This is a genomic window from Acinetobacter sp. YH12129 (assembly GCF_013418685.1).
GTDB lineage: Bacteria > Pseudomonadota > Gammaproteobacteria > Pseudomonadales > Moraxellaceae > Acinetobacter > Acinetobacter amyesii.
This window is the reverse complement of sequence record NZ_VPBP01000002.1, coordinates 57,672-173,014: the sequence shown is the minus strand read 5'-3', so window position 1 is coordinate 173,014 and position 115,343 is coordinate 57,672. Positions and strand designations below refer to the sequence as shown.

Here is a 115,343-nt window from a genome sequence, read left to right as displayed (position 1 = left end):
CTGGATGCCCGACAGCAATCAAAAAATTCGTACCGATTTGTCCTGCACGATTTTTCTAAGTGAACCCGAAGAATATGAAGGCGGTGAACTTGTGGTAGAAGACACCTATGGCTACCACGAAGTGAAATTGCCTGCCGGAGATTTGATTTTGTATCCATCTACCAGTGTGCATGAAGTTACTCCTGTGACTGCAGGCTGTCGTATTGCATCATTTTTTTGGTTGCAAAGTATGATCCGTGAAGATGCTGAGCGTCACATGTTATTTAATCTCGATCAAAGCATTCAAAATTTGCGTATGCAATTGGGTGATGCACATAGTGAAGTCGTCAAGTTGACTAGTCTGTATCACAACCTTATCCGCAAATGGGCCGAAATTTAAAGCTCAAGGTCAATAGACATGGACAAACTGACAATGACTGATCACAACATTTTAGCGCCACTCACTCAGATTCCAGCTCATTTGCAAACCATTGCAGATTATGAAGTCGAGGCTGAAAAACACCTTTCCAACATGGTGTGGCAGTACTTGCAAGGCGGCTCGATGGATGAACACAGTGTCCGTGGCAATTTGTCTCAGTTTGAACAGATACAACTGCTACCACGTATGCTGAAAGATCTAACCCAAGGTCATACCCAAATCGAAATCTTAGGGCAACGTTTCCCGCATCCTATTTTTGTAGCACCCATTGGTCACCAACAACAATTTCATCCTGATGCTGAAGCTGCAACAGCCCTCGCTGCCGAAGTCCTTGGCAGCAATATGATCCTCAGTACGTTTACCAATACAGATATGCGTGAGTTAAAGCAGGACAATCCTTACAAATGGTTCCAATTGTATTGGCAAGGTGAGCGCGAAAAGTCATTATCGCTGGTCAAGATGGCAGAAGAACATGCCTATACAGCAATTGTAATAACCATTGATTCCCCGCATACAGGGATTCGTGACCGTGAACGTCGAGTGTTTTTCCATTTGCCTGAAGGCATGCAACATCCGCATACCCCTGCACATATCCCATTGCCTGAGCTCAATGATGGCGACCATCCCGTATTTAACGGTCTGATGAAAATCGCACCAACATGGGCGGATATCCTTTGGCTCAGTCAAAACACCTCATTACCGATTATTTTAAAGGGCATTGTCAGTCCACATGATGCTGAACTTGCCCTGCAACACGGTGTACAAGGCATTATTGTGTCGAATCATGGTGGGCGCGTACTGGACGGTTGCATTTCCCCTCTCACCGCCTTAGAACTGATTAAAAAAGTTGTGCCTACGGATTTTCCAGTTTTATATGATGGTGGTATTCGTCGTGGTTCAGATGTGTTTAAAGCGATAGCCTTGGGTGCATCTGCCGTATTAGTTGGACGTCCTTGCATTTATGGTTTAGCTACAGCGGGCGCTTTAGGTGTTGCCCATGTACTCAAAATACTGAAAGAAGAATTTGAGATTACGATGGCATTGATGGGAACAGCCACCGTCGATGAGATCAATAAAGATTATATTTTTCAAAAAAGCTAATTTTATAGAAAAATATTTTCCAGTAATGGCATCTTGACGCAAAAATAGGAAATTATTTCCGGAATATATGGACTAATATTTAGTTATACATTTACGAGCTTACGGTAAAGCTAAGTCATGTGAATCTTTACAGATTTATTTCGACTTTCGACTAAAGACTCCGAAATTAAACTTGTAAATTGTTAGAATAGACACAATCTATATAAGTAGTACCTTGCCGTTTATCCACGACATTTATCCACGGTGCTATAAGGAGTTTTCACATGATGTTGGCAGATCCAAGCAAAAAATACCGTCGCATGTACCAACGTGTAGACTTACCAGACCGTCAATGGCCAAATAACGAAATCAATAAAGCGCCGATCTGGATGAGTACCGACCTTCGTGACGGTAACCAAGCGATCTTCGAGCCAATGAACATTGAACAAAAGTTCAAAATGTTCCAAATGCTTGTGAAAATTGGTTTCAAACACATTGAAATCGGCTTCCCTTCTGCATCACAAATCGACTTTGATTTCACGCGTTTGTTGATCGAAGGCGGTCATATTCCTGATGATGTGTACATCGAAGTTTTGGTTCAAGCACGTGATCATTTGATTCAACGTACATTTGAATCATTACAAGGTGCAAAACGTGCCATCGTGCATATCTACAACTCAAACTCGCCAACATTCCGCAATAAAGTGTTGAATGTTGACGTTGCTGGTGCAAAACAATTAGCGATTAATGCCGCAACGAAAGTCAAAGAATACGCTGCAAAACAGCCTGAAACTGAATTTGTATTCCAATACAGTCCAGAGTGTTTTACTGCAACAGAATTAGAAGTTGCTAAAGATGTCTGTGATGCGGTCACTGAAATTTGGGAAGCATCTCCAGAGAACAAAGTGATTTTAAACTTGCCTGCAACGGTTGAAGTTTCAGGTCCGAACGTCTATGCAGACCAAGTGGAATGGATGCACCGTAACATTCAACGCCGTGACGGTGTGATTATTTCTGTGCACTGTCATAACGACCGTGGCTGTGGTATTGCCGCTTCTGAGTTGGCCATTATGGCTGGTGCTGACCGCGTCGAAGGTTGTGTGTTTGGTAACGGTGAACGTACAGGTAACGTGGACGTTGCAGCGATTGCATTGAACATGTATACCCAAGGTGTTGCGCCAAACTTAGATTTCTCAAACATTAACGAAATCATTTCAATCATTGAAGAATGCACAGGCTTGCCGGTACACCCTCGTCATCCGTATGCTGGTGATTTGGTCTTCACCGCGTTCTCTGGCTCACACCAAGATGCCATTAAAAAAGGTTTCGAGTTCCAAAAGAACGAAGAAATGTGGGATATGCCTTATTTGCCAATCGACCCGAAAGACTTGGGCCGCGACTATGATGCCGTGATTCGTGTCAACTCACAGTCTGGTAAAGGCGGTATTGCGTACTTGTTAGAATCAAATTACAACGTGGTGTTGCCTCGTCGTATTCAAATTGAGTTCTCGCAAATCGTACAGCAAAAAACAGATGAAGACGGTACCGAGATTTCTGCGCAAGCAATCTGGTCTTTATTTAAAGACACGTATGTGGCTGCCAAAGACACGCATTATGCGGCGAAAAACTACCGCTTACATGATGAAAATGGCAAACAAGTCATTGAGCTTGATGTCGAAGTGAACGGTGAGATCCAGCAATTACGCGGTGAAGGCAACGGCCCAATCTCTGCTATCTTAAATGCCTTGCAGTTACCGATTGATGTCTTGAACTATGAAGAACGTAGCATCAGTTCAGGCGCACATGCTAAAGCCTTGGCTTTAATTGAGCTTCAAGTGAAAGGTACAGGTAAGTCTGCATTCGGCGCAGGTGTGCATGACAACATCGTGACTGCATCTATCGAGGCGATTATTGCCAGCACTAACCGTTTAATTGAACAAGGTGTTTTAAGTACTGAACAAGTGATTGCTGCTGCAGTCTAATTCAATGCTATAAATATCAAATAGCAATAAAATGACTTTAGAAGGATACCCTCAAGTGGTATCCTTTTATTATTCATACTAAAGATTTAAGGCGAATTATTCCTGTGTCTTTTCCAGCTGACTCAGTGGGCTTAGTTACCCCACAAAAGTTTATTTTTGAAGAGCCGTTAGAGCTCGAATGCGATCGCATACTCCCACGTTTTGAGCTCATGGTTGAAACTTATGGCGAACTGAATGCAGACAAATCCAATGCAATTTTGATTTGTCATGCACTGTCAGGCCATCACCATGCTGCAGGTTATCATCATGAAGATGACCGTAAGCCGGGTTGGTGGGATGCATGTATTGGACCAGGCAAAGCTATTGATACGTCAAAATTCTTTGTCGTAGCACTAAATAATATTGGCGGCTGTAGCGGTTCTACTGGACCGACCTCTCCAAATCCTGAAAATGACAATCGCCCTTATGGTCCTGATTTCCCATTAGTGACTGTCCGTGACTGGGTCAAAACCCAAGCCATGTTGTCTGATCGTTTAGAGATTCAGCAGTGGTATGCGGTGATTGGCGGCTCTTTAGGCGGTATGCAAGCTCTACAATGGTCTGTGGACTATCCAGATCGTTTACAAAAGTGCGTGATTATTGCCAGTACACCAAAACTGTCTGCGCAAAACATTGCCTTTAACGAAGTGGCGCGTCAGTCGATTTTGTCTGACCCTGATTTCCATGATGGTCGCTATTTAGAAAATGACAGTTATCCTAAGCGTGGTTTGATCTTGGCCCGTATGGTGGGTCATATCACTTACCTCTCTGAAGAAGCCATGAAACAAAAATTTGGCCGTGACTTAAAGTCAGGTAAATTTATGTATGGCTTTGACGTCGAATTCCAAGTCGAAAGTTATTTGCGTTATCAAGGTGAGCAATTTAGCCGTAACTTTGATGCCAATACCTATTTGATCATGACCAAGGCTTTAGATTATTTCGATCCATCACGTGAATATGAGCAATCATTAAAAACCGCGATGTCTAAAACCAAGTGTCAATTTTTAGTTGTTTCATTTACAACGGACTGGCGTTTTACCCCTGCTCGTTCGCAAGAAATTGTAGATGCATTAATTAGTAATCATAAGCCTGTGAGCTATGTGGATATTGATGCTGAACAAGGTCATGACTCTTTCTTGTTCCCGATTCCGTTATATGTGAAAAGCTTACGTGCATTCCTAGGCGGTGTAAAACACCTGCAAGAAACACCGAAGGAGACCAACTAATGCGTATTGATCATCAACTGGCTGAACGTTGGATTAAACCAGATTCAAGCGTACTCGATTTAGGGTGTGGTGACGGTGAACTGCTTGCACATATGAGCAAAAAGCACAATATTCGTGCATATGGCTTAGAAATTGATCAAGAAAAGATTGCAATTGCGGTCAGTCGCGGGTTAAATATCATCCAACAGGACTTGAACTTAGGTTTAAGTCGCTTTGCCGACCAGTCTTTTGACTATGTGGTTATGGCACAAGCCTTGCAAGCTGTAGATGCACCAGACGTTCTTTTAAGAGACATGGTGCGTGTGGGGAAACAGGCCATTATCACCTTTCCAAACTTTGCACATTGGAAGACTCGTTCTTTCCTTGCATTAAAAGGAATGATGCCTGTTTCAGACGCGTTACCCTATATGTGGTATAACACGCCCAATATTCATTTATGTACTTTCCGTGATTTTGAAGCGCTGTGTGCTGAAAATAACATCCGGATTATTAACCGACTTGCCGTGAATGGGGATCAACAAGATAGTTTACTGAGTAAACGTCTCCCAAATCTATTTGGTGAAGTCGCAATTTATCGAGTGAGCGCTCTATGAAAAAATTATTATTAAGCACGACGCTACTGATTGGACTTTTTAGCATACAAGCCCATGCGGATTATGTTGCTCCATCATCTTCAGTTTCTAGCCAAGCTGCACAATATTCAATTATGGATATTCACAGCTTAAGTAAAGCTGCTAAAGCAGGTCAGCCTGGTGCTCAGTTTTACTTAGGCACTAAATATCAACAAGGTAAAGACGTTGCAAAAGATGAACGTCAAGCTTTTGCATGGTACAAAGCTGCTGCCGATCAAGGTTTATCTGCAGCTCAGCTCAATGTGGGTCGTATGCTCGCTGATGGCATTGGGACTAAAAAAGATGAAGCGCTTGCTCGTCAATATTTCGAAAAAGCAGCCAGCCGTGGTGATAACCGCGCAAGCTTTAACTTAGCCATGATGGAAGAGCAAAAGAAAAACTACATGGGTGCATACCAATGGTATGAGCTTTCTACCCGTGATGGCATGCTCGACAACAAAGTGATTAGCTTGTCTGAAGGCAAAAAAACCGCTTTAGCAGCGAACTTAAGCCAAGACCAAATCCGTCAAGCACGTGACCGTGCGGACAAATGGATTCAAGCACAATAAGTTTTTGAATCTTAAAAAGCACCTTCGGGTGCTTTTTTATTAAATATATACTTCTAAAACAACCCATATTTTTAAAATTATAAGGGCAATACATGAAAATAAATTTTGAAGTCATTCAATATTCAAGTGGATATTATTCTGGATTAAACATACAGATTATTCCTTTTAACCTTGATCAAAATCCAAACTTGCAAAACTCTATCGTTATTGATGAACTCGCTTTTTCACTTATCGAAAAATTCTTCTTTGAACATGAAAGCCCTTGGTCACACTGGGGACCAACTTATGTTTATCCTGAAAAAATCACTACAATTATTGAAAGGCTGAATCATTATAAAAACTATCTAAATGAAAAAAAAATTTTAACTTATAAAGATAATGTTCAGCTTCTCTTTAAAAAAGGAACAAAAAATTTTAGGAAGAAATTCCCTAAATATAAAACTAAAGTAATCACTATGATTAACCAAGTCATTGGATTTTTAAAAAACATTCAAATCAACAAAATTGATGGTATTACAGTAATAGGAGTCTAAAGCACATTTAACTTCAACCAGATACGTTAAATCCGTTAAAATACTTTTCAATATTCAACATAAAGAGCGATTCTGCATGGCTTCATCTAATTGGTTATCTCAAGGCACTTTGGTTCTGGCGAGCAACAACAAAGGTAAAATTGCAGAATTTGAAAAAATGTTTGCCGAGCTTAATCTTCCTGTTGAAGTGATTCCTCAAGGTCAATTGAACATAGAAGATGCCATCGAAGACGGCCTAAGCTTTGTTGAAAATGCCATTATCAAAGCGCGTCACGCATCGAAAATTTCAGGCAAGCCAGCCATTGCAGATGATTCTGGCATTTGCGTACCTGTGCTTGGTGGCGCACCGGGGATTTACTCTGCGCGCTATGCAGGTGAACATGGCAATGATGCCGCTAACAATGCCAAGTTGCTTGCTGACCTCAAATCGCTCCGTAAAGAGGGTGAAGCCATCGAAGGGATGTTTGTATGTGTCTTGGCTTTGGTCCAACATGCAGAAGACCCACTCCCACAAATTTTCCAAGGGATTTGGCGCGGTGAAGTGATGGAAGCAGCACGTGGTGAAAATGGCTTTGGCTATGACCCACTGTTTTGGCTGCCAAAACTGAATGTTTCTAGTGCTGAATTATCAAAAGAAGAAAAAAATAAAATTAGCCATCGTGGTCAAGCGATGAAATTATTTAAAGCAAGTTTGAAATAATTTAAATTGGAGTTAATCTTAATGCCAAAGATTAACTCCAATCCCTGAATAAAAATAGAATAATTATGGCACTTCAACCGATACAGATTATATGCAACGCATGTCATCACACCTCAACTGAAATCCCAACACGCTCTTTTCTTGGTTTTCAAAAAATAAGCTGCCCTCATTGCCATGTGCAACTAACCTACCCGCTCACCTCAGGCTTTCGTGCCACCTACGCTATTTTTGCAGTGTTGATCGTACTGTCGATCATGCTTAATCTGTCGCAAGGTCAGGTTGGATTTCCAGGCCTGATAGGTATCGCAATGATATACGCCCTCGTGCGTGATTGGCAGATTCGAAAACAGCTCAAGTAGTCGCCCTTTGCGGGCATCTATAATTCACTTTTCATTTTAAAGCGAAAAAAGATGCAAAATTAACCCATAAAAACTGACGACGATACAGCTCATAATCGTGCCTGAAGCAATATAACGTGCCGAAGTGCCTGTTCCTTGATAATGCGTTTCTAAAGCCACAATATTCGCTGCAGGGGGTAAGCAGAACAGCATAAACATCACCCCAATATATTTCTCGATCTGGGGAATCGGAAGAAAGGCATAACTCAAACTACAGATCACCGCGCCAACGGTGAGTTTCATCGCATAAATACGACTACTGTTAATCAGATCACGCCATTGTACCTTGGTTTGACGCAGCCACATGCCTAAGACACACATCCCCGTGAAACTCATTCCAATTTTTGCAGCTTGATAGAGCCAATCTAAGATCTGATGTTCTTCTAAATGCTGCAGTCCAACTATTCGACAGACGCCTGCAATCATCAAGGCAAATACAGGCGGTGACATCGCCACTTTTTGCATCACGCTCGACCATGGGAGTTGGGCTGAACTGACGGCTGTCACGGCCCACATATTGCCAAAGATAGAGCCACCGACATACAGAGCCACCATCGCTGCACTAATTTCAGGGCCAAACAGTGCTAATGCAAAAGGAAAACCCAGCCAAGCCAAGTTCAAATAACTGACACACAAGGCACGTAAACTATCTTTTAACAGCCAGCGAAATAAATAAAACATCAGCACGGCAACACTAAAGCTAAAGAGCATGAGTGCTAAACTGCCTGCTTGATAGAACACCATGTTGTAGATGATCACGGCTGGAATAAAACAGCGTGCAAGTAAGCTAGAGAAAATCGATTTGAGCGATGATGTTCCTGATAATGATGCCAATCCGAGGCCACTTAAAAAACCCAATATCGGAAGAAGAAACGCCACTACACCACCCTCACTGCTCAATCTATGCATAGTAACACTGAACATAAGCTTCGCGGCTGTCTTTAAACTGCAACATCTTGGTCACTTCACTGTCATCTACAACTGCTGAAATGTTGTGCAGACCAACAAGAGGATAACAAGATGGCTGGACTATCGATTTGGCATGTACTGATTTTTGCAATTGTGGTGATTTTACTCTTTGGTACATCAAAACTAAAAAACTTGGGCAAAGATGTCGGCGGCGCGGTCAAAGATTTCAAAAAGTCGATGCGTGATGAAGACACAGCAAACACACAGCTTAATGAGCCTCGCACGCTAGAGCATGAAGCTCAAAATAAAACCAATTCCTCAGTTCAAAGCTAAGGAGTTGTCATAATGCTTAATATTGGTATTAGCGAATTACTGGTGTTCAGCATTATTGCGCTGATCGTACTCGGCCCGGAAAAACTGCCTGAAGGTATCCGCTTTGCAGGCAAATGGTACGGGAAAGTTAAACGACTGATCAGTAACGTGCAAACAGATATTGACCGTGAACTTCGCATGTCCGAACTTCGTGAAGAAATGCAAAAAGAAATGCAACGTATTCAACACCTCGAAGCGCGTATGCAGGCGCAGATGAATGAATTGCAACAAACGCAACATCCCATAGAACAGACTGCGCAAAAACAACAAGAAGCAGTCCTACCTGACAATAAAAATTTATCCCCACGTTATCAGTACATCGAACGTGGTCAGAGCACGATATTTGCCGTGGTTACACCCCAAATGAAAATAAAGCACGAAATTAAAACAGATCAAGCTCCTATATTAAGTTCGACCGATGTATTAGCAGAATATCAGGTGGCCGTATGACAGATCTTTCACTAAATAATTCACAGAACACTGTGCCTGATTTGGAAGAAATGCCGATCACCAAACATTTGGTGATTTTGCGTCGGCATTTGATCAAAATTACAGGACTTATTTTGATTCTGTTCTTTTGTTTACTACCCTTTGCCAATCAAAGCTATCAATTGATGTCAGAGCCACTGCGTGCGCAGTTGCCGATGACCTCATCCATGATCGCAACGGATGTGACCGCCACGTTTATGGCGCCGTTCAAGTTGAATTTCTTTGTCGCGCTTATGCTCGCGATGCCCTTCGTGATTTATCAACTTTGGGCCTTCATCAAACCTGCACTGTATGAAAAAGAGCGGCATTTGGCGATGCCCTTATTATTCGGCAGTATCGTCCTCTTCTATGCCGGTATTGCCTTTGCCTATTGGGTTGCCCTGCCATCCATCCTGCATTTTTTTATGAGTGTTTCCCCTGAAACGGTCGCCCCAATGACGGACATCAATAGTTATTTAAGTTTCTGCTTAAAGCTATTTTTGGTGTTTGGACTGACCTTTGAAATTCCTATCATCACGTTAATTTTGATTTTGATCGGGGTGGTGTCTACTCAAACCTTGGTGGAGAAGCGTCGTTTTATTATCGTCGGCTGTTTTTTTGTCGCCATGTTTGCCACGCCACCCGATGCGCTTTCGATGATCATGCTGGCCATTCCCATGTGGATGCTCTTTGAGCTGGGTTTATTCTTTGGCAAGCTGATTGAAAAACGACGTGCATCTACAACTTTAGTAGACTAATGTTTCGACAATTTTGGTGAGTTTTACACCTAAGAGGCTGAGATAGCCTCTTTTTTTATGCGCCCATTTAATGTTTTGCAATTTTCATGCAGCGAAATCTAAACGCCTATTTCATCAGTTTGCAACATTAGCTTCAAAGCATTGTCATATTTTATCGATAGTTTTATGTGATCAACTTTTACCCAGCACACCTTTGCCAGGATTTAAATTCATGACAAACATGCCATATAACGAAGATCAAGAACTTGATAACAACACTTCGGATAACCTTCATTTTCGTGACATTTTAGAACAGCGCATCAGCCGTCGTAGCTTGATTACCAAGACTGCGAGTGGTGCAGTCGCACTTGCATTGGCATCTTCATTAACGGGGTGTAATGATGACAATGACTCAGATTCAAATAGCAATACCAAACCACCTGTCACTGATCCAAATCAAAAACCGACCAAGTTCAATTTCACACCAGTGAAAAAGAATTTAGACGATATTGTGACTGTTCCTGAAGGCTATCAAGCGCATGTGCTATATGCGATGGGTGACTCGATTAACCCTGCATACCCAGCATGGGATGATAACAATGTTCCTTCTGGCCCGAGCTTCCAATTCCGCTCTGGTGACTGCCATGACGGTATGAGCTTCTTTGGTTTAAATACCACCTCTGGACGCTATGATGCCAAGCAGTCAGACCAAGGTTTGTTGGTGATGAACCATGAATACATCAATCCAACCTTCTTACACCCACAAGGCCCAACCAAAGTGGAAGGCCGTCGCCCTGAAGATGAAGTCATTCGTGAAGTCAATGCACACGGTGTTTCTGTTATTCAAATTGAAAAAGACAGCAAGACTCAAGCCGTCAAACTAGTACAAAACTCTCCATTTAACCGTCGTATTACCGCATCGACCGTAATGGACTTTAAAGGTCCTGTTGCAGGCTCAAGCTTAGTCAGCACGAAGTTTTCAGCCAATAGTCAACAAACCCGTGGTACACACAACAACTGTGGTAATGGTTATACCCCTTGGGGCACTTACCTGACGACAGAAGAAAACTTCATTGGTTACTTCGCTCGTGCGAAAGAAGATGATGCCAAACGTAGTCCTGCTGAAATTGTGGCACTCAACCGTTATGGCCTAAAAGCGGGTGCAAACTCACGCTATGGTTGGGAAACGGCGATTGGAAGTAATGAGTCACAAGATTTATATGACCGTTGGTCAGCGAATGTTACCGGTACTCAGGCAGCAGAAGATTATCGTAATGGTCCAAACACCTTTGGTTGGATTGTCGAAATCGACCCATTTGACCGTCGTGAAAACCCCGTAAAACGTACAGCACTGGGTCGCTTTGCACATGAAGACTGCCGTGCAAGTCGCTTACGTGAAGATGACAATCTTGCATTTTACATGGGTGATGACTCACGCGGTGAATACATCTATAAATTTGTATCCGACCAAAAATGGAATAAAAAAGATGTCAACGGTGGCTATGCTGCAGGTGACAAATACATGAACAACGGTAAGTTATACGTTGCCAAATTTAACAATGACGGCAAAGGTCAATGGATTGAATTGAGCTATAACGTCAATGGTTTAAACCAAAGTAACAGCGTTTATCCGTTTAGCTCACAAGCAGATGTGCTAACCTTCGCACGTCTTGCCGCAGATGCTGTCGGTGCTACCAAAATGGACCGTCCTGAATGGGTCGCTGTGCATCCAGACAATGGTGAAGTCTATGTGACCCTCACCAATAACTCGAACCGTGGTACGACGCATGCACTAGATGCTGCCAACCCACGTAACTACACCGACCCTGAAGGTGGTAAAGGCAACGTCAACGGTCATATTATCCGTTTCCGTGAAGATGGTGATACAACCACAGCACTCAGCTTTACTTGGGATATCTACCTGTTTGGTGCTGAAGCAAAAATGGCGAGCAACATTAATTTATCTGGTTTAAATGACAACAATGACTTGTCATCACCCGATGGGATGTGGTTCGACCCACGTGGTGTGTTATGGATTCAAACCGATGACGGTGCTTATACCGATACCACCAACTGTATGATGCTTGCTGCGCTTCCGGGTCAAGTCGGTGACGGTACGAAAGCCACGACCTCATCGGGTCAAGAAACCATTGTGGGGGCAAAACTGAATGACGAAAACTTACGTCGCTTCCTGACTGGACCAAAAGAGTGTGAAATCACAGGTGTGACCATGACACCTGACTACAAAGCGATTTTTATCAATGTGCAACATCCCGGTGAAGATTCAGCATCCTATGCTGAACCGACCAGCCACTGGCCTGCATCACAAACCAATGCAGCAGCCACCTCACGTCCACGTTCTGCAACCGTTGTCATCACCCGTAAAGATGGTGGTGTGATTGCTGGCGAAGCGGTAGAACAAGCTCAGCCAACACAAAAAACCGCATAAAACACCTTTAAAAAATAAGCCGACGAATCGTCGGCTTTTTTTATACCTTTAAATGCACTTGTATCTGGGTGATCTGTCCTTGTTGCTCACCCTGCTGCTGTTTTTCCTGCCAATGCCACTGTGAATCCCGCATACACAATAAATTTGAACAGCGGGTGCCATACACCGGACTTTGAATAAAGGTTGAAGACAGCAAATGTTCCATTTCCGCCTGAATCCCAGTATTGGGTAACAATGATGGAATGATTTTACGTTCATCTTCCAAAATATCCCACGCAGCAGCGTCTATATCCGCCTGTGGTTGCTGGCTTTGTAGCATCGGCAAAAATTCTTGAGTGAAACGTTTGCGTAAATGTCGGGTCTTTTCCCAATGTTCAGTCATTAAACCATTGGATGTGACATACACCCCTTTGGCTAAGACTTGTGGTGCTTCACCGCGATTACTCATATAAACGGCTTGAGTGGCATCGCCAACGAATAAATTAAAGCCAGCATAATTACATTGGATTTGTTCCAGTGCTTGCGCAAACCGAATGGGCGTTTGCTCAGATTCTAAAAATTGCTGAATCAAAGCGCCACGTGAAGTGGGATATGTGGTCTGATCACGACCATCACGAAAATTGGTCACAATCGCCCAACGCCCTTGAGCGGTTATCCCCATCCATGTTCCACCAGACTGTAAGTCCTGCCCTGCAATAATCGGACTATCTACCCATTGCTTTAGGCCTGCCGTCGGTCGATGATAAAACTCATCACGATTCGAAATCAGGCAGAGTGGCATGTCATCCAAGACCTGCCAAGCAAAAGCCACAATGCACATATTCAACTCTCAATATCTTTACACATTGAATGTACAACATTTTTCAGCGCATTCAGCTAAAATCTGTGCAAAACATAATGACAAGGAACAGCAATGCTGACATATCCAAATATCGACCCTGTGGCGATATCACTGGGGCCACTACAAGTTCACTGGTATGGTCTGATGTATTTATTGGCCTTTTTATTTGCATGGGGCTTGGCAACCTACCGTGCAAAACAACGTGACGGCTGGAACGCAGAAATGGTCTCTGACCTGATTTTCTACGGTGCATTGGGTGTCGTGATTGGTGGACGCTTTGGCTATGTCTTCTTTTATGGTTTCGATCAATTCCTTGCCAACCCACTGTGGCTGTTCCAAGTTTGGACCGGCGGCATGAGCTTCCATGGCGGTTTCCTTGGGGTCATGATTGCCATGTTAGTGTGGTGCAAGAAATATAAAATGACTTGGTTCCAGACCCTCGACTTTATCGCACCCTGCGTTCCAACAGGCTTAATGTTTGGTCGTATTGGGAACTTTATTGGTGGCGAGCTATATGGTCGTGCAGTGACTGACCCTAATTTTGCTTTCGGTATGATCTTCCCGACCGATCCACTTCAGTTGGTGCGCCATCCGTCGCAACTCTATCAAGCACTCTGTGAAGGTTTAATTCTGTTTATCGTGCTGTGGTGGTTTAGTTCAAAACCTCGTCCACGTTATGCCGTTTCAGCTTTGTTCCTCATCGGATATGGTATCGCACGCTTCACCGTTGAATTCTTCCGTGAGCCGGACAATGGTCAACTGTTCATTGGATGGATGAGTAAAGGTCAGTTCCTGACGGTTCCGATGATTCTGATTGGACTATGGATGATGTGGTATGCCTACCAGAAAAAAATCTATGACTGGGGTCCACAAAAAAATCATTAATATTTTATAATTGTCTTTAAGCAAGCGAGGTCTAAGCCTCGCTTTTTTATGCGCTGAAATTTATCCCTTCATACGCATTTACTGCACATGAAGTGACTGAATTAGACAACTGATCTGTGCTAAAGTTTATTCAGCTTATTTTTAAACTATCGATCCATGCTTGAATTTTGGTTTAACCCCAGCGTTTCTGTACTTAAAAAAATCCTGTTTTTTATTGCGATGGCCATACTGACAGGTGCTCTGTATTGGATGGAACCCTTAACACTTCAAGCCATTCTCATGTTCATGGGTACAGGTGTCATTTTCCTGATTTGTCGTTATTGCAAGATTCATTTTGCAGCAAAAAATCCAACAGGTTTGCTCTATCGTTTATTGACGTGGATTCCGATTGCACTGCTGTTGGCATTGGTTTTTATCAACATGAATAAGGGTGAAATTTTGATTCCGGGTGCTCAAGGCATTGGCTTTATGGCTTTGGCGATCTGCCTGCTCTCCCCGATTTCACTGCTGAATAAAAACGAGAAAACTTCATCCGAAGGTAAAGTTTAAATGCTGACGTTTTGGTACTCTGAGCGCTGTAACCGACAAATCAAGCTCATCATTTGTATCAGTACCTGCGTGCTAATTTTTCTATGTGCAGAACAAAAACAACTTGATCCCCGCTTTGCGGGCATAAGTTTAGCCATTGGTTTGATGATTGATCTGCTTTATAAGCTCAGACAAGACAAACTGAGAACACTGTCTCAGTCATTAAAATGCGCTTTGGCTACTTTGCCAATTTTATGTTTAGTGTGCTTAATTTATTTTCTACCCAATGAGCAACGCTGGATTTTAGCGCTGCAATGTGTGGGCTTTGCTGCAATTGGATTATTTATCGTCTCGATCTACAGTCAGCGTGCAAAAAGGTTTGAAGACTAACCTTTTTTGCAGCCATGGGCTTTAATCTGCTAAGCGGTAATAGCTGTATTTCACATTTGGAGTTCGATAGACCGCATAACCCGCTTGACGATAATCAGATACCCAGTCCTTACCTGAATATGCTGCGATATGACCATAACGGCTACTTTGATTGCGGTCGATAATATAAATATCGCCTTTCTTTGGTCGATCAAACGCTAAATTAATTTTTTGATAACCAATTTTTTGTAATGTGCTGCCCCAATCTGCTGCGGCAACGGGGTGACCGTTAAAACGTGCCCCTGCGGACTCAAGTGCTAAACGAACACTGCGGGCACATTTCTGAGTACTGCTTTGACGGGTAATGCCTTGTAAAAATCCAGTCAAACGATCGATATCAATACGCTGACCATTGCGGGATACCACATTTTTAGTCGCTGCTTTTTGAGTGGTATTGGACTTGCCCGTATTTTTACTCGCCTGAGAACGAATTATGATATTTGCCTGAACTGGAGCATGCACTTCACTCAAGTTTACATTGTGATCATAAGCCATTCTTTAACCCACACTCCCGCCTGTATTTAGGCATTCAAAAATTTTAACGAGGGTGATAGTACCGCGTAAATTATGTTTTTTCATGTAAAAAATGTAAGATTTCTTAAACAAATCTTCACATTTAAATACGATCGTCTATTTTTAATTCAATTGGATTTATTTTTGATATCAAACTCTTAATCAAAAATAGCAGCCCAAAACCACCTCTTTAAAATGAGAAAAATCACGTGTATTTTTTTAATCAAACTTATCTGTATTTTTTTCAACGCTGCGAATGTAACATCGCTCAATATATAAACAATAGAGCTTAAGTTTTCTAATTTCATTCTTGATTTAACAGACATATTGTCTCGTTAACACTTGATGTAATTGTTATAAATAGGCGTCTTCAGCCCAGACAACTCAGCGCTTGTTGCCTGCAAAATTTGGTCATCACCCAATAAACACCGTATGTTTTGGATTTTTTAAACCTGACTATATTCAAGCGCCCATCACAGTTCCTTCCACACGCAAAACAAGCTAATATGTGCCACAAGAAATTTAGCAAATTATGAGAGAGACATGCGCCAGTATTTAGACCTTTTACAACACATTCTCGACAACGGCGGTGACAAGGGCGACCGTACGGGTACGGGAACACGTTCTGTATTTGGTCATCAAATGCGCTTCGATCTTTCTCAAGGTTTCCCTTTACTCACCACCAAGAAAGTTCATTTCCGCTCTATCGTGATTGAACTGTTGTGGTTCCTTAAAGGCGATACCAATGTTCAATATTTGCAAGACAACAAAGTCTCGATTTGGGATGAATGGTCTACAGCAGAACAAACTGCGCGTTTTGGTCGTCCTGCTGGCGAATTAGGTCCTGTTTACGGTCATCAATGGCGTAATTTCGGTGCAACCAAAAAAGCCGATGGCCTATATGAACAAGATGGTTTTGACCAAATTAAATGGTTGGTCAATGAAATCAAAACCAATCCTAACTCTCGTCGTCTAATCGTGTCGGGTTGGAACCCAAATGAGGCAGGTAATGTTGCATTGCCACCATGCCATACCTTGTTCCAATTTTTTGTCCAAAACGGAAAATTATCCTGCCAATTATATCAACGCAGTGCTGACGTTTTTTTGGGTGTGCCGTTTAACATTGCCAGCTATGCCCTGTTAACACACATGATTGCGCAAGTTTGTGGTCTAGGTGTAGGCGACTTCGTTTGGACCGGTGGGGATACACATTTATATGCCAACCATTTCGAACAAGCGCAGTTGCAATTGACACGTGAACCAATGGGTCTGTGCCAATTAAAACTCAATCCTGAAATTACCGATCTTTTCGATTTTAAATTTGAAGATATTGAAATCGTAGGTTATGAATCACATCCTGCGATTAAAGCCCCTGTTGCGGTTTAATTTCAGAAATCCCAAGTGAAAAGCAAAATCCCGCTTTACCTCAAGCGGGATTTTGCATTCTAATAGACGACAAATAATTCGGCTATTTGAGTTCAAACTATGGCATTTCAAAATTTAGAAATCGTGCACGTTGTCGCTATGGATCAGCAGCGCTGCATTGGTAAAGGTAATGATTTGCCGTGGCATATTTCTGCCGATTTACAGCACTTTAAAGCCATCACCCAAGGCGGTGTGGTGGTCATGGGACGCAAAACCTTAGAGTCTATGGGACGTACCCTACCGAAGCGTGTCAATTGGGTCATTACACGAGATAACACTTGGTCATTTGAAGGTACTAAAGTCGCATATAGTATCGATGAGGCGTTAACGCAAGCAGTTGCTGATGTCGCAAGTTCCGAAAAACCAACGAGTTTGTTTATTATTGGTGGTGGTGAAATTTTTAAGCAAACCATCGGCATCGCAGACCGTTTAGAACTCACGCATGTTGAACTGGATGTTCAAGGTGATGCGCATTATCCTGAAATTCCTGCGGACTTTCAAAAAGTGGCGTCAGAACAACATATCGACGACAAAACTGGGATTGCTTTTGAGTTCGCAACTTACCGAAAATAAAGAAAAATCTTAAGCTAAAAGAAAAATATGCAACAGAGTGACCAACAAGCAATGTTCAAAAAAATAGGGCGAAGTATTCTTCATGCTCTATTTAGTGTGTTTGTCCTCTGTTCTTCGATTTGGCTCTGTGCCGCCTTGTGGATACAGCAACCGGCAGGCTGGTTAGGCAGCCGCATTATCATTGGAATCTGGATTGCTTTTGCCCTGAGCATTTTAGGCATCTATATTACCCAACACTTTTTTAGCCGTCGTAAAGATGTCTTGATTTATATTGTGGGCTTTATCTGTGGTCTATTTTGGTATTTTGGCATGGAAGCGCATCAAGATCGTGAATGGAATCCTGAAGTAGCTGAAATTCTACATTATGAAAAGCAAGGTAATCTCGTCACCTTACACAATGTGCGTAATTTCGACTGGCATACCGATGGTAGCTTTACCCCGCGTTGGGAAACTCGCCAATATGACCTGAGTCAAATCAATGGCGTCAACATCATTACCTCGTATTGGATGGGGCCGCAAATTGCCCATACACTGGTCACTTTTGATTTTGCTGACCGACCACCGCTGACGTTTTCGATTGAAATTCGCAAAGAGAAAAACGAAGAATTCTCTGCGATTGGTGGTTTTTTCCGTAAATATGAACTGAGCCTCATTGCATCAGATGAAAAAGATATTATCTATACCCGCAGCAATACACGCGGAGAACAGGTCTATTTCTTCCCCGTAAACATGCCAAAATCTGAAATGCAGGCGCTGTTTATTGAATATCTACATAAAGCCGATGAACTGCAGACTCAACCCAAATGGTACAACACACTCACTAGTAATTGTACAACACTGGTGTTTGACATGATTCAAGCGGTTTCCAAACATCAACTTCCAACCGATTACCGCTTATTTGCATCCGGTTATTTGCCGAATTATTTGCACGACCTCCATGCCATAGACCAAAATTGGGATATGAAAACATGGTATCAAAAAGCCCATGTTAACCCCCGCGTCTCTCAAATTAAGCAACTGAGCAGTGAACAATATTCGAAGTTAATCCGACAAGGTTTGCCGCATTCACAGTCTAATCCAAGCGCCAATCAATTGTAATTCTTAAATATTGATACAAATATGGCTAGCTTATCTGTGCGATATTTGCTTAGATAATTGAAATGCTTCCACGGGGAAATTCCGATGCTAAAACAAATATTTGTTGCTGCAACTTTGGTTTCAACTTTAGTGGTGACAGGCTGTGAAAGCATGCCTGCACAAGACAACACCATAACTGAAAATTTAAACCTATTACAAAATCGTACTTGGATTGCCACTCAGATTGGCAATACCCCAATTAAAACAGCACCCAATGCGCATAATATTCCAAGCATTCAATTCGATGCGGCTTCAAAACGTGTCTCAGGTGCAGACGGCTGTAATCGTATAATGGGCGGCTATAACGCCGGCAAAGACACTATAACGTTTGGCCCGATTGCAGCGACACAAATGGCTTGTCTCAATAACAATGGGCTAGACCGACAGTACCATGCAGCACTCGAAAAGGTAACGCATTATCAAGTTTTTGGAAAAACCTTGAAATTGCTAGACCGTCATGGCAATTTATTAATTCAATATGAAAGCGCCGTTCAACCGCGTTAAATCATTTTAAAAGTCTGCTTCGGCAGACTTTTTTATTCACTGTTCAGTCATGCCAGAGACATTTAATGCACATAAACTTGTGATTAGTATACAGACGTACATTGCAGTTTTTAGCTATAACCCCATATTAAACATCAGGGAACAAGATAGGATTTCACTATGCAACAAGCGGTATTTGGTGGTGGATGCTTTTGGTGTGTAGAAGCAGTTTTTCTACAACTTCAGGGCGTGCAAACAGTTGTCAGTGGTTATGCAGGGGGAATTACTCAGCATCCGAGCTATGAGCAAATTTGTGAGGGAAATACCCAACATGCAGAAGTCATTCAGATCAATTTTGATGACAGCCAAATCAGTTTTAGCCAATTGCTGGATGTATTTTTCGCAACCCACGATCCCACTACGCTGAACCGTCAAGGCAATGATGTCGGTACACAGTATCGCTCAGTGATTTTCTATCAAGACGAATCACAAAAGCAAATCGCTGAACAACGTATTGAAGAATTAAAAGCTGAAGGCATCAATATCGTGACTGAACTCAGTCCAATGCCGACCTTCTACCCTGCCGAAGAATATCATCAGAACTTCTTTGCGCGTAACCCAAACCAAGGTTATTGTAATTTTTCAATACCACCTAAACTCATGAAATTACGTAGCAAATTTCAAGACCTACTCAAATCTGAGTGATCTAATTAAACGGCATCTATTTTCAAAATAGAGACATAAAAAAAGCGACATTTCAGTCGCTTTTTTTTAGCTATCTTTGCTCAGTGCTTAGTTATCACTGGCAAAGGCGATATCGCTGAGTCCGGCTCCACTCGCACGCGACATCACTTGCGCAACTGTGTCATAACGTGATTCTTTATCGGCTTTTAAGACCAATGCAGGTTTACGCTCTTGCTGACCAGCTGTATTTAGACGACTTTCTAAATCTTCGAGCGTCACAATATCACCATTCCAAGCGATATCACCCGCTGAGTTAATACTGATGGTTACGCTTTCAGGCGGCAGATCAATCACTTCTGCAGTCGTTTGTGGCAAGGTTAATGGAATTGATGGGTTGGCAACAGTCGCAGTCACCAAGAAGATGATCATCAATACCAACATAATATCGATGAGCGGAATGAGGTTCATCTCATTCATGCCAGCATCGTTGTCTTCACCCAATTGAAAAGCCATTAAGCTTGACCTCCAGCTAAACTTTGCTGTGCAGTTTTCACGTCTTCTTTCTTCGCTGCAGATTCTTGTTGCAACATAGTATCAATCAATAAACCATGCGCTTGATCTTGCAATTCATTCGACAGTGTACGGTTAAAACGAACACAGATGTTATAAGCCAATACCGCAGGAATCGCCACAGCCAAACCAAGACCGGTCATGATCAAAGCTTCACCGACTGGAGTTGCCACTTGCGCTAAACCCGCTTGACCGCTTTTACCCACTGCTACAAGGGCATGGAAAATACCCCACACTGTACCGAACAAACCTACGAACGGTGCAATTGAAGCAATCGTACCCAATACAGATACGCCTTTTTCAGCATTAGCTTTTTCTACCGAAATTTGACGTAGTAATGCTTGTTCAGCCACAGCCTTACGTTGTTCAAAAGCCAAAGGAGCAAATTTCGCTTTCAGTTTGCTTAGTGCATCTGCAAGGTGGTTATACGCCACTTGTTTGAGCTGACGTGTGCCCATAATACGAAGAACGAAGATCGTCCAAGTCGCAATCGACATTGCAAGTAACACGAAATACAGTGTTTTGCTGACTGCATCTGCATGTTGCCAATAAACTGAAAAGTTCATATTCGAACTCCTAATGGGTTAGCCGGAATCTTAATTAAGTTTAAAGTTAAATGGTTGATCAACTCGCGTCGGAGTTGCCACACCATTATCAATATATTTGGATAAACGCGCACGCTTCACTGCTGCAGTCACTTTACGGTTCACAGCAGCGCCACAAGTCGAGTTTTTAATCGTTGCTGATTCGACTTTACCTTCAGCACTTGCTGCAATCGCAACTTCAACTGTACACGACGCTTTTAATTCACCATCTTCAAATTGAACATTAGGTTTCTTAATCCAACTGACACCATTACCGATGCTGACTATTTTAGGTGTCGGTGGCGCAGGTGGTGCTGGAGGCGCAGGTGGTGGTGCAACAGGTGCCGGAGGTGTTGGTTCAACACGAACGACTTTCGTTTCAGAAACCACAGTTGAAACAACAGGTGTTGGTGGTACGTTTTTGACCGCTTCAACAGTTGGTTTCGGCGCATCTTTCTTTTTCACCTGTTCCACTTTTTCCACTTTCTTCGGTGGAGGTGGTAACGGCTTATCTACAATTTTAACTTCTTTTGGCTTTGGTGGCTCTTTCTTCGGTTCTGGTTTTGGCTTCGGAGGTTCAGGTTTTTTCTCTTCAACAATCTTCACAAAACGAACTTTAATCGGATCTTTTTCAATCGGTTTAAGTTCTGGTGCTTTCATATTGCTGACCGCCCACAATACTCCCATATGCCCTACCACAACAGCGAGAAGCGCAGTAATGATTTTCTTTTTCATCGGGTTAGGTGATTGCATCATTGGAGCGGGAGATTGACTCATTAAACTCAGTTACCTTGAAGAAGCGATTGCATTTATTTTGTCAAAAATACAATCATGCTCATCGGTTAGCACAATTAAAGTACGGCAATAATAAATGAGAAGTGTTTTCATTTGCAACTATTAATTCGTCAGATTTAATGACTTTTTTTAATCATAATATAAAAAAGGCATACCTAAAGTATGCCCTTTTATTCAAAAATTCATCTCGTTTTATTGAAATACAACAGTTTTATTACCATCGACAATAATACGATCTTCAAGATGCCATTTGACTGCACGTGCGAGTACATTACGCTCTACGTCCTGACCTAACTCGCGCAATTGTTCAACGGTAAAGTCGTGACTTACACGCTCTACGTCTTGCTCAATAATCGGACCTTGGTCAAGATCAGCAGTCACATAGTGCGCTGTCGCACCAATCAACTTCACACCTTTTTCATGCGCTTGTTTATATGGGTTCGCACCAACAAAGGCTGGGAGGAATGAATGGTGAATGTTGATCACTTTCATTTCCCATTTTTGAACAAATTCTTCGTCTAAAATTTGCATATAACGAGCAAGAACGAGTAAATCATTGTCTTGCATCAACTGATCAATTTGCTCATAAGCTTCACGTTTGTTTTCTTTATTCACAGGAACAACTTCAAACGGAATACCGAAATTTTCTACAGATTCACGTAAAGCATCGTGGTTAGACACGACTTTGGTGATTTCACATGGCAAACCACCACGTGCATGACGCCACAACAGCTCAAGCAATGCATGGTCAACTTTAGACACCAAGATACCGACTTTCTTCACATCACTGACTAAAGCTAAACGCCAGTGCATGTTGTAACGCTCAGCAACATTGCTCGCAAATGTTTGAGTTAGACTTTCTTTACGGCTTTGTAAATTGTCCAATTCAAACTCAACACGCATGAAGTATCGCCCCCCTTGAGCTTCAGTCGCGTATTGATCAAGTGCGGTAATATTTGCTCCCTGATGATACAAAAAGCTCGATACAGCTTGCACAATCCCTGGTTTATCTTCACAGGTAATGAGTAAGCGTGCTGTGTTAGCGGTCGACATATTCATGTTGGTTTATATCACTAATCAGTTAAATTGAAAAAAGAGCCGAGTATTCTAACGCTTTTTAAAGCCAGACTAAATAGTCTTATTCAGTAACCTGATGCTTTACGTTTGAAAGACTTGCAAATAAGTCCGACGGCCCTAAAGTTTCGAGCAATCGCTCATAGGTTTCACGGCTTTCACCACGTAGATATGCACCTTCTAAGAACACCATTTGTCGTAGTGCTTGCCACACCCACTTTTCTTCCAAAGTGTTTGAGTCAGTAATATGGCCAGACATATAAAGGAAGTTGGTCCAGTTGGTCAGCACGATCCACAAGTTAATGGTTAAGGCCTCAATTTCAGAATCGGTCATCTGCATTAAGCCTGCGTCAACAAAGGCACGATAAATTTTCTGCCCTTGTTGCATGACTTGACCGGCAAAACGTGGATACATTTTGCGGAAATCTTCATTATTTTCGACCAAGTGATAAACATCACGATGTAAAAAGCGATAAGCCCATAATTGGCTACTTAACACTTGGAAATAGCGAATTTTATCATTGGCATCAAGCTGACGATCATCAGGAAGCGCTAACATTTCTAGCGTTTCATGCTGATATTGCTCCATTAATTCCTTAATAATTTCACTTTTATTTCGGAAATGGTAATACAAGTTACCTGGGCTCATTCCCAGTTCAGCAGCAATATGATTGGTTGTCACTGAACGCTCGCTACGCTCATTAAACAACTGCAAACTCAGCTGCAAAATACGTTCTTTCGTTTTTAAGGTTTTGGTGTGAGACATCCTAAAACAACCATTTATTTCAAAGCATTAGAACACTAACACATAAAGTAACTTGACTATTTAGAGTATTTACTCTAAAAATTAATTAATCGCTAATTTGGATATGGTCGTGCGACATGAATAGTCAGACAAAAACAACTTCAATGACACCACATTCTTTTGATCACCAGCATCTCAACAATATGTTGGAACAGCAGAAACAAGCGTATTTACGTTACCCATTGCCTACAGCGAAGGAACGTATTGATCGTTTGGCTCGGCTTAAGCGTATCTTAGTTAAGTATCAAGATCAATTTGCTGATGCAATTAATCAAGACTATGGTAACCGTTCTATTGGTGAAACCAAGATTGGTGAGTTACTTACATGTCTTGAACACATTAAATATTATAGCAAGCATTTGACAGACTGGATGAAACCATCCAAACGCCATGTCGGAATTATTCACCAACCTGCAAAAGCATGGGTGCAATATCAACCACTTGGTGTCGTCGGCATTATTACGCCATGGAACTACCCACTGCTTCTTTCTATAGGCCCACTGATTTGTGCTTTGGCTGCGGGCAACCATGCCATGATCAAAATTTCGAGTGCCTCTGCGGCATTCGGTGATGTGCTAGAAAAAGCTCTCGCAGAAGCATTTCCTCAAGAATTGGTCGCAGTCGTCAACGGTGGTGGCCCAATTTCAGATGCGTTTAGTCACCTTGCCTTCGACAAAATGATTTTTACTGGCTCGACCAATGTCGGTAAAACCGTCATGGCGGCAGCGTCTGAAAACTTAGTTCCGGTGATTTTAGAATTAGGCGGAAAGTCACCTGTATTGGTTCATCCGTCTATTGACCTTGCAGATGTCGCACAGCGTCTTGCTGTTGGTAAACTTTGGAATGCAGGTCAAACTTGTGTTGCACCTGACTATGTGTTCTTACCTCGTGGTAAAACAGCTGAATTTTTAGATCACTATAAAGTGTGCGTTGAAGCCATGTACCCAAGTATTGCCCAAAATCAGGACTACACCTCGATTATTAATGACAAGCAGTACAACCGCCTACAAGGTTATTTAGAAGATGCGCGTGATCAAGGCGCACAAATCATCAGTTTTAACCCACAAAATGAAGATGTGGACGCTGTACGTAAAATTGCACCGACTGTTTTAACGGGTGTCACTCCAGACATGCAAATTATGCAGCATGAAATCTTCGGTCCGATCCTTCCGATCATGGAATATGATCAAATTGACGAGGTTATTGCTTTTATTAATAGCCGTCCTCGTCCACTTGCTTTATACTATTTCGACTTTGATCAGGCACGTGCCGACTATGTCGCAACACGTACCCATTCAGGACATTTCGGACAAAACACGGTATTAACCCATGTTGCTCAAGATGACCTGCCGTTTGGCGGTGTGGGGGCTTCGGGTATGGGGAAATATCATGGTCCAGAAGGTTTCTTCAGTTTGTCGCATGAACGCTCGGTGATGTCGAATCCAAAACTCTATAGTTTGAAATTCATTCTTCCACCGTTCAATAAGCCGATCCACAAACTGATTTCGAAGACACTTCTTCGATAAACGATCAAGGCATGAACGATCACACTAGGTGATCGTTCGTTTTATGCAAAATCGCTTGTCTTTTAAGCGCATTTTTGATATAAAACGCCCCTTGAATGAATTCAATGTTTTTTTTGACTGGCCATACAGATTTGCTGTTGGCTAAATCAATGGAGTTACACCATGTCTAAGGTTTGCCAAGTTACCGGCAAGCGTCCAGTCGTTGGTAACAACGTCTCACACGCCAACAACAAAACTAAACGCCGGTTCGAGCCGAACCTGCATCACCACCGTTTTTGGTTAGAAAGCGAAAAACGTTTCGTACGTCTTCGTCTAACTACTAAAGGTATGCGTATTATCGACAAATTGGGCATCGAAAAGGTTGTTGCTGACCTACGTGCTCAAGGTCAAAAGATCTAAGGAGCTACGAACATGCGTGATAAAATTCGCCTAGTTTCTTCTGCTGGTACAGGTTATTTCTACACTACCACTAAGAACAAACGTACTATGCCGGAAAAAATGGAAATCAAAAAATTTGATCCAAAAATCCGTCAACACGTAATCTTCAAAGAAGCTAAAATCAAATAATTTTAGTTTTTTGAAAAAAACGACCTACTTAGGTCGTTTTTTTTTGCATTTTTTTTATTCGAATTGCTAAACTTTCAAAATGCTTTTGGCACTTTTTGTGCTTGTCTTTTTTACCCTTAACTTAGGCTTAAGGAGTTTTTAGTGCCTCATGATGTAGAACTCATAATATTACTTGCTGTTGGCTTTGGTTTTGCCTTAATTTTTGGCTATATTGCTGCACGCCTGCGACTTCCTCCCCTTATCGGCTATCTGATTGCCGGTATTATTATTAGCCCAAACACACCTGGGGTAGTTGGCGATATCCATCTCGCTAACCAATTGGCCGAACTCGGTGTGATGTTTCTGATGTTTGGCGTGGGTATGCACTTTTCACTCAATGATTTGATGCAAGTCCGTCGTATTGCCCTCCCCGGTGCCATTTTACAAATTGCAGTGGCGACCTTACTCGGTATGGGAATTTCCATGCTTTGGGGCTGGAGCATGGGTTCAGCTTTAGTGTTTGGCTTAAGTTTGTCGTGTGCAAGTACTGTCGTTCTACTCAAAGCCTTAGGTGATCGAGGCTTGCTCAACTCCGTCAATGGTAAAATTGCTGTGGGTTGGCTCTTGGTTGAAGACTTGGTGATGGTTCTGGTCCTGGTCCTTCTGCCTGCGACTGCCGTACTGCTTGGCGGTCAACCGCTCACATCAGGCAGTGCCGATGAAAATATTTGGCTGACCTTAGGTCTAACTTTACTCAAAGTTGCTGGCTTTATTGCCTTCATGCTGATCATTGGTAAACGCTTAGTGCCAATGATTATGCAAGTGGTTGCACGCTTAGGCTCACGTGAATTATTCACGCTCACCGTGGTTGCAGCAGCCGTATCTATTGCCTTTGGTGCCTACAAGGTATTTGGTGTATCCATGGCACTGGGCGCATTTTTTGCCGGTATGGTGGTCAAAGAGTCTGACTTTAGTCACCGTGCAGAAGAAGAAACTCTTCCGCTTCGTGAAATTTTTTCGATTCTGTTTTTCGTCTCCGTCGGCATGCTGTTTGATCCACGGATCTTGATTGAACAACCACTTCATGTCTTAGCAGTAGTCGGCATTATCATGATTGGTAAGACCATCGCTGCAATGGCGTTGGTGTTGTTCTTCCGCTACCCCATCAATACCGCATTAACCGTTGGGGCAAGCTTGGCGCAAATTGGTGAGTTCTCATTTATTTTGGCGACCTTGGGTGTATCTCTAAACCTCCTTTCTATGGAAGGACAAAATCTGATACTGGCAGGTGCTTTAATCTCGATTACGCTGAATTCATTTGTATTTTCTGCCATCGAGCCTATGCAGCGACTCATCCGTGAGCGCTCGAATTTGGCTCGTTTACTGGAACGTAGTAGTGACCCATTGGCCATGTTGCCGGATGAGGTCTCACAGGATTATCTACGTGATCAGGTGGTGCTGATTGGTCATGGTGAAGTCGGTCGTCGTATTACCCGCGAATTAATGAATGAAAACATTAAAGTGGTTATTGCTGAAGAAAACCGTGAAATCGTGGAAAACTTACGGGAAAAAGGCATCGCTGCGGTATCTGGTGTGGCAACAGAACCCGGCGTTTTAATTCAAGCCCATATTCAACACGCACGCCTTTTGGTCATTTCACCTATGGATATTTTAGATATTCATAAAATTGTCGACATTGCAAAAATGCTGAATCCATCCATCCAAGTATTGGTGTGTGCGGAAAGCAAAGAAGAAGCTGAAGTCATTCGTCGCGACAATGTCGGTGAGGTTTATTATGCCAAAGAGGAAATGGCGAAAAATATGAGCAATCATATTTTAAATCAAATCCAAATTGCCCATCACCAAACACCGACACACTAAGATGTCAAATTAAGTGCTTAAAGGTGATACCAAAAAGGCGATGCATTTAAGCATCGCCTTTTTTTAATGGATATAATTCATTAATTTTAAAATTACAAATAATTGAATTTAAAAAACATATTGATAAAATAAGCATCAAACGAAGCATCATTTTTAAAAACTTCAAACAAGAAACGAGAAAAACATGTACATCCTCTATTTAGGCCTTGCCATTATTTTGATTGGCGGTCTGGGCTTTCTCATCGCTGCATTTAAAACCAGTATTTTATGGGGACTGGGCTGTCTATTGTTTTATCCCATTTCCATCGTCTTTCTGATTCTGTATTGGCAAGATGCCAAAAATCCTTTTTTTTTACAGCTCATCGGGGTCTTTATTGTATTTTTAGGTTCGATACTGATCTCACCTGCTGAACTGAGCAAAGTCTAAGTGCCATTTTGAGTATAAAAAAACGCACCAAAAGGTGCGTTTTCATCAACATGATCCACAAAATCAGCAGCTATATGATTAGCTCATATATTTTGGCTTTTCATCGACCACTTCGGCATGCCATTCATCCACTTGTTTTTCTAACAAACCAAACAATGCAGCCTGAATCATTTGCTGAGCGATCACACTCATTTGATCGCCCAAAATATTGCGTAATTCTTCATTGAATTGGATAGTCACCAAAGGCTCTTTTTCTGAGCCTGCATTACGCAATGCCAACTCACCACCTTCCAATTGAACCAGCTCTAAAATTGCTTCCTGGTTCCCAAAGAGTTCTTTCAACTGTTCTATAGACATATATCCCTCCATGCGCAACATGGTGATAAAGGCATCTGCACTTTGTATTACTTAGATAATCTTATATCGGGTTAAATAAATTTATTTCAAGTAGCAATAGTCCGATTAGAATTCCACCATCTCGTTACGAAATCCATCAATCAATTGGGTTAGATCACGATGCCATTCACGCAAAATAGCGGTATCTGGCAACCATGCTTGCGGTGTTTGAGTGACTTTAATAATTAAATTTGAAGACGTTTCATCTTCTGGCTCTGGTGCAGACGGTTCAGGTGCATACTGACACATACGATGTGCGCGTTTCAGCTCTGCAATAAAACCCTGCTTTGCCAATTGCTGCATAACAGTCACTTCAGGTGATACCTGACCTTTTTCAGCCATCAGCGTTTCAATCGACTTTAACGTGGGCGCAGGATCATTTAAACGATAGTAACGCACCAACTCTTGTAAAAACGCAAGTACTGCACCATGCAAATGAAAAACTGCTGCTTCGCGATAAGCCTGAGCTTGTTGAACATGATCAGTCTGCTCGGCTTGCTGACATGCAAGACGGCTAAAATATAACTTTTGATTGGTACGATCAGCATGAAAGCGAGCAACACGAGACATGAACAATTCCCTAAATTTTGGCATTTTTCTACATGAATAAGCTTAAACGGATTTTTAGGAAATTCACAATAAATATTATGGATGATCGATTTCAATTAAATAAATGTCACGCTTGGCAGGAACAGGCATATCCCAATGGATCATCCTGATATTTTCTAGACGCCAAGCCCAATATCCTGCTGCCCAATATGTCGCCTGCGCTTGCTCTATCTCATTTTCAGTCCATGCATGAACGTCATACACATCGACCATCGCCACCGCACGTCCAAAATCTTCTTCTCCGCTTTCATGTAAGTAGCGTTGATTTTCCACGATCACTAAATCTTTTAAAGGCAAATGTTCGGGCTGCCATGAGCGGACTTCAAGCGTTTTAAGCCCACACGCAATGTTCGAACCAGATGGCGCAACAATAGACAAAGCCGAGTAGCGTTTTTTCATAGATCACCGATAAAAAAAGGAGCGTTACGCTCCTTTTTAAATTTATGCTTTAGGCTTATCTTCAGCCGCTTTTACGCGAATACCCGCACCTTTGACTTTCAAAGTATTCAGGCCTTTAATCGCTTTTACAGCTTCACGACCATTTGGCATTTCGACAAAACCAAACCCTTTCGATTTACCTGTGCTTGCATCCATAACAACAACAGCAGACTCTACTGCGCCAAATGGTTTAAACAGCTCAACCAATTCAGCTTCAGTAACTGAACGCTCTAAGTTACGTACTAAAATTTTCATTCAATCTTCCAAATAGACAGCATCATCAAAAAGCATTTGTCTATTTTGCTTTTTAACTTGCGTGTAAATCACGTCAAAAATCTATTTTAATCGAGATCGATACCAAAATCTAAATTAATCGATTTTCTTTCGATTAAGGCACTTTTTACAGTCTGTTGACGGGTTTTATAGTGTGTTTCCAAACTACATAAATTGCGAGTTAAATCATTCATAAAGTAACTTTCTACTTTACGCCCTTGCTCATCCACAGTTTCACGTGCCCAGTGGTTCAAGTTTTGCTTAGTCAAAATCAGTTCATTTTGCGCACGTGTCAGCGCCACATATAACACACGACGCTCTTCTTCCACTTCATCGAAATTACCTTGAGCACGTGCATGTGGATATTGCCCTGGCGTGACATTCGCCACATAACAGACTTTTTGCTCCGTTCCTTTTGCCGAATGAATGGTAATTAGCGTCACGACATCACTGTCAGATTGGCGTTCAATTTCAGAAATGGAAACTGGGTCAAGCACGTATTCTTCTAAGAATTCACTCAACTGGGTATGTTTTGATGCCAGTTGTTTCACCAGATCAAAATCACCGATACGGCGGTTCCAATCTTTTTTATAGTTTTCTTCCAGCTGCTCAGAAATCGCTTGAACAGCCAAGCTTACGCATTCTTTGACCTGATCTTTCAACACCGACATTTGCTTCATCATCAGAATCGCTTGGTCAGGCACTTTGCCAAATTTTTCCAACTTGGTTGCAATGGCTTGCATTTCTGGCTCAAGTAAAATCTGCTGCGATAACTTACTCGCACCGACATCACCCACACCATTCCACAAGGTTAAAAAGCGCATCCACGCGATATCATCTAAAGGATTGGCCACTACACGCAGTACACTGAGCAAATCTTTGACATGGGCTGTTTCAAGTAATTTCATGCCGCCGATAAAGCGATATGGCACGTTTGCGGCAATACAGGCTGCTTCAATATGACGAGCAGCAAAGCTTGAACGCACAAGCACCATATGATCCGACCATTTGCTGCCTTCGAGGTAATGACGCTCTTTGATGTCGATGGCAATCCATTTGGCTTCATCAAACTCATTCGGGAAAATATGCATTTTTGGCTTAATCCCTTCACCACGATAGGCATCTAAGCGTTTGTCATATTTAATTTCACTTTCATCCAACAACCAATTTGACAAGTCTAAAATTTCTTGGGTTGAACGATAATTTTGTTCGAGTTTGAAAATCTGTGCGTCGGGTACACGCTCTTTAAAATGGTGAATATTTTCAAAATCTGCACCTCGGAAGCCGTAAATGGACTGCGCATCATCGCCGACACAGAACAAACTGACACGTTCTTTTAGTGGCTCAAGTAACGCCCATTGCAGCGGATTGGTATCCTGCATTTCATCAACCAACATGTGGCGACAAATCGAAGCGACATAATCGACCAATCCATCTGATTCCGCCAAGGCTTTCGCCACAATCGCCAAGATATCGTCATAATCTAAAAAACTACGCGCACGTTTACGGGCTTCGTATTCTTTCATGATATCCGCGATTTGATCTTTCAACGCAAAGTACTCAGGCATTTGCTTTTCCATAGCAATGCTGAGTTTTTGGCGCGTATTCCGCGCAAAGGAATACAGATCACAGAGTTCTTTCGGCTTGGGCAAGTGATTGGGGTTTTTCTTATCATCACGACCACGAATCAGGCGGAACATCATGAGTTGATCATCACGATCAATAATCGAAAACTGTTCTAGGCCAAAGGCATTTGGAATACGGCGCAATAGGTACATACAAAAAGTATGAAAGGTTGATGCACGTAACCCTTTGGCTTGCTCACCTAGAGCCAACTCCACACGAGCGACAATTTCACTGGCCGCACGGCGAGTAAAAGTCAAAATTTGAATTTGATTGGCAGGCACGCCTTGATCAATTAAATAAGCTGCACGCGCTACGATGGTTTTGGTTTTACCACAACCTGCTCCTGCCAAAACCAAGCTATGCTGTGCTTCTGTTGTTGCGGCTTGTTTTTGTTGAGGATTTAATTCATCAATCAGGTTGGCTAAACTCATATGTACTCATCATTTCATGGATAGGTATAGTTTAGCAGATTGAAAAAAAATACATGCTAATGTAGGATCAAAATTAAAACTAGAAAACGATAAGTTTATGAAAAATTTTAAGCTAATTAACCATTTCCTTCAGCCAGTTTTATTACTCATAATATTTACAAATCATCCAACTTATGCAAAAAAATTGACTCAAACTGAATTTGATCAGTTGATAAATAAAAATAATCAGAAAGGAATTCAACTCCATGATGAGTTAGCTGTAGCTCTAATTTCTGGCAATCATAAACTTATATCCGATAATTTATGTGCAACTTATAAAATGAGTAAAGCACAATATGAAATTGCTTCAGAGAATTCTGAATTATTAAAAGCAAAGCCAGCAAAAGAAAATGCGATAGAAAATATAAAAAACATTGAAAATATAATTCCAAAAAATCAAAAACCAATGGAAAAATATTGCAAAAATTTTCAACAAAATTAATCTTATTTTCCAACTATGATTATCTTAAAACTCGCTAGATGCATTCATAAGTTTTACCTTGATTTTTATTTCAAACATCTCATCACATTTCGACAGCAATGTTCCAAATTTAGTTCCGCATTTTTTAATGCATCTTTCAACTTATAATCTGGTGGATTAATCCCAACAATCTGTGTGAAACCTAAATCATAGAGTTCTGCTATCCCCTCACCCACTAGACCAGTAAAGGCGATCACAGGTTTATTATACTTTTTTGCAACTTGCGCCACACCAAATGGTGTTTTACCTAACTTGGTTTGATGATCAATTTTCCCCTCACCAGTGAGCACATAGTCTGCCTGTGCTATTTTTTCATTCAACTGACTTTGTTCAATGACCAATTCCACACCTGATTGCATCGATGCACCTGCAAAAGCCATCAACCCAAAACCTAATCCACCTGCAGCACCTGCACCTGCGACATCACGTAAAGTACAAACCAGTGTCGCTTCAACCACATCGGCATAATGACTGAGGTTCTGATCTAACTGACGCACCATCTCCTGCGTTGCGCCTTTTTGCGGGCCAAAGATATGGGTTGCACCATTTTCACCACATAGTGGATTAATGACGTCGCTGGCAATGATAATTTCTGTATGCGCTAAACGTGAGTCGAGCTGCGTCAAATCAAGACTGTTAATTTGATCGAGACAACTACCACAAACTGCTATTTCCAAGCCATTTTCATCTAAAAATTGTGCCCCCAAGGCCTGCGCCATACCTGCACCGCCATCATTGGTCACACTCCCGCCCAAGCCAATGATAATTTTACTTACTCCAAAGTCTAGAGCAGCCTGGATCATTTCGCCCGTACCATAAGTTGACGTCAGTAATGGATTTCGCTGAGCCATATCGACAAGATGAATTCCATTGGCTTTTGCCATTTCAATCACTGCGGTTTTTCCACCGTCGATCAAACCGAAATATGTCGTCACAGCTTGATTGGGCAAAGGACCTGTAAGCGCTATCGTCACTTTTTGACCGTCGCAAGCACTGAGCAACGCATCTACAGTTCCCTCACCGCCATCTGCCATTGGCACAGCGATGACATTTGCATCTGGTATGAGCTTTAAAATTGCACGCTGCATCGCGTCACAGGCTTGTTGAGCACTCATACTTTCTTTAAATGAATCGGGCGCAAGAACAAAAGTGGTCATCTAAATGCTCAAAATAAAACTTGTCCTCAACCATAACGGTTTTAAAATAGCAGGTATATCTAAAAACATCAGAAAGGTTCGAAATGTCACGAATCAACCTAGGTCAGTCTGCACCTGAACTGTATAAAAAAGTTGCAGAACTTGATGCACTGGCTATGCAAAAAATAAATGAGTCTGGCCTAAGTGAAGGTTTAGCCCATTTACTGAAATTACGTGCATCCCAAATCAACGAATGTGCATTCTGTATTCGCATGCATGCGCAAGATGCACTTAAAACAGGTGAAAGTATTGAACGCATTAGCCTACTCAATGCATGGCGTGAAACTGCGTACTACGATGAAAAAGAACGTGCGGCTTTAAGCTTGATCGAAGCAATTACATTGATTGCCGAAGGCCAAGTTCCCGATGCAGTTTATGAAGATGCTCTACCCTTTTTAACGGATGATCAAATCAGTGCAATTGAATGGCTCGCAATTGTCATTAACACATGGAATCGTATCGCCATTAGTAGCCGCTATAGCGTGAAACCTTAACGGGTTGTACACATTAAAAGTGAATAAAAAAAAGAGTGCCTCAGCACTCTTTTTTTATTTATCAGATCCGCAAGCAGTTTACTGCTCTGCCGAGCTTTTCGGTACTTCACGTCGAATATAAGAAGCCAAAGTAAGGTAGTTGACCCCTTGGAATAAAATATCAACCGCCAAGAATAATCCTAATACCCAAAATGGTGCATCAGGTGACATCAAAATGATCACACCCGTAATCAAGGTCAATAGACCTGAAAATAGTGTCCATCCCCAACCTTGAAATGCTCGAAATAACACAGCATTAAAGATACGAATGACCCCTGCAATGATCAAAATAATCGCCAATAAATTGGTTAGGACAATGGCCGTTTTGACAGGCGTTGAAAATGCATAATAGCCTGCGACCAAATACAGCACACCAAATAGTGCCCAGAACCAGCGGTAACCGCCTTCAAAAATTTTAAATGCTGCAATGAAATGGATTACGCCACCTAACATCATCAGCACACCAAAAATATAAATCACCGTAAGTGTCGCAAATGGCAAAGCTGCCAAAAGGACCAATCCGAAGACCACCAATAAAGCACCTAAACCGAGATACCACTTACGGTTTTCATGGAGCTGACTGCGAATTAAATCGTTGCCTACTGTTCTCATGTTTTTTCTCAAGTTATTCGTTATTCAATGGATTATGCAACTTCATGATGAAGAAAAATGAAAGAAAAGTCCAAATCTTATCCACACTGCCAATTGAAACTGTGGATAAAATACGCTTTATCCACATTATTTGTTCCATCCCACTTCAATCGCTGTGACGTCATTCACCACAGTATCAGCTAAATCTTCAGGCATTTTACTTTGCGTCTGTGAGGTAGGAATATGCCCTGCCATTAATTCAGCTTTGCTTTGTGGAAACAAAGGCTGCCGCTGGGGCTCTGCATAACCGACAGGGAAGATTGGCTGACCTGTGGCCAAATCATACTTATCCGTTGCACCAAAAGCGTGTAATAACTCATGGGCTAAAACGATTTTATTCTGCGCAGTCTGTTTATTCGATGCAAATAAATTCACCGATCCAATTCGACCATTTTCCAAAGCTGTGGAATGTTTAAGTTCTTTGGTTTGAGTCGGATCGTAATAATTTAAAAATAGCGTCACACTCGAAACACCATCTACATTTTCATGCTGCTGCCAAGCATAGTAGCGGAATTTCAAACTCCATAAGATAACGTCCAACATGCCAGCATCATTGGGTACTTTGGGAGGTAAAACTTTCAGCTCACGACCTAACTTAAAATACACATAAGTCGGTTGTCCTCGGTATTTCTGTGCCGTCGTTTGTAAATATTGTTGAACATCGTTTAAATCATTGACAGAAAGCTGCTGTATATAAGCTTGTGTGCTCTCTCGACCATCTGCATTAATTGGATGTAACAATACAAAGATCGGTTTACTCCAGTCTTGATTTTTGTCTTTATAGGCATTGACTGCGACAACCAATAAAATCAACAATAAGCACAGTACCCGAATTTTTTTCCACATTTTAAATCATACTCTGCTTTTTTATCTTTCTTAAATACATTTGACTCATTTCTATTTTTGTTTCAAACAAATTTAGCGTTTTAATCAGTCCAGATAATTTTGCTCGACCGTAGTTTCTAGAATCAAAGTCAGGTTTGACTGCGCTGATATATTGCCCAACCATACTTAAATTGGCCCATCCATTTTCATCCGCATTATCTTTCACAGCTTTATAAATCAAATTTAATGTGGGTTTATCAATGATTTCAGTGATTGTATTCTCTTTAATCTGCACAGATGGCTTTGGTTCACTTACTTTTGTATTTTCAATGACTTCTTTAATTGGTGAAACAATAAGATCTTCTTCAGTATTTTTTAGCTCATTATCTTGCAGTAAGTTTTCAACATAAATAAATTTATCACATGCTTTTTTAAATGCCTCTGGCGTCGACTTTTTTCCAAAACCGTAAACACTTAGCCCATTTTCACGAATTCTAGATGCTAAAGGGGTAAAATCACTGTCGCTTGAAACAATACAAAAGCCATCCAATGCACCTGCATACAGCAAATCCATCGCATCAATGATCAAAATCATATCCGTTGCATCTTTGCCCTTTGTGTAAGCAAACTGCTGAACAGGTGTGATGGCATGTGGAAGTAAGACTTCACGCCAATTTTTTAAGGTTTCGCTGCTCCAATCTCCATAAACTCGTTTAACACTTGCGATTCCATATTTTGCAACTTCTTCCAACACAGATGGAATAGCATTGATCGATGAGTTATCCGCATCTATGAGTACAGCAAACTTTTTCGTTTGAATTTCCACTATTCCCCCCAATCATTTTTATCATTTAAATTTTGATTAATTCTGACATAAAAAATGCCGACCGAAGTCAGCACTTTATTGGTTTTAAAGCTTAAGCCTCAACCCACTTACCGTCTTGGTACACCAAAGACCATTTGGTTTGTTTGCCTTCAGCATTTTCAGAACCAATATATTGCGCTTGGTTTTTACGGCTGAATTTTACTAATGTTGGGTTTCCTTCAGGATCGACATCTGGTGCTTGTAAGATGAACTGATATTTCGCATCCAACTGATCTGCGACAGAACGTAGTTCCGCGACTTTAGGCGCACGAGTTTCACGTACTTTCGGGAACTTACTTGCAGCTAAGAATAAACCTGCTGCGCCATCACGAAGGACAAAGAAGTCATCATGTTTGGTTGAGCGTAAGTGTTCCATTTTAATTGGATCTACACGTGGAGGTGCAGGCTGACCGCTCTTCAACACTTTACGTGTATTGTCACAGCTATTACATGCAAAGTAAGGACCGAAACGGCCTGTCTTCAATTGCATTTCGCCATCACATTTGTCGCACGGAATGGTTGGGCCATCATAACCTTTGATTTTGAACTCACCTTCTTCAAGCTCAAAACCAGCGCAGTCTGGGTTATTACCACAGATATGCAACTTACGCCCACCATCAATCACATAGCTATCCATGGCTGTTTCACAGATTGGACAACGTTTTTTCGACATCAAATCTGCTGTTTCTGCCGAGTCATCGTCAGACAGTGCAGCCAATGATTCTACAGGTGTCAGGTTTAAAGTTCCCTTACAACGCTCTTTTGGCGGTAAGTTATAACCTGAACAACCCAAGAACACGCCTGTAGTCCCTGTACGAATCTGCATCGGACGATCACATTCTTTACAGTGCACCGCATCCACTTCTACAGGTAAATTACGGCGCATGCCATTTTCACCCTGAGCTGTGGTTAAACGTGTTTTAAAATCACCGTAGAAGCTATTGAGTAACTCTTTCCAGTTACGATCACCATCAGCGACTTTATCCAGCTGACCTTCAAGATCTGCCGTGAATGCATAGTTCATCAAGTTATTAAAGTTTTCATCGAGACGGTCTGTCACGATTTCACCCATTTTCTCGGCGAACAAACGACGGTTATCAAGCTTCACATAACCACGGTCTTGAATGGTTGAGATAATCGCAGCATACGTCGATGGACGACCAATCCCTTTTTTCTCAAGCTCTTTGACCAATGATGCTTCAGTGAAGCGCGCAGGTGGTTTAGTAAAGTGCTGCGATGGATCTAATTTTTCAAGTTTCAGTACTTCACCGACTTTTACAGCAGGTAACAGTACATCATCATCCGATTTGTTTTGGCCACGCACTTTAGTGAAACCATCAAAGACCAATGTACGGCCTTTGGCTTTGAGTTCGACGCCATTGGCATTAACTAAAATCGTTGATGATAAATATTCTGCAGGGGTCATTTGACATGCAACGAACTGACGCCAGATCAGGTCATAAAGACGCTGTGCATCACGCTCTACACCCACCAAACTATCGCCTTTTAGCGCGACATTTGATGGACGAATCGCTTCATGGGCTTCTTGCGCACCAGCTTTATTGCCGTAGCGATTTGGTTTAGCCGGTAAATATTTTTGACCAAACTCAGTTTCAATATGACCACGAACCATATTTACAGCGTCATCACTCAAGAATGTTGAGTCTGTACGCATGTAGGTAATAAAGCCGGCTTCATATAACCGCTGTGCCAACATCATGGTTTTCTTCACAGAAAAACCTAAACGTGTACTTGCTGCTTGTTGCAATGTAGACGTGATGTAAGGCGCGCTTGGATTAACCTTGGTTGGTTTGTCTTCACGTGCTGAAACTGTGTAGTCGGCATCTTTAATCAGGTTCAGTAAAGCATCCGTTTCAGCTTTATTGTGCAGTTTTAAAGTCTTGCCATTTTGCTTCACCGCTTCTAAGCGGATATCGTCTTTCTTCGACTTGGTATCTGCAAAAACTTGCCAAAATTCTTCTGGAACGAAGGCACGAATTTCACGTTCACGCTCAACCACAAGTTTAACAGCCACAGATTGCACACGACCTGCCGATAAACCACGGGCGATTTTTTCCCATAAGAGTGGCGAGATCATAAAGCCCACAATACGGTCGAGGAAACGACGGGCTTGCTGAGCATTGACTTTATCTGTATCCAGGCGAGAAGGATGTTTAAACGCTTCTTGGATGGCATTTTTGGTAATTTCGTTGAACACCACACGTTGATAACGTGAGTCGTCACCGCCAATCACTTCTTTTAAATGCCAAGCAATTGCTTCTCCTTCCCTATCCATATCCGTTGCGAGATAGACCTCGTCAACTTGCGATGCAAGCTTTTTCAGTTCCGCAACAACATGTTCTTTACCCGGTAGGACTTCGTACTGTGCCTTCCAGTCATTTTCAGGGTCTACACCCATACGATTAACCAAAGCTTTTTGTGCTTTTTTGGCTTTTTCAGCTTCAGTTAATTTTGCACGAGTTACTGGCTTTTTCTCTGCTGTTTTACTCGAGCCGCCTGTAGGTAAATCACGGACATGACCCACCGATGATTTCACGATGTAATCAGAGCCCAAATATTTATTGATTGTTTTCGCTTTTGCAGGCGATTCCACAATCACTAACGCACGCTTTTTCCCAGCATCGGCAGATTTTGCTGTGGTACTTTTAGATGTGGACCGAGGAGCGTTCGCCATAGTTAACCATCATTCCTGTTTAATAGGTTTTTTAAAATTTAAAGTTCAGCCAATGAATGTAAAAATGCTTTCATATCATCAAGCTGTGTGGCTCTTAAGTCAGATTCTTCGTTCCAATAGAGTCCTACACAGTTTGCCTGCATATCAATAGCATAAATGCCCTTTAATGTAATGGCTAAATCCTTGAACTTGTCATCACCATGCACCAGTTCAAGTTTGTCATCGACCACTAAAGCACGCATTAAAGGCAAACGCGCATCTGGAATCAGCACACTGTAATACGCCACCATACTGGCACGCTTTTCAGATGCCATTGGAATCTTGGTCCAAGCAGGTGCAGCCACTAAACGTGGGTGCAGCCCCATCTTACGCGCCTTCTCGCGCATAATGCCCAAGGCTTTTTCTCTAGGATTTACTCGAAGTCCAAAAATCGACCCAAGTACAAAGACCACAATAAAAACGGTAACCCAGATTCCAGTATTTTCCATAGCACAACCTTTATATTCCTTTATTAGAGTTGCATAAGCGCAATATAAAACGCAAGCATGCTTAATGAATAATATTAGTTAGCAATATCGGGTTATAACTAACTTGCCGTTTACTATTAACCTCTATCAATCTATATTTCCTCAATAATTCTAATGAGTTAATAACATCATCTTCAGGCAAACATCTCTTTAAAATACTAGTAAAACCACTTAAAGATTTAGGAGGAGTATGGTTATTTACATCCATATGAGCGAGTAATTTATTTCTTATCTCAATCAATTTTTGCTCAATAGTTTCAGCAGTTTCAGCAGTTTCAGCAGTTTCAGCAGTTTCAGCAGTTTCAGCAGTTTCAGCAGTTTCAGCAGTTTCAGCAGTTTCAGCAGTTTCAGCAGTTTCAGCAGTTTCAGCAGTTTGTTTATTTGATTTCAAAAACTTCTGCAAACTTGGATCTTGATAATATATTTTACTATTATCCAAGCGGATAATTTTGTGTTTTTTTAATAACTCAACTAAAACCTTGGCAACATCATCACTCACTTTAAGTATAGCTTTAAGTGAGTTTAATAAACTTTCTAACTTTGCAGGTCTAGCTGCATTTTTTGTTAAATATTCACAATATTGAAAAATTAGCTCACCCACATTTTGCTCAGCTTTCACTTCGTTAATTACATGAGCAGAAACTAGCGGCTTTTCATGAATAATTTTAGCTTCAAATTTAGCTATTTTTAATAAATCAACAACATACCCCATGGAATGATCATTAGACATAACATCAAAACTAAATTCCTTAGCCGAAACTTGTGTAGAAAGTTGGCCTGCAATAAATGTTAGTCCAAAATCAGCTGCATCCTTCCCAATCTTTGGCATTTTTAATACTTTTAGTTTGCCATTCATAATAAATGGAGAGAGCTTAACCAAACCATCCAAGCTAAAACTTATTGGAGACTTGGCGTAAACTAAATAAATAGATGAGTATTGCTTTAAATAAGTTAGCAACTCATTTTCAGTTTTATGCAAATTTTCAATATCAAGTAATAATATTTTTTTCATAGCTCACCCATTTAATTATTTTATATTAATTCAGGAACATCTCGTGGCTATATAGCACTTCGTGACCATTCCAATAGATATATCCTTTTTCGATCAACTCTTTAAGTAATAATCGAACGTCAGATTGCGGGAACATTTGCTCCAATAAATCACGTAAGGCGTAGATATCTTTTGGTTTATCTGATTTTAATTCATGCAATTTTCGGATCACTTCCATTTGCACCGGGTCAATTTTATTGAAATTTTTAAATAAGCCTTGCTGTGCAGCCTGAATCATCGACGCCGTATCATCAGTATTTGAGGTTTGTTCTTCGAGTGAAGCAGTAAATGCATTCAGGTCTGTTTTTATCGGCAATGCTGTTTCAGCAGTCGTATTTAAATCTAGCTGTACCCATTGTTTGAGTACTTTTTTTCGAATCGAAATTTGCTCATCAAAGCGTTTGACGATTTTTAGATTGATCAACATACCGACCAAATGCTGAGCTTTTTCGCTAGAGACTTGCAAAATATTCATCAGCGAGTTTTTCAGTTTATCCAAACTGTTGGGCTTGCCACTGAGTTTTTCCAGACCATCACAATAGTGTTTAATCAGTAATAAATCAGGTTTATTCCGAATGGTTTCTAGGTCAGGAATCTTATACTTCACTTTATGTGAAACTTCTTGTTCTGACTGAATTTGAATGAGATGTGCACTGAGTCCAGAGCCATCCAATTGTTCCATCAGTAATGCAATATCAGGCATTGCTGAAATGACTTCAATATGCGCATCTGGATCCATCAAGGCCATCAGTTGCCCCACAATCACCGCATATTCAAATTCTTTTTGCGGCGTTTCTGGAATATCCAAAACCACCAATTGACCACTCGCGATCCACCCTGCAATTTCAGTCAAATCTTCAAGTGCATATTCAAATTTTCCGCTGCAGCTAAACACATACAAAGTACTGTAATGTTCAATGATATTGCGCAATAGATTTGCTGTGGGCGGGTTATTTTCCAAATCTAGCAGGACAACTTTTTGACTCATGAGATGAAATAATGGGTTTCGATCAGCAGATGCGGTGCATTAGACCTGTCACGCTGCAAAAGGTCAAATAAATTTACACCAATCCACAGCTTTGGCGCTGATTCGTCATCTGCCTGTCATTCAATAGTGACATTAATAATGCGGTGGGCGGTTGGTCATCGGGTCAAATGCCGCGATGCCTTCAGATAAATCTGCCGATTCAATACGACGATACAACATCTGCATTTGTTTCTTTAAATCAGCGATTTCGGCGTTTTGACGCGCAACTTGATCATTCAGTTGGTCAACTAAATCATCTAAAAATGCAATTCGGACTTGCAAATCTTCAATGGGTGCGGAAAATGACGCCTGTTCATCAAGATTTTGTTGTGTAGTCAATTTACACTCCTCATATAAGATTTCAGGAAACATTATGGCCTATATTACTTTAAGGGACGTCCAGCTTGCATTTGGCGGACCTTCCCTACTCGACGGCGCGAACTTCAGTTTAGAACGTGGCGAGCGAGTGTGTCTAATCGGTCGTAATGGTGAAGGTAAGTCTACTTTACTTAAACTGATTGAGGGAACTTTATTGCCAGACGGGGGTGAAGTTTCATTGCAAAATGGCATTACGATTTCAATGCTTGCTCAAGATGTGCCCATGGATTCGGGCAAAGTTGCTGATATTGTTGCCGATGGTGCAGGTGAAGCCGCTACTGTACTGCGTGCTTATCATGAAGCCAGCGAAGCCTGCGTACTCGGTGATATGGACGCCTGTGAGCGCATGGGTAACCTACAACATCAGATGGATCAAATGGATGGCTGGTCACTTGAAACTAAAGTGAATGCCATCCTCAGTAAAATGGGCCTAGACCCAGAAGCTGACCTTGCAGATTTGTCTGGTGGTCGTAAGCGTCGTGTTTTATTGGCACGTGCTCTCTTGACGCAGCCCGACGTATTACTACTCGACGAACCGACCAACCATTTGGACGTTGAAAGTATTGAATGGCTCGAAAAATTCCTGCTTGATCAAAACAACTTAACCCTGTTGTTTATTTCGCATGACCGTTCATTTGTCGACAGCATCGCAACCCGTATTGTGGAACTTGACCGCGGCATTTTGCGTAGCTATGAAGGTAACTATTCACGTTACCTCGAACTCAAAGCTCAGCAAATGGAAGCGGAAGAAAAGCAAAATGCGCTATTCGATAAAAAACTCGCTGAAGAAGAAGTATGGATTCGTCAGGGCATTAAAGCGCGTCGTACCCGTAACGAAGGTCGTGTTCGTGCCTTAAAAGCATTGCGTGAAGAGTCTAAAGCGCGCCGTTCACAACAAGGCAAAGTGAGCATGGCAACGCAAGATGCGCAGCGCTCAGGTAAAGTGGTCTTTGAAATTGAAAACTTAGCTGTGCAATTTGGCAACAGCGCGCCAATCATCAAAGATTTCTCGGCACTGGTATTACGTGGTGACCGTATCGGCTTAGTCGGTGACAACGGTGTGGGTAAAACCACTCTTATCAAAGCTATTTTGGGTGAGCAAGAACATACTGGTACAGTAAAAACAGGTACACAGCTTGAAGTTGCTTACTTTGATCAGCTTCGAAATGCACTTGATCTTGAAAAATCAGTGAAAGATAACGTCTCTGAAGGCTCAGACCATGTCGATGTCAATGGTAGCCGTCGTCACATCTATAGTTATTTACAAGACTTTTTATTCTCTCCAGAACGCGCACGTACACCAGTTAAAGCACTGTCTGGGGGTGAGCGTAACCGTATTCTGTTGGCGAAACTGCTACTGAAACCATCGAACCTTATCGTGATGGACGAACCGACCAACGACTTGGATATGGTGACTCTTGAACTGTTAGAAGAAATGCTCAGTGCTTACAAAGGCACACTATTACTGATTTCGCATGACCGTGCATTTATGGACAACGTGGTGACGTCGACTTGGGTCTTTGATGGTAAAGGTCAAATCGATGAATACATCGGCGGTTACCAAGACTATTTGGAACAGCGTCCTGACCAAACTGTCGTGGATCAAAAAAGCGATGTGAAAAAAGCCATGGCTAAAGCCGAAGCAGCGGCTGCCGCTGCCGTGCCTAAAAAAGTCAAGCTCAGCTATAAAGACCAACGTGCCCTAGAACAACTACCGACTGAAATTGAAGCATTAGAACAAGAGCAAGCTGAATTGTCTGAAAAATTAGCCGACGGTTCTTGGTTTATGACTGACGCCGATGCTGCGACCAAAGCATCACAGCGTCTTGCTGAAATTGATGACGAAATGCTAGAAAAAATGGAACGTTTAGATGAGCTAGAAACGCTCGCAAAAGGCTAAGCCTACAAATATTCCGCAAAGAAAAAGCCGTATTTCGATACGGCTTTTTTATGTCATATGACTCGACTGGATGGCTAACCTAAATGACGCTGTTTCAAATTGGAGCATACAGCGTCTGTAAAGACGATTCCGCAAATGTGAAAAGCTTGCTATGGTGACGTTCAATATAAGATTGAGTCACGAGCATGCAAATTTCAGATCAAATTGTCTTAGTTACAGGAGGCGCACGTGGCCTCGGTTTGGCAATTAGCCAAACTTTAATAGCTGAAGGCGCACGCGTGGTCGTGAACTATCTATCCAGTCAAACTGCAGCAGAACAATTGACTACCGAATTTCCTCAGCAAGTGTTTGCCTATCAAGCAGATGTCACTGATAAAGCTCAAGTAGAACAGCTTTTTGCCGCAGCAAGAGCACATTTTGGTGCCTCAATCACCTCTGTCGTGAATAATGCCCTCATCCATTTTCAATTTAATGGCGATGCCCGTCCTAAAATGGAAGAACTGACTGCACAGCACTTACAGCAACAATTTGATGGAGCAGTCGTCGCTGCACTCAACACCACTCAAGCGGCGCTTCCCAAGATGAAAGCACAGGGTTTTGGTCGCATTGTGAATATTGGTACCAACCTGGTACAAAACCCTGTCGTGCCTTACCACGACTACACTGCAGCAAAGGCAGCGCTGTTGGCCTTCACCCGCACAGCGGCGCATGAACTGGGTGAGTTTGGGATTAACGTCAATATGCTTTCTGGTGGCTTATTACAAAGCACCGATGCCAGTAAAGCGACACCCGATGCCGTGTTTGATTTAATCGCGGCATCGACACCTTTACGCACAGTGACCACGCCTGAAGAATTTGCTGCGGCCATCATGATGTTCTTGTCCCCTTACTCACGTGCGGTCACCGGGCAGAATTTGATTGTCGATGGCGGTTTAGTCAAAGGTTAAGTCTGATGCAGCATGAGGTTGAACTTTCTCTTTCAATTCAGCTTCATGCTAAACTGAACCCTATTTTTTAATCTTTGATTTAGCCCTATGAGTCAAAAGCCAACATATCAACCCGGAAAATTCCAATGGTCTTTCTTACTTCCTCAGTATTGGGGAATTTGGATAGGGATTGTATTTCTTATGATTTTGGCGATTCTTCCGTGGGCAATTCAGTATCGACTTGGGCAATTCCTCGGTTCTGTCGCATTTAATAATCTCAAATCACGTCGTAAAACCACGATTCGCAACTTGGAAGTTTGCTTTCCTGAATGGACAGCAGAACAGGTTGAGGCCAATGCACGACAGGTTTTTATCGACCAAATGATTGGCATTTTTGAAACTTTAAATGCATGGTACAGTCCGCAGTGGTTCAAAAATCGGGTGCAAATTGAAGGCTTAGAACATATTCAAAATGCACAAGCTGAAGGCAAAGGTATTTTACTCCTCGGCACACATTCTACCCTGCTCGATGCTGGTGGCTATTTATGCGCACAGTTTTTTGAGCCGGATGTGGTTTATCGTCCGCAAAATAATCCGCTGTTGGATATGTTGATTGTGCGTTGCCGTGCCACCATCTATGCCAACCAAATCGACCATGATGATATGCGTGGCTTGATTCGCAATCTGAAAAATGGCCATGCCATTTGGTACAGTCCCGATCAAGACTTTGGTTTAAAACAAGGGGTCATGGCTCCGTTTTTTGGTACTCCCGCAGCCACTGTTACTGCGCATCGTCGCTTATTAAAAATTGCTAAAGCGGTAGCGATCCCATTGTATTTTTATCGAGACGGCGACATCAGCAACCCTCAATATCATGTGCTGATTGAACCTGCTTTAGACAATTTCCCGAGTGACGATGAAGTTTCGGATGCGGTTCGAACCAATAAAATTATTGAAAATCAGCTACGAATCGCACCGACACAATACATGTGGTTCCATCGCCGCTTTAAAACCCGCCCACAAGGCTATGACAAAATCTATTGAGTTCAACTCAGCACATAAAAAAGAGAAATGCTATGAAAGTGATGCAGCTTTTACCTGAATTGAACAGTGGTGGTGTCGAGCGAGGAACCTTAGAAATAGCTCGTGCTTTAGTGACCGCCGGTCATGAGTCCTTAGTGGTTTCAAATGGTGGCCGCATGGTAACTCAATTGGAAGCTGAAGGTTCAACTCATCTCACACTCGCAATCCATAAAAAAGCCTTATCAAGCTTATGGCAAATTCGTCCTCTACGTAAACTGATTGAGGAACATCAACCAGACATCGTGCATGTGCGCTCACGTGTCCCTGCATGGCTCACGCATTTTGCCCTCAAAGGGATTCCTGCAAACAAGCGACCTCACCTGATTTCAACTGTACATGGTTTTTATTCGATTAATCGCTATAGTCAAATCATGACGCAGGCTGAAAAAGTCATTGCGGTCTCGGATAGTGTTGTCAAATACATCACGGACAACTACAAAAACTGTCCTACCAAGGACATTGTGCGTATTTATCGTGGCATTGACCCCGCTGCTTTTCCGCATGGTTATCAACCCTCAGCACAGTGGCTCAATCAAACCCTAAAAGACTTCCCTGAACTAGAAAATAAGCGTCTGATTTGCTTACCAGGCCGTATCACCCGTTTGAAAGGTCATGAAACCCTGATCCATTTAATGGAACAGCTACAAACACAGTATCCCGACGTACATGCGGTGGTGGTCGGGGGTGCTGATCCGAAAAAAGCAGCTTATTTACAAGAAATGCAAGACAGCATTGCGGCGAAAGGACTGAGTGATCGGATTACTTTTGTCGGTCACCGTTCAGATATCCGTGAATGGTTAGCTTTTAGCGATTTGGTTTTATCTTTGTCGAGCCAAGCGGAAACCTTTGGACGGACTGTACTCGAAGCACTGTCTGTAGGTACACCTGTAATCGGTTGGAATCGTGGTGGCGTAGCTGAAATTTTATCGAATGTCTATTCGCAAGGTTTAGTCACTGTCGATGATGAAACACAATTACTCGACACTTTAAAGTTGCATTTAGACCAACCACAACACGTGCAGCCTATCAGTATGTTTAGTTTAAAAGAGATGTGTGACCAGACTTTGGAGTTGTATACGCAGGTGGTCTCTCAGCATTCAGCTTGATTGACTACACGCCATAGATATTTGCTGTGTAGGATAACGCTCTGGAAATATTTTTAATTCAGCAACTAGATCTGCATCTAGAAAGGATATTGTGAAATACACAATATCCTTTTTATTATGAATGACTCAATGGTGATTCAACCCTACTATTTAGCCCTTCAATTTCGCGCTTCCACTTTTAGCCCTTCCACACACGGTATCGAGCCATTAACCAGAGGATTAGCGGCAGTAACAAGACATTCAAAATATGTTGCAAACTTTGCCCTATACGCCAATAACCTCTATCTAAAATATCATGCCGTGCATTAAACAATTCCAAACCCACTGCGACGACCACAACGATCCAAATCGCATAATGTGATTTCAATTGGCGGTGATGGCAAAAGGCCATAAAAAAGAACAGGATTAAGCCAAGATAAATGGAAAGTGCATCCGTAGATAAGTGTGTAATCTGCAATAATTTCTGGTGCCATTCGGACAGCATAGAACGCCTCATACCTATATTTTTATTGGAAATTCATCTCTTTTTTCTTGGCACACTGTATAAAGAAATTGATCAAAAGAAAAGCAAAAATATGTATATCACAAAAGCAAAACCCGAGTTCTGCATCCTGCAAAACTCGGGTCTATGAGGTTGTGCTTTCACAAGTATTCTTTTTATTTTTTATTGGCTTTCCTTTCCTGCATCCGTTCCGTGATGCTTCCATCGGCTTCGTCTTCCTTAGTGGGATGTTCCGTTCCCGGTTCCATGTGCCGATGAACAAAGAATAAGTCAATACACTTGACCTGACCATTCGTCAGAAGCCGAAAGCTGTGTAAGCTATTTCTTACACTTTTCTCTTAAATCAAACAAAATCAAGGTGCCTTCGTACCATCCTTATAATCACGGGCGATTTCATCAGTCACAATCTTCTCCTCTTCCTCAGCTTTTTCTATACCCTCCTGAATTGCCTCTTGCGCTTCTTGTTCATCTTCATCTGTTTGCTCTAATTCTTCTTGGATTTGCTCAAATACCCTGCCTGTTTGCAGCACCACATAGACTGGAAAATGGTCTGAACCGATATTGGGCAAGCGTTCCATATGTACCAATGCAAAATCTGTACTATGAAAAATATGGTCGAGCGACCAACGCAGCAGTGGATAATTGGCATGAAAGGTATTTACGAAATGCCGTCCAACACGTGGGTCTAAAAGCCCACTGATTCGTTGAAAGAGTCGTGTAGTACGTGACCATGCCACATCATTCAGGTCCCCCATAACGATGCAACTTTCATCTAAATCTTTAATCTGATCGCCCACAATCAGCAATTCTGCATCGCGTAAAGTTGAATCTTTGGCTTCTGTTGGACTTGGCGGTTTGGGATGTAAACAATACAGTTGAACCTGATTTCCTGATGCTAAGGTGACTCGGGTATGGATCGAAGGAATTTCATCACTGAGAATAAATTTGACTTCAGTTTCACTAAGTTCTAACTTGCTATACAAATGCATCCCATACAAATTATCCAAAGGTACGGGTACGCGATAAGGATAATCAGCTTCAATCACTGCCAATTCATTTTGCCAAGTTTGATCGGTTTCTAGCGTGAGTACTAAGTCCGGTTGATGCTTCTGTATTTGCGCCAATAACAAGTGATATTGGGTATTTGGCGTGAGTACATTGGAGACAATGATTGAAATCTGTTTTTGTGTATCTAACTGGTCTGATCGGACTTGTTTGACTTGTTTTTTCCACAGAAACGTATAAGGCAATACCATTTTCAATTGATATGCCAAGGCGGCAATCAGCCCAATTAGAATGATTTCACGCGCCAAGTCCCATTCAGCATTCCATAAAATTAAGCCTATGAAGGCAAAGATGCCCAAAGCCAAGATTTGCAGACGCGGAAAATCTGCACCACGAAACCACCATTCATCTCGTGGTATGAGTGACCAAAATGTCAACCAAATGACGAAGCCCGCCAGTATTTCAATCCAAATCATTACGCCTCCCTTATATTCTTTATTTTTTATTGATTCATAAATTTATATCAGTTTTGCATGTAACATAAACAAGATATATTGCACAATATTATTGGTGTTTTCATTATGTAGCGCTTGCAGTTATGCGCCCTTTTGGTACACTCGAACCCCCTTTTATTTTTTAACGCACCGAGGCAAAGTGACATGAAAGTAGGTCTGGTCGGTTGGCGCGGGATGGTTGGTTCCGTCCTTATGCAACGTATGGTTGAAGAAAACGATTTCGCTCATTTCGAACCGTTTTACTTTTCTACCAGTAATGCAGGTGGTGAAGCCCCTGCGTTTGGTGGTAAGACTGCCCCAGCACTTATGGATGCAACGGACATTGATAGTCTGAAGCAAATGGATGTCATTATCACCTGCCAAGGTGGCGATTATACGACTGAAGTTTTCCCTAAGCTGAAAGCTGAAAACTGGAATGGTTACTGGATCGATGCTGCATCGACTTTACGTATGGATGATGAAGCGATCATCGTACTTGACCCAGTAAACATGAACGTCATCAAAGACGGCTTAGTAAAAGGCACAAAAACATTCGTGGGCGGTAACTGTACCGTTTCATTGATGTTAATGGGTTTAGGCGGTCTATTCCAAAATAATTTAGTGGAATGGGCAACGTCTATGACGTATCAAGCGGCTTCTGGTGCAGGCGCGCAAAACATGCGTGAACTGATTTCAGGTATGGGCTACTTGTACAACAATACTAAAGATTTGCTGGATGACCCACGTTCACCAATTTTAGATATCGATTCTAAAATTGCACAATTACAACGTGGCGAAGGTTTCCCATCTGCAAACTTCGGTGTGCCTCTAGCAGGTTCGCTCATTCCTTATATCGACAAACAGCTTGAAAGCGGTCAGTCGAAAGAAGAATGGAAAGGTCAAGTTGAAACCAACAAGATCTTAGGCAACCAGCAAATCGTTCCAATCGATGGACACTGTGTCCGTATTGGTGCGATGCGTTGTCACTCACAAGCATTGACTTTAAAACTTCGTAAAGATGTTCCACTGGATGAAATCGAAGATATCATCGCTAGTGCCAACGATTGGTCTAAAGTGGTGCCAAATACGCGTGAAGCTTCAATGACTGATCTGACTCCTGTTGCTGTAACTGGCACCTTGTCTGTTCCAGTTGGTCGTCTACGTAAGCTCAACATGGGTAAAGAATACCTAGGCGCATTCACTGTGGGTGACCAATTGCTTTGGGGTGCTGCTGAACCTTTACGTCGTATGCTAAGAATTCTCATTGATTATAAAACTGCTTAAGCATTTTTAAGTCTCTGAACAAGAAGCCGATCACAATTGATCGGCTTTTTTATGTAACTGTCGTGTAAATATTTTACAATTCTTCGACAACTCGCTAATCTATAATTTTCGCCATGCGACATATATTCGAGCTAAAGATTAAGATGACCGTATATAACAAATTAAAGATCGCCATTTTAGCCGTTATTGCATCTCAAAACATTCAAGCGATCAGCATTGATCCTGTACAAGTCCAGTCAGCACCCGGGGAATTGCTGTACGCTGAGATTCATTTTCGCCACTCAAACACATCTGTGCCGCTCAATGCAAGTTTGGCCACGGCAGAGGATTTATTGAGTATGGGTACAGGGCATCAACCGCCGGGACATTTAAACTTCTTTACGCGTCGTGATGGTGCAGGCAACGGGGTGATTACCATTACCTCTTCGCGTCCAGTAACCGATGCAGAACTTAATTTTATTGTTAATATTAAAGAAGGTAATGCTTCACGTCTGCAACAAATTCGTACCCCATTAAAACGCAATCCAGCGCCGTCAAATGCGACTCAAACCCGTGCCAATGAGCGTGCTTTAACACCTGTCGTGATTGTAAATGAAAAAGAAATTGCCTTAAATTTACCTGTCAGCACCCTCTACACCGCAAAAGCACCCGTAGCTGTAGAACAACCCTTACTACTCAGCACCAAAACACCGCCGAAGTTAGCACAATTAGCAACGTCAACGCCTGTTGCGATTGAACCTGTCACGCATGTGCAAAATTATAGCGTTGCACCTGCGGAGCAAAATAGCGCAAGTACTTCATCAGGTTCTGAAACATCAATTTCGCAAGTTACAAAAACCAATTCGACCGGCTCTGTCAGTTCAGAAATGCAAGCCACACAAACTGCAACAGCATCAACTGCAAGATCTCAAGACCCATTGGCACAAAAATTTGCTGCGGAGCAGGCAGCACAAAAACGTGAAAATCCAACAACGACAACTCAAACAGCATCTACACCAAAACCAACAAGTACTGCAGCTGCATCGACAGCAACACCAGTGGCAAAATATGTGGTTCGCTCGAATGAAAGCCTTTGGGGAATTGCCTCACGTATTGCGACAGAACAAAACCGCCCTGTTTCTGAAGTCATGCAACAAATTAAAAACAGCAACGAACATGCATTCATTCAAGGCGATGTAAACCGTCTGCGCCGTGGTGCTGCCTTAAATCTGCATGGTATGCAGCAAGCAAAACAGCCTGTCAAAGTCTCTGCTGCAGAACTTGCCAAAGTACCTTCGAAGCAGTCAGGTAAAACCAAATACCGCTTGAATCAAGCTGAAATGAGTCTGGTTGCAGAGAAAGCGCAAGATTCGGCACAATCTTCTGCCAACAGTGCGGCAGAAAAGAATAAAACTTCGAAAGAGTTGTCATTAAAAGTTATGACATCTCGTGAAAAAACCGTTAAATTACAGAGAAACGTAACTCAATTAGAATTGGCGCTAAATCAAAAGGATCACAGAATTCAATTATTAAATGCTCGTCTTGCTCAACTGCAACAACAGTTGAAAGCTCAACAAGCAGATAAAAGAAGCCAATAAACTAAAACGTTACCAATCAAGATTTTATAGGGATGAGTGCAACTGTATATCGCTCTATCTCCAAGGGGTTAAAACATGCTGATTTATGTGATTCCATTAGTGATCTTAGTGATCGTATTGGTTTTTTTAAACAAACGCCAAAAAGGTCAAGAATCAGATAAAGCCAAACCAACATCCACTAAAACCAAGAAATCGGGTGTTTCAGCCAAAGCGACTCCGAAGAAAACTCAAGTGGTTGAAAGCAGTGTCATTGAAAAAAAATCAATGACGCCGTTAACGACCGATGCTCGTGGTAAAATTGAAAAATTAATTGCGGAACGTAATTTCTTTTCTGCTGAAGCGCAAATTAATCAATCATTAAAACGTGACAACTCACAACATGAGTTGTATCTATATCTATTAGATATTCACATTTTACAAAAAGACGAATTTGCCATCAGCCAATTGCTGAGCCATATTCGTTCACTTGAACTTGATGAAATTTTAGAACAAGCTGAAGCAAAAAAAGTAGAGTTTGAAAATTCTCAAAATGTGAAAGATGATGCCATTAACTTTGTATCACCGATCACTGAAGAGGCTCCCTCAAAAGCCCAAAATACCTCTGATTTTGATGCTTTAATGCAAAGTTCAACTGCTGCACCTGTTGAGCCCAAAGCAGCCGAAATTAAACCACTAGATTTTAATTTCACCACTGAAACGCCTGCAAAAGCAGACATTTCTACCCCAGTTGAAAGTGCGCCTGCTGAAAAAATACAGCCGCTTGAATTTGACACGCTTTCAATTTCACCAGAACCTGCACTTGAAGCAACACTGAAAACCGAAGAGATTGCTCAGCCATCTCCTGCCGTTGAAGAAATCAAACCAATTGATTTTGCAATGGACTTTGCCCCAAGCACTGAAGCTGCGGCTGAAACTAAAACAGAAACTGTAGAAGAAAAAATCGAGCCTTTAGATTTTTCATTTACAACAGAAACACCAGTTGTAGAAGAAAATAAAGTTGAAGCTCCAACCTTAAACTTTGACTTAGGTGCTTTTGAAACAGCAAAAACAGAAGAAGCCGTTGTCGCTCCTGCAACAGAGTTTAACTTAGAGTCTACGCCTAAAGAGAAACCTGCCGTACCTGCATCAAGTGGTGTGAGTTTTGACATTAGCGGTTTAGGCACACCGTCAACCCCATCTGCTACAGACCAAAACGATCCATTGGTTCAATCTTTCCCTGAACTGGTTGAAGTCAATGAAATTGAATTGAATCTTGAATTGGCAGCGCAATACATCAAACTAGGTGCTTATGACGCTGCACGTGAAATTTTGACTGAAAAAGAAGCTGAGTTTTCTTCAGCTCAACGTCAACAAGCAGATCAGTTACTGAATCAAATCGCATCTTAAGCAAAAGCGATTTAAACTAAAGCAGTCTTTCAAGGCTGCTTTTTTTATGATGAAAAAAATTGCTCTTATTTATATGGGTGGTACCTTCGGTTGTATCGGTGAACCGTTAAGCCCCATGCCAGCGAATGCGTTTTTACCTAAATTACAGCATGTGCTGCCACTACACCTAAACATTGAATGTTTTGTTGCACCTGTCATTCGTGACAGTAGTGCTTGTACTGCGCCCGACTGGCTGGCGCTGATTCAACAAATTCAAAGCTTACAATTACAACAATTTCAGCATTTCGTAATTATTCATGGTACAGACACGCTTAGCTATGCCAGTGCAGTGCTTGCACACTTTATAGGACAGTCTGCTCATATCGTGCTTACAGGCAGCCAATATCCGCTGTTTAATGTGGCTGGTGACAATACCCGTGAATTTACTGATGCCATCGACAATTTAAATTTTGCATTGGAATCGGTACATCAATTGAGTGTTGGGGTTTATTTGGCCTTTCACCATCAATTGATGCATGCTCAATCCGCACTGAAAGTGCATACAACCGATCTAAAAGCCTTTGATGGGCTGCCAGCCACACAGCCACTTTCAATGCTGACATCGCCTTATATTGTTCAGGCCAATGATTTAGACAAAGCGGCTCATTTCAATTGCCTGAATTGGATGTGGCAACCGATTGCAACCAAGCTACACAGTCAAAATTTAACGACTCTGCTTACACACACGCCAGACGTTTTGATTCTGCAAGGTTTTGGCACAGGCAATATTGCCGTTGATGCTGAGTTACTCAATGTATTAAAGGCTATACAACAAAAAAATTGCAAAATTATTTTAAGTACACAGGTTGTTCATGGCGGTATAGATCAACGCTATGCTGTGAATGACTGGGTCAAAGACAGTGGAATATTACTAAGCAATTGTTTGGGTCATGCAGATCTTTATGCCAAATGTTTGAAAATGTATTTACAATACGGCAGTGCCGCAGACTGGACTGCGCATTGGAACGATTAAGTCATTTGAGGTAACTATGCAACGTTTTGCGATTGGGATTGAGTTTTGTGGCATGCAATACAAGGGCTGGCAAACTCAGCAACCGGGCGTACCAAGCGTGCAAGAAACCATTGAAACCGTCCTCAGTAAAGTAGCCAATGAGCCGATCATGTTGCATGGCGCTGGCCGAACAGATGCCGGCGTCCATGCAACCAATATGGTGGCACATTTCGATACTCAGGCGATTCGCCCCATTCGCGGATGGTTAATGGGCAGCAATAGCCAATTACCCCGTGATATCTCCATCCAATGGATTAAGGAAATGGATCAGGACTTCCATGCCCGCTTTAAAGCGCAAGCACGTCGTTATCGCTATGTGGTCTATAACAATCCACAACGTCCAGCTTTACTGCACAAGCAAGTGACTCATGTTTATGCCAAGCTAGATGTGCTAAAAATGCAACGTGCCGCGGCCAAATTTGAAGGCACTCATAATTTCGAAAGCTTCCGTGCCGCAGCCTGTCAGTCCAATCAGCCTGTTCGTCATGTCAGCCATTGCCGTCTGATCCAACACGGATGCTACTTGGTCCTAGATATTCAGGCCGATGGTTTTTTACATCACATGGTGCGTAACATCATGGGCTGTTTGTTGGAAATTGGGCAAGGTATGTATGACGTTGACCATATTGACGATATTTTTGCTGCTGAAGACCGTAAAGCAGCAGGTGTCACTGCACCACCCGATGGACTATATTTTATCCATGCAGACTATCCAGCTCAGTTTAAACTTCCTCAAGTTCCGTTAGGACCACATTGGCTAAATATGCCTGAATAAACAATCCCTCCCAACCCCACTTTCACAGAGAGGGTGTTTCATTTCCGCCATTGCCAGATTCTAAAGATGAAAATCCCTCTTTGAAAAAGGGGGATTCTGTTTAGGGAATACTTTTAAATGTTCAACGTTAACGCTGCTTTCGTTTACGATATTCCACAGGCGTTTCATTGGTCCAGCGTTTAAATGCACGATAGAACGTACTTGGTTCAGAAAAACCCGTTAAGTACACAATGCGCTCCACACTTTCATTGGTATTGGCCAATAATTTTTTAGCCAAACGACAGCGATAGTCTGACAAAATTTGCTGAAAACTAGTATTGGCTTCTGACAACTGAGTCCGTAAACGACGCGGGGTAATGTTGAGCTGCGCAGCGACCGTTTCAAGCGTGGTTTCACCACTTTCTAGCGTTGAACCAATTGCACGGCGAACTTCACCGACCAAATCATAACGCGCCAACTCCTGAAGTTTTTCAATCGCCAACTGCTCATGCAATTGTAATAACTCAGGTTCTGCCTGCCACAATTGATACTCTAAAATAGCCGGATCAAAATACAATCGGGTTTCTTTCTGCCCTAAGCTCACAGGGCATTCATAAACACGGAAATACTCATCATCTGGCGCGCCCTGACTAAAGTTAAAGTCGATATAAATCGGCTGAAAACGCCCTTCAGTAATAAACTTAAAGAAACGCAAAACACCGGACATCGCGCATTCAGAAAAATGACGATTCACGATATTTTCTGCCCAAGGCTGATGACCATTGGTCAAATAGCAGCGGTCATCTTCAATCACTAATTGTGCATGAAAGGCATCGCTAATTAGGCGTTGATACGCCAAAGCCCGCTTTAAACCTTCACCAAAATTCTCAGATGAAATAAATAAGTGTTCAATCACTTGGCCTCGATATAAAGGCAAATGCTCTCCCAGATGCAAACCAATATCAGGATCCTTACTGACCTCTTCTGCAGCCACCCAGAATGCAAATTGTGCATTCAATGGGGTACGGTCATTGGTTTCAACCTGATTTAATGCCACACCCGCTTTTGTTAAAATTTCTTCTGTTGGCAATCCGGCACGACGAATCGCTTGATACCCTAAACGCAACACAACAGATGCATCAGTTAGCTGACCCACTCCAGAACCTTCCTTGTATGTACTTCATTTATACTTAAAAAGATTGATTTTAGATTAACTGCGATTGACCAAACTGACAACTGTTACTACACATTTTTTGTTGAAAATATTTAACTGAATTGTTCGCTTATTTTACTGACAGTCGATCAGTTCAAAGCCTTTTACGGCTTGTATTCTGAAAAAAAATTGACTATAATTTGCGCCTTGCTAATTTATTCATTCAGGTAGGCTATGGCCAATAAAGAGGAACTCATCGAGTTCGAAGGCGTTGTCACCGAGACGCTTCCTAATACTATGTTCCGTGTACGTTTAGAAAACGGTCATGAAGTGATTGCTCACATCTCTGGCAAAATGCGTAAACACTATATCCGTATTTTGACTGGCGACAGTGTTAAAGTAGAAATGACACCTTATGATTTGACTAAGGGTCGTATCACTTACCGTGCGCGCTAAGTTTTAGCGAAGCGAAAAAGCCACTTTATAAGTGGCTTTTTTTTGTATTTATTTCAATGCGATGATAAAAATTGACTGCAAATTTGCTTTCCTTTACAGTCTAAAAACATAAAAAATTTGATTATAAAATTCAAAATATAAGGACATAAAATCATATGAAACATCTAGGATTAGTCGGTGCTATCTTTTGTGTTGCTTGCGCCACGACAGGCCAAAAGCAACTCAATCAATCCCTACAACACTATATTGGACAGCCGGCTGATCAAGTCCGTAAAGAGCTCAATTTAAGTCAATTGGGTTACAAAGTGATGGGAGCACCCGTACAAAGCAATGAAAAACTTAGCTATACCATTTTACGCTCGATGCCAATCCCGATTGGTACACCAAATATCGGCACCAGTATAGCCATGGGCGCCCCTATCCCAACGCCGTCTAAAGGTGGTGTCACTGTCGATATGGAATGTAAAATCGAGTTCAAATTACGCAATCAAATAGTTGAATCCATTGACTATGTTGGCAGAGCTTGTTGATCCTGCATGAGAATACTAGAGGCTAATCTTGCTCAGCTGACCGTGTATCAAATGACTACAGTGTTATACAGACCGATCTGACTAAACTGAATTTATTTCGTGAGAAACTGACCCATGAAATTTATTTTAGAACATCTGGTTTACGAAGATCAGCATTTTATTCGCCCGATACTGAGCATGGGATGCGTTCTAAGCATTGTATGGCTACATCAACGATATCCTCCGTTGAGCGTGAACGCTATTTAGCCTCATTTATTGGTCAATCGAGCCAAACGATTCAAGCAGAACTCGACCTCAGCAAACTCGGCTATCAAAGAACCTCTCCCGTGGAGGTCAGTTCAGACTACCTTCGTTATCGTGTCGCACGCCCGATCAGTATTCCTTTACCGATGGCGGAAAATCCTGCGATGGGCATGGGCAGCGGCGCTGCTGTGCCGATTCCCAGTGGAAATACACGCTATGAGGTTGAGTTAAACTGCCTTATTCAATTTCGCATAAAGCATAATATTGCAACTGATGTCCGATTAACTGGTCGCACCTGTTAGCGCATCAATTCTAGGATTGATAATTTGTAGGCATAAAAAAACGCAGCATAAACGCTGCGTTTTTTGATTCGCCATTAGTTCAATGCAGAAACTACAGCTTGACCCATTTCAACAGTACCGACTTGAGTACTGCCTTCTGACATGATGTCACCTGTACGTAAGCCTTGATCTAAGACATTACCTACAGCATCTTCAATTGCTTTTGCCGCCGCTTCTTCACGGAAGGTATAACGTAGCATCATAGCAACAGACAGAATTGTTGCTAATGGGTTCGCAATGTTTTGACCTGCGATGTCTGGTGCTGAACCGTGGCAAGGTTCATACATACCTTTACCATTTTCATCTAAAGAAGCCGATGGCAGCATGCCGATAGAACCGGTTAACATCGCCGCTTCATCAGACAAGATATCGCCGAACAAGTTACCTGTCACGATTACATCAAACTGTTTTGGCGCACGGACCAATTGCATGGCAGCATTGTCAACGTACATATGAGACAAGTTAATTTCAGGATACTGCTCTTCTTTTAACGCAGTTACGGTTTGTTTCCAAAGCTCAGTCACTTCTAGCACGTTGGCTTTATCCACTGAACACACTTTACCACCACGTAAGTTCGCCATTTCAAAAGCAACTTTGGCAATACGCTTGATTTCAGATTCAGCATATACGTCAGTATTGAAACCTTGTTTTTCGCCGTTTTCGAGTTCACGAATACCACGTGGTTGACCGAAATAGATCCCGCCAGTTAACTCACGTACGATCAAGATATCCAGACCTGCTACGATTTCAGGTTTTAAGCTCGACGCATCTGCAAGCTGCGGATAAAGAATGGCTGGACGTAAATTAGCAAATAAATTTAATTCTGAACGAATTTTTAATAGGCCACGTTCTGGACGAATTGAACGCTCAATGGTATCCCACTTAGGACCACCCACTGCACCCAATAAAATCGCATCAGCAGTCTTCGCTTGTGCTGCTGTTACGTCTGGATATGGTGAACCGTGCGCATCGATCGCTGCACCACCTAAAAGACCTTGTTCCCAAGTCAAACCTAAGTTGAATTTCTCGTTTACACGTGTCAGCACTTGTTCAGCCGCTTTCACGATTTCAGGACCAATACCATCACCTGGTAAAATCAAAATATGTTTTGACATGAGTCTTTCCATTTATACGCTGGCTTGATTACCAGTCAGATTTAAAGTTTCTTTTCTACAAACTCACCAAGTCCTGTGAGGACATTGTAGGGTCGGCAGAAACGTCGAATTGTTTTTGCACCTTGCTTTAAGTCTACACAGAGCGGATCAGGCGCAGATTTATCCAGTAAACTGCCTCTGTTTTTTGAACGCTCTCGGTACATTTTAAAGGTGTACTCGTGTTTGGACCTAAAGTTGTGAATGACATGCAAGCGCTCTGCTTTTTCCTGAGAAATTGGATAATAGCGAATCACGACTTCATGCTGACCTGAAGGTACGGACAAATACAAAGGATTAGGCTCAGACAATGAACGACCATTCAACCGTACAATGCCTGCTTTAATCGCAGCACGTTCTACATGTTGATTATTTGGATCAACCACCTGTATTTGATCAAAACGCTCAAATTCACAATGCGCTGTACCTGCACAGTAAATCAGAGCATTATTTTTTGTACTTTCAGTTTCTTTCACATTTTTAATGCGTGCCGTGTCAAAGCTTTGACAGGCAGAGAGCGTTGCAAACAGCGCTCCCGTTACAACCAGCTGACCGAAGAACTTTTTCATTTTTCGAACCCAACCTGATAAATTCTGGCTAACGTATAAATTTTGTTTCGCCTGATATTAACAAGACTTAAGCCGACTGACTACTAAGAAGTTCTACAGTGACACTGACTTAAGCTTTAATTTCTGCAAATACCCAAGGGCGAGATGCTTTGGTTTTTTCTTCATAAGCGCGAATATCATCGGCTGCTTGTAAGGTTAAACCGATATCATCCAAGCCATTCAATAGGCAGTGTTTACGGAATGGATCGACTTCAAATGTAAATGCTTCACCACTCGGTGTACGTACTTCTTGCGCAGCCAAATCAATGGTTAATTGATAGCCTTCAGATGCAGCACATTCTTTAAATAACTGATCTACGATCTCTTCAGACAAGATCACTGGCAACATGCCATTTTTAAAGCTGTTATTAAAGAAAATATCCGCATAGCTTGGTGCAATGACAGTACGGAAACCATATTCTTCTAATGCCCAAGGCGCATGCTCACGGCTCGAACCACAACCAAAGTTTGCACGAGAGATCAAAATCGACGCACCTTGATAACGCGGTTTGTTCAATTCGAAATCGGGGTTAATCGGACGTTTTGAAATGTCCTGACCTAAATAGCCTTCATCCAAATAGCGCAACTCATCAAATAAGTTGGCTCCGAAGCCTGTACGCTTAATAGATTTCAAAAACTGTTTTGGAATAATTAAATCTGTATCAACATTGGCACGGTCTAATGGTGCAACGATACCTTGTTCAACGGTATATTTTTTCATGTTTATTTCTCACTGAATCCGTGACCTCTCCCTAACCCTCTCCTAAAAGGAGAGGGAACTCCTTCTCCCTCAGGGAGAAGGTTGGGATGAGGGCTTAAACTAGAATGTACGCACATCCACAAAGTGACCAGCAATTGCCGCAGCTGCTGCCATTGCTGGACTCACCAAATGTGTACGACCACCATTACCTTGACGACCTTCGAAGTTACGGTTAGACGTCGATGCACAGTGCTCACCCGGTTGCAATTTGTCAGCATTCATTGCCAAGCACATTGAACAACCCGGCTCACGCCATTCAAAGCCTGCTTCGATTAAGATTTTATCTAAGCCTTCTGCTTCTGCTTGTGCTTTGACTAAACCTGAACCCGGCACCACCATGGCTTGCTTAATCGATGCCGCCACTTTTTTGCCTTTGGCCACTTCAGCCGCTGCACGAATATCTTCGATGCGTGAGTTGGTACATGAACCAATAAATACACGGTCTAATTGAATATCAGCCAAAGCTTGACCTGCTTCTAAGCCCATGTAGTTGTATGCACGTGTCCAGTCATTACGCTGTACGTCATCTTTAGCTTGTTCTAAAGTTGGCACTGCTTGAGATACAGGAATCACCATCTCAGGAGAAGTCCCCCAAGACACTTGTGGCTCAATCTCTTCACCTTGCAACACCACAACAGTATCAAAATGCGCACCTTCATCAGACACTAAAGTATTCCAATACTCTACTGCAGCGTCCCACTGTTCGCCCTTCGGTGCATACGGACGGTCTTTCACATAGGCAATGGTTTTGTCATCGACAGCCACCATACCCACGCGCGCGCCACCTTCGATCGCCATGTTACACACCGTCATACGACCTTCAATCGACATATCACGGAATACTTGACCACCAAATTCAATTGCGTGACCTGTACCACCTGCCGTACCGATTTTACCGATAATCGCTAAAACCACGTCTTTAGGAGTAACGCCTTGACCCAATTGACCGTCAACACGCACCAACATGTTCTTCATTTTCTTTTGAACTAAGCATTGAGTCGCCAACACGTGTTCAACTTCAGATGTGCCAATACCATGAGCCAAGCAACCAAAAGCACCATGCGTTGCAGTATGTGAGTCACCACACACCACGGTCATACCTGGCAAGGTTAAACCTTGTTCTGGCCCAACCACATGCGCAATACCTTGACGCACATCGTTGATGTCAAACTGGGCCACATCAAAAGTTTTACAGTTGTCATCTAAAGTTTGCACTTGGATACGTGAAGTATCATCTTCAATACCTGCAATACCTTCAGCACGCTCCTTAGTAGAAGTAGGTACGTTATGGTCTGGCGTTGCCACGTTAGCACTTAAACGCCATGGTTTACGACCTGCAAGCTGTAGCCCTTCAAAGGCTTGTGGAGAAGTCACTTCATGCAATAAATGACGGTCGATATACAATAATGAAGAGCCATCATCTCGTTGTTTTACTAGATGGTCATCCCACAATTTGTCATACAAGGTTTTTTTTGTTTGGGTTTCCGCTTTTTGGGTTTCGCCTGCCATGTCGATTTGCTCCACTGGACTGGGTAAATTCTTTCGTTAAATCGATTATAACCACGTATTCACATAAATCTAATTTATCATTTTTATTAGTTTAAAAACTTATAGGAATGATATTTAACTGCTGATTTCCGTTGCATTTTAAAGACCATTAATGCGTTTAAAACACGCTCACTTCAATACTTTCAGCAGATGAAACTTTAGAATTTTCTCCGACTTTTTGTTCACTTTCTGCCATTTTTAAACAGTAATTTAAAAATTCAATGATCATAAATTGAATATTCTCTTTTACATTGCAAATAAGAATCATTATTATTAACTCATTGCCAAGATTTATCAATTTAACAAGGAGCATTTTCATGGCACACATTAACAAGTTCGTCGAAAATAATCAGCGCATGTTCAAAAAAACCTTGAGCTATTACATCATGCATATCACGGTTGCGATGTTGGTTGGTTATTACGTGACAGGCAGTATTGCAATGGCTATTACCTTAAGTTTACTTGAACCAACTGTTCAAGCGGTTGCCTTTTTCTTCCACGAAAAAGCATGGGAAAAGAAAGATAAAGCTGCAGAGGAAAATATCCCCGCTTAATCCAACCCTGCTCCTTGTAAAAAAACCACCATCACGGTGGTTTTTTAATGATCTTAAAACGTTCTTTTACTCCATCCACTTTAACGTTCCATCGATTTCATCCTATAGATTCAATTGCAGACGGATCATCAAAGCTTGGTTTTTTGCTGTAAAGCCAGTTGGTCATGCGCCTCAACCAATTGCTCTATCGCAAGAATCAGTTTGTTTTTTGCCGCATTACACTCGGCTGCTGCACGGTTTTCGTCGTCTTCGTCATCTGCGATTTCATATACCGCACAGCGCTTTTCGACTGTCCCTTCAAAAATATCCAATAAATTTTTAATGTGCTTAATATCCATCGCCTTCTCCCTGTGAGGTACGCTATCACTAATCGATGCCGCCCTGACTGTACCTGTTACTTTAATTATTCACTGAAAAGTATGTTCCCCAAGCCATCAAAACTTCAGTTCATTTTTGTTTTAGTTCAATGCTGAGTTAAAAAGAAAAGCCATCTCTCCTCTTTAATTCAAACGGTTAAAAATACTTTTCAGCCCTATATTTTTTATATTATGCATAACTGTGGTTTCTGTTTAAAAAACAACTTTGTAACAGCGCATTTGAGCAGAAAACGTCACAGCTCAATCTCGAATCATGCAACAATCAAGCACTCGAATAACGCTATAGAACTCGGAAAATCCCCTCAGATTTAACGCGTAGTATGGCTTGAACGCCTAGTTTTAAATCAAAAGATACAACTTTTCCTTTGATTTATTCTTAAAATATTATAACAATGAGACTACGCATAAAAATTCTTTATAGGAATGAAGATGAATCTCGCAGCCTTTGAAGCCTTTGTAAAAGTCATGGAAACTGGTTCGATCTCCTTGGCAGCAGATCAGCTCTTCATTACGCAACCTGCTGTGACCAAGCGTATTCACAGTTTAGAAGAATACTTCGGTGTCAAACTTTTTGAATCCGCGGGTCGTGGTGTTCAGGCGACACATGCAGCAAACTCTCTCTTGCCAAAAGTAAAAAGCTGGCTGAATGAATTGGGTGATATTCACCATACGCTCAGCCATGAGCAAGGTCAGGTTCAAGGTAAACTGAAAATTGGCACCAGCCATCATATCGGCTTACACCATTTACCGGCTCATTTGCGTCAATACGTACAGCAATTTCCAGAAGTGACCTTAGATGTACACTTTGTTGATTCTGAACAGGCCCATGAGCAAGTTTTGGCTGGTGACTTAGAATTGGCATTTTTGACTTTACCGCCACAGGGTGACAGCCGTTTAAAATACATCACGACATGGAATGATCCACTGGTATTCGTGGTTGCACCTTTCCATCCTTTGGCGCAAGTCGAACATTTGACCTTAGAGGATTTGATCCAATACCCAAGTCTTTTACCTGCAGCGCAAACCTATACCAGTCAAATTACCTTGGCTGAGTTTGAAAAGTATGGACTCAAGCCAAAAGTTACCATGAGCAATAACTCACTTGAGTCGATTCGTATGTTGGTTTCCATTGGTCTCGGTTGGTCTGTCCTTCCTAAAACCTTATTGAACCAAGATTTAAAACAATTGAATTTACCTTCAAACATGAATCGTCAATTGGGCATGGTATGGCACCCAGGCCGTACTCAGTCACTTGCTGCACAAAAGTTGGTTGAATTGATGAAACACATCTAATTGAATTTTTACCTACAAAATTCAGTTATTAATCAAGCCACCGTTATGGTGGCTTTTTTATTGATCTGTTTGAGCGTTTAGCAAAAGTGAATGATTTTCTATATGTTGAATGATCGCTTAAATTTCTTTTGCATTAAAAATGGGATCACCTTTTTCAGCCGATCCCATTAAATACCAAGGCAGACCCGTCAGTTTTACTTCGTCAACGAATCTTCATGTAATGATTCATTCAATTGATCGACAATAATCGCCCATTCACCATCTGACTTAATTTTTTCGGCCAAGAACTGGCGCTGAGCATCTGTCCAATAATCTGCTTCGGTAATTTTAGTTTGGGCACTGAGTTGATGCGTCACGATAAATAAAGCAATCGCGTCTTCACTCGAATCTAAACCCAGTTGTTCAAATAGATGAGTCATGCGTGGACGTACACTCATTGTCATTCTCCGTGTTAAAACTTATTGTTTATGGATACAAAATTATTCTGTTTTAAGGATATAACACGGAACGGACACGCACTCAATTACAGAATTCTACAGCGGTGAAAATTGAATAAAAGGCAAACTGAGCATAATCATCACGATCGATTGAATAAATACCAACAACAAAGGCAGCCCCCAGTTCACTCCGCCTTCTTCAGCAAACACCTGCTCACTATATTTCGGCTGCTGCATATAGGCTTTGGTCTTTTGCACCGCAAAATCGCTATAAAGCCGCTTTCCGATGCCAGCGAGTATGAGGTTAGGAATCAATGCTAGCCCCATCAAGACTTGATCAGGCACTCCGATGATGAGTGCCAACATACTAATCAAAAAACCAACCGCAAAGAATAAGAAGAAATAGCGATACATCTTCCGATAGAGTAACCAATAGGGCCCAAAAATTAACCCCGCCCAACTCAGGCCACTGTTCTGCCCACCTTGTTGTTCTATGAACTTTAAATAAGATTGAGCACGTGGCCCTATAAAGATTTGAATTAAATGTTTAAAAGAAGCTTCTGTCTGCATATAGAGCGATAGTTCAAATTAGTGAGCTGAAGTTTAATCAAAAGGACGTCAAATAAAAAAGCATCTAATGATGCTTTTTTATCATATCTATTTTTAGGCTTGAATTGACCAGTCTTGAATGTCCCAACCTTGTTCTTTTGCAAGGACTTCTAAACGGTCATCTGGGTTAATTGCAAAGGCATGATCGGCATATTCCAACAGGAAACGATCATTAATCGAATCTGAATAGGCCCAAGACTCTGTCACATCACGACCTTCTAACCATTGATTCAAGCGGACTAATTTGCCTTTTTGATAGCACGGAGTATTGATCACTTTACCCGTATATTTACCATCCACAACTTCGGCATTGGTTGCAATGATTTCAGTAATACCAAATTCACGAAAAATCGGTGCAGTAATAAAATCAGACGTTGCGGTGATCCCGACCAATTGATGCCCTGCATCTTGATGGCGCTGAATGGCAGCAAAGCCCTCTGGACGCATTTGCGCACGAATGACTTTTTTCATAAACAACTGATGTAACTCAGTTAAGTAGGCATTGTCATGTTGAGTTAAAAACTCAAATACAAATTCATTATAAGCAATCGGGTCAAGCTGGCCTTTTTTATAATCATCATAAAATTTATCATTCATGGCACGATGATGAATTGGATCAACCAAGCCTTCATTGACCAAAAACTCCCCCCAAGAATGGTCTGAGTCGGTATTTAATAAGGTGTGATCAAGGTCAAACAGTGCCAATTTCATGAAAATACTCGTAAAAGCTGAAATTTAAGAAAAAAATTGTAAATCTATCTCCGCTAGTCGATAGAAATTCGTTAAGATCATAACAATTTTAACATTTTTACACTTTGCTTTTTCGAGATGGACACAGAAATAAACGTCCCCGTGAGCAAAGTCATAAATTACACAATATTTAGGTAGCCAAATGATCGATTCAGAAGGTTTCCGACCCAACGTCGGGATCATTTTGGCAAACGACATTGGACAAGTTTTATGGGCAAAGCGCATTGGTCACAATGCCTGGCAATTTCCACAAGGAGGTATCCAACATGGAGAAACCCCCGAACAGGCACTTTACCGTGAGCTGAGAGAAGAAGTTGGCTTACTGCCCGAACACGTCCAGGTGATAGCACAAACCCAAGGGTGGTTGCGCTATCGTTTGCCACATCGGTATATACGTACGGATTCAGACCCCGTTTGTATTGGTCAAAAACAAAAGTGGTTTTTATTAAAACTGACGGCTTCGGCACAGCATATTCAGCTGGATTTGTCAGACCCACCAGAGTTTGATCAATGGCAATGGGTCAGCTATTGGTACCCTTTGGGTCAAGTGGTGAATTTTAAACGCGATGTATATCGTAAAGCCATGGTGGAGCTGTGCAATCAGCTTCCGCAAAAACCGTAAAAATTTGCAGAATGGATGCAGATTTTTAGGATGAGTGTTGTTATAAATAAAGCAGAATAAATTTTGGAGCAGACACGATGTCGAACATGCAACTGGATACCTTAAGACGCATAGTCCAAGAGATTAATGCGTCGGCCAGTTTGCATGAATCTTTAGACATTATGGTCAATCAAGTGGCCGAAGCCATGCATGTGGATGTCTGCTCAATCTACTTGCTTGATGAACGAAATCATCGTTATTTACTAATGGCTTCTAAGGGTTTAAACCCTGAAGCCGTTGGGCATGTCTCTTTGCATACCAGTGAGGGTTTGGTCGGCTTAGTTGGACAACGTGAAGAAATCGTCAACTTAGACAATGCACCCAAACACGAACGCTTTATGTATCTGCCAGAAACGGGGGAAGAAATTTACAATTCCTTCCTCGGTGTTCCGGTGATGTATCGCCGTAAAGTGATGGGCGTCTTAGTGGTTCAAAACAAAGAACCTCAAGACTTTAGCGAAGCTGCCGAATCCTTCCTCGTGACCTTGTGCGCTCAACTTTCAGGGGTGATTGCCCATGCACATGCCGTCGGGAATATTGAAGTCTTTCGTAAACCAAACAACCTCCCTGCCTATAAAACTTTCCAAGGTATTTCAGGTTCAGGCGGTATTGCGCTAGGTCGTGCAGTCATCCTGTATCCACCTGCTGATTTGGCTTCAGTCCCCGATCGTGAAGCCGATGACATCAGTGAAGAACTCGAATTACTCGACAATGCCATAGACGCAGTTCGTCAAGAAATTTTGTCTCTCGATGAAAAGATGCAAGATGCCCTCATGGCCGAAGAGCGGGCATTATTTAGCGTGTTCTTGCGGATGCTCGATGCCAATGCCCTCCCCGCGGAAATCAAAAGTGAAATTCGTGACGGTAACTGGGCACAAGGTTCGGTACGCATTGTTATTGATAAACACATTGCGCTCTTTGCACAGATGGAAGATGACTATCTCCGCGAACGTGTTTCAGACTTAAAAGATCTAGGGCGTCGTATCTTGGCCTTTTTGCAAGAAGCAGATGCCAGTCACCGTGAAATCACCGATGAAAGCATTTTAATTGGTGAGGAAATTTCTACGGCTGCCTTGGTTGAACTCCCTGTCGATAAAATCGCGGCGATTGTGACCACCGAAGGTGCCATGAACTCACACATGGTGATTGTGGCACGTGCCCTCGGCATTCCAACTGTAGTCGGCGTGACTGAACTGCCAATTAATACCCTCGATGATGTCGAAATGATTGTCGATGCACATCAAGGTCGTGTATTCATCAATCCACCTCGTCGTTTACGCACACGCTATAAAGAGATTCAAAAAGAAGAAGAGCAAATTGCCAAAGATCTGAAGCAATACGAAACCAAAGATGCCATCACCCCTGATGGTGTTGCAGTTCGATTGTTTGTAAATACTGGCTTGATGATCGATGTGGTTCGCGGTGTACAACGTGGCGCCAAAGGTGTCGGTCTATACCGTTCTGAAATTCCGTTTATGCTGCGTGATCGCTTCCCTGGTGAAGAAGAACAGCGCGCTATTTATCGTCAACAGCTGAGTCATTTTGCCAATAAACCAGTGGTGATGCGTACCCTCGATATTGGTGCAGATAAAGACCTGCCTTATTTCTCGATTGAAGAAGAAAACTCAGCACTGGGTTGGCGTGGAATTCGCTTTACTCTCGATCATCCTGAGATTTTTTCAGCCCAAATTCGTGCCATGCTCAAAGCCAGTATTGGCCTGAACAACTTGCATATTTTGCTGCCGATGGTGACCAGTGTCAGCGAAGTCGAAGAAGCGTTGTATTTGCTTGATCGTGACTGGCAAGCGGTGCAAGAAGAAGAACAGGTGAAGATTACCAAGCCAAAAATCGGCATCATGGTCGAAGTGCCGAGTGTGCTGTTACAGATCGATGAGTTTGCTGAATTGGTTGACTTCTTCTCGGTCGGATCAAACGATTTAACCCAATATTTACTTGCGGTTGACCGAAATAACCCACGAGTTGCCAATGTCTATTCACACTCACACCCAGCCGTACTTCGTGCGCTAACTCGCTTGGTGCAAGAATGTCATAAATACGACAAGCCGATTAGTATTTGTGGGGAAATGGCCGGTGATCCACTCACCGCTATTTTACTGATGGCGATGGGCTTTAATACCCTATCGATGAGTTCGAGTAATATCCTCAAAGTCCGTAAAGCCATCTGCCACGTGCCGATGCCAGATGCAAAAGAGCTCTTGGATCGGGCCTTGAGCATGAATAATCCATTGATGGTGAAAAGCATGATGGAGTATTACTTCAAGACTCATGGTCTTGGTGATATGGTGAAATCTGCCACACGCATCGTGAGTGCTTAAGACCACTCATGTAAAATAATAAAACGAGGTGATGATGGATTTTTTATTTTTTCTGGCTTTTGTCGCAATTGCCTTTTATATGACAAAGATCCATCCACAACTCAAACAAAAAATGTTAGAGCTGCAACACGACACACCGATTGAAAAAGCATCCTCAACTCGACCTAGACCGTCCCAAGCACAACAAGTCAATACACGCCCAACCAAGCCAACAAAATCCAAAGCTCCGGTCAGCCGCTCTCGTATCCCCCCTTACTCGGTATAGAAATTACTGCTTCACAGCAGCGCCGCTTAGGGAAAAATGATCCATCGGTACTGGCTGCACAGCGCGTCAAACAGCTAAATCACATGCAACATACTGACTCCACTTGGTTTGAGCAATTGACCAGTCAGGTGGAACACGTACTTCAGCAACCTAATAACGCCGTAAAACATCAAAGCACAGCGTCTAGACCACAACAAAAATCCACATTCAACAAAATGTTTGAAGACTTATTTTCAAAATAAGCGGTGTTTTAAGGTTCTACATTTAAACTCAAAACCAATGCTTTAAATACCGCATGGAACCATCTGAATGAACGTCGGTATCTTATTATTCAACGAAGTTGAAGTCTTAGATGCTGCGGGGATTTCTTCGGGGATCCATGCATCGCTTTATATTGTGGCCAAATTGCATGACTTAGAGATTGCGAAGCAAACAGCAAAACGTATGGAATATGATGTGGAATTTGTTTAAGCAGATGTTGAAGCCGAATCATTTAGTAGACTAAAAACTGAGAAAATACACTGAAATAAAAAGGGAGATAATCATTCGAATATCCCCCTTTTTTGTGCTTTGCATAGCCACGTTTTGCATTTTTCTTTCGATCTACAAAAGTTTGGCTTTTGTTAAAATCGTTCATGTGTTTTGCCACAAAGTTGCGAACTTCAACTTCAGGCAGGACTTTTTTCTTTGCCATTTGCATTCACCTTTTGCCTATACAGCACCCTCGTGCTGTAGTGCATATATTGGTCTATTTTTAGATTTTTTCAAGCACTTTCCTATGACTTTTTGATACAGCTTAGTTAGTCTCAAGACCATAAAAACTTTGCTTTGCCACATTTTTCCCCTCTCCCAAAGGGAGAGTAAAATACGTTGCATTTAACTTGCGAAAGCCCTTTCCAGCAAACGCTCCACATCGACCATTTTGGCGTCCAACATCCCCACCACTTGCCCATGTTTAGCGCTATAACGGCTTTGAATAAAACCATTTGCTACATAGTCAGGCGCATAGCGTTTCAGTAAAACTGCTTGTGCAAGTACCGTTAAACGACTGACCAAACTGCGCCCCATAAATTGTAAATCTTCAGGCGATTGATGGAACAACCTGAACAAGTCCTGCAATTCTGTTTGCAAGCTTTCATCTGTACTTGCTGTACTGGCCAAATCTTTAAACAGCACCTCAATAGATTTAGGATCACGCCCAATCGCGCGCAGCACATCTAGGCACATAACATTGCCTGAACCTTCCCAAATGGTATTCACAGGTGCTTCTTTAAAAATGCGCGCCATGATGCCGTTATCAACATAGCCATTGCCGCCAAAAACTTCCATCATCTCACCAGTTAGTTCGACTGCACGTTTACAAATCCAAAACTTGGCTGCTGGGGTCATAATGCGTTTCCATGCCACAGACAAGGCATCATCTGATTCATAGCACTGCGCCAAATGGAAACTGAGCTGCGTCGCTGCTTCACTCTCTAAAGCCAAATCTGCCAAAACTGCACGCATTAAGGGTTGTTCAATCAAATGTTTACCAAAAGCCTGACGCTGACGGGTATAGGCAATGCATTGCACCAAAGCTTGACGCAGCATGGCGCTCGAACCGACCGAACAGGTCAGACGGGTATAATTCGCCATTTCAATAATGGTTGGAATGCCACGCCCTGCCTCACCAATCATAATGCCCCACGCATTTTTGAATTCGACTTCCGAGCTTGAATTACTGCGGTTACCGACTTTTTCTTTTAGGCGTTGCACCTGAATATTATTCTTCGTGCCATCTTCCAACCAACGTGGCACAAAGAAACAAGCCAAGCCATCTTGTTCGGTTTTTGCCACCACCAAATGCGCATCACACATCGGTGCAGAGAAAAACCATTTATGCCCCGTGAGTAAATAAGCTTTGCCTCGTCCTGTTTCTGCCACAGGCACAGCTATAGTTTCATTAGCACGTACATCCGAACCGCCCTGCTTTTCAGTCATGCCCATACCGAGCCAAATCGACATTTTCTGCGCAATCGGTACATCGCGTTCATCATATTCAGTCGATAGTAGTTTCTCTCCAATTTTGGCCCACAGTTCAGGTTCACGCTGAATGAGTGGAATACTGCCGAGTGTCATTGAATTTGGACATAAATTGCCGCACTCGACCTGCCCAGCAAGATAAAAACGTGCTGCCCACTCCACCCATTTTGTCTTGGAATTTGGCTGATTAAATGGATGTGCATGGGTATCAAACTGGCGGTTGAGTCCCATCCATTTATGCCATGAAGGATGAAACTCGATAAAGTCAGTACGGCGGCCTCGCGCATCGAAGGCATGTAAAATTGGGGTATGTTTGTTGGCTAAAGCCCCATGCTGAAAGTATTCACTCGAACCTGCCACTTTGCCCATTTCGCATAAAGTCGGCTGATCATGGCTGCTGCAGCGTTTTAAGATTTCATGTAAAACCGTATCGCTTGAAAATAGATTGTAGTTTTCTAGCTCATCAAATTGGTTGCTGATTTGATGCGTCATCCATGGCTGTTCTAATGTATTCATCGTCTATATTTTCCACTTGTTCTTGTTGGCTTTTCATTTCAGTATAGAGAAAATTTAAAGCATAGACGTTCGGTTTTCAGCGCTTAACAATATGAAGAATTCAGCCATTCAGATACGACGTAAGCCGCGTCAATCACGTGCAAAGCTCACACAAGAGGCATTGCAAGAAAGTTTTGTTCGGCTTTTGCATGAGCGCCCTGCCAGTCAAATTACCATTCGGGAAATTACCGACCTTGCAGGCGTTGGCTTAGGGACATTTTATGAATATTTTTCCAAGAAGGAAGATTTGATTGCGCTAACCATTCATTTGCATGTGAAACACAATGCCGAACAGATGAAAACTTATGCACAATCGCTGATGAAGTTATCCACAGATTTGGATTTTCAAGAGTATTTACAGCAAATTATCCACTTTCAAATTGAGCAAATTCAAGCGCAGCAGTTTTTATGGTCACAGGTGTTTTTGTTAGAACGGCAGATTTCAGATATTGAAAGTTACCGTAAGAGTTATGCCATGATGGTGCAAATGTGGCGCAGTATGCTTGAGCCATTTATACAGGATGATGAACAGCTCAAACAGATGGCTTTAAATATGCAGCGGGTGTGTTATGGCTTTGTGTCGCAAACTTTATTGATTGAGCCTGATTTTGGGGAGTGGGATGAATTAAAGCGAGATATAATTCATATGTTGCGCAATTAGACTTCGCGGACAAGTCTAATGACGTTTCAAATGCATCGATGAAAAAAAAGTCATGTTATTTACAAAAAACCGGCTCTTAAACCAGTTATTTTAGATATTTAGGAAATTCATTTTTACGGTAGAAGAAAATCATTCATCACTTTGTTCATCCGTCAATAAAAGTGCTTTAGAAGTTAAGCTTTTATTGCTAGCTTACTTATCTCATTTATACGCCTTTACAATGCTGGCCAGTTGTAAGCTCTTTAAAAATTCAGCCGTATATTTTGGACTATGGCCTAATGCACCCCGAGGATAGCCATTTGGGATCGCCTGATAGACTACTGGCAATTTTTATTTGCACACTTTCTGGTAATAACTTTGAGTACCAAGGTGATCGACAAATGGTCTGCGACGCCTTAAACAAACATCAGTGTTACGGTTAGGGTCATATATTCAATCGACTGCCGTTTTAAATAGCTTAGGGATGGCCTTAAGTCTGAATTTTTTAAAAGATTGGCTGAGGTGCTTGTTTTAACTAATTTTTTAGTTCTGATAAACAGCGTTTACGGGCCTGATTTAGTAAAGACTTCATATCTGGATAACCTGTTGATCTACATTGATCGATCTGCTTCGGCTGCTCCCAACAACACGATGGGGAAAAATGCCGCTACATTGGTATCTGGATTTGGATTGGTTTCTACGTATTCAGCAATACATTCATATTGATAACCACCCGGTGCCAAGGGTATTGCAGCTTTAAGATTCAATTCAAGCGCATCTTTTTGCCCCTGAGCTGCAACCGCAATAGCAGCTGCAGCACATTGACTATGCCCCATCAGCATCCAGTCTTTATTAAATTGCCTCGGCTTCCAAGAATGCAATGCACGCACAGAATGCACCAAATTATAAACTTAACTGACTACATTCATATGAGGGCGCAGTTTTGGCTTACCCAGTCCTTATAATCTGTTGCAACCACTACATAGCCATGCCTCAAACAACTGTCGATTGCACCATCTATGACTAGTTGCAAACTATATACAGGCCCATTGTATAATTACTTGAAGGAGCACTTGTATCAGCCACACAGTCGTGCCATGTGCTCATGCCAATACGGTCCAGTCTTGTTTAAGTGCTTATCCTTTTGGACGTAAAATATATCCCGAGGTCAAAATGGGTTCGCCATTAACCTCCTCAACTACGATATGCGATCACGTAAGGTTGCCTAGTATGTTGATATGATGTAGGAATCGATTCAAGCTGGAGTGACAACAGCTGACCTGACAACAATAAAGATAGGTGTGCCAACTAGCATCACCCCATAAAAAATTTATTTACAATTTTCTAAAACAACTTAGACCACTTGCCAATATTTCTTCAGCTGTATTTTTAGCTTATTTTAAGTATTAAATAATGTTTTTAATGTTAAAAAAGCTCTGCAATATTAACAACATAAAAAAGTCTTTCATTAACTATAATCTGCCAAAAAAAAATATCTGAAAACTAAAATCCATAATAAAATTATGGGTTTAAATATTTCGTCCTCTTCTACCTATCATAGCGATATATTTGAGTTTAATTCATCGATAAAATATTAAAACAAAATATATAAATAAATAATATAAATTCAATAACTTGATTCATCGAATTAACCATTTATTCAAAACTATTTTTCCATTTGTCAAAAGCCACAGAAAGCTTTAGAGTCAATAAGTATATAAAGATTTTTAAGCTTTTAACGGCTACAGTTTTATGACTTATCTTCGATTGATTGCTGCTTGAAAAATTTTAGAATGAGAGAAAAACTGTTGTCACATTGTCACTTTAAAATGAATTAACAAAACGGTTAAGGTCATGTGCTGTTGAGCGTGTTATCAATTGAAAGGTTATAACTCCCAACTTTAATACATGATTATAATAATGGAGATACTCAATGAGCGACGACGTTAAAAAATGTCCTGTCACCCACCTAACAACTGATGCTGGTGCTCCTGTTGTAGATAATCAGAACAGTATGACGGCAGGTGCACGTGGTCCTTTGCTTGCCCAAGACCTATGGCTTAATGAAAAACTCGGTAATTTCGTTCGTGAAGTAATTCCAGAGCGTCGTATGCATGCCAAAGGTTCTGGTGCTTTCGGTACGTTTACCGTGACTAACGATATTACCCAATATACCCGCGCTAAAATTTTCTCAGAAGTTGGTAAAAAAACTGAACTTTTTGCTCGTTTCTCTACCGTAGCGGGTGAGCGTGGTGCTGCAGATGCAGAACGCGATATTCGTGGTTTTGCCCTTAAATTCTATACTGAAGAAGGTAACTGGGATTTAGTTGGTAATAACACCCCTGTCTTCTTCCTACGTGATGCACGTAAATTCCCTGACTTAAATAAAGCAGTGAAACGTGATCCTAAAACCAATAAGCGTAGTGCAACTAATAACTGGGATTTTTGGACTTTACTACCTGAAGCTCTACACCAAGTTACGATTGTGATGTCTGACCGCGGTATTCCAGATGGTTACCGTCATATGCATGGTTTTGGCAGTCATACTTTCAGTTTTATTAATGCCAATAATGAACGCTTCTGGGTTAAATTCCACATGCGCACTCAACAAGGCATTAAAAACTTAACCGATGCTGAAGCTGAAGCGATTATTGCCAAAGACCGTGAAAGCTCACAAACCGATCTGTTCAATGCAATTGAACGCGGCGATTTTCCAAAATGGAAAATGTACGTTCAAATCATGCCTGAACTTGATGCAGAAAAAGTACCTTATCACCCATTTGATTTAACCAAAGTATGGCCTAAAGGCGACTATCCGTTGATTGAAGTGGGTGAATTCGAACTCAATCGTAATCCTGAAAACTATTTCCAAGATGTTGAACAAGCCGCTTTCGCACCAAGTAACTTGGTGCCGGGTATTAGCTTCTCACCTGACCGTATGCTGCAAGCGCGTTTATTCAACTATGCTGATGCTGCACGTTATCGCGTGGGTGTAAACCATTACCAAATTCCTGTAAATGCACCACGTTGCCCTGTTCATTCCAACCGTCGTGATGGACAAGGCCGTATGGATGGTAACTATGGTGCAACACCGCATTATGAACCAAACAGCTTCAGCCAATGGCAAGAGCAACCACAATACAAAGAACCACCATTGAAAATTACTGGTGATGCTGACTTGTGGGATTATCGTGAAGATGACAGCGACTATTTCAGTCAACCACGTGCATTATTCAACTTAATGAATGATGAACAAAAACAAGCATTGTTTAATAACACTGCTGGCGCAATGGGCGATGCACTCGACTTCATCAAATACCGTCATATCCGTAACTGTTACGCATGTGATCCAGCTTATGGTGAAGGTGTTGCAAAAGCATTAGGCTTAACTGTAGCGGATGCGCAAGCTGCTCGTGCAACTGATCCAGCTCAAGGTAATCCTGGCTTGCTTTAAGTTTTATCTTTGAATAAAAAACCACCTTTTAAGGTGGTTTTTTCTTGGCATTAAATATTCCAATTACCTTCTAATTAATCCTTAAACAATCAGTTTTTTGCCTTCATGCATGGTCAAAAATGGATTCATTAACTTTGATGTTTTACGCATGGCTTGATGTAAGTCATGCTCCGGCTGATCTCTAGCTTCATCGGTCAACTGAAAAGTCCGATAATGCATGGCCAATGAACATTTAGACTGTAAGTCTTTATGCGCTTGAAAAGCCTCTTCGGGATTCATATGCAAATATTTCATTAAACGACGTGGCTCATAAGCCCCAATCGGCAATAACGCCACACGCGGTGCGCCTAAGCGTGTATGAATTTGCTTGAAATGTGCGGCATAACCGGTATCACCTGCAAAGAAGAAATGCCCTGTGCTATGTACGATAGAAAACCCGCCCCATAAGGCATGATTTTGATCGCGCCATCCACGCCCTGAGCCATGCTGTGCCGGCGTATAGACGATGCGTAAATCTTCAAACATTTCCGATTGCCACCAATCAAGTTCAATGACATTGAAGTGTGTTGGCAAATAATAAGCATTGCCTAAACCAGTATAAATCGGCATAGCAAATTGTTCATGTAACCAATTCAAGGTTGCTAAATCCATATGATCATAATGATTATGGCTCAGTAAAACCCCATGAATGGTGGGTAATTCTTCTAAGGCAATGCCTGCAGGACAAGCACGTCGTGGTCCAGTCCCTTGACGTGGGCCTGCATACTCCGCCCATACAGGATCGGTCAAAAAATTATATGGCCCAATTTGAATTAGCACCGTAGCATGCCCAACAAACCATACCAACCAATCATCCATTTTAGCCAAAGGTCGATTTTGCGGAATGCTGCGCGAAGAAGCAAAAAACTGTTGGTATTCTTGCTCACGATCTACTTTCCATGTATCGCTTTTACGCGTCATGATCCATTTCAGCATATCTTTACGCGTAAACGCATCTGGATTTCGAAGGGTATTAAAGAATTTTTCCCCATTAAAATGGTCAGTTGCCAGATAATCAAATACAGGCTTCGTCCACGTATGTTTCATACAGCTTTTAGTTCTGATTTGAAACTGTGCTGATTGAGTTTTTTGATTCATGTGTATTTAAAATTCATTCACTATGCTGACAAACCTTGCAAAGTATTTAACCTCGCAGACCTATTGATCAAGACGACCTTTCATGCGCTCAAGCCAAACCTTCCGAGATTGAGGCTTGACAAAGAGTGCCACAATTTCAGGATGAAGCTGTTTAATTTGTGCTTCAATTCTGTTGACACAAGCTTCTATATCATCTGACGTTAAATTATCTTTAAATTCAAGACTCAAAGATGCCAAAACTTGATGTGCACCCATCTGCTCTGTTAACACCCCATTGGCAGAATGCACTGCTGGATCTTGCTCTGCAACCATCAAGACATTATGCCTCAATTGTGGGTCAGCAGTTTCTCCCATGAGCAATCCTTTAGTCTCACGTGCAAGTAAGATCGCTGAAATAGCGAGTACAACCCCAATTAGAATTGATGCCAGACCATCAAGCATTGGCATATTCAGCGCGTGTGATAAATAGATACCGATCAGGGCAATAAACAGACCAATCAGGGCTGCTGAGTCTTCAAATAACACGGTAAATGTCGTCGGATCTTTACTGCGTCGAAATGCTTCAAAATAGCCCTGTTTACCTTTGATTTTACGAAATGCTTTCAATGCCACAAACCAAGAGGTCCCTTCACACAAAATCGCAATACCTAATACGATATAGTTAATCATCGGATTTTGCATTTCTTCGGGGTGATAAATATGACTAATCCCTTGATAAATCGACACGATCGCACCCAAAGCAAAGACCATCAACGCCACAATAAAAGCCCAAAAATACAGCTCTCTCCCATAGCCAAACGGATGGCGTGCATTTGCTGGCTGCTGCGATTTTTTCATACCGTAGAGCAGTAAGATTTCATTTAAAGTATCAACCACAGAGTGAATAGCTTCACTCAACATGGCCGAACTATTCGTGATATAGGCAGCGACAAATTTCACCAGTGCAATCGCTAAATTGCCGAAGAGCGCTGCATATACCACGATTTTGTTAGATTCAGACATTTAAAATTGTCCTAAATTTATTTTTATCAAACAGATCTATTTGATTTTATAGCTCATTCCATAGTACTCAAACTGACTGTAGCTGTTGTTTGTTATTTTGTTGTTTTTACACCAACTGTCGATTGTTTCGACAATGCCATCATGTTCCATGTGAAACACGCTCTTTAGCGCAAAGGTATAGAAAAAAAAGGAAGCCGCAGCTTCCTTATAATTCTGTAGATGTACACGGTTCAACGTACTTTATTAAAATATTGCTCGCCACTCTTTCCAAAAGTACATCACAATACCAAACATCACGACCACGATTCCAACAAAGGCATTGGAGCTAATATGTTCACTGTTCAACGTCGCTCCCAAAACCAATGCTATGACAGGTGTCATCACATTACTGAGTGACACCGTTGATGCGGCCAAACGTCTTATCAGCCAGAAGTAACACAGCATTGCCACAATCGATGACATGATCATGGTAAAGACAAATCCAATCATTGCACGGCCGCTTGGCAATTCGGTTGGAAAATGCTGCCAAATAAATGGAATAATGAGCATCGATCCTAAAGCAGAAACAATCAGGGAACCGGTTGCCTGTGACATTGGCTTTAACGGTGCATTAATCTGCTTCACCCAAAAAATCGAACTAATATACGACACCATGCTGATTAGCATCAGTACAACGCCAATTGGATTGACTTTGCTATCAGCAGAATCTGCAAAGACAAAAGTTAGACCACCCACTGCAACCGCCATGCCCAACCACTGCAAAGCGACCAATTTATGTGTTTTTAAAATTACATGCCCAATCAAACCGGCAATTAAGGGTGAAAAACCAAAAATCAGTGCCATTAAACCTGAGGTGAGATAATTGGCTGCCAGATAAATAAATAACTGTGCGCCAATCAAATTCAAACTCCCTGCCACATAACTTTTTAATGAGGTTTCATCAAACGGCAAAGGATCATGCATCAATTTCAACAGAAACAGCGCAATAATAGATGCGCCGAAGTAACGGATAATCAACACCCACATCGGATGTATTTCCTGTACACTCCACACAATCGCGAGCGGCGTCGTCGCCCAAATCAGTACCAAAAGAGCATATATACTTGCCGTCAGCGGCAGTGAAGATTTCATTTCATTCTCAAATTTGATTGTTCTAACGACTTAACCTGAAACCCACTATTCAGATCTGGAACTACTCGTAAGACCAGTAACTAATAAAGTTTAAGACCAATTATTGCTCTCCACTTTATCAACTAAATTGGAGGCGGTATGAATGCCACCGATCGTTTGGGGTATATGGACTTCTCCTCAAACGATCAATAATCTCCCCTAACCACTCTTAAAAAAAAAGAGGAGGGAAACATCTAAACGAAATCCATTCTTCACAAAGACTACTCCCTCCTTTGAAAAAGGAGGGCTGGGAGGATTAAAACCGTTGAATAGATCTATATAAGCTAAAACTGTATACATGGACTACAAAATAGCTTTATAAGTGCGATGCTAAAACTAAAGACATAAAAAAACAGACCTACGTTACCGTAAGTCTGCTCCTCTTAGACATTCAGCTTACTTTACAAGTTTACGTAAATCTTGGCTTAAATCTAAATATTTATCCGCTTCAAACGCCGCATTCTTGCTAATCAATTTTTTCAAATGACGCATCTCTTTTGCAGCATTTACAGTGATACCACCCACGATTACACCGTCAGTAACACCAAATAAAACAAATGATGATTCTGCAGCTAATTCAGGATTAACTTCGCCACGTGCAATCCATTCGCTTGCAGCCATATCACCTACAAATTGATAGTTGATATTCAATTGATCTGTCCAGAACCACGCTGGATTTGGGGTTGGATGTTCAACACCCATTACATGACGAGCAAAGATACCTGCTTGCAAGTTCGCATTTTCCCAAGTTTCGACACGACGGTGGTTACCACAGTCACGAAGCTGAGTCGCAACGTCACCCGCTGCATAAATATCTGGATGCGAAGTTTGGCAGTTATCATTCACTTTAATAGCAAAATCAACGTCTAAACCTGCATCAACCGCAAGTTGAGCATTTGGCACAATGCCAATACCATAGATCACTGCATCGGCACGAAGTTCTTCACCGCCTTCAAGCGTGATCACTACTTCTTCGCCATCAAGCTTACAGTCAGCAATAGAAGTCGAAAGACGAACATCTACACCTGCAAGACGTTGCTGTGCCAATAAGAATTCACTTAAAACACGTGGAGATGAACGACCCATGACCATCGGACCCATTTCAATCACGGTCACGATACAGTCTTTAGAACGTGCTGAAGATGCAAGCTCAAGACCAATCACACCACCGCCGATCAATACAATACGGCGACCCGCTTGTAATACAGGCACCAATGCTTGTGAATCTTCAAGGTTACGTAAGGTATAAACGTGTTTACCCAAAGCATCGAAATTCGGTAAACGGCGTGCTGCACCACCGGTTGCTAGAAGCAACTTGTCAAATGCAACAATTTCGCCATTTTTCAGTTCAACTGTTTTCGCATCGCTATGGATTTTCACAACGCCATTGCCACGAATATGTTCAACACCGAGTTCTGCCAATTTTTCTTCTGACAGAATTTCGATTTTGGTCTCTTCAGGTTTTAGAATTACGTCTTTAGACAAAGGCGGACGTTCATAAGGAAGATGTGTTTCATCACCCACCAAAATGATTTTGCCTTCATACTTGTTCGCACGGAGTTCTAAAATGGCGCTAGCACCAGCTTGACCAGCTCCAACAATAACGATGGTTTCGATACCATTTTGGCTCATGGGTTTGTTCCTTATTTCAATTCTGCAGATACGATGCCGAAGCCCGCAATCCACTCACTAATGTCTTCGTAGCAATGTGTTGTCATGTCGTATTCGCCCACTTCATGTAGTGCAGCAAAAGCAGCCATCCAAGAACGAACTTCTTGACCACCACGACCGCCTTCAACACGAATTTCAGCTTCAGTCATCGCTTCAATGGCAGCAAAGTCAGCTTTGGCAAAAGTATCAAGCAATGCACGATCCCATTCTGGGTTTAAAGGCACTGCGACAGAAGTATCACCCGCTGCGAGTTTTTGACCGACAGCAATGATTTTGCCTTGACGTGTATTACGTGCCTCTTCAGTTGGATTACGACCTGCAATCAGGAACTCTTCCACTTCTGGTGGAACTGAACCCATTTGCGGCGTTGGTGGATCATGAGACAAACCACCTGTACCCAAAACAAGTACACGTTCATTCTCTAAGTTCAATGATTTAATGAACTGACCGACTGCACGACCCAAAGCGACTGTACGCTTGGTTGTTGGCATCGGTGCAGCTGCACCATTGATAAAAATTGGAATCGTTGGATAACGATCAAGCTTGCCACCACAAAGGAAATGTAATGGTTGAGTCACACCGTGGTCTGCCTGCATACGATAAGAGTATGCAACATCGACACCTTCATCCAATACGCGACGAACCAGACTAATTGCTGTTTCTTCAGGCACATTGATGTGGTCATTGTCTTTACCATAATCCCAATCACCTGCTGCTTTGGCACGAATACCGACGCAGAAAGATGGCATGAGGTCATAGAAGAAACCATTGAAATGGTCTGGACCAAAAGTAATGATCAATGTTGGATTATAGTCTTCAACTTCTTTAGCGAGTTTGGCAAAAGTTTCGCGAACTTTTTCCTCTTTGTATTTCTCTTGCGGAGAAGCGAATTCCATTAGGGGACTGTGCGATGCACAAATAAGTTTAACGGCCATGGGTGACTCCTAAACGGAAGGCAGCCAAGACGGCTGCCGAGTAAGTCCTTTACGGTTTTGGCGATTTAAATCTCGTCAAAGAAGCCAGCACGTGGTTGACGTAAACCACGGATACCCAGACCACATTCAGCATTAATTAAAACACCAGTTAATGGGCGGTTGTTTTGACGAGAAGCCAATAACACGTATGAACCAGTCATATCTTCAGGTTCGGGTAAGAAATTGAGCGGCATGCCGCGTGCAATCTTCTCAGGATCACGTGCATCGAGTAGACCGAGGTTTTCTTGGCCTAAAGAAGCAGCACCTTTGATGTTTACATTCATACCCGACGGAGCAACAGCGTTCACTCGTACTTTAGGCGCAAGCTCATAGGCTAATTCTTTCATAATCCCAACGCCAGCATGCTTAGACGCTGTGTATACAGGGCCTCCGCCTGCCGAATACAGTGCTGAGTTAGACAAAGTAAATATGATAGAACCTTCCGAAGCTATCAATGCATCAAGTGCAGCTTTGGCACCTAAGATGAGAGATTTGGTGTTAATACCCATAATCTCATCAAAAGCTTTTTCCAGCTGCTCACCTGAAGTATTGACGATATCGGCATAGTGATCCCAGATACCGGCATTACCCACGAAACAGTCGAGTTTACCGTAACGCTCTACAGTCGCTTTAACAGCGCGGACGTTGTCTTCATAGCTGGCCACATCACCTGCGATTGCCAGCACGCGGTCACCAAAATGTGCGTTCAGTGCATCGACTTTAGACTGTGAACGTTGAAGAACGGCCACTTGTGCGCCCTCTTCCAGGAAACGTTCTACCAGTGCCCAACCGAGACCTGAACCACCACCAGTGATCAGTGCAACTTCGCCTTGTAGCCAACCCATGATTACTCTCCTGCCATCTCTACGTATAAAGCACCATCTTCAACAATCACAGGGAATGTTTTGATCGGATCTGTTGCTGGTAAGCATAATGCTTGTCCAGTTTTCAGACAGAAACGTGCTGAATGAAGTGGGCATTCCACAGTACCGTCATCTTCAAGGTAGCCTTCAGACATAGAGGCATTACCATGTGAACAACGGTCGTTCATTGCGAAGAATTCTCCGCCATTGTTAAATACTGCAAGCGCTTCAATACCATTCACGCCACAATCTACTTTCAATGCATCGCCTTCGTCTAAGTCATCAACTTGGCAAACAAAAATCTTATTCATTAGAAGAACACGCTCAGGTTATGTGAGTTGTAAGTCACCTGATCAAGGGTAATCTTACGGTTGAAGATTTGGAAACCTTGCTCAGTGTCGACTTTGCGGATCTTGTCGTGACGCTTACCACAGTAGATCGTTACATCTTTCTCTTTCTGGGTGCGGTACAACAAGTACGTTACGTAAACGTCGTATTCGCCTTCAACTTCAGTCGCTTCAACAATCACATTTGAAACCATGTGCGTAGTACGTGAAGGAGGTTCTTCAGCCCAAGCCATACCTGTCTCTAAACGAGCTACTCGGCGTTCCAACAAATCTTTAGTATCGTTAAATACCCAAGTTGTTGGTGGCTCAATTGAACGACGACGGTCACGTGTTTGCGCGTTTGGTGTGGTGCGTAGCGTATAAGAAATATCTTCCGCTAACACAGCCAACCAATCACGGAACTTCCAATCATCAAGAAGCTTGGCTTCTTGATAAAGGAACTGACTAATTTGGTGATGGAGTTCTAAACTAACTTGACTCATTTCATAAGCTCCTTCTCATATTCGTCAGCCGCAGCTTCAACGTCTTCCCATTTTTCATGAATCAATAAATCTGCCCAACGGCGGTACATACCACGTGCTGCAGTTTCAGAGAAAATATAGTTAGTGATACCCGGGATACCATCTTCACGTACTTTCTCGTTACCTTTACCCATTTCCATAATGAGTTTGTTTTGACGCGCTTTGTAACCACGTAAAACTTTTTGGATTTCGATCCAGTTTTCAGAGTCATCTTGCTCCAGGAAGCCTGCAGGACCGAAGGCACGAGTTGCAGAACGTTCAAATGCTGCTTGTACATCTTCTGGCGCGTCCGCATCACAGATACAGAATGCCCAAACTTCAGTTTTGTTTGGACCACGTGGGTGCCATACACGAAGAGTCGCAGTACCGTTCAACCAAGACAATGTAGGGAACATGGTGTTGTGACCTGCAAGACGCAGCGCACGAGTTTCACCTAGGCGTTCTTTCACTTCTTCGTAAGTTTCACGGAAGTAGTTCGCTACTTCACCGTCAACCCATACGTTTGCATCTGGTTTCTCTGTGAAGAAGAAGCCTGAACCGTGACCACGTGAACCGTATTGGATCGCGTCTTTCGCAGTTTCCCAAACTGGACGAGCAGTTTGTGCAGCACCTAATTTCTTAGAAGATTCGTCGTCTGGTTTTGCACCAAGCACCTGAATTGCAGATGCGTGAGAGAACAACGCGTGATATTGGTCAGATGCGAACTGTTCAGCTGCAAATTTCCAGTTACACTCGATTTCCCATTTGTGTACACCACCCACAATCACAGTACCGCCTTCACGACGATCTACAACACCGTCCAGGTACCAAGCGATATCGCCCATGTATTCTTCTAGATCTGGCGTAGTTTCATCCCAGCATCCGAAAATCAGGCCTTTGTATGATTTAACACGGTTAACTTCTACCAGACCCCATTGTTCTTTACATGCACCATGTGGGTAAGCACGATCTTCAAGCGGGATGTCTTTTAGAGAACCATCAATACCGTATGACCAGCCGTGGTATGGGCAAGTGAACGCACGTGTATTACCACAGTCTGCGAAGCTTACGCGCATAGAACGGTGACGGCATTGGTTTAAGAATGCTTTGATTGAGCCATCTTTTTGGCGTGCCACGATGATTGGATCTTCACCCATGTAGGTATTGAAGAAATCGCCAGCCTTAGGAATTTGGCTTTCATGGCAAAGGAATAACCATGTACGACCGAAGACACGTTCAAGTTCTAATTCGTAAATGTCAGGATCTGTATAGATAGATGGCGTGATACGTCCATTTTGTGCATCGACTAAAGCATCGATTTCGCGCACATCAATTTTTCCACTCATGAAAAGCTCTCCTGTGACCATAAGGCACAAAGTAATAGACTCAACTTTTCAACGATGATGGATTTTAGAGCGATATTCGGGAAATATTTATTTTGTTTTAATTAAGAGATTTTATGGATTATTACGGTAGATTTTTTTTATAGCATTTTTTTTAAATTGCCGAGAACACCATTTATTTCGTGAATGGTAAAATAATCTTCACGCAATAGTTGTTTATAGATTATACTGAACGGACTTCTAAGTAAGACATTTTTTGGATTACTCCACGGGTTGATTATATGGAATTACGACACTTACGCTACTTTATTACTGTCGCTGAAGAACTCAATTTCAGTAAAGCTGCGTTAAAACTTTATACTGCTCAACCTTCTTTAAGCCAACAAATTAAAGATCTTGAAGAAGATGTCGGCGTAAAACTGTTGCACCGTACTAAACGTAAAGTTGAGCTCACAGAAGAAGGTGCCGTATTTCTAGAACAAGCACGTTTGACACTAGCTCAAGCAGACAAGGCCGTAGCGATGGCACGTCAGGTTTCACAAGCCAAACAGCAGATGCTGCGCATTGGTTTTGTCCCTGTCGCAGAGATGAAAATCTTCCCTTATGTGCTGCCAAATTTACGTGTTCAGAACCCAGAACTCAAGATTGAATTACTCAGTTTAAATAACCGTGATCAGATGAAATTGCTGCAAAAAGGTGAACTGGACATCACTTTTACCCGCAATAACTTCCACAGCGACGAAATTGAAAGTCAGTTTGTACTGCGTGAACCGCTGATCTTTATTTTACCCAAAGATCACCCTTTAGCGAAGTACGAGCGCATTCCAGTTAAAGCATTGAATGGGATTGATTTTATCATTCCTGCACGTGAACAATCTGGCACGTTGCATGAAGCCATTTTGGACTTTGCTTCGACCCATGATATTCAATTTAATATCGTGCAAAAAGCCGACAATATCCTGTTTAACATTAACTCCATCGGCATGGGCTTAGGCTGCACGATCCTACCGGGATACATCGCGCCATTGACCATGAACAATACGGTGATTCGTCCTTTAGATGTCGAATTACCGTATCTAGACTTGTATGTAAGTTACCGAAAAACGGCGAGTTCTGTGGCTGTAGATAAATTCCTTGAACTGCTAACCAAAGTTTTTTATCTCGATATTAATCGCGAACAGCGTTAATTTTCGCCAAGTCATAATTTATAGATATAGCACCATTATTTTTAAAATGAATAATGGTGCTTTTTTTATGGCTAAAAAGTCGCTTTTTTAATCGTTTAAATGTTTTAATCGACGCATTTTATCTATCATGCATATCGACTTGATGGAAAATAACTTATAAATTTTAGTTTAGACATTGATAAAAATTGCTAAAAATTGCCGATTTACAACTTAAGTCTAATAAATAATTCCCCTTCCCCAACCATTCAGATGAGCTTATTTTATGCCTTTTTACTGATTTAGACCGTACACTGTCGACCCATTAATGAGAATAATACTCATTTAAAGTATTTCTTTCAAAAGATTTATATAAAAAAAAGGATGGCAAAACCATCCTTTTTTTGAATTTCATGTCAGTGACAAGAAATTACACACCACGCGCTTTTAAATAATCTTTAATCACGGTGTTGAATTCTTCTGCTTTTTCAACTTGTGACCAGTGACCACATTGGCTAAAGATATGCGCATCCGCATTTGGAACTGTGTTCAAAATATCCCACGTACGAGATACTGGAATCACCACGTCTTGTACACCGTGAATCAACAATACTGGCACAGTAATGTCTTTCATTTTTTCAAAGTCGAGTGGGAATTCGAAACGGTCACGGTCGCGTGCGCCAACAACATCCATCAAACGATTTGATGCATAGTCATTTGCAGCAGAAGCGAAACGTACTTTTACCAATTCGTCTGTGATCAAGTCTTTGTTTACAACAAACATAGACAAGGTTTTCTTGATGCCTTCTTCGGTTAATACAGGGTTTGCATGTGCTTTAAGTGCTGCAGTTTGTTTAGCACCGCCTGTACCCATAGACACGATACCCAATACACGTTCTGGATAGTCCAAAGCCATTTGGAATGCTAACCAGCCACCGAGTGAGTTACCCACTAACCAAGTTTTTTCAATACCTAGGGCATCTAACGTACGTACAGCGTGATCAACCCAAGCACGGATACCATAAGCAGTATTCGGTGCAACAACAGTTTGACCATAGCCAATCGTATCGATAGCGATACAACGAGCTTGTTCACCAATTTGTGGAAGGTTTAACCACCAGTTTGCCGCAGCAGATACACCTGTACCTGAACCGTGTAAAAATAGAATTGGTGTGCCTTCACCCACTTCGTGGTAATGCGTTAATTCGCCTTCAGCAGTTTCAATCCATTTATCTTCTAAACCAAAGAATGAATCAGTTGTATAGTCAGGAATCTGAACAGTGCTCATACATGCTCCTCGTATTGCGTAGAGCTTATGTTTCAATCCATAACGGATTTAAACACAAGGGGGACTCTTTTGGATTTTGTGGTTTTTACAGTCTCATATTACCTGTTCAGCCACTGCTAACTGATACATATTTACGATCATAAACAACAAATAGACTATAATTTAAGTTATTGTTTTTAAATACATAACTCAAAAATATATCCATAAAATCTTTGAGGTATTTCTTTTTTAAATAAACCAGCGAATAAAAAGGGAAGCAATGAATCCACTTCCCTCTTTTTTATCCTGAGAAATTAGAACTTATAGGTATAAGTTGTCGCGACACGGTACTCTTGCAAGTCAGATTTGTAATCGAAATCGGCATCGATATACATTGCCTGGAAGCCTAAGCCCTTCAACTTACCTTCAGGCACGGTGTAGTTCACGATTAAGTTAAGCTCATCAGATTTTTGATCTTTCAGGATGCCATTTGCAGTACCAATTTCTGCATCAGAACCTGTAAAGTAAACCGCTGTAGCATTTAGGCCTTTCGCACCAAGCTCTGCAAAGTCATAACCATACGTAAAGCCCCATGATTTTTCATTTTTTGCAGTAAATGTTGCTATACCCCAGTTGACTAAGTACGGCTGCGGCACCCATCCACCCAGTGTTGGGAATGCATTATCACCAAACATTTGTTGATAACCCAAACCAAAGGTATGCGAACCGTAATTCACTTTCGCACCAACCGATAACGCTTGGTTATCAATTTCGCCATATAGTTTGTCACCCGAATCCGAGTTATCGAAGTAACGGATATGGCTATCCAGTTTGGCTTTGTCACCTAACTTGGTTTTATAGTTCGCGCCGACATATTGCTGTGTGTAGATGTCTTGAACATCGGCATACCAGTAGCTACCACCAATTTCAGGTGTAAATTGATGGTCAATACCCGCAATATACATACCATCAGAAGTTGGCCCAAGATCATAATGACCTATGGTGCCATCTGGTAATCTTTTACCTGGAGCGAACATTGATAAATCACGGAATTGGTTGTCATAACGGTTATTGATCCCGTCAATGTATGCCAAAGTTAACTTGGTATCTTTAATCTCTTTCGATTCTAACCATGCACCGCTATAAGTCGTCATTAGCTGACGAGATGGATCGAAAACCAACACTGGAGACACTGGTAATAACTCACCCACTTTCAACTCAGTTTCAGATACTTTGGCTTTAAGGGTCACGCCCACTTTACCAAAGTTATCTTTTGATTCTTTACCATCGTGCGGCAAGATCCAGTCTGGGTTTTTATCACGTGCATTAAGTTTAAATGCATGTTGAACCAAAAGGTCAGCACCCACTTGAATACCTGCACCAATATCTTGATACCCTGACTTGGCATCCAAAGTCACACCCTGTGACCATGAACCCCAGTTACCCGCCGGATTTTCTTTAATTTGACGGTCTAAGTAGAAGTTTTTAAATTTCAATTGTACTTGGCTGTCGTCAACAAAGTCCGCATAAGTTGCAGATGTTCCTAATGTTGCTGTCGCAGCAAGAATTGCTATCCATAAATTTTGACGACGCATGGCTTATTTCCCAGTAATCAAATTAAGCTATGGCACCATCATGCTCAACAATACCTTGGAAAAAAATCCGACTACAGTATTAAGGTTTATCAGGCTTTTGTACAACTTGAACTTTGGAAGCTATTTCTGCTTATTTTCCTTAGAGATTAAAACAATAACTCTTTTTTATCATTTAGAACGACTGATTAAATTAACCCCATGTTTTATTAACGTAAAATTTAAAGTTTTTTATTTTTCGCAATTACATACGCTGTATTAATTGCTTTTAAGTTTAATCAAAGTTTTCTACTGAGATTTATCCTTATTTAAGTTATAAAATTTAGCTATCACATAATATTTAATTTATATAATCATCAACAGCTTAAAGTTAAATTTTACTACTATGGCTGCTCGAAATCAGCCATTGGTTCGTAAGACTTTTCTTATTTCAATCCGCTTTCTATGCATCAATTCAATCTCAACTAAAAACCAAGCCCATATAGTCAGTTGAGACATAAAAAAAGCGCCCATTTCGGGCGCTTTTTGATTTAAAGCAAATTAAGCATTGGCTTCTTTTGCTTTAGACATGGTCAATGCCAAATCTTCGATCATATCTTCTTGACCACCAACAGTACCACGACGACCAAGCTCAAGAAGAATTTCACGCGCAGAAACGCCATATTTCGCTTCAGCACGTTTCGCGAATAACAAGAATGATGAGTAAACACCGGCATAACCTAAAGTTGCTGCATCACGGTCAGCACGGATCTGATGTGTCATCATTGGTACAACCAATTCTTCAGCAACGTCCTGAACTTTGAACAAGTCTACGCCAGTGTCCATACCCATACGGTTCGCCACTGCAACAAATAGTTCTAGTGGTGTATTACCTGCGCCTGCACCTAGACCCGCAGATGCCAAGTCGACACGGATCGCACCCGCTTCAACAGCCGCAACAGAGTTTGCCACGCCCATACCTAAGTTATGGTGACCATGGAAACCGAGTTCAATCTCTGAACCCAAGTTTGCACGTAAGATACCTACACGGTCAGTCACATCTTGAGGAAGCATGTAACCTGCAGAGTCTGTTACATAAATACAGTTTGCACCGTAAGACACCATTTTTTGTGCTTCTTCAAGTAATTTTTCAGGTGTTGCCATGTGCGCCATCATCAGGAAGCCCACAGTGTCCATACCCAGTTTACGAGCAGCAGTAATGTGCTGTTCAGAAACGTCTGCTTCAGTAGAGTGAGTCGCTACACGAATAGTTGCTACACCTACATCATGTGCCATTTTCAGGTGATCAACCGTACCGATACCAGGAAGTAAAAGTGCAGATACTTTCGCTTGTTTCAGGTTTGGAATCACCGCTTTCAGGTATTCTTCATCAGTTGCAGCTGCGAAACCGTAGTTCACAGAGTTACCGCCAAGGCCGTCACCGTGTGTTACTTCAATCAGCGGTACACCGGCATCATCCAGAGCAGTTGCAATCGCAACCATTTGCTCAGGTGTAGTTTGATGGCGCATGGGATGCATACCATCACGTAAAGTCATATCATTAATAATAATCTTAGACATGAAGGTGCTCCTTAAGCTTCAACTGCATTTAAAACACGTTCTGCGAACATTTCTGCGGTACGTGCAGCTGCTGCAGTCATAATGTCGAGGTTACCTGCATATTTCGGCAGGAAGTCACCCAGACCTTCAACTTCAAGGAAGATCGATACGCGGTTGCCATCAAATACTGGACCATTCACCAGTTTGTAACCTGGTACGTATTTTTGAACTTCTTTGATCATCGCATGTACAGATTCAGTGATCGCTGCCTGATCTGGCTCACCTTCTACTAGACAGTGAACAGTATCACGCATCATCAGTGGTGGCTCAGCCGGGTTAATGATGATGATCGCTTTACCTTGTTTCGCACCACCGACTTTCTCAATTGCACCAGCAGTAGTACGTGTGAATTCGTCGATGTTTTTACGTGTACCCGGACCCACAGATTTTGTTGAAACTGTTGCAATGATTTCGCCATAGTTCACAGGCTGAACGCGAGAAATCGCTGCAACCATAGGAATCGTTGCCTGACCGCCACAAGTTACCATATTGACGTTTGGCACTTCACCTTGTTCAAGCAATGCTTCAAGGTTGACAGGTGGTACGCAGTAAGGACCAATTGCAGCAGGTGTTAAGTCAATCATTAACACGCCAAGTTCATTTAATTTGCGGCTGTTTTCAGCATGAACATAGGCAGAAGTTGCATCAAATGCGATTTTGATTTCGTCTTCAATTACGTGTGGAAGTAAACCATCTACGCCTTCAGCAGTGGTTTTTAAACCCATTTTAGCAGCGCGAGCCAAACCTTCAGACGTCGGGTCAATACCAACCATCCATACTGGTTCTAAAAATTCGCTGCGTTGAAGTTTGTAAAGCAAGTCAGTACCAATGTTCCCTGGACCGATCAATGCACATTTAATCTTTTTCATGAATGTGTACTCTTAAAAATTCCGTAAAACCCAAGCTTATTTCGCTGCAAATGCTGCAGTCACAGAACCAAAGCCTTCAATTTCAACTTTGAATTCATCACCAGGATTTGCCACAACCATTGGGCCTAAGGCACCGGTCAATACGATGTCACCTGCAAGCAATGGACGACCACGACGAACCATTTCGTCAGCCAACCACACTGCTGCATTTAATGGGTTAGAAAGACACGCTTTACCCACACCTTGTGAAACCACTTCTTCACCACGAGTCATGACCATTTTGCAATTTACAAGGTCAAGATCTGCAAGTTTTACAGGCTTAGAACCCAGTACAAAACCTGCTGAAGATGCGTTATCTGCCACAGTATCAATCAACGAGATTTTCCAGTTTTCGATACGGCTATCAACCACTTCAATAGCAGGCAGTGCATATTCAGTTGCACTAATAATGTCTGCATAGGTGTGTTTTTCTTTGGTCAAGTCTTGGTTAATCACCAAAGCAATTTCTGCTTCAACTTTTGGCTGAATCAATAAACCAGCAGGGATTTCTTCACCATCGCCATACGCCATGTCAGCAAACAACATACCGAAGTCAGGTTGATCAACACCTAACTGCGCTTGTACAACTTTTGAAGTTAAGCCAATTTTACGACCTACAAGGCGACGACCTTCTGCCACCGCACGTTTGGTATTCACTTCTTGAACGGCATAAGCAATATCTACATCAGCACTTTCACCACCAAGTTGTGGACGGATCGGTGCAATCGCAGCCTGATTTACTTCCGCATCGCGTAATGCTTGCGCAACTGATTCAACAACAGCAGAATTCGACATCAATGTTTCCTTAAACTGCAAAAATTGGATGCACAACGTGTTTCATCCCGATCACCATCAAAATCAAAGTGATGAAAGTCATGTCAGGATTCGCTTAACGCATTTCACTTGACATACTACACGTTATGTTTAGATGCATTTAGCATCGAGATTTTAGAAAGTGAATACCAATACTTATTTTATTTATGACTATAGCTATTAGCTATAAATTAATCATTATTTATTATTAATATTCAAAAACTTAAGTCAAAATAATTAAATAAAATTCACTATTTTTTTCGCCCTTAAATCTGAATCTCTACTAAAAAACTTGGCTTATACGACTAAAAGATAAGATTAAAAGATTATTTTAGCGTCAGGCCAACTTTTACGCATAGGTGTTCAATTTCATCTGATTTAGTTTAATAAATTGAAAATTTAAAAATAAATCAATAAACAACAATAAGATAAAACCAAAAATTCAAACAAAAAATCTATTCCAGCTTGTGGTAAAAGGCCAAATAGTTGCGCTCAACTTTTTAAGGTAAATTTGCTAGAAGACTGCTTGTTATTGTAGAAAAATCTAGTGTTATTACTTTTTTAAATAATTGAATTTACTCATTTCAACAAGTAGAGCTTGCGTTACTATTCATTTGGTAACAAAAAAGGTGAAAACAAATTTCACCCTTTTTACTCGTTTGTATCTAAAACTATACAGCTAGACGTAATTTCACGTGTTCTAGTAGAAATTCAGTCAAATCACCTACGCTATGTGCAATATGTAAGGGTTGAAAACACTGGAGTGTTTCTACAGTATGCACTCCATAGCTCACGCCTACACGTGGCATCTGAATATTGAGGGCCATTTCTAAATCATACGACGTATCACCAACCATAATGGCTTGATCGGCACGTAGTCCTGTTTCCGCCAAAATTTCTGCCAACATCAACGGATCTGGCTTAGATTTGGTTTCACTGGCTGCACGTGTCGCACGAAACAACTCATGACTTTGCGTTTGAGCCAAGACACGGTCTAGACCTTTACGACTTTTTCCTGTTGCAACAGCCAATTGTAGACCGGCATCGCGTAATTCCTGCAACATATCCGCGACACCATCAAACCACATATCCCCTTTGGAATGGGCCACATAGTGATCGGCATAACTTTGCAAAATGTCGCTGTGCAATTCAGGAACCGTCGGAAATAACCGCTGTGCGACTTCCGGCAGACCTAAACCAATAATACTTTTCGCATCAGCATCGGTCAGCGGCTGTGAATATTGATCTGCTGCAAATTTTAAACTCGCTACAATTTGACCCACAGAATCAAATAAAGTGCCATCCCAATCGAAAATGACTAGTTTTACAGCTGAGTTCATACGTTTTCCTAGATTTGATTCAGTGTTTGGTAATTCAGATTCTGGAGTGCATCAATTTATTTACCTCACCCCGGCCCTCTCCTTAAAGGAGAGGGAGAAAGAAAACTTACGAAGCAGTCCTGCTCAGGGAGAGAAGTCTCGTATTTAAAACTTACTCGTCATCTTCTGAAGACTTCACCACTTTGTCGGCTTTTTGCGCGCGTAGCTGCGCCACAAGGCTTTGCATATCTTCTGGCAATGGCGCTTCAATGGTTTGGTAACCCGGAATTTCTAAACGCATAGCATGTAGACATAAACGACGTGGCTTTGGACCACGGTATTCAGTTTCATGACCGTATTTTTCATCGCCCACCAATGGATGACCAATACTTAAACCATGTACACGGATCTGATGGGTACGGCCCGAAAGTGGCGACGCATACACCAATGTGGCATGCATAAAACGTTCTTTCACATTCCACAGTGTCTTCGACTCTTTACCTTCTTTAGGTGATACACGTACACGACGCTCGCCATTCGCCAATTCATAACGATGCAAAGGCTGATCAATCAGCTGTTTATCCAAACTCACCACGCCTTTCACCACAGCAGCGTAGGTTTTTTGGATTTTGTGCTCACGCAACATGTCTTGCAGGCTTTTTAACACGCTACGTTTTTTCGAAATCATCACCAAACCAGAAGTGTCGCGGTCAATTCGGTGAATCAGCTCTAGGTATTTCTTCCCTGTAGCGGCACGTAAACCTTCGATCAAGCCATACGCCACACCACTACCGCCGTGAACAGCAATACCAGAAGGTTTGTTTACCACCATTAAGCCTTCATCTTCATACACCACACGGCTCAGTAAGCTTTGCGCGACTTTGTCCGATACGGGAACCGCAGACTCATCTTTTTGCTCATAGCGAATTGGGGCAACACGGATTTGGTCACCAATATTGAGTTTGGTTTCTGCTTTGACACGTTTTTTATTGACGCGAACTTGGCTTTCACGAATCAGACGATAAATGCGACTTTTAGGCACACCTTTCAGACGACTAAACAGGAAATTATCAATACGTTGACCCGCCTGATGCTCGTCCACTTCAAACCAGGTGACGCTTTGCCATTCTTGCGTAGAATTCATACAGTTACTGTGACCTAAAAAAATACTAAAATTGATTAAAAACTGATCATTCAAGCTATACTTTTCGCAAGAAACATAAGCTTAGCCCATAGGCAGATGATGCAAGGTTTGATATAGTCAGCGCACGGAAACCACCGTAACTGAGTAAAAGTTGATTCATTTCAGTATTTACTGTCATTGAACTTTCAAGCAATTACTCATTTAGCTCGGAAAGGTCCCAAAAGAATTATGCCGACGCCGAAGGCTTATTATATCGGCAAAACTGCAAACTGTTGCGTTTAATTGTGCCGTAGGTACATAAAACAGTTTGCCCCAAAAAAATATGTGCCAACCAAGGTTGGTTTTTAAACGTAAACTGATACACATCAGACCAGTCGCTCCCTGGAAATCGTGTTCAGGCCACAACGTTTGATGCATTGGATCTGCACAGTTTGTAAAGGTACGATGATAATTCCGTATCAAGACGCTCTATCAGATATGAATGGATGCTCTTCGAGCAATGTGACAGTGAAAGTTACTCACATCCAATGCACCGTTTGTCCGCCAGTGAAACGCGTTCAGGTGACTTTAATCGTTTAAAAGATTGAAGCCGTATTGCCATCATCAATACGTGAATCAAAAACCGTTGCCCACCCAAAGAAGGTCGGTACACATGCACAGATGATGTTTTTCGATCTGTGCAACTTGATCCATGCTATCTGATGCTCGCTACGAGTCAGGCGATGTTCTTCTGTGTATCACTATTAGGTGTTACACCCATGAAACGTATGTTGATTAATGCAACACATGCCGAAGAAATTCGCGTTGCACTTGTCACTGGTCAGCGTCTTTACGATTTTGACTTAGAGAATCGTACCCGTGAACAAAAAAAATCGAATATCTATAAAGGTCATGTGACTCGCGTAGAGCCGTCTTTAGAAGCTGTATTTGTTGAATACGGTGCAGGTCGTCAAGGTTTCTTGTCGATGCGCGAAATCGCTAATTCTTATTACAAAGCAGATCCTCGCCAAACTTCAAACATCCGCGAATTGATCACTGAAGGCACTGAGCTTTTAGTTCAAGTGGAAAAAGAAGAACGTGGTAATAAAGGTGCTGCCCTTTCTACATTTATCTCACTTGCTGGTCGTTATTTGGTTTTGATGCCAAACAACCCGAAAGGTGGCGGTATTAGCCGTCAAATTTCAGGTTCAGTTCGTGAAGAATTGAAAGAAATGTTGGCGTCTTTAAATGTCCCTCGTGGCATGAGCGTGATTGTACGTACTGCTGGTATTGGTCGTTCTCAAGAAGAACTCCAACTTGACCTTCAACACTTGCTTGACCTTTGGGCACAAATCCAAAGCACATCAAGTTCAGGTCCATCACCAATGTTGGTTCACCAAGAAGCCGGTGTGGTTACACGTGCGATCCGTGACTATTTACGTGATGATGTTGCTGAAATTCTGATTGACTCTGAGCAAGCGTATAACGAAGCCTATAACTTTGTTAAAGCGGTGATGCCACGTCAAATCGACAAATTAAAAACCTATACTTTAAATGAACCGTTATTTGCTCATTTTGGTATCGAAAGTCAAATCCAAACGGCCTATGAACGTGAAGTAAAACTTCCTTCTGGTGGTTCAATTGTGATTGACCAAACTGAAGCATTGGTTTCAATTGATATTAACTCTGCAAAATCAACACGTGGTAGCGATGTAGAAGATACAGCGCTAAATACCAACCTTGAAGCTGCAGAAGAAATTGCTCGCCAATTACGTTTACGTGATATCGGTGGTTTAGTTGTGATCGACTTCATCGACATGACCAAAGACCGTAACCAACGTATGGTTGAAGCTAAACTTCGTGAAGCAACACAAAGCGACCGTGCACGTATCCAATTCGGTCAATTGTCACGCTTTGGTTTGATGGAAATGAGCCGTCAACGCTTACGTCCATCGCTTGAAGAAGCCACAGGTTATGTGTGCCCACGCTGTCATGGTACAGGTATGGTACGTGACCTACGCTCTTTATCACTTTCAATTATGCGTAAAGTGGAAGAAATTGCGCTACGCGAACGTCATGGTGAAGTTCAAGTTGAAGTGCCTGTTGAAATTGCTGCATTCCTATTGAATGAAAAGCGTCACAGCCTTGTATATCTTGAGCAAACTTCAAATGTTCGTGTGACCGTACTTCCACACCCTCACCTTGAAACACCACATTACGAAATTTCGTATAACCCTGAAGGTTTTGCACCGACAAGCTATGAACGCACTGAAGCAACACGTTCTAGTGAAAAAGAATTGGGTTACGAAGCATCTGAGTGGCATTTAGGTGAAGAACAGGCCGCTGCTGCTCAGCAACAAGCACCTGTACAACAACAAGAAAAAGGCCACAAAAAGAATAAGCAACAACCTGTTGCTGCTCAACAAGCACCTGCACAAGTTGCAGCTCCTGCTGCATCATCTAGTCCATGTGCATGGTTAGAAAACTTATTTGTTCAAAAACAAGCTGCAACCGTTGACCAGTCTCGCACTGCAAACAATGCTGCTGCTGCAATTGAACAAATGGTGAATGGCGGTGCTGCAAGCCGTGGCCAGTTTGGTCAAATTACCCCTGCATCGGCAGCGCCTGCTGTTGTCGCAGATAATAATGCTTACCTTGCACCTTCTACTGTTGTGCATAAACAAGAACGTGACAGCCATTCAGAAAAAGCTGAACGTGAAGAAAAACGTCACAATAAAAAGCGTACTAAGCATAAAGAACCACGTGAACAAGAAGCTCAACTGCATCAAGTTCATGAAGAAGTGTTACAACCTTCACGTCAAGACCGTCAAGAACAGCGTAATAACGAAGCACGTCAAAACGAACGCCAAGAGCAACGTTCTGAACGTCAAGAACCGCGCCAAGACAACCGTCAAGACCAACGTGAAAACCGTCGTAACTCACGCCGTCAACACAACAACGAACAAGTGCAGCAAGATGTTCAAAACAATGAACAACCGCAGTCTGTTCCGCGTCGCGACCGCAACAACCAACAACGTCCAAATCGCCCAAATCGCCACCGCGATCAAAGCGTATTGAACGAGCAAGCGATTGCTCAGGAAGTTGCAGCTGAGCAACAACCTGAAAACCGCAATCAACGTCAACCTAAAGTTGAAGTTGTTGATGCACCACGTCAAGACGTGATGCCAACAGTACTTGTGGTGAATGTTGATCAAGCTCAAAGCGAAATCGTAGCACTAAATACTGCTCCAGCAGTTGAAAAAACTATAGAAACCCCAGTTGTCGAAAAGGCCGCTGTCGTTGAAGCAGCAAAAGTGGAAAAACCTGCGACTGAAACAAAAGAAGCAGCGCATAAACCACAGCATGCACAGCAAAAACCGTCTCGTGCAAGCAATGACCCACGTCAACGCCGCCGCGAACAGCGTGAAGCTCGCGCTCAACAAGCACAGGCTCCGAAAATTGCGCCATCTCAAGTGCCGACACTAAGTCAATACACTGTAAGCAGCTTGATTAAGCATGTATACGGTGAAGACTGCTCTGTACTGATTGAGCAATTTGGCTTAATTCCAACATTCAACCGTGCATTGCAAAAATTCACGGAAGAATATGCCGCGACTTTGACTACACCCGCAGCTGAAGCAGCTGTAGAGAAAAAGCCTGTCACTCGTGATGTTCAAGTTGCAAAAGCTGCACCTGAAGCTGAACCAGCGCCAATGTTGGATTTGACACCACCAAAGCCTGTGTCAGATAAACGTGTTGCTAATGACCCACGCGAGCGTCGTCGCCTTGCTAAACTTGCCGCTGAACAAGCGAAACACGACCAAGCAAAAGCACATGCTGAGGTGGAAGCTACGCCTGTCGCAGACACTGCTGTTGAGGCGCCTGTAGTTGCAGAAGCTAAAGCTGCTACAGTTGAAGCCAATGTATCCGACGTTGCAGTTCAAACTGAAGCACCTGTGCCCGCTCAAGCTGAAGTACCGACACCCGTTCAAGCTGAACTGGATGTGAGTGCGCAGCCTGAAAAGACGGAAGAAGTGTCTGAAGCTCCTACTAAACCAGTAGAAGAAAAAGCTCAAGCCGTTGAAGCGGAACAAAAAGTTGAGGTTCCTGTAGACGAGAACTCGGCCGCTGAAGGTGAAAAACCTGCACGCCCTCGTCGTCCTCGCGGTCGTCCACCGAAAAAAGCAAACACCGCAACTGAGCAGTAATTTGCTATTTTGCAGGTGAATAAAAAAATCCAGTCATTTCGGTGACTGGTTTTTTTTTGATACTTTTGTCAAATTAGGTTGATTGCACTAGATCGAAACGATTAAAAGACAATTGTAGAATTTGCTGCAAATTTCATTGCAAAGAAATAGACCGTATCGGATTACGAAAAATAAATAGGATTCACATGAGCCAAACTACACAACACGACCTTATTGGGATTGCTGATGTTGCAGCAAAAATTCCCGCGTTCATTAGCAAAGTACCCAACCTGTTGAGTGGTCTAAAGCAAGCCTATTTACGTACCCCAAATACTTCCGCAGGCTTAGGAATTGCATTTGAAAAAGCCGTAAAGCGTAATCCCAAAGGTTATGCACTTTATTTTGAAGAGCAAAAATATACCTATAACGAATTAAATGAATGGGCCAATCAAATTGGTCACTATTACCTAGCACTCGGTGCAAAAAAAGGTGATGTGATTGCAGTGATGATCGAGAACCGATCTGAACTCGTGGCAACTATCGTGGCATTAGCCAAAATTGGCGTCACTAGTGCCTTGGTCAACACCTCACAAGTCGGCAAAGTCCTGACACACAGTATCAACTTAGTAAACCCAATTGCGGTAATTGTGGGCGAAGAATGCTGTCAAGCCGTAGAAGAGATTCGTAATGATCTCAGTGTGGCTGCAGATCGTTTACATTGGTTCGCAGATCAGGCCACCCGTGTAGATGCCGGTCAAGCACCTAAAGGCTTCTTAAATCTTGCAGAAGCGATTGATGAATTTCCAAAATTCAACACGCCAACCACTGCAAGCGTAAAAGGCAAAGACGGCCTATTTTATATCTACACCTCTGGGACAACAGGCTTACCTAAAGCGGTGATTTTCACCAACAGCCGTTGGACTTTGGCTTATGGAACATATGGTCACGTCCTCAATTTGAACAAAGATGATGTGATGTATGTGACCTTGCCGCTCTATCATGCTACAGGTACTGTGGTTTGTTGGTGTGGGGTGATTGCAGGTAGTGCTACCCTTGCCCTGCGCCGCAAGTTCTCGACCTCTTCATTTTGGAAAGATGTACAAAAATTTGATGCATCAGCCATTGGCTATGTGGGCGAACTTTGCCGCTATTTGATGGATGCTCCACATTCAGACCTTGAAAAAGGCCATCGTGTGAAAAAAATGATTGGTAACGGCATGCGACCAAACATTTGGGATAAGTTTAAAGAACGCTTTGGGGTCGAAGAAGTCCTTGAACTCTATGCATCAAGTGAAGGCAACGTCGGCTTTAGTAATGTGTTTAACTTCGATAACACTGTTGGTTTTTCACCAACGCCTTATGCCATTATTCAGTTTGATAAAGAAAAAAATGAAGCTGTACATGATGCTAAAGGTCGCTGCATTAAAGTGAAAAAAGGCGAAGTCGGCTTACTCATCGGTAAAATTACCCGTCGCTCACCTTTCGATGGCTATACCGACACGGAAAAAAACAAATCCGTCATTATGAAAGATGTGTTCAAGCATGGTGATTCATACTTCAATACTGGCGACTTGGTCCGTGACATTGGCTTCCGACATGCTCAATTTGTCGACCGTCTAGGCGATACCTTCCGCTGGAAAGGTGAAAACGTCTCAACCACTGAAGTTGAAAACATGGTGAGTGAGTACGATAAAATTGCTGAAGCTGTGGTTTATGGCGTAGAAATTCCAGATACCAATGGCCGTGCAGGTATGGCTGCCATCACACTCACCGATGGTGCCGAACTCAACGAACAAGATTGTAGTGAAATGGTTCTGCAATTTAAAAAATGCTTACCAACGTATGCTGTACCGGTATTTTTACGTGTACAGAAAAAAGTCGAAACCACAGGTACGTTTAAATACCAAAAAAACAAGCTGAAAGAACAAGCCTTTGATCCTAAGCAAACAGATGAGCGAATCTTGGTTTTACTGCCGAATGCGAGCGCTTATTGTGACTTGACCCCTGAAATTTATAACAATATTCAGGCCTATCAATACCGTTTCTAAATCAAACTTGCTCATTTTGACGACAATCACCCGTCAAAATGAGCCACATTGTTGTATTTATAATCAAACACAAGCAAGTTTATGATTTTTTACTTGCGCTTGAAGCAGATCTTGCTACAATACGCACCATCAAGCGAAATGGGTCGTTAGCTCAGTTGGTAGAGCAGTAGACTTTTAATCTATTGGTCCCGCGTTCGAGTCGCGGACGACCCACCATTTCCTTCGATACCACAAGATGGGTCGTTAGCTCAGTTGGTAGAGCAGTAGACTTTTAATCTATTGGTCCCGCGTTCGAGTCGCGGACGACCCACCATCTTTCTAAAATGCCAGTTTTAGATTACAATCTTGTGCATACCCCCTAAGGGTCGTTAGCTCAGTTGGTAGAGCAGTAGACTTTTAATCTATTGGTCCCGCGTTCGAGTCGCGGACGACCCACCATTCTTTCTTAGGGCTTCTTTCTTCCGGCAGTTGAAGAAAAAGAAACCTGCAGGTTCCGACCAAGACAAACCATCACCATTATTGGTTTTGATTCGCCATTCTCGAAATTTTGCTATAGCGATGTTGCGAAGTATCATTCTTGTCTTGCTAGATGAAGTATTTGACCTGAAAAATTTTAGATAACAAATATTCCCTAGTATTCAAAACTACGTGCTTCGTTTATCTTGCTAAAATTTTAAAATGCTCTTTTAAAATTTTCTCAGGGTTGTTAGCTCAGTTGGTAGAGCAATAGACTCTTAATCTATTGGTCGTGGGTTCGAACCCCACACAACCCACCAATTCTATATCGTATTAATAATTCAATTTTTTTTAGCTAATTCCATTCGATTAGCCAAGAACTACGAATTTCACGCCGATACTCAAACGCAATTTATAATTTTATTTACTTCATTCGCAGTATTTAATTTGGGTCTTTCAACAAGGTATAGGCATGTTGAGGCTGAGGATAACCTTTAGAAAATAATTCCTGATTTCGATCGACTTCACCTTGACGAATTTTGTCTAAATCCATAGTGATTTTATTTTCATTAATCACGCGATAATAAAAATTCACGCCTTCTTTTCGATGAACCACCAGCTCGGTATGTGCTTCATTGACACTCCACGTATCCTTACGATATTTCACATTAATGCCTGACGTATTGGTTTTTTCAGCAAACACTTTTCCAATTTGAATAATACTGCGGTGTACCGTGCCATCTGGTAATAAGTTGAGGATGAACTCCGCATCGCCTTCTGGGCATGGAATAAAACTGTCATCGCATTTTACTTTAGCATGAAAACGTCCAATAAAAATTTTGGCATGTTCAGGAACAGGAGCTGACTTTATTTCATCGTCATTCGGCAATGTCGCCTGCCCTGCCACTTGGGTTAATTTTTTTCCATGATCTTGCTTCGCTTGAACTTCCGATGCGACAGTTGATGCCGAACTTTCACCCTTTTCCGCTGCGGGTTGAGGCGTTGGACTACAACCAATAAAAGAGAGGCTGAACACTCCTGCAAACACTGAAAGATATGCAAATTTCATCAAAAAAGGTGAAGCCGATGTTTTCATATAATGTGCCAAGACCAATCATTCATTGGTTTTTTCAGTTCTTGCTGACTTAATATTGTAATCAAATAATCAACGCTGTATACATATATTTGCGATATATGTTATATCATATCTCATTGTTATCGTTGATATTTAATTAACACTCAAGCTATTTTAAAGGCAAACTAATCAAACCAATTCTTCAAATTACATAACTTTACTTAATTTTTTTTCTGCACCCTTTAAATCGCAAAGCTTGTCACCATTTCTATAATATGAATTTGGAAATATTCAAATTTATTCTTTTTTTGAAGGAGACCTGAATGGCCAATGTTGGTTTATATCGCTCAAACCGCTCTAACATGATTGCTGGTGTGATGAGGGGTATTGCTGAACGTTTTGGTTGGAACGCAAATTTACTGCGTATTATTTTTATCTTTGTATCATGCTTAAGCGCAGCCTTTCCCGGTATTTTGGTGTACTTGGTTTTATGGTTAGTCATGCCTAAAGCACAAGATAACTTTTTCCGTACCAATGGCTATTCAGACCCGATTCGTACTGTGAATGATGACAGACGTTAATATCCCTTGACCCAGTTTGGTCGCTACGGTTTCTCCCCCAAGATTCCGTAGCTTTTTTTTGCCTACATATTGGCAAAGCCATATTTAAGTCTGATGAATTTAAATCAAAGTTTAAGGCTTAAGATTTTGTTTGCTGATTTAGCTGTTGATATAAGGCGGCAATCATATCGGCACGGCTAATCATTCCCACCAACCGTTTTTGCTCAACAACTGGAATATAATTAAAAGATCTTTCCACAAAATATGGCACCAAGTCTTCAATCGGCTGATCCGGCTGCACGGTCACCACTTTGGGATTCATAATTTGATAAACGTGATTTTCCCAACTGGCTTTGGGGTCTGCGGCACGTTTAAACCATTCCACTACATCATATAAAGCCAAATTTCCCACCAAGCGATCTAAATCACTCACCACAGGCAAACTCATCAAATTGACTTGTTTAAACTTTTCCAATGCTGACTGAATATCATCTTCTGCACGCAGGGTAATCACTTGCTGACTCATGATGTCACGACAATGAAACTGGCTTAGGCCACGACGACTGGCTAATTGCTGTGCTTCTAAAATAATTTTTTGTAAGTCATATTCACTAATATCAAGCAACTGACTTTGCTGTTCTAAGACTTGCTGAATATCCGCTGGCTGAATCGACACTTTTTGTGTCGGTGTTGGATCTGTCGTCCGAGTATTGACTTGTGCTTTTTGTGGATACTGCTTGCCTAGTAATCGGTTATAAATGATAGCAACCACCATCAAGAGGACCGAATTTAAAAGGACTGGATAAAAAAGAAAGGCATAGCCTAAATCATGGACTGCGTCTCCGCCCAATACCGCTGTAATCGCCACGGCTCCACTTGGTGGATGCAATGAGTCTGTGGTCATCATTAAGATAATCGCTAATGCAACCGCGATACTAAATGCTTCGGTTAAATTAGGAATAAACATCGCACACGTCACGCCAATCAAGGCCGCAAGACTATTACCGACTACCATATTCCACGGCTGTGCCAATGGGCTGGCAGGTACCGCAAAGAGCAGTACGGACGATGCGCCCATCGGGGCGATATACCACGCATTTAAGTCATCTAGCGCCAGCCAACTGATCAGTGAAGAAATACTCAGGCCCAGCAAAGCACCTACCCCACACAGGATGCGGTCTTTTAAAGGCAGAACTTTAAAGTTGGGTTTAAGCGTATTGAGCCAAGATGATTTTGCGTGAAACACGGTCATGCCTGATTTTTTGAGGATGAGAAATTATAGGAGATTTAGTCCTAAAATTTCATCAGCATCAGATGGAATTTTAAGGTTATTCTATTTTAACGTTCATATCCCATAGCTTTTACCCTCTTACTAATCCACAATATTTTTGCATTTATTTAAATAAGTTTCTTCTTCTTCCAATTTGAGACCAAAGACAGGTTGAATCGGTATTTCATCCGTTCTGTAATAGCATTTTTCACGCCATTTTATCGCCTCTTCCTCATCTTGAGGCAGTCCATTTAAACCGTGATAATAATTTTGAAACATATTCTCAAGCCCTTGTGAATATCCTAAATTACCTGACTTAATGTACCATTCGGTTGAGATTTTTCCATTTTTTTCAACTCCTAATCCTCTTTGGTAAAGTACACCCAAATTGTTCATTGCTGCTGGATTACCTTGAGCAATCGCCTTTTCATACCAATATTTAGCTTGTTGAAAATCAACTTCTGTACCTAATCCTGAATGATAGGACTCTCCAAGTTTAAACTGAGCATCAGCATTACCCGACTCGGCAGACTCTTTTACTAATCTAAAAATTTCAGGATACAGCTCTGGATCATGCTTATATGCATAAAGTCTTGCTAAATTTAATTTGGCGAGTGGACTTCCTTGCTGAGATGCTTTTTCAAATAGTTTTTCGATTTTTATGTCTTGTTCAGTCGGCTGATCATTTTCATCCTCATCTCGATTTCTAACGCCTTCATAGATATTTTTATAGTAGAGTAAAGCAGCATAGCGATTTAAATCATCGCCTTTAAGTTCCTGTGTCTTGTATTTAAAAGCAGCTTTAAGATAGTTAAGGTTATTTTTTACACTCGAAAAACCGATAAAAATCAGAAAAACGACACCAAGTAGGAGGTAATATTTTTTTAAGCTCATAATTTTATAGATTTTTTCAAATAATTTTTAAATTTTACTTACATATATTTCATCAAAACACGGTTCATTATGTATAAGATTCATTATCTAGACAATCACTTGTTTAAAATTTAAAATGTTTAAATCGAAAAATTATATAAAATACAGATAATGAATACAGAAAAACCTTTTAATTTCAAACCTAAAGAAGCACTTATTTTATCACCACTTATTCCTATACTACTTTTCATTGGATATTTTTTAATTAATGGTTCATTCAAGCTTGATGTTTTAGAAATTGTAGGAACTTTTGCTGGAATTTATTACGTTATCTTGTATCCAATTTTACTTAAAATTTGCCAAATTCTTATAGCCAAAAAATTATTTATTTTTCCTTTTATATGGTTAGGTGCGCATCTAACCCTAGTCATGATCTACTTTTTCATTACAACTTTTCAAAATTTCTACTATGGATTTCCAATTTTCGAATCTGTTGGTCGAACAGTGTGGGACACAGCATTTTCCTTATTCATAGCGATCGTTAGTTTTGTTCTTTCCATTATTTTTTGGAGTTTTTCAACATTGCAACCAAAGCTAAAACTCAAAAAATAAATAGCGCTATTAAAATCTTAAAAGGAACCAAGTAGCCTTTGCCACTCCTCTGCAAAATCCTTATACTTAGAGCCAATTTTTCACTAATTTTAATGGATGCTACATGAGTCGCGCCATATCGCATATTGATACATTTCAAGGCTTAATTCTTGCCTTACAAAACTACTGGGCTGAACAAGGTTGTGTAGTGTTACAACCTTACGATATGGAAATGGGTGCAGGGACATTCCACACTGCAACTTTCCTACGTGCCTTAGGCCCTGAAACTTGGAACGCGGCTTATGTTCAGCCATCTCGTCGTCCTAAAGATGGCCGTTATGGTGAGAACCCGAATCGTCTACAACACTACTACCAGTTCCAAGTCGTGTTGAAGCCAAACCCAGACAACATCCAACAGTTGTACTTAGATTCATTAAAAGCCATTGGTATTGATACCCTTGTTCACGACATTCGTTTCGTGGAAGACAACTGGGAATCTCCAACACTTGGCGCATGGGGCTTAGGTTGGGAAGTTTGGTTAAATGGTATGGAAGTGACTCAGTTCACTTACTTCCAACAAGTCGGTGGTGTTGAGTGCTACCCTGTGACAGGTGAAATCACTTACGGTCTAGAACGTCTAGCGATGTACCTCCAAGGTGTAGACTCTGTTTACGATTTGGTTTGGACTAAAGGTCAGTTTGGTACAGTGACCTATGGCGACGTGTTCCACCAAAACGAAGTTGAACAATCAACCTATAACTTCGAATATGCCAACGTTGAAAAAATGTTTGAACTCTTCGACTTCTATGAAGCGGAAGCGACTCGTTTAATGGAAGCGGAACTTCCACTTCCTGCTTACGAGCAAGTGATTAAAGCATCGCATAGCTTTAACTTGCTTGATGCACGTGGCGCAATTTCAGTAACTGAACGTCAACGTTATATTTTACGTGTCCGTACATTGGCTCGTGCTATTGCACAAAGCTATGTCGCTGCGCGTGCGAAGCTTGGCTTCCCGATGGCAGAACCTGCTTTACGTGACGAAGTCCTTGCTCAACTCAAAGCTCAAGTTGAAGCGGAAGCAAAAGTAGAATCTAAGGAGAGCAAATAATGTCTAAACATACAGTATTGTTCGAATTAGGCTGCGAAGAACTTCCACCAAAAAGCTTAAAAAAATTACGTGATGCGCTACATGCAGAAACGGTAAAAGGCTTAAAAGACGCAGGTCTAGCATTCGATTCAATCGAAGCTTATGCAGCACCACGCCGCCTTGCACTTAAAATTGTGAATGTTGATGCAGCGCAAGCCGACACACAAAAACGTTTTGATGGCCCTGCAAAACAAGCAGCATTTGATGCCGAAGGCAAACCGACTAAAGCACTTGAAGGCTTTATGCGCGGTCAAGGCATTACAGTTGATCAAGTATCAACTTTCCAAGCAGGTAAAGTTGAAAAAGTGTGCTACTTAAAAGATGTAAAAGGTCAAAGCCTTGATGTTTTACTTCCACAAATTTTACAAGCCGCTTTAGACAACTTACCAATTGCAAAGCGCATGCGTTCTGCTGCAAGCCGTACTGAATTTGTACGTCCTGTTAAATGGGTTGTGTTGTTGAAAGACAGTGATGTGATTGAAGCAACGATTCAGGATCACCAAGCAGGTAACGTGACTTATGGTCACCGTTTCCATGCTCCTGAAGCAATTACACTTGCAAATGCCGATGCTTATCTTGATGCCCTTCGTACTGCAAAAGTGATTGCAAACTTTGAAGAGCGCCAAGCGATCATCGACCAACAAGTGAAAGCTTTGGCGGATGAAGTGAATGCCATTGCGATTGTCCCTAGCGACCTTCGTGACGAAGTAACTGCTTTGGTTGAATGGCCTGTTGCGCTTCGTGCAAGCTTCGAAGAACGTTTCCTTGCTGTTCCTCAAGAAGCACTCATCACGACGATGCAGGATAACCAAAAGTACTTCTGCTTAGTGAATAGCGACAATAAACTTCAACCTTACTTCATTACCGTGTCAAACATTGAGTCGAAAGATCCGTCTCAAATTATTGAAGGTAACGAAAAAGTCGTTCGTCCACGTTTGTCAGATGCTGAATTCTTCTTCTTACAAGACCAAAAGCAACCACTTGCATCTCGTAAAGAGAAACTTGCAAACATGGTGTTCCAAGCTGAATTGGGTACCCTTTGGAACAAGTCTGAACGTATTGCTAAATTGGCTGTGGCTTTGTCTGCTATCACAGGTGCGAACCCTGCAGATGCTGAAAAAGCTGCACTCCTTGCAAAATGCGACTTAACCTCTGAGTTGGTGGGTGAATTCCCTGAGCTTCAAGGTATTGCCGGTACTTACTACGCACGTATTGAAGGCGAAAATGATGAAGTCGCTGAATCTTTAGGTGAACAATACTTACCTAAATTTGCAGGTGACGTTTTACCAAAAACCAAGACCGGTACAACGCTTGCGCTTGCTGACCGTTTAGATACATTGACAGGTATTTTTGGTATTGGTCAGGCGCCTACAGGTTCTAAAGACCCGTTTGCATTACGCCGTTCTGCGATTGGTATTTTGCGTCTTGTGACTGAAAATGATTTAGATGTTTCGATTGAAGATCTAATCAAACTTGCACTTGCTGCTTATGGCGATGTATTGAAAGATCACGATAAGACTTTAGCGGATGCTGTCGCATTCCTTGAAGGTCGTTACCGTGCGAAATACGAAGATCAAGGTGTGGCTGTAGACGTGATTCAAGCTGTTCAAGCACTTTCTCCAAAATCACCACTTGATTTTGACAAACGTGTAAATGCGGTAAATCATTTCCGTGACCTCCCTGAAGCTGCTGCACTTGCCGCTGCAAACAAACGTGTTGCAAACATTCTAGCGAAAGAAGCTGCTCCTGAAGGCGCTGTGGTTGAAGCAAACTTGGTAGAAGATGCTGAGAAAGCATTGTTCGCTGAACTTGCGAAAATCACACCTGTGGTTGAGCCGTTATTTGCTGCGAAGGACTACACTGCTGCATTGTCTGCACTTGCTGCACTTCGTGCGCCAGTCGATGCGTTCTTTGACGGTGTGATGGTGATGGCAGATGATGCTGACTTAAAAGCGAACCGTTTACGTATGCTTGCACAGCTTCGTGACTTGTTTACGAAAGTGGCTGATATTTCAGTGTTACAGCACTAAGTTTAAGCATTCATTAAAAACTCGCTTTAAAGCGGGTTTTTTTATGCCGTTTGAAATCTAGGTAAAATCCTGTTAGAAATAGCGGGATTTTTTGATAAGAACAATATATGAAAAGTATTACAGTCAATCATCCTTACCGCCCAGATCTCTATCTTTTTATCTTACATACAGTATTGATGGCATGCAGCTTTTACCTTTGGAAGGTTTATCCATACATTCCAAACAAGCCAGATATGGGTGCTTTATTCTTTTTGATTATTTCTGTTTTGGGTGGATTTATTGGAATCGTCATCGTTGCGGTGACTTTGCCAAGATTAGACCGCACTGTGCGTTACTTAACGCTTTCAAAATTTGTTTTAAGTTTGGTGTATTGGTTGTCGAGCACAACCATTTTCGTTTTATTGGGCAGTACTAAATTTATATTCAATAATTCCCTCGTGCTATTTGTCTTCGTTTTTCTATTTTTTAGCAGCCTGTATTTTTCAGTAATTCGTGTTGCAGATATGCGTAAGAAAGATTGGCTCATTATCGGTGGAGTATTGGGTGGCCTTGTGTTGTTGTTCTTTTTGCCAAAACTTTAATCGCTAAATAAAACAGCTAAGGCTTCATGGGTTATTTAGAATAACGTCCTGATAATTCAATGAGACGGTTTGAAATACGAGATCAATCACCAAGCTAAATCACTTCTTAATACATCAATGTGAAAAAGATCTGCTGTTGCACTCAATATCTCGTTTTAAATAAAGTTGAATAAGACTTGAGCAAATAAATCTCGGCATGCTAAAAATAACTCAACCTGAATAAAATGAAATACCTATGATGAATAAAAAATTACTTAGCTTTGGATTATTGATCCTATCTATTTCTTCTGCAAATGCTGGAACGGAAATGACTCATTCTCAAATCATCATTTCTTCACCTGATACCGTTGCAAGTTATGATTGCGCAGGACGCTCAGTGAATATTCCTGCTCCAGATAGCCGTATTACTCTAAAAGGCAGTTGCCCGATGATTACGGTTGCAGGTCCAAATACAACGGTCTATGTAGAATCAGTCAATAAAATCAATATTTATGGACCAAATTCGAAAGTGTATTATCAAAAAAGCACCCATCCATCACGCCAAGTCAGCATCAATGCCGTTGGTCCAGGAAGTGCAGCCTATAAACGTTAAATATTAAGTGAATGAAGTTGAATTTGGGCTTAAGACTTAAATCTATAGCCAATAATTCACCAATTCCCTATACTCAATCCAACAACACTCAACAAGAATGAAACTTATGAAATTGAAAGCATTCCTTTTGACTGGTCTTGCGGGTCTAACACTTTCTGCATGTACATCTGCACCAACGATTCCACAACTTGAAACAGGTGTATTACAAGAAGTTCAAAACATTGATGTCTACCCAGATACCACAGATAACAAAGCAAAACTGACTAAATTTGTAGATAAATGCGTGATTGAATTTACAGGCAATTTAGAAGAAGCAAAATCGGTTGAACAGTGGTCATTTAAAGGCTTAACCCTAATTTCAGGTGGTACAGCAACCTTTGCCAAAGATGGTACAAGTTCAGCGCACAATTTTGATTTAAATGCGGCGGATGTACAGAAAAACTTCCTTGCATTACGCGGTCATTTTGCAAAAGATGCGCTTACACAATGTGAATAAATAATAAAAACCATATCTCCAAAATGGAGGTATGGTTTCATTTTTCGTTTAATCTTGAATCATAATCAGTTCAAACCCATAATTTTTAATCATGAAAATCGTAACTAGAACCACACCACAGCAACGCTCAAAACACATATAAGCCACTGTATTTTCATAAAATTACAATAATGCATTAACTTAACCATGTTTCCACACTTCAAACTTCCGCGTATCTGAGCTGTTATTGCATTGTGTGACTTATCGCACAAAACCACTTTTTGCTTTTTTTTACTCTTAAGATGTCCTCTGCTCCAAAAGCGCAAATGCTGAGTGCAACAGCAGCGTTCAATAAAAGAGGACAATTGCAAAGATGAAACCTTTATTTAAAACAACACTGATCACCGCAGCATTATTCGCAAGCACCCCACTATTTGCGAACACCGCAGTAGAAGCCAATGCGAAAGTTGAAACACAGCAACCGTCTGTACTGCAAAATCTAAAACAAGACATTAATCAGTCTGCGCATACAGCCGGTGACAAAATTGAAAAAGGCGTCGATAAGACCAAAACATTCACCCAAGAAAAGTGGCAAGACACCAAAGAATTCAGTGCTGACAAAAAGCAAGATGCAAAAAATAAATGGGCTGACCTTAAACAGTCTAAAGATGAAAAGTCAGATGCAGCGAAAGCCAAGATCGATGCCAAGGCTGAGCAAAATAAAGCTAAGCTTGATGAGCGCAAAGCACAGCTCGATGAAAAAGCTGCAAAAGACAAAGCAAAACTCGATGAACGTAAAAGCAATGTCGACAACAAAGTTAATCAAACCAAGAGTTATTTAGGTGAAAAAGCTCAGGAAGGTCGCCAATTTGCCAGTGAAAAATGGCAACAAACCAAAGCGAATTTCCAAAAAGGTCAAGAAGCTAATGTGAGTGGCAGTAGCAATGTACAGTTGCAAACGCCTGTCGCACAAGCTGAAGTCCATAGCTCACATGAAGCCAGCTTAGGTGCTCACAAATAAATAAACTGGCTTTCATACCCTCTCCTCCAGAGAGTAGGCTCACCCTTCAGTGGGCCTTTTTTTTACCCTAGGCAAAATACAAACGTGTACAAAGCTGTCATTTGCTGTATTGATTTTGCTACGGCAGGTTTTTTTCGCTGCAATTTTTCCTATAATGCGTTAAAACCGTTCATCAGATAGAAAATCTATAAAATTCAGAGGTGAAGCTGTGAAAATTTCATTAAAAGCAACGTTATGCCTAAGCTTAATATTCACGACACCCATGCTTTGGGCACAAGAAAACACAGCAGCGCAAAGTACTGAGCAACAAGCGAAAAAACCTGTGAGCCCTTATGGCGATAATCCAAATTTATTGCATGTGTGGGCCTATAAAGCCCAAGAAGGCGTGGTCGGTGCTGCTAAAAATATTGGCGAAATGACTGAACGTGGAATTTCTAAAATTAAGCCTTCGGTTGACCAAGCTTGGGACAATACGAAAACAGCTACTCAAAATACAGTACAACAGGTTGATCAGGGCGCACAGCAAGCCACCCAAAACGTCAATGAAAAATTGAAACAAACCCGTGAAAATATCACAGGCAAAACCAGCCAACCTGCGCCCATTAGCCAACAGTCGTTGAGTGAACCGTCTTCAGGCAATACGATCAATACGGCTCCAAACAACAATGCGGGGCAAAATAGTAATCAATATCCACAAAGTAGTTATCCATCGAGTTCGACCTCTACGACGTATCCAGTGACTGATTTATAATTTAACACCACATTTATAAGCTCAACTTTGGTTGGGCTTTTTTAAAACCAAAATTGAATGCTTTTGGTCTTTGGCCTATGCCTATAAAAACAATGAATTAATGAGAAAAAAATGCGAATTTTATTTGGTATCTTGCTTGGCATTCTGCTCTGCGTTGGCTCTGTGATTGGCTTGCAACGTTTTCCACAATTGTTGACAAGTTATCCACAGTTGCAGACTATTTTCCCCCAATTATACGATTCATACCAATATAACCATGATGCCGAAGGTAAATTATTACAAACCTTAGAGATGCTAGATGACGAAGAATACAAATCGACTGAAGGCAATGAAGCGACACTGTATCAACTCGATGATCAATGCAAAATAAACCTCTATGTTTTTGGTGAATCCTATCAAAGCCTAACAAGTTATTATTTTCACAAAGGTCAGATTATACGTGCCTATGAAACATATCTGACCTATCCAAACGGTGGCTTTTACGCTGAACCCAATACCAAAGAGCCTTTTAAACTTGAAAAAAGTTATTTACAAATCATGATGCCAAACAATATCAAGACTGAACTTGAATTTGAGCAAATCAAAAATCATTTCAATGCTAAATTTTTGAAAAAATGCTGAAATTTAACTATTAAATTAAGCATTAATGCATTAAGTAGTAGGCTTGAGATATCGCCTACGTACAAACAATGCTGTACAGATTTGAATAAGCATCAACAGGCAAAATGGATAGTCACCCCAGACTGATAAATGATCAATATGAGCAACCTCTCCAAAGACAGAAAAATAGACCTGTCCCACAATAATAGGCACTACAACAAGCCATAGCCCCCAGTACCAATAGCGATTTAAAAAATCAATAAGCGCTAAGATAAAATGCGCAATAAAAAATACCGAAACCAGCACAACTTGTAAGGTCGGCATGAATTTATGAACTTCAAAATCAGGGTTCTGCAATAAATAATTTTCACTGATATTTAGTACATAACTGTACCATGCCCAAGTGATGCATGCGGTAAAGAGAATCAGCATGCAAAATAATCTTAAACTTTTTTTATTGGCAAGATCGACCTGCATAGACATCCCTATTTATATGGAGCATTGTTCAAAAATAATGTTCCTTAAACTCGATTTTAATTCACCTGTCGAATGACCATCCCCGCTTTAAAGGCTTCTACATTTTCCACCAATTGCTGCACAATGCGTTGTCGCGCATCGACGCTTCCCCATGCACTATGTGGGGTAATGATTAAATTTGGAATACTTGGGTCGAGCAGCACATTACCCTGCTTGGGTGGCTCAACCGTCAAGACATCGGTTGCTGCGCCTGCAATCTTTCCTGATTTTAATGCCTCGGCTAATGCCGATTCATTAACCACACCACCTCGTGCGCAATTGATCACAAAGGCCGATGCTTTCATTTGAGCCAAGCTTTCATGATTGAGTAAATCACGAGTTTCATCAGTTAAAGGGCAATGCAAACTCAGAAAATCGACCTGCGCTAACATCTCAGAAAATACCACTCGCTCAGCCACCATAGGTCGATTCGGTAGCGCACCAATCATAATTTTCATGCCAAAAGCTTTAGCCAAATGGGCCACGGCTTGCCCCAATTCACCATAGCCGACAATTCCCAAAGTCTTACCAGCCAGCTCAATAATTGGAAAATCTAGTAAGCAGAACTGATCCGCTTTTTGCCAATCTCCCTGTTGGACCGCCCGATCATACTGTCGAAATGATGTCGCCAAGTTCAACATTAACATCAAGGTATGCTGTGCCACCGCAGCGGTGCCATAAGCTTGGCAATTACACACCACGATGCCTTGTTGCTGTGCGTGTACAAGCTCAACGCTATTGGTGCCAGTAGCAGAAATCAAGATCAGTTTTAATTGCGGATTGAGCTGCATGTGCTCAGCATTGATGTGTACTTTATTGCTGATAATCACATCAGCCCCTTGTATGCGCTGGGCAACCTCTGAAGCCGTTGTTGCGGGATAGAGTGTCAATTCATCAAACTGTGCGTCTAGTCCGCTAAAATCTAAGTCCTGTTTATCTAGAGACTGATAATCTAGAAATACCGCTTTCATGGCTGCTTCCCTTCTGGTCGATTATAAAGATTCGATTGTGGATGATTAAAACCTGTGATGCACCAAAGTGCAATCGAACAGCATATAAAAAAACCCGCTATTTCGCGGGTTTATCGAGATGATGTTGCAGTGAATTTCGAATTTTGAGTATGACATAAATGGTCAGTATCGTAAGTAACAACATACTGCTGCTAAAAATCAGTATGCTTGAACTAACCCCCTGTGCATAGGCTGAACCCATGGTCAGCACTAAGATGAATAATACAGCAAGCATCTGTGTTGAATACATACTGATACCCCTCATATTCCTTATGATGTTTTGGGCAGTATGGTTGTTTTTTATACTACCTTTCTCTCATCATAATCTCTTCCTACAAATTAGCAAGCTTTGGATTTTCAAACAAATGCCTAGCTTAAATCTGTTCGGGCTGCACCACGAACTGGCAAGACGCATCGGGGTTTTCGACAAAGAAGACTTGACCAAATTCATCGCTACTCAAACGCAGTTCTTTATAGTTGAGCGTGTAATAGCCCACATATTTCTGCATTAAAATCGGATGCATACCTGTCGCCAATTCATCTTGAGCTAAGACCAGTTTCATTACCTGACGGTCATTCATCACCACCATGTAACGCTCATCTTGGACTTGTACGTATACCAGGCCTGTGCCCTTCGGCTGCAAAGGAATCAAAAACTTGTGATTCAGCGCAATCACACCAGCTGCATAGCTTTCAATTTTTTGGCTAATCACGTTAAAC

At 41.8% G+C, this 115,343-nt stretch carries 121 protein-coding genes, 4 tRNA genes and 1 pseudogene (2 of these 126 cut by a window edge); 65 read left to right on the top strand and 61 right to left on the bottom strand.

The features are described 5' to 3' along the window. From FTU65_RS02170 to rdgB, 8 genes are all read left to right on the top strand, one after another. Positions 1-379 carry the 3' portion of a Fe2+-dependent dioxygenase gene (locus tag FTU65_RS02170; protein WP_078192711.1) on the top strand. Its footprint begins 305 nt before the window's first position, so only the last 379 of its 684 coding nucleotides appear in the window; its start codon lies off the left edge, out of view; the stop codon is at positions 377-379. A 33-nt stretch (positions 380-412) separates the two neighbouring features. Next, positions 413-1,519, top strand: coding sequence for an alpha-hydroxy acid oxidase (locus tag FTU65_RS02165; protein ID WP_180066326.1), 1,107 nt, complete (start codon positions 413-415; stop codon positions 1,517-1,519). A gap of 263 nt (positions 1,520-1,782) precedes the next feature. Beyond that, complete coding sequence (gene leuA, locus FTU65_RS02160; protein ID WP_111884051.1) at positions 1,783-3,480, top strand: 2-isopropylmalate synthase; 1,698 nt, start codon at positions 1,783-1,785, stop codon at positions 3,478-3,480. Positions 3,481-3,584: 104 nt separating this feature from the next. Continuing rightward, positions 3,585-4,745 (top strand): homoserine O-acetyltransferase, encoded by a 1,161-nt coding sequence (locus FTU65_RS02155; RefSeq protein WP_168377871.1) that lies wholly within the window; start codon positions 3,585-3,587, stop codon positions 4,743-4,745. Further along, entirely contained in the window at positions 4,745-5,338 is a 594-nt protein-coding gene (gene metW / locus FTU65_RS02150; RefSeq protein WP_067763682.1) for a methionine biosynthesis protein MetW, read from the top strand. The genes FTU65_RS02155 and metW overlap by 1 nt, the downstream gene beginning before the upstream one ends. Beyond that, the gene (locus FTU65_RS02145; RefSeq protein WP_078189669.1) at positions 5,335-5,925 is read left to right on the top strand and encodes a tetratricopeptide repeat protein; all 591 of its coding nucleotides are present in this window, start codon (positions 5,335-5,337) and stop codon (positions 5,923-5,925) included. Before metW ends, FTU65_RS02145 begins: the two co-directional genes overlap by 4 nt. 92 nt (positions 5,926-6,017) lie before the next feature. After that, positions 6,018-6,458, top strand: a complete 441-nt coding sequence (locus FTU65_RS02140) for a hypothetical protein (protein ID WP_180066303.1) — start codon at positions 6,018-6,020, stop codon at positions 6,456-6,458. 76 nt (positions 6,459-6,534) lie between these two features. Continuing rightward, positions 6,535-7,158 (top strand): RdgB/HAM1 family non-canonical purine NTP pyrophosphatase, encoded by a 624-nt coding sequence (gene rdgB, locus FTU65_RS02135; protein WP_180066301.1) that lies wholly within the window; start codon positions 6,535-6,537, stop codon positions 7,156-7,158. A gap of 395 nt (positions 7,159-7,553) precedes the next feature. Here the strand turns inward: rdgB and FTU65_RS02130 are convergent, their stop codons facing one another. Beyond that, on the bottom strand, positions 7,554-8,435 hold the full coding sequence (locus FTU65_RS02130) for a permease (RefSeq protein WP_180065188.1): 882 nt from the start codon (positions 8,433-8,435) through the stop codon (positions 7,554-7,556). 141 nt (positions 8,436-8,576) lie between these two features. Here FTU65_RS02130 and tatA point away from each other — a divergent pair, with 141 nt between their 5' ends. The 4 genes from tatA (at position 8,577) to FTU65_RS02110 (ending at position 12,491) form a co-directional block, all read left to right on the top strand. Next, on the top strand, positions 8,577-8,798 hold the full coding sequence (tatA, locus tag FTU65_RS02125; protein ID WP_180010203.1) for a Sec-independent protein translocase subunit TatA: 222 nt from the start codon (positions 8,577-8,579) through the stop codon (positions 8,796-8,798). A 12-nt stretch (positions 8,799-8,810) separates the two neighbouring features. Next, the gene (gene tatB, locus FTU65_RS02120; protein WP_180010202.1) at positions 8,811-9,287 is read left to right on the top strand and encodes a Sec-independent protein translocase protein TatB; all 477 of its coding nucleotides are present in this window, start codon (positions 8,811-8,813) and stop codon (positions 9,285-9,287) included. Beyond that, on the top strand, positions 9,284-10,063 hold the full coding sequence (tatC, locus tag FTU65_RS02115) for a twin-arginine translocase subunit TatC (RefSeq protein ID WP_180010201.1): 780 nt from the start codon (positions 9,284-9,286) through the stop codon (positions 10,061-10,063). Before tatB ends, tatC begins: the two co-directional genes overlap by 4 nt. A gap of 211 nt (positions 10,064-10,274) precedes the next feature. Then, positions 10,275-12,491: a PhoX family phosphatase gene (locus tag FTU65_RS02110; RefSeq protein WP_180010200.1), complete on the top strand. Its 2,217-nt coding sequence runs from the start codon at positions 10,275-10,277 to the stop codon at positions 12,489-12,491. A gap of 40 nt (positions 12,492-12,531) precedes the next feature. Here FTU65_RS02110 and FTU65_RS02105 read toward each other — a convergent pair whose 3' ends face one another. Beyond that, positions 12,532-13,311 (bottom strand): NRDE family protein, encoded by a 780-nt coding sequence (locus FTU65_RS02105; protein WP_218946139.1) that lies wholly within the window; start codon positions 13,309-13,311, stop codon positions 12,532-12,534. Between the two features lie 93 nt (positions 13,312-13,404). On the opposite strand from FTU65_RS02105, the gene lgt reads away from it, so the two are divergent. The 3 genes from lgt to FTU65_RS02090 all read left to right on the top strand — a co-directional run bounded on the left by lgt (position 13,405) and on the right by FTU65_RS02090 (position 15,135). Beyond that, entirely contained in the window at positions 13,405-14,217 is an 813-nt protein-coding gene (gene lgt / locus FTU65_RS02100; protein ID WP_180010199.1) for a prolipoprotein diacylglyceryl transferase, read from the top strand. 156 nt (positions 14,218-14,373) lie between these two features. After that, positions 14,374-14,766, top strand: coding sequence for a hypothetical protein (locus FTU65_RS02095; protein WP_180066298.1), 393 nt, complete (start codon positions 14,374-14,376; stop codon positions 14,764-14,766). Then, entirely contained in the window at positions 14,767-15,135 is a 369-nt protein-coding gene (locus FTU65_RS02090) for a hypothetical protein (RefSeq protein WP_180065190.1), read from the top strand. Positions 15,136-15,156: 21 nt separating this feature from the next. Here the strand turns inward: FTU65_RS02090 and FTU65_RS02085 are convergent, their stop codons facing one another. Then, on the bottom strand, positions 15,157-15,669 hold the full coding sequence (locus tag FTU65_RS02085; RefSeq protein WP_078189680.1) for a peptidoglycan amidohydrolase family protein: 513 nt from the start codon (positions 15,667-15,669) through the stop codon (positions 15,157-15,159). 561 nt (positions 15,670-16,230) lie between these two features. Here FTU65_RS02085 and thyA point away from each other — a divergent pair. The 5 genes from thyA (at position 16,231) to msrA (ending at position 20,010) form a co-directional block, all read left to right on the top strand. Further along, positions 16,231-17,073, top strand: coding sequence for a thymidylate synthase (thyA, locus tag FTU65_RS02080; protein WP_078189681.1), 843 nt, complete (start codon positions 16,231-16,233; stop codon positions 17,071-17,073). A gap of 99 nt (positions 17,074-17,172) precedes the next feature. Beyond that, the gene (locus FTU65_RS02075) at positions 17,173-17,685 is read left to right on the top strand and encodes a dihydrofolate reductase (RefSeq protein ID WP_180010197.1); all 513 of its coding nucleotides are present in this window, start codon (positions 17,173-17,175) and stop codon (positions 17,683-17,685) included. Between the two features lie 27 nt (positions 17,686-17,712). After that, a complete protein-coding gene (locus FTU65_RS02070; protein ID WP_180010196.1) occupies positions 17,713-18,783 on the top strand; it encodes a DUF4105 domain-containing protein in 1,071 nt (356 codons plus the stop codon). A gap of 84 nt (positions 18,784-18,867) precedes the next feature. Further along, positions 18,868-19,326, top strand: a complete 459-nt coding sequence (locus FTU65_RS02065) for an META domain-containing protein (RefSeq protein WP_168377884.1) — start codon at positions 18,868-18,870, stop codon at positions 19,324-19,326. Between the two features lie 159 nt (positions 19,327-19,485). Next, positions 19,486-20,010: a peptide-methionine (S)-S-oxide reductase MsrA gene (gene msrA, locus FTU65_RS02060; protein WP_180010195.1), complete on the top strand. Its 525-nt coding sequence runs from the start codon at positions 19,486-19,488 to the stop codon at positions 20,008-20,010. An 87-nt stretch (positions 20,011-20,097) separates the two neighbouring features. Here the strand turns inward: msrA and FTU65_RS02055 are convergent, their stop codons facing one another. From FTU65_RS02055 to FTU65_RS02035, 5 genes are all read right to left on the bottom strand, one after another. Beyond that, positions 20,098-20,502, bottom strand: a complete 405-nt coding sequence (locus FTU65_RS02055) for a biopolymer transporter ExbD (protein ID WP_078189686.1) — start codon at positions 20,500-20,502, stop codon at positions 20,098-20,100. After that, positions 20,502-21,125 carry a MotA/TolQ/ExbB proton channel family protein gene (locus FTU65_RS02050; RefSeq protein ID WP_078192725.1) on the bottom strand — a complete coding sequence of 208 codons (624 nt, stop codon included), beginning with the start codon at positions 21,123-21,125 and terminating at the stop codon, positions 20,502-20,504. The genes FTU65_RS02055 and FTU65_RS02050 overlap by 1 nt, the downstream gene beginning before the upstream one ends. A 30-nt stretch (positions 21,126-21,155) precedes the next feature. Then, positions 21,156-21,920, bottom strand: a complete 765-nt coding sequence (locus tag FTU65_RS02045) for a TonB family protein (protein WP_180010194.1) — start codon at positions 21,918-21,920, stop codon at positions 21,156-21,158. A 210-nt stretch (positions 21,921-22,130) separates the two neighbouring features. Next, positions 22,131-22,997 (bottom strand): formyltetrahydrofolate deformylase, encoded by an 867-nt coding sequence (gene purU, locus FTU65_RS02040; RefSeq protein WP_180010193.1) that lies wholly within the window; start codon positions 22,995-22,997, stop codon positions 22,131-22,133. A 79-nt stretch (positions 22,998-23,076) separates the two neighbouring features. After that, complete coding sequence (locus FTU65_RS02035; protein WP_180004567.1) at positions 23,077-23,778, bottom strand: TetR/AcrR family transcriptional regulator; 702 nt, start codon at positions 23,776-23,778, stop codon at positions 23,077-23,079. A 116-nt stretch (positions 23,779-23,894) separates the two neighbouring features. Here FTU65_RS02035 and FTU65_RS02030 point away from each other — a divergent pair, with 116 nt between their 5' ends. From FTU65_RS02030 to FTU65_RS02010, 5 genes are all read left to right on the top strand, one after another. Beyond that, the gene (locus tag FTU65_RS02030) at positions 23,895-25,343 is read left to right on the top strand and encodes a coniferyl aldehyde dehydrogenase (protein ID WP_180007171.1); all 1,449 of its coding nucleotides are present in this window, start codon (positions 23,895-23,897) and stop codon (positions 25,341-25,343) included. 162 nt (positions 25,344-25,505) lie between these two features. Next, on the top strand, positions 25,506-25,742 hold the full coding sequence (gene rpmB, locus FTU65_RS02025; protein WP_000048256.1) for a 50S ribosomal protein L28: 237 nt from the start codon (positions 25,506-25,508) through the stop codon (positions 25,740-25,742). A gap of 12 nt (positions 25,743-25,754) precedes the next feature. Beyond that, positions 25,755-25,910: a 50S ribosomal protein L33 gene (rpmG, locus tag FTU65_RS02020; protein WP_001205031.1), complete on the top strand. Its 156-nt coding sequence runs from the start codon at positions 25,755-25,757 to the stop codon at positions 25,908-25,910. 141 nt (positions 25,911-26,051) lie between these two features. Beyond that, positions 26,052-27,770 (top strand): cation:proton antiporter, encoded by a 1,719-nt coding sequence (locus tag FTU65_RS02015; RefSeq protein WP_180048845.1) that lies wholly within the window; start codon positions 26,052-26,054, stop codon positions 27,768-27,770. Between the two features lie 184 nt (positions 27,771-27,954). Then, a complete protein-coding gene (locus FTU65_RS02010) occupies positions 27,955-28,197 on the top strand; it encodes a hypothetical protein (RefSeq protein ID WP_180010191.1) in 243 nt (80 codons plus the stop codon). 78 nt (positions 28,198-28,275) lie between these two features. Here the strand turns inward: FTU65_RS02010 and FTU65_RS02005 are convergent, their stop codons facing one another. The 5 genes from FTU65_RS02005 to FTU65_RS01985 all read right to left on the bottom strand — a co-directional run bounded on the left by FTU65_RS02005 (position 28,276) and on the right by FTU65_RS01985 (position 31,970). Beyond that, a complete protein-coding gene (locus FTU65_RS02005; RefSeq protein ID WP_078192732.1) occupies positions 28,276-28,554 on the bottom strand; it encodes a hypothetical protein in 279 nt (92 codons plus the stop codon). Positions 28,555-28,659: 105 nt separating this feature from the next. Further along, complete coding sequence (locus FTU65_RS02000) at positions 28,660-29,163, bottom strand: DUF6586 family protein (RefSeq protein WP_180010190.1); 504 nt, start codon at positions 29,161-29,163, stop codon at positions 28,660-28,662. A gap of 75 nt (positions 29,164-29,238) precedes the next feature. Beyond that, positions 29,239-29,601, bottom strand: a complete 363-nt coding sequence (locus tag FTU65_RS01995; protein ID WP_180010189.1) for an ASCH domain-containing protein — start codon at positions 29,599-29,601, stop codon at positions 29,239-29,241. 42 nt (positions 29,602-29,643) lie between these two features. After that, the gene (locus FTU65_RS01990) at positions 29,644-29,895 is read right to left on the bottom strand and encodes an RNA-binding protein (protein ID WP_078189697.1); all 252 of its coding nucleotides are present in this window, start codon (positions 29,893-29,895) and stop codon (positions 29,644-29,646) included. An 86-nt stretch (positions 29,896-29,981) separates the two neighbouring features. Continuing rightward, positions 29,982-31,970, bottom strand: a complete 1,989-nt coding sequence (locus tag FTU65_RS01985; RefSeq protein WP_180010188.1) for an ATP-dependent helicase — start codon at positions 31,968-31,970, stop codon at positions 29,982-29,984. Between the two features lie 97 nt (positions 31,971-32,067). On the opposite strand from FTU65_RS01985, the gene FTU65_RS01980 reads away from it, so the two are divergent. Continuing rightward, positions 32,068-32,451: a hypothetical protein gene (locus tag FTU65_RS01980; protein ID WP_180010187.1), complete on the top strand. Its 384-nt coding sequence runs from the start codon at positions 32,068-32,070 to the stop codon at positions 32,449-32,451. A 65-nt stretch (positions 32,452-32,516) separates the two neighbouring features. Here FTU65_RS01980 and FTU65_RS01975 read toward each other — a convergent pair whose 3' ends face one another. Then, positions 32,517-33,647 carry a glycerate kinase gene (locus FTU65_RS01975; protein WP_180010186.1) on the bottom strand — a complete coding sequence of 377 codons (1,131 nt, stop codon included), beginning with the start codon at positions 33,645-33,647 and terminating at the stop codon, positions 32,517-32,519. An 83-nt stretch (positions 33,648-33,730) separates the two neighbouring features. Here FTU65_RS01975 and FTU65_RS01970 point away from each other — a divergent pair, with 83 nt between their 5' ends. Continuing rightward, entirely contained in the window at positions 33,731-34,180 is a 450-nt protein-coding gene (locus FTU65_RS01970) for a carboxymuconolactone decarboxylase family protein (RefSeq protein WP_180005282.1), read from the top strand. A gap of 78 nt (positions 34,181-34,258) precedes the next feature. Here FTU65_RS01970 and FTU65_RS01965 read toward each other — a convergent pair whose 3' ends face one another. From FTU65_RS01965 to FTU65_RS01930, 8 genes are all read right to left on the bottom strand, one after another. Then, positions 34,259-34,831, bottom strand: coding sequence for an HdeD family acid-resistance protein (locus FTU65_RS01965; protein WP_180010185.1), 573 nt, complete (start codon positions 34,829-34,831; stop codon positions 34,259-34,261). Between the two features lie 126 nt (positions 34,832-34,957). Continuing rightward, the gene (locus FTU65_RS01960; RefSeq protein ID WP_180010184.1) at positions 34,958-35,716 is read right to left on the bottom strand and encodes a hypothetical protein; all 759 of its coding nucleotides are present in this window, start codon (positions 35,714-35,716) and stop codon (positions 34,958-34,960) included. A gap of 1 nt (position 35,717) precedes the next feature. Next, positions 35,718-36,521, bottom strand: coding sequence for an NYN domain-containing protein (locus FTU65_RS01955; RefSeq protein ID WP_180010183.1), 804 nt, complete (start codon positions 36,519-36,521; stop codon positions 35,718-35,720). A 91-nt stretch (positions 36,522-36,612) separates the two neighbouring features. Further along, entirely contained in the window at positions 36,613-39,255 is a 2,643-nt protein-coding gene (gene topA, locus FTU65_RS01950) for a type I DNA topoisomerase (protein ID WP_078192741.1), read from the bottom strand. Between the two features lie 38 nt (positions 39,256-39,293). Further along, positions 39,294-39,743, bottom strand: coding sequence for a hypothetical protein (locus tag FTU65_RS01945; protein WP_078189705.1), 450 nt, complete (start codon positions 39,741-39,743; stop codon positions 39,294-39,296). Positions 39,744-39,804: 61 nt separating this feature from the next. Further along, positions 39,805-40,794 (bottom strand): PIN domain-containing protein, encoded by a 990-nt coding sequence (locus FTU65_RS01940; protein ID WP_180010182.1) that lies wholly within the window; start codon positions 40,792-40,794, stop codon positions 39,805-39,807. Between the two features lie 25 nt (positions 40,795-40,819). Beyond that, positions 40,820-41,821 carry a hypothetical protein gene (locus FTU65_RS01935; RefSeq protein WP_180010181.1) on the bottom strand — a complete coding sequence of 334 codons (1,002 nt, stop codon included), beginning with the start codon at positions 41,819-41,821 and terminating at the stop codon, positions 40,820-40,822. A gap of 132 nt (positions 41,822-41,953) precedes the next feature. Further along, the gene (locus tag FTU65_RS01930; RefSeq protein WP_078189840.1) at positions 41,954-42,199 is read right to left on the bottom strand and encodes a SlyX family protein; all 246 of its coding nucleotides are present in this window, start codon (positions 42,197-42,199) and stop codon (positions 41,954-41,956) included. A gap of 34 nt (positions 42,200-42,233) precedes the next feature. Between FTU65_RS01930 and FTU65_RS01925 the strand changes: the two genes are divergently transcribed. From FTU65_RS01925 to FTU65_RS01910, 4 genes are all read left to right on the top strand, one after another. Then, complete coding sequence (locus tag FTU65_RS01925) at positions 42,234-44,138, top strand: ATP-binding cassette domain-containing protein (RefSeq protein WP_078192744.1); 1,905 nt, start codon at positions 42,234-42,236, stop codon at positions 44,136-44,138. Positions 44,139-44,323: 185 nt separating this feature from the next. Continuing rightward, complete coding sequence (locus FTU65_RS01920; protein ID WP_180066295.1) at positions 44,324-45,085, top strand: 3-oxoacyl-ACP reductase; 762 nt, start codon at positions 44,324-44,326, stop codon at positions 45,083-45,085. A gap of 87 nt (positions 45,086-45,172) precedes the next feature. Further along, positions 45,173-46,108, top strand: a complete 936-nt coding sequence (gene lpxL, locus FTU65_RS01915; RefSeq protein WP_180066293.1) for an LpxL/LpxP family Kdo(2)-lipid IV(A) lauroyl/palmitoleoyl acyltransferase — start codon at positions 45,173-45,175, stop codon at positions 46,106-46,108. Between the two features lie 32 nt (positions 46,109-46,140). Then, on the top strand, positions 46,141-47,253 hold the full coding sequence (locus FTU65_RS01910; RefSeq protein ID WP_180066290.1) for a glycosyltransferase family 4 protein: 1,113 nt from the start codon (positions 46,141-46,143) through the stop codon (positions 47,251-47,253). A 178-nt stretch (positions 47,254-47,431) separates the two neighbouring features. On the opposite strand, the gene FTU65_RS01905 is transcribed toward FTU65_RS01910, so the two are convergent. Together FTU65_RS01905 and FTU65_RS01900 are read right to left on the bottom strand one after the other, a co-directional pair. Continuing rightward, positions 47,432-47,737 carry a hypothetical protein gene (locus FTU65_RS01905; RefSeq protein ID WP_257222948.1) on the bottom strand — a complete coding sequence of 102 codons (306 nt, stop codon included), beginning with the start codon at positions 47,735-47,737 and terminating at the stop codon, positions 47,432-47,434. A gap of 371 nt (positions 47,738-48,108) precedes the next feature. After that, positions 48,109-49,236, bottom strand: coding sequence for an endonuclease/exonuclease/phosphatase family protein (locus FTU65_RS01900; RefSeq protein WP_180066284.1), 1,128 nt, complete (start codon positions 49,234-49,236; stop codon positions 48,109-48,111). Positions 49,237-49,419: 183 nt separating this feature from the next. On the opposite strand from FTU65_RS01900, the gene asd reads away from it, so the two are divergent. The 5 genes from asd to truA all read left to right on the top strand — a co-directional run bounded on the left by asd (position 49,420) and on the right by truA (position 55,327). Beyond that, on the top strand, positions 49,420-50,538 hold the full coding sequence (asd, locus tag FTU65_RS01895) for an aspartate-semialdehyde dehydrogenase (protein WP_111884081.1): 1,119 nt from the start codon (positions 49,420-49,422) through the stop codon (positions 50,536-50,538). A gap of 143 nt (positions 50,539-50,681) precedes the next feature. Then, positions 50,682-52,115 (top strand): hypothetical protein, encoded by a 1,434-nt coding sequence (locus FTU65_RS01890; protein WP_180007153.1) that lies wholly within the window; start codon positions 50,682-50,684, stop codon positions 52,113-52,115. Positions 52,116-52,190: 75 nt separating this feature from the next. Next, positions 52,191-53,501, top strand: coding sequence for a fimbrial protein FimV (locus tag FTU65_RS01885; protein WP_180007152.1), 1,311 nt, complete (start codon positions 52,191-52,193; stop codon positions 53,499-53,501). Positions 53,502-53,550: 49 nt separating this feature from the next. Beyond that, positions 53,551-54,513 (top strand): asparaginase domain-containing protein, encoded by a 963-nt coding sequence (locus FTU65_RS01880; RefSeq protein WP_180007259.1) that lies wholly within the window; start codon positions 53,551-53,553, stop codon positions 54,511-54,513. 16 nt (positions 54,514-54,529) lie between these two features. Then, on the top strand, positions 54,530-55,327 hold the full coding sequence (gene truA / locus FTU65_RS01875) for a tRNA pseudouridine(38-40) synthase TruA (RefSeq protein WP_180007151.1): 798 nt from the start codon (positions 54,530-54,532) through the stop codon (positions 55,325-55,327). Between the two features lie 127 nt (positions 55,328-55,454). Here truA and FTU65_RS01870 read toward each other — a convergent pair whose 3' ends face one another. Then, entirely contained in the window at positions 55,455-56,462 is a 1,008-nt protein-coding gene (locus tag FTU65_RS01870; RefSeq protein WP_078189717.1) for an AraC family transcriptional regulator, read from the bottom strand. A 231-nt stretch (positions 56,463-56,693) separates the two neighbouring features. On the opposite strand from FTU65_RS01870, the gene infA reads away from it, so the two are divergent. The 3 genes from infA (at position 56,694) to FTU65_RS01855 (ending at position 57,990) form a co-directional block, all read left to right on the top strand. After that, entirely contained in the window at positions 56,694-56,915 is a 222-nt protein-coding gene (gene infA / locus FTU65_RS01865; RefSeq protein ID WP_001284370.1) for a translation initiation factor IF-1, read from the top strand. Between the two features lie 155 nt (positions 56,916-57,070). Beyond that, positions 57,071-57,445, top strand: coding sequence for a hypothetical protein (locus tag FTU65_RS01860; protein WP_078189718.1), 375 nt, complete (start codon positions 57,071-57,073; stop codon positions 57,443-57,445). Between the two features lie 182 nt (positions 57,446-57,627). Continuing rightward, the gene (locus tag FTU65_RS01855; protein WP_180010171.1) at positions 57,628-57,990 is read left to right on the top strand and encodes a hypothetical protein; all 363 of its coding nucleotides are present in this window, start codon (positions 57,628-57,630) and stop codon (positions 57,988-57,990) included. A 74-nt stretch (positions 57,991-58,064) separates the two neighbouring features. On the opposite strand, the gene leuB is transcribed toward FTU65_RS01855, so the two are convergent. The 5 genes from leuB to FTU65_RS01830 all read right to left on the bottom strand — a co-directional run bounded on the left by leuB (position 58,065) and on the right by FTU65_RS01830 (position 62,415). After that, positions 58,065-59,144 carry a 3-isopropylmalate dehydrogenase gene (gene leuB / locus FTU65_RS01850; protein ID WP_078189719.1) on the bottom strand — a complete coding sequence of 360 codons (1,080 nt, stop codon included), beginning with the start codon at positions 59,142-59,144 and terminating at the stop codon, positions 58,065-58,067. A 41-nt stretch (positions 59,145-59,185) separates the two neighbouring features. Further along, entirely contained in the window at positions 59,186-59,749 is a 564-nt protein-coding gene (locus FTU65_RS01845) for a hypothetical protein (RefSeq protein WP_180010170.1), read from the bottom strand. A gap of 109 nt (positions 59,750-59,858) precedes the next feature. Next, entirely contained in the window at positions 59,859-60,509 is a 651-nt protein-coding gene (leuD, locus tag FTU65_RS01840; RefSeq protein WP_078189721.1) for a 3-isopropylmalate dehydratase small subunit, read from the bottom strand. A gap of 99 nt (positions 60,510-60,608) precedes the next feature. Beyond that, positions 60,609-62,057: a 3-isopropylmalate dehydratase large subunit gene (leuC, locus tag FTU65_RS01835; protein ID WP_180026617.1), complete on the bottom strand. Its 1,449-nt coding sequence runs from the start codon at positions 62,055-62,057 to the stop codon at positions 60,609-60,611. Between the two features lie 157 nt (positions 62,058-62,214). Beyond that, positions 62,215-62,415, bottom strand: coding sequence for a hypothetical protein (locus FTU65_RS01830; RefSeq protein ID WP_180034964.1), 201 nt, complete (start codon positions 62,413-62,415; stop codon positions 62,215-62,217). On the opposite strand from FTU65_RS01830, the gene FTU65_RS01825 reads away from it, so the two are divergent. Continuing rightward, a complete protein-coding gene (locus tag FTU65_RS01825) occupies positions 62,414-62,650 on the top strand; it encodes a DUF2061 domain-containing protein (RefSeq protein WP_078189723.1) in 237 nt (78 codons plus the stop codon). The genes FTU65_RS01830 and FTU65_RS01825 overlap by 2 nt on opposite strands. Before the next feature lie 128 nt (positions 62,651-62,778). Here FTU65_RS01825 and FTU65_RS01820 read toward each other — a convergent pair whose 3' ends face one another. Next, complete coding sequence (locus FTU65_RS01820) at positions 62,779-62,988, bottom strand: hypothetical protein (protein ID WP_180026619.1); 210 nt, start codon at positions 62,986-62,988, stop codon at positions 62,779-62,781. 468 nt (positions 62,989-63,456) lie between these two features. Here FTU65_RS01820 and FTU65_RS01815 point away from each other — a divergent pair, with 468 nt between their 5' ends. Beyond that, positions 63,457-64,320, top strand: coding sequence for a LysR family transcriptional regulator (locus FTU65_RS01815; protein ID WP_078189725.1), 864 nt, complete (start codon positions 63,457-63,459; stop codon positions 64,318-64,320). Between the two features lie 194 nt (positions 64,321-64,514). Here the strand turns inward: FTU65_RS01815 and FTU65_RS01810 are convergent, their stop codons facing one another. The 3 genes from FTU65_RS01810 to FTU65_RS01800 form a co-directional block, all read right to left on the bottom strand. Then, entirely contained in the window at positions 64,515-64,757 is a 243-nt protein-coding gene (locus tag FTU65_RS01810; RefSeq protein ID WP_078189726.1) for a DUF2789 family protein, read from the bottom strand. Positions 64,758-64,853: 96 nt separating this feature from the next. Next, positions 64,854-65,327, bottom strand: a complete 474-nt coding sequence (locus tag FTU65_RS01805; RefSeq protein WP_180066282.1) for a DUF2628 domain-containing protein — start codon at positions 65,325-65,327, stop codon at positions 64,854-64,856. Between the two features lie 93 nt (positions 65,328-65,420). Then, positions 65,421-66,077, bottom strand: coding sequence for an HAD family phosphatase (locus FTU65_RS01800; RefSeq protein ID WP_078189728.1), 657 nt, complete (start codon positions 66,075-66,077; stop codon positions 65,421-65,423). A 181-nt stretch (positions 66,078-66,258) separates the two neighbouring features. Between FTU65_RS01800 and FTU65_RS01795 the strand changes: the two genes are divergently transcribed. The 5 genes from FTU65_RS01795 (at position 66,259) to FTU65_RS01775 (ending at position 69,849) form a co-directional block, all read left to right on the top strand. Next, positions 66,259-66,738, top strand: a complete 480-nt coding sequence (locus FTU65_RS01795; protein WP_078189729.1) for an RNA pyrophosphohydrolase — start codon at positions 66,259-66,261, stop codon at positions 66,736-66,738. A gap of 77 nt (positions 66,739-66,815) precedes the next feature. After that, complete coding sequence (ptsP, locus tag FTU65_RS01790; protein ID WP_180005299.1) at positions 66,816-69,113, top strand: phosphoenolpyruvate--protein phosphotransferase; 2,298 nt, start codon at positions 66,816-66,818, stop codon at positions 69,111-69,113. 79 nt (positions 69,114-69,192) lie between these two features. Next, positions 69,193-69,378 (top strand): hypothetical protein, encoded by a 186-nt coding sequence (locus FTU65_RS01785; protein ID WP_180066279.1) that lies wholly within the window; start codon positions 69,193-69,195, stop codon positions 69,376-69,378. Positions 69,379-69,461: 83 nt separating this feature from the next. Continuing rightward, positions 69,462-69,620, top strand: a complete 159-nt coding sequence (locus tag FTU65_RS01780) for a hypothetical protein (RefSeq protein ID WP_180066276.1) — start codon at positions 69,462-69,464, stop codon at positions 69,618-69,620. Between the two features lie 67 nt (positions 69,621-69,687). Beyond that, entirely contained in the window at positions 69,688-69,849 is a 162-nt protein-coding gene (locus FTU65_RS01775; protein WP_180066273.1) for a hypothetical protein, read from the top strand. A gap of 22 nt (positions 69,850-69,871) precedes the next feature. Here FTU65_RS01775 and FTU65_RS01770 read toward each other — a convergent pair whose 3' ends face one another. Both FTU65_RS01770 and FTU65_RS01765 read right to left on the bottom strand, forming a co-directional pair. Continuing rightward, the gene (locus FTU65_RS01770; RefSeq protein WP_067764150.1) at positions 69,872-70,072 is read right to left on the bottom strand and encodes a hypothetical protein; all 201 of its coding nucleotides are present in this window, start codon (positions 70,070-70,072) and stop codon (positions 69,872-69,874) included. Positions 70,073-70,254: 182 nt separating this feature from the next. Further along, positions 70,255-71,916, bottom strand: coding sequence for an acyl-CoA dehydrogenase family protein (locus tag FTU65_RS01765; protein WP_180066270.1), 1,662 nt, complete (start codon positions 71,914-71,916; stop codon positions 70,255-70,257). Between the two features lie 91 nt (positions 71,917-72,007). On the opposite strand from FTU65_RS01765, the gene FTU65_RS01760 reads away from it, so the two are divergent. Then, positions 72,008-72,616: a TetR/AcrR family transcriptional regulator gene (locus FTU65_RS01760; protein ID WP_180066267.1), complete on the top strand. Its 609-nt coding sequence runs from the start codon at positions 72,008-72,010 to the stop codon at positions 72,614-72,616. Between the two features lie 590 nt (positions 72,617-73,206). On the opposite strand, the gene FTU65_RS01755 is transcribed toward FTU65_RS01760, so the two are convergent. Next, complete coding sequence (locus FTU65_RS01755) at positions 73,207-73,485, bottom strand: hypothetical protein (RefSeq protein WP_180066264.1); 279 nt, start codon at positions 73,483-73,485, stop codon at positions 73,207-73,209. A 1,043-nt stretch (positions 73,486-74,528) separates the two neighbouring features. Between FTU65_RS01755 and FTU65_RS01750 the strand changes: the two genes are divergently transcribed. After that, positions 74,529-76,049, top strand: coding sequence for a catalase (locus FTU65_RS01750; protein ID WP_111884100.1), 1,521 nt, complete (start codon positions 74,529-74,531; stop codon positions 76,047-76,049). Between the two features lie 81 nt (positions 76,050-76,130). On the opposite strand, the gene FTU65_RS01745 is transcribed toward FTU65_RS01750, so the two are convergent. The 9 genes from FTU65_RS01745 to hcaE form a co-directional block, all read right to left on the bottom strand. After that, complete coding sequence (locus FTU65_RS01745) at positions 76,131-77,186, bottom strand: MBL fold metallo-hydrolase (protein WP_180066261.1); 1,056 nt, start codon at positions 77,184-77,186, stop codon at positions 76,131-76,133. A gap of 60 nt (positions 77,187-77,246) precedes the next feature. Further along, complete coding sequence (locus tag FTU65_RS01740) at positions 77,247-78,188, bottom strand: cation diffusion facilitator family transporter (RefSeq protein ID WP_078192768.1); 942 nt, start codon at positions 78,186-78,188, stop codon at positions 77,247-77,249. Positions 78,189-78,431: 243 nt separating this feature from the next. Continuing rightward, positions 78,432-79,319 carry a DMT family transporter gene (locus tag FTU65_RS01735; protein ID WP_180066258.1) on the bottom strand — a complete coding sequence of 296 codons (888 nt, stop codon included), beginning with the start codon at positions 79,317-79,319 and terminating at the stop codon, positions 78,432-78,434. 435 nt (positions 79,320-79,754) lie between these two features. Further along, positions 79,755-80,990, bottom strand: coding sequence for a 3-phenylpropionate/cinnamic acid dioxygenase ferredoxin--NAD(+) reductase subunit (gene hcaD, locus FTU65_RS01730; protein ID WP_180024487.1), 1,236 nt, complete (start codon positions 80,988-80,990; stop codon positions 79,755-79,757). An 11-nt stretch (positions 80,991-81,001) separates the two neighbouring features. Then, complete coding sequence (locus FTU65_RS01725; protein ID WP_180007135.1) at positions 81,002-81,964, bottom strand: 3-carboxyethylcatechol 2,3-dioxygenase; 963 nt, start codon at positions 81,962-81,964, stop codon at positions 81,002-81,004. A gap of 65 nt (positions 81,965-82,029) precedes the next feature. Beyond that, entirely contained in the window at positions 82,030-82,848 is an 819-nt protein-coding gene (hcaB, locus tag FTU65_RS01720; protein WP_180066255.1) for a 3-phenylpropionate-dihydrodiol/cinnamic acid-dihydrodiol dehydrogenase, read from the bottom strand. Positions 82,849-82,850: 2 nt separating this feature from the next. Beyond that, a complete protein-coding gene (gene hcaC / locus FTU65_RS01715; protein ID WP_078189742.1) occupies positions 82,851-83,177 on the bottom strand; it encodes a 3-phenylpropionate/cinnamic acid dioxygenase ferredoxin subunit in 327 nt (108 codons plus the stop codon). Beyond that, a complete protein-coding gene (hcaF, locus tag FTU65_RS01710; RefSeq protein WP_180066253.1) occupies positions 83,177-83,695 on the bottom strand; it encodes a 3-phenylpropionate/cinnamic acid dioxygenase subunit beta in 519 nt (172 codons plus the stop codon). Before hcaF ends, hcaC begins: the two co-directional genes overlap by 1 nt. Further along, positions 83,692-85,059 carry a 3-phenylpropionate/cinnamic acid dioxygenase subunit alpha gene (gene hcaE / locus FTU65_RS01705; RefSeq protein ID WP_004781815.1) on the bottom strand — a complete coding sequence of 456 codons (1,368 nt, stop codon included), beginning with the start codon at positions 85,057-85,059 and terminating at the stop codon, positions 83,692-83,694. The genes hcaF and hcaE overlap by 4 nt, the downstream gene beginning before the upstream one ends. A gap of 278 nt (positions 85,060-85,337) precedes the next feature. Between hcaE and hcaR the strand changes: the two genes are divergently transcribed. Continuing rightward, on the top strand, positions 85,338-86,243 hold the full coding sequence (gene hcaR, locus FTU65_RS01700) for a DNA-binding transcriptional regulator HcaR (RefSeq protein WP_180002937.1): 906 nt from the start codon (positions 85,338-85,340) through the stop codon (positions 86,241-86,243). 406 nt (positions 86,244-86,649) lie between these two features. On the opposite strand, the gene FTU65_RS01695 is transcribed toward hcaR, so the two are convergent. From FTU65_RS01695 to FTU65_RS16510, 8 genes and pseudogenes are all read right to left on the bottom strand, one after another. Continuing rightward, positions 86,650-87,507, bottom strand: coding sequence for an alpha/beta fold hydrolase (locus FTU65_RS01695; protein ID WP_168377928.1), 858 nt, complete (start codon positions 87,505-87,507; stop codon positions 86,650-86,652). Positions 87,508-87,800: 293 nt separating this feature from the next. Next, the gene (locus FTU65_RS01690) at positions 87,801-89,081 is read right to left on the bottom strand and encodes an OprD family outer membrane porin (protein WP_180066250.1); all 1,281 of its coding nucleotides are present in this window, start codon (positions 89,079-89,081) and stop codon (positions 87,801-87,803) included. Between the two features lie 537 nt (positions 89,082-89,618). Next, a complete protein-coding gene (gene dmpG / locus FTU65_RS01685; RefSeq protein ID WP_180066247.1) occupies positions 89,619-90,638 on the bottom strand; it encodes a 4-hydroxy-2-oxovalerate aldolase in 1,020 nt (339 codons plus the stop codon). An 11-nt stretch (positions 90,639-90,649) separates the two neighbouring features. After that, entirely contained in the window at positions 90,650-91,546 is an 897-nt protein-coding gene (locus tag FTU65_RS01680; RefSeq protein ID WP_180066245.1) for an acetaldehyde dehydrogenase (acetylating), read from the bottom strand. Between the two features lie 36 nt (positions 91,547-91,582). Further along, positions 91,583-92,380 carry a 2-keto-4-pentenoate hydratase gene (gene mhpD / locus FTU65_RS01675; RefSeq protein ID WP_078189749.1) on the bottom strand — a complete coding sequence of 266 codons (798 nt, stop codon included), beginning with the start codon at positions 92,378-92,380 and terminating at the stop codon, positions 91,583-91,585. A 689-nt stretch (positions 92,381-93,069) separates the two neighbouring features. Next, positions 93,070-93,738 carry an HAD-IA family hydrolase gene (locus FTU65_RS01670; protein WP_111884106.1) on the bottom strand — a complete coding sequence of 223 codons (669 nt, stop codon included), beginning with the start codon at positions 93,736-93,738 and terminating at the stop codon, positions 93,070-93,072. Positions 93,739-93,889: 151 nt separating this feature from the next. Then, positions 93,890-94,861, bottom strand: a complete 972-nt coding sequence (locus FTU65_RS01665; protein ID WP_180021156.1) for an RluA family pseudouridine synthase — start codon at positions 94,859-94,861, stop codon at positions 93,890-93,892. Between the two features lie 55 nt (positions 94,862-94,916). Beyond that, a pseudogene (locus tag FTU65_RS16510) lies at positions 94,917-95,225 on the bottom strand (hypothetical protein). A gap of 394 nt (positions 95,226-95,619) precedes the next feature. Between FTU65_RS16510 and FTU65_RS01660 the strand changes: the two are divergent. The 6 genes from FTU65_RS01660 to FTU65_RS01635 all read left to right on the top strand — a co-directional run bounded on the left by FTU65_RS01660 (position 95,620) and on the right by FTU65_RS01635 (position 101,851). Continuing rightward, complete coding sequence (locus tag FTU65_RS01660; protein ID WP_180066242.1) at positions 95,620-99,048, top strand: Rne/Rng family ribonuclease; 3,429 nt, start codon at positions 95,620-95,622, stop codon at positions 99,046-99,048. A gap of 185 nt (positions 99,049-99,233) precedes the next feature. Beyond that, a complete protein-coding gene (locus tag FTU65_RS01655) occupies positions 99,234-101,075 on the top strand; it encodes a long-chain-acyl-CoA synthetase (RefSeq protein WP_180066239.1) in 1,842 nt (613 codons plus the stop codon). A gap of 140 nt (positions 101,076-101,215) precedes the next feature. After that, positions 101,216-101,291, top strand: a tRNA-Lys gene (locus FTU65_RS01650). Between the two features lie 21 nt (positions 101,292-101,312). After that, positions 101,313-101,388 (top strand) — tRNA-Lys (locus tag FTU65_RS01645). Between the two features lie 49 nt (positions 101,389-101,437). After that, positions 101,438-101,513: transfer RNA gene (locus FTU65_RS01640), tRNA-Lys, on the top strand. Between the two features lie 262 nt (positions 101,514-101,775). Next, positions 101,776-101,851, top strand: a tRNA-Lys gene (locus tag FTU65_RS01635). Between the two features lie 122 nt (positions 101,852-101,973). Here the strand turns inward: FTU65_RS01635 and FTU65_RS01630 are convergent. Next, positions 101,974-102,627: a hypothetical protein gene (locus FTU65_RS01630; protein ID WP_257222699.1), complete on the bottom strand. Its 654-nt coding sequence runs from the start codon at positions 102,625-102,627 to the stop codon at positions 101,974-101,976. A 302-nt stretch (positions 102,628-102,929) separates the two neighbouring features. Between FTU65_RS01630 and FTU65_RS01625 the strand changes: the two genes are divergently transcribed. After that, on the top strand, positions 102,930-103,187 hold the full coding sequence (locus FTU65_RS01625; RefSeq protein WP_180066236.1) for a PspC domain-containing protein: 258 nt from the start codon (positions 102,930-102,932) through the stop codon (positions 103,185-103,187). 118 nt (positions 103,188-103,305) lie between these two features. Here FTU65_RS01625 and FTU65_RS01620 read toward each other — a convergent pair whose 3' ends face one another. Continuing rightward, entirely contained in the window at positions 103,306-104,418 is a 1,113-nt protein-coding gene (locus FTU65_RS01620) for an HPP family protein (RefSeq protein ID WP_218952786.1), read from the bottom strand. Positions 104,419-104,538: 120 nt separating this feature from the next. Then, positions 104,539-105,330 (bottom strand): tetratricopeptide repeat protein, encoded by a 792-nt coding sequence (locus tag FTU65_RS01615; protein ID WP_078189755.1) that lies wholly within the window; start codon positions 105,328-105,330, stop codon positions 104,539-104,541. Between the two features lie 150 nt (positions 105,331-105,480). Here FTU65_RS01615 and FTU65_RS01610 point away from each other — a divergent pair, with 150 nt between their 5' ends. From FTU65_RS01610 to FTU65_RS01570, 9 genes are all read left to right on the top strand, one after another. Then, complete coding sequence (locus FTU65_RS01610) at positions 105,481-105,921, top strand: hypothetical protein (RefSeq protein WP_180010262.1); 441 nt, start codon at positions 105,481-105,483, stop codon at positions 105,919-105,921. 103 nt (positions 105,922-106,024) lie between these two features. Next, entirely contained in the window at positions 106,025-107,008 is a 984-nt protein-coding gene (gene glyQ, locus FTU65_RS01605) for a glycine--tRNA ligase subunit alpha (RefSeq protein WP_078192785.1), read from the top strand. Continuing rightward, a complete protein-coding gene (gene glyS, locus FTU65_RS01600) occupies positions 107,008-109,077 on the top strand; it encodes a glycine--tRNA ligase subunit beta (RefSeq protein ID WP_180066233.1) in 2,070 nt (689 codons plus the stop codon). Before glyQ ends, glyS begins: the two co-directional genes overlap by 1 nt. A 107-nt stretch (positions 109,078-109,184) precedes the next feature. Continuing rightward, positions 109,185-109,658 carry a hypothetical protein gene (locus FTU65_RS01595; RefSeq protein ID WP_180066230.1) on the top strand — a complete coding sequence of 158 codons (474 nt, stop codon included), beginning with the start codon at positions 109,185-109,187 and terminating at the stop codon, positions 109,656-109,658. Between the two features lie 235 nt (positions 109,659-109,893). Next, positions 109,894-110,250 carry a DUF3060 domain-containing protein gene (locus FTU65_RS01590; RefSeq protein WP_078192788.1) on the top strand — a complete coding sequence of 119 codons (357 nt, stop codon included), beginning with the start codon at positions 109,894-109,896 and terminating at the stop codon, positions 110,248-110,250. A 106-nt stretch (positions 110,251-110,356) separates the two neighbouring features. Continuing rightward, positions 110,357-110,746 carry a hypothetical protein gene (locus FTU65_RS01585; RefSeq protein ID WP_078189759.1) on the top strand — a complete coding sequence of 130 codons (390 nt, stop codon included), beginning with the start codon at positions 110,357-110,359 and terminating at the stop codon, positions 110,744-110,746. Between the two features lie 352 nt (positions 110,747-111,098). Beyond that, on the top strand, positions 111,099-111,746 hold the full coding sequence (locus tag FTU65_RS01580; protein WP_180007117.1) for a hypothetical protein: 648 nt from the start codon (positions 111,099-111,101) through the stop codon (positions 111,744-111,746). Positions 111,747-112,008: 262 nt separating this feature from the next. Beyond that, positions 112,009-112,497 (top strand): hypothetical protein, encoded by a 489-nt coding sequence (locus FTU65_RS01575; RefSeq protein ID WP_180007258.1) that lies wholly within the window; start codon positions 112,009-112,011, stop codon positions 112,495-112,497. Positions 112,498-112,608: 111 nt separating this feature from the next. After that, positions 112,609-113,118: a hypothetical protein gene (locus FTU65_RS01570; protein ID WP_180007115.1), complete on the top strand. Its 510-nt coding sequence runs from the start codon at positions 112,609-112,611 to the stop codon at positions 113,116-113,118. A 30-nt stretch (positions 113,119-113,148) separates the two neighbouring features. Here the strand turns inward: FTU65_RS01570 and FTU65_RS01565 are convergent, their stop codons facing one another. The 4 genes from FTU65_RS01565 to FTU65_RS01550 form a co-directional block, all read right to left on the bottom strand. Further along, entirely contained in the window at positions 113,149-113,529 is a 381-nt protein-coding gene (locus FTU65_RS01565) for a hypothetical protein (RefSeq protein ID WP_180048804.1), read from the bottom strand. A 101-nt stretch (positions 113,530-113,630) separates the two neighbouring features. Further along, positions 113,631-114,584 (bottom strand): 2-hydroxyacid dehydrogenase, encoded by a 954-nt coding sequence (locus FTU65_RS01560; protein WP_180065726.1) that lies wholly within the window; start codon positions 114,582-114,584, stop codon positions 113,631-113,633. A gap of 97 nt (positions 114,585-114,681) precedes the next feature. Next, entirely contained in the window at positions 114,682-114,873 is a 192-nt protein-coding gene (locus FTU65_RS01555) for a hypothetical protein (protein WP_180065728.1), read from the bottom strand. 124 nt (positions 114,874-114,997) lie between these two features. Then, positions 114,998-115,343, bottom strand: partial view of an alpha/beta fold hydrolase gene (locus FTU65_RS01550; RefSeq protein ID WP_180065738.1) — the 3' portion only. The gene runs 926 nt beyond the window's last position; the window shows 346 of its 1,272 coding nt (coding positions 927-1,272); its start codon lies off the right edge, out of view — the gene reads right to left on this strand; its stop codon occupies positions 114,998-115,000.

What these genes read in the sequence shown, in the direction of transcription:
- FTU65_RS02165 (WP_180066326.1), top strand. Translation starts at nt 413, where the DNA reads ATGACTGATCACAACATTTTAGCGCCACTCACTCAGATTCCAGCTCAT.
- leuA (WP_111884051.1), top strand. Translation starts at nt 1,783, where the DNA reads ATGATGTTGGCAGATCCAAGCAAAAAATACCGTCGCATGTACCAACGT.
- metW (WP_067763682.1), top strand. Translation starts at nt 4,745, where the DNA reads ATGCGTATTGATCATCAACTGGCTGAACGTTGGATTAAACCAGATTCA.
- FTU65_RS02145 (WP_078189669.1), top strand. Translation starts at nt 5,335, where the DNA reads ATGAAAAAATTATTATTAAGCACGACGCTACTGATTGGACTTTTTAGC.
- FTU65_RS02140 (WP_180066303.1), top strand. Translation starts at nt 6,018, where the DNA reads ATGAAAATAAATTTTGAAGTCATTCAATATTCAAGTGGATATTATTCT.
- rdgB (WP_180066301.1), top strand. Translation starts at nt 6,535, where the DNA reads ATGGCTTCATCTAATTGGTTATCTCAAGGCACTTTGGTTCTGGCGAGC.
- tatA (WP_180010203.1), top strand. Translation starts at nt 8,577, where the DNA reads ATGGCTGGACTATCGATTTGGCATGTACTGATTTTTGCAATTGTGGTG.
- tatB (WP_180010202.1), top strand. Translation starts at nt 8,811, where the DNA reads ATGCTTAATATTGGTATTAGCGAATTACTGGTGTTCAGCATTATTGCG.
- tatC (WP_180010201.1), top strand. Translation starts at nt 9,284, where the DNA reads ATGACAGATCTTTCACTAAATAATTCACAGAACACTGTGCCTGATTTG.
- FTU65_RS02110 (WP_180010200.1), top strand. Translation starts at nt 10,275, where the DNA reads ATGACAAACATGCCATATAACGAAGATCAAGAACTTGATAACAACACT.
- FTU65_RS02105 (WP_218946139.1), bottom strand. Translation starts at nt 13,311, where the DNA reads ATGTGCATTGTGGCTTTTGCTTGGCAGGTCTTGGATGACATGCCACTC.
- lgt (WP_180010199.1), top strand. Translation starts at nt 13,405, where the DNA reads ATGCTGACATATCCAAATATCGACCCTGTGGCGATATCACTGGGGCCA.
- FTU65_RS02095 (WP_180066298.1), top strand. Translation starts at nt 14,374, where the DNA reads ATGCTTGAATTTTGGTTTAACCCCAGCGTTTCTGTACTTAAAAAAATC.
- FTU65_RS02090 (WP_180065190.1), top strand. Translation starts at nt 14,767, where the DNA reads ATGCTGACGTTTTGGTACTCTGAGCGCTGTAACCGACAAATCAAGCTC.
- FTU65_RS02085 (WP_078189680.1), bottom strand. Translation starts at nt 15,669, where the DNA reads ATGGCTTATGATCACAATGTAAACTTGAGTGAAGTGCATGCTCCAGTT.
- thyA (WP_078189681.1), top strand. Translation starts at nt 16,231, where the DNA reads ATGCGCCAGTATTTAGACCTTTTACAACACATTCTCGACAACGGCGGT.
- FTU65_RS02075 (WP_180010197.1), top strand. Translation starts at nt 17,173, where the DNA reads ATGGCATTTCAAAATTTAGAAATCGTGCACGTTGTCGCTATGGATCAG.
- FTU65_RS02070 (WP_180010196.1), top strand. Translation starts at nt 17,713, where the DNA reads ATGCAACAGAGTGACCAACAAGCAATGTTCAAAAAAATAGGGCGAAGT.
- FTU65_RS02065 (WP_168377884.1), top strand. Translation starts at nt 18,868, where the DNA reads ATGCTAAAACAAATATTTGTTGCTGCAACTTTGGTTTCAACTTTAGTG.
- msrA (WP_180010195.1), top strand. Translation starts at nt 19,486, where the DNA reads ATGCAACAAGCGGTATTTGGTGGTGGATGCTTTTGGTGTGTAGAAGCA.
- FTU65_RS02055 (WP_078189686.1), bottom strand. Translation starts at nt 20,502, where the DNA reads ATGGCTTTTCAATTGGGTGAAGACAACGATGCTGGCATGAATGAGATG.
- FTU65_RS02050 (WP_078192725.1), bottom strand. Translation starts at nt 21,125, where the DNA reads ATGAACTTTTCAGTTTATTGGCAACATGCAGATGCAGTCAGCAAAACA.
- FTU65_RS02045 (WP_180010194.1), bottom strand. Translation starts at nt 21,920, where the DNA reads ATGAGTCAATCTCCCGCTCCAATGATGCAATCACCTAACCCGATGAAA.
- purU (WP_180010193.1), bottom strand. Translation starts at nt 22,997, where the DNA reads ATGAATATGTCGACCGCTAACACAGCACGCTTACTCATTACCTGTGAA.
- FTU65_RS02035 (WP_180004567.1), bottom strand. Translation starts at nt 23,778, where the DNA reads ATGTCTCACACCAAAACCTTAAAAACGAAAGAACGTATTTTGCAGCTG.
- FTU65_RS02030 (WP_180007171.1), top strand. Translation starts at nt 23,895, where the DNA reads ATGAATAGTCAGACAAAAACAACTTCAATGACACCACATTCTTTTGAT.
- rpmB (WP_000048256.1), top strand. Translation starts at nt 25,506, where the DNA reads ATGTCTAAGGTTTGCCAAGTTACCGGCAAGCGTCCAGTCGTTGGTAAC.
- rpmG (WP_001205031.1), top strand. Translation starts at nt 25,755, where the DNA reads ATGCGTGATAAAATTCGCCTAGTTTCTTCTGCTGGTACAGGTTATTTC.
- FTU65_RS02010 (WP_180010191.1), top strand. Translation starts at nt 27,955, where the DNA reads ATGTACATCCTCTATTTAGGCCTTGCCATTATTTTGATTGGCGGTCTG.
- FTU65_RS02005 (WP_078192732.1), bottom strand. Translation starts at nt 28,554, where the DNA reads ATGTCTATAGAACAGTTGAAAGAACTCTTTGGGAACCAGGAAGCAATT.
- FTU65_RS02000 (WP_180010190.1), bottom strand. Translation starts at nt 29,163, where the DNA reads ATGTCTCGTGTTGCTCGCTTTCATGCTGATCGTACCAATCAAAAGTTA.
- FTU65_RS01995 (WP_180010189.1), bottom strand. Translation starts at nt 29,601, where the DNA reads ATGAAAAAACGCTACTCGGCTTTGTCTATTGTTGCGCCATCTGGTTCG.
- FTU65_RS01990 (WP_078189697.1), bottom strand. Translation starts at nt 29,895, where the DNA reads ATGAAAATTTTAGTACGTAACTTAGAGCGTTCAGTTACTGAAGCTGAA.
- FTU65_RS01985 (WP_180010188.1), bottom strand. Translation starts at nt 31,970, where the DNA reads ATGAGTTTAGCCAACCTGATTGATGAATTAAATCCTCAACAAAAACAA.
- FTU65_RS01980 (WP_180010187.1), top strand. Translation starts at nt 32,068, where the DNA reads ATGAAAAATTTTAAGCTAATTAACCATTTCCTTCAGCCAGTTTTATTA.
- FTU65_RS01975 (WP_180010186.1), bottom strand. Translation starts at nt 33,647, where the DNA reads ATGACCACTTTTGTTCTTGCGCCCGATTCATTTAAAGAAAGTATGAGT.
- FTU65_RS01970 (WP_180005282.1), top strand. Translation starts at nt 33,731, where the DNA reads ATGTCACGAATCAACCTAGGTCAGTCTGCACCTGAACTGTATAAAAAA.
- FTU65_RS01965 (WP_180010185.1), bottom strand. Translation starts at nt 34,831, where the DNA reads ATGAGAACAGTAGGCAACGATTTAATTCGCAGTCAGCTCCATGAAAAC.
- FTU65_RS01960 (WP_180010184.1), bottom strand. Translation starts at nt 35,716, where the DNA reads ATGTGGAAAAAAATTCGGGTACTGTGCTTATTGTTGATTTTATTGGTT.
- topA (WP_078192741.1), bottom strand. Translation starts at nt 39,255, where the DNA reads ATGGCGAACGCTCCTCGGTCCACATCTAAAAGTACCACAGCAAAATCT.
- FTU65_RS01945 (WP_078189705.1), bottom strand. Translation starts at nt 39,743, where the DNA reads ATGGAAAATACTGGAATCTGGGTTACCGTTTTTATTGTGGTCTTTGTA.
- FTU65_RS01940 (WP_180010182.1), bottom strand. Translation starts at nt 40,794, where the DNA reads ATGAAAAAAATATTATTACTTGATATTGAAAATTTGCATAAAACTGAA.
- FTU65_RS01935 (WP_180010181.1), bottom strand. Translation starts at nt 41,821, where the DNA reads ATGAGTCAAAAAGTTGTCCTGCTAGATTTGGAAAATAACCCGCCCACA.
- FTU65_RS01925 (WP_078192744.1), top strand. Translation starts at nt 42,234, where the DNA reads ATGGCCTATATTACTTTAAGGGACGTCCAGCTTGCATTTGGCGGACCT.
- FTU65_RS01920 (WP_180066295.1), top strand. Translation starts at nt 44,324, where the DNA reads ATGCAAATTTCAGATCAAATTGTCTTAGTTACAGGAGGCGCACGTGGC.
- lpxL (WP_180066293.1), top strand. Translation starts at nt 45,173, where the DNA reads ATGAGTCAAAAGCCAACATATCAACCCGGAAAATTCCAATGGTCTTTC.
- FTU65_RS01910 (WP_180066290.1), top strand. Translation starts at nt 46,141, where the DNA reads ATGAAAGTGATGCAGCTTTTACCTGAATTGAACAGTGGTGGTGTCGAG.
- FTU65_RS01905 (WP_257222948.1), bottom strand. Translation starts at nt 47,737, where the DNA reads ATGCTGTCCGAATGGCACCAGAAATTATTGCAGATTACACACTTATCT.
- FTU65_RS01900 (WP_180066284.1), bottom strand. Translation starts at nt 49,236, where the DNA reads ATGATTTGGATTGAAATACTGGCGGGCTTCGTCATTTGGTTGACATTT.
- asd (WP_111884081.1), top strand. Translation starts at nt 49,420, where the DNA reads ATGAAAGTAGGTCTGGTCGGTTGGCGCGGGATGGTTGGTTCCGTCCTT.
- FTU65_RS01890 (WP_180007153.1), top strand. Translation starts at nt 50,682, where the DNA reads ATGACCGTATATAACAAATTAAAGATCGCCATTTTAGCCGTTATTGCA.
- FTU65_RS01885 (WP_180007152.1), top strand. Translation starts at nt 52,191, where the DNA reads ATGCTGATTTATGTGATTCCATTAGTGATCTTAGTGATCGTATTGGTT.
- FTU65_RS01880 (WP_180007259.1), top strand. Translation starts at nt 53,551, where the DNA reads ATGAAAAAAATTGCTCTTATTTATATGGGTGGTACCTTCGGTTGTATC.
- truA (WP_180007151.1), top strand. Translation starts at nt 54,530, where the DNA reads ATGCAACGTTTTGCGATTGGGATTGAGTTTTGTGGCATGCAATACAAG.
- infA (WP_001284370.1), top strand. Translation starts at nt 56,694, where the DNA reads ATGGCCAATAAAGAGGAACTCATCGAGTTCGAAGGCGTTGTCACCGAG.
- FTU65_RS01860 (WP_078189718.1), top strand. Translation starts at nt 57,071, where the DNA reads ATGAAACATCTAGGATTAGTCGGTGCTATCTTTTGTGTTGCTTGCGCC.
- FTU65_RS01855 (WP_180010171.1), top strand. Translation starts at nt 57,628, where the DNA reads ATGCGTTCTAAGCATTGTATGGCTACATCAACGATATCCTCCGTTGAG.
- leuB (WP_078189719.1), bottom strand. Translation starts at nt 59,144, where the DNA reads ATGTCAAAACATATTTTGATTTTACCAGGTGATGGTATTGGTCCTGAA.
- FTU65_RS01845 (WP_180010170.1), bottom strand. Translation starts at nt 59,749, where the DNA reads ATGAAAAAGTTCTTCGGTCAGCTGGTTGTAACGGGAGCGCTGTTTGCA.
- leuD (WP_078189721.1), bottom strand. Translation starts at nt 60,509, where the DNA reads ATGAAAAAATATACCGTTGAACAAGGTATCGTTGCACCATTAGACCGT.
- leuC (WP_180026617.1), bottom strand. Translation starts at nt 62,057, where the DNA reads ATGGCAGGCGAAACCCAAAAAGCGGAAACCCAAACAAAAAAAACCTTG.
- FTU65_RS01825 (WP_078189723.1), top strand. Translation starts at nt 62,414, where the DNA reads ATGGCACACATTAACAAGTTCGTCGAAAATAATCAGCGCATGTTCAAA.
- FTU65_RS01830 (WP_180034964.1), bottom strand. Translation starts at nt 62,415, where the DNA reads ATGAAAATGCTCCTTGTTAAATTGATAAATCTTGGCAATGAGTTAATA.
- FTU65_RS01820 (WP_180026619.1), bottom strand. Translation starts at nt 62,988, where the DNA reads ATGGATATTAAGCACATTAAAAATTTATTGGATATTTTTGAAGGGACA.
- FTU65_RS01815 (WP_078189725.1), top strand. Translation starts at nt 63,457, where the DNA reads ATGAATCTCGCAGCCTTTGAAGCCTTTGTAAAAGTCATGGAAACTGGT.
- FTU65_RS01810 (WP_078189726.1), bottom strand. Translation starts at nt 64,757, where the DNA reads ATGAGTGTACGTCCACGCATGACTCATCTATTTGAACAACTGGGTTTA.
- FTU65_RS01805 (WP_180066282.1), bottom strand. Translation starts at nt 65,327, where the DNA reads ATGCAGACAGAAGCTTCTTTTAAACATTTAATTCAAATCTTTATAGGG.
- FTU65_RS01800 (WP_078189728.1), bottom strand. Translation starts at nt 66,077, where the DNA reads ATGAAATTGGCACTGTTTGACCTTGATCACACCTTATTAAATACCGAC.
- FTU65_RS01795 (WP_078189729.1), top strand. Translation starts at nt 66,259, where the DNA reads ATGATCGATTCAGAAGGTTTCCGACCCAACGTCGGGATCATTTTGGCA.
- ptsP (WP_180005299.1), top strand. Translation starts at nt 66,816, where the DNA reads ATGTCGAACATGCAACTGGATACCTTAAGACGCATAGTCCAAGAGATT.
- FTU65_RS01785 (WP_180066279.1), top strand. Translation starts at nt 69,193, where the DNA reads ATGACAAAGATCCATCCACAACTCAAACAAAAAATGTTAGAGCTGCAA.
- FTU65_RS01780 (WP_180066276.1), top strand. Translation starts at nt 69,462, where the DNA reads ATGCAACATACTGACTCCACTTGGTTTGAGCAATTGACCAGTCAGGTG.
- FTU65_RS01775 (WP_180066273.1), top strand. Translation starts at nt 69,688, where the DNA reads ATGAACGTCGGTATCTTATTATTCAACGAAGTTGAAGTCTTAGATGCT.
- FTU65_RS01770 (WP_067764150.1), bottom strand. Translation starts at nt 70,072, where the DNA reads ATGGCAAAGAAAAAAGTCCTGCCTGAAGTTGAAGTTCGCAACTTTGTG.
- FTU65_RS01765 (WP_180066270.1), bottom strand. Translation starts at nt 71,916, where the DNA reads ATGAATACATTAGAACAGCCATGGATGACGCATCAAATCAGCAACCAA.
- FTU65_RS01760 (WP_180066267.1), top strand. Translation starts at nt 72,008, where the DNA reads ATGAAGAATTCAGCCATTCAGATACGACGTAAGCCGCGTCAATCACGT.
- FTU65_RS01750 (WP_111884100.1), top strand. Translation starts at nt 74,529, where the DNA reads ATGAGCGACGACGTTAAAAAATGTCCTGTCACCCACCTAACAACTGAT.
- FTU65_RS01745 (WP_180066261.1), bottom strand. Translation starts at nt 77,186, where the DNA reads ATGAATCAAAAAACTCAATCAGCACAGTTTCAAATCAGAACTAAAAGC.
- FTU65_RS01740 (WP_078192768.1), bottom strand. Translation starts at nt 78,188, where the DNA reads ATGTCTGAATCTAACAAAATCGTGGTATATGCAGCGCTCTTCGGCAAT.
- FTU65_RS01735 (WP_180066258.1), bottom strand. Translation starts at nt 79,319, where the DNA reads ATGAAATCTTCACTGCCGCTGACGGCAAGTATATATGCTCTTTTGGTA.
- hcaD (WP_180024487.1), bottom strand. Translation starts at nt 80,990, where the DNA reads ATGAGCCAAAATGGTATCGAAACCATCGTTATTGTTGGAGCTGGTCAA.
- FTU65_RS01725 (WP_180007135.1), bottom strand. Translation starts at nt 81,964, where the DNA reads ATGGCCGTTAAACTTATTTGTGCATCGCACAGTCCCCTAATGGAATTC.
- hcaB (WP_180066255.1), bottom strand. Translation starts at nt 82,848, where the DNA reads ATGGGTTGGCTACAAGGCGAAGTTGCACTGATCACTGGTGGTGGTTCA.
- hcaC (WP_078189742.1), bottom strand. Translation starts at nt 83,177, where the DNA reads ATGAATAAGATTTTTGTTTGCCAAGTTGATGACTTAGACGAAGGCGAT.
- hcaF (WP_180066253.1), bottom strand. Translation starts at nt 83,695, where the DNA reads ATGAGTCAAGTTAGTTTAGAACTCCATCACCAAATTAGTCAGTTCCTT.
- hcaE (WP_004781815.1), bottom strand. Translation starts at nt 85,059, where the DNA reads ATGAGTGGAAAAATTGATGTGCGCGAAATCGATGCTTTAGTCGATGCA.
- hcaR (WP_180002937.1), top strand. Translation starts at nt 85,338, where the DNA reads ATGGAATTACGACACTTACGCTACTTTATTACTGTCGCTGAAGAACTC.
- FTU65_RS01695 (WP_168377928.1), bottom strand. Translation starts at nt 87,507, where the DNA reads ATGAGCACTGTTCAGATTCCTGACTATACAACTGATTCATTCTTTGGT.
- FTU65_RS01690 (WP_180066250.1), bottom strand. Translation starts at nt 89,081, where the DNA reads ATGCGTCGTCAAAATTTATGGATAGCAATTCTTGCTGCGACAGCAACA.
- dmpG (WP_180066247.1), bottom strand. Translation starts at nt 90,638, where the DNA reads ATGTCTAAGATTATTATTAATGATATGACTTTACGTGATGGTATGCAT.
- FTU65_RS01680 (WP_180066245.1), bottom strand. Translation starts at nt 91,546, where the DNA reads ATGAAAAAGATTAAATGTGCATTGATCGGTCCAGGGAACATTGGTACT.
- mhpD (WP_078189749.1), bottom strand. Translation starts at nt 92,380, where the DNA reads ATGTCGAATTCTGCTGTTGTTGAATCAGTTGCGCAAGCATTACGCGAT.
- FTU65_RS01670 (WP_111884106.1), bottom strand. Translation starts at nt 93,738, where the DNA reads ATGAACTCAGCTGTAAAACTAGTCATTTTCGATTGGGATGGCACTTTA.
- FTU65_RS01665 (WP_180021156.1), bottom strand. Translation starts at nt 94,861, where the DNA reads ATGAATTCTACGCAAGAATGGCAAAGCGTCACCTGGTTTGAAGTGGAC.
- FTU65_RS01660 (WP_180066242.1), top strand. Translation starts at nt 95,620, where the DNA reads ATGAAACGTATGTTGATTAATGCAACACATGCCGAAGAAATTCGCGTT.
- FTU65_RS01655 (WP_180066239.1), top strand. Translation starts at nt 99,234, where the DNA reads ATGAGCCAAACTACACAACACGACCTTATTGGGATTGCTGATGTTGCA.
- FTU65_RS01630 (WP_257222699.1), bottom strand. Translation starts at nt 102,627, where the DNA reads ATGAAAACATCGGCTTCACCTTTTTTGATGAAATTTGCATATCTTTCA.
- FTU65_RS01625 (WP_180066236.1), top strand. Translation starts at nt 102,930, where the DNA reads ATGGCCAATGTTGGTTTATATCGCTCAAACCGCTCTAACATGATTGCT.
- FTU65_RS01620 (WP_218952786.1), bottom strand. Translation starts at nt 104,418, where the DNA reads ATGACCGTGTTTCACGCAAAATCATCTTGGCTCAATACGCTTAAACCC.
- FTU65_RS01615 (WP_078189755.1), bottom strand. Translation starts at nt 105,330, where the DNA reads ATGAGCTTAAAAAAATATTACCTCCTACTTGGTGTCGTTTTTCTGATT.
- FTU65_RS01610 (WP_180010262.1), top strand. Translation starts at nt 105,481, where the DNA reads ATGAATACAGAAAAACCTTTTAATTTCAAACCTAAAGAAGCACTTATT.
- glyQ (WP_078192785.1), top strand. Translation starts at nt 106,025, where the DNA reads ATGAGTCGCGCCATATCGCATATTGATACATTTCAAGGCTTAATTCTT.
- glyS (WP_180066233.1), top strand. Translation starts at nt 107,008, where the DNA reads ATGTCTAAACATACAGTATTGTTCGAATTAGGCTGCGAAGAACTTCCA.
- FTU65_RS01595 (WP_180066230.1), top strand. Translation starts at nt 109,185, where the DNA reads ATGAAAAGTATTACAGTCAATCATCCTTACCGCCCAGATCTCTATCTT.
- FTU65_RS01590 (WP_078192788.1), top strand. Translation starts at nt 109,894, where the DNA reads ATGATGAATAAAAAATTACTTAGCTTTGGATTATTGATCCTATCTATT.
- FTU65_RS01585 (WP_078189759.1), top strand. Translation starts at nt 110,357, where the DNA reads ATGAAATTGAAAGCATTCCTTTTGACTGGTCTTGCGGGTCTAACACTT.
- FTU65_RS01580 (WP_180007117.1), top strand. Translation starts at nt 111,099, where the DNA reads ATGAAACCTTTATTTAAAACAACACTGATCACCGCAGCATTATTCGCA.
- FTU65_RS01575 (WP_180007258.1), top strand. Translation starts at nt 112,009, where the DNA reads ATGCTTTGGGCACAAGAAAACACAGCAGCGCAAAGTACTGAGCAACAA.
- FTU65_RS01570 (WP_180007115.1), top strand. Translation starts at nt 112,609, where the DNA reads ATGCGAATTTTATTTGGTATCTTGCTTGGCATTCTGCTCTGCGTTGGC.
- FTU65_RS01565 (WP_180048804.1), bottom strand. Translation starts at nt 113,529, where the DNA reads ATGCTGATTCTCTTTACCGCATGCATCACTTGGGCATGGTACAGTTAT.
- FTU65_RS01560 (WP_180065726.1), bottom strand. Translation starts at nt 114,584, where the DNA reads ATGAAAGCGGTATTTCTAGATTATCAGTCTCTAGATAAACAGGACTTA.
- FTU65_RS01555 (WP_180065728.1), bottom strand. Translation starts at nt 114,873, where the DNA reads ATGTATTCAACACAGATGCTTGCTGTATTATTCATCTTAGTGCTGACC.